Annotated in this window: 72 protein-coding genes and 1 riboswitch (2 of these 73 running past the window's edge); of the genes, 35 read left to right on the forward strand and 37 right to left on the reverse strand. The window is 46.6% G+C overall.

Annotation, left to right across the window (positions count from 1 at the left end; genetic code table 11):
* The 21 genes from GQS64_RS10825 to GQS64_RS10925 all read right to left on the reverse strand — a co-directional run.
* Positions 1-851 carry the 5' end (the start) of a hypothetical protein gene (locus GQS64_RS10825; protein ID WP_198231585.1) on the reverse strand. It extends 6,247 nt beyond the left edge of the window, so 851 of the gene's 7,098 nt are visible here — the first part of the coding sequence; its start codon is at positions 849-851; its stop codon lies beyond the left edge, outside the window.
* A 118-nt stretch (positions 852-969) separates the two neighbouring features.
* Complete coding sequence (locus GQS64_RS10830) at positions 970-2,259, reverse strand: HlyD family type I secretion periplasmic adaptor subunit (RefSeq protein WP_198231586.1); 1,290 nt, start codon at positions 2,257-2,259, stop codon at positions 970-972.
* Positions 2,234-2,902, reverse strand: coding sequence for a hypothetical protein (locus GQS64_RS10835; RefSeq protein ID WP_077993538.1), 669 nt, complete (start codon positions 2,900-2,902; stop codon positions 2,234-2,236). Before GQS64_RS10835 ends, GQS64_RS10830 begins: the two co-directional genes overlap by 26 nt.
* Positions 2,902-4,371 carry a TolC family protein gene (locus tag GQS64_RS10840; protein WP_198231587.1) on the reverse strand — a complete coding sequence of 490 codons (1,470 nt, stop codon included), beginning with the start codon at positions 4,369-4,371 and terminating at the stop codon, positions 2,902-2,904. The genes GQS64_RS10835 and GQS64_RS10840 overlap by 1 nt, the downstream gene beginning before the upstream one ends.
* A 5-nt stretch (positions 4,372-4,376) precedes the next feature.
* Entirely contained in the window at positions 4,377-5,744 is a 1,368-nt protein-coding gene (locus GQS64_RS10845; RefSeq protein WP_077993543.1) for a MotA/TolQ/ExbB proton channel family protein, read from the reverse strand.
* Positions 5,745-7,177: 1,433 nt separating this feature from the next.
* On the reverse strand, positions 7,178-10,768 hold the full coding sequence (locus GQS64_RS10850; protein ID WP_198231588.1) for a hypothetical protein: 3,591 nt from the start codon (positions 10,766-10,768) through the stop codon (positions 7,178-7,180).
* A 308-nt stretch (positions 10,769-11,076) separates the two neighbouring features.
* On the reverse strand, positions 11,077-12,246 hold the full coding sequence (locus GQS64_RS10855; protein ID WP_077993545.1) for an HlyD family efflux transporter periplasmic adaptor subunit: 1,170 nt from the start codon (positions 12,244-12,246) through the stop codon (positions 11,077-11,079).
* Complete coding sequence (locus GQS64_RS10860; protein WP_198231589.1) at positions 12,243-14,675, reverse strand: type I secretion system permease/ATPase; 2,433 nt, start codon at positions 14,673-14,675, stop codon at positions 12,243-12,245. The genes GQS64_RS10855 and GQS64_RS10860 overlap by 4 nt, the downstream gene beginning before the upstream one ends.
* A 10-nt stretch (positions 14,676-14,685) precedes the next feature.
* Positions 14,686-16,245 carry a TolC family protein gene (locus GQS64_RS10865; RefSeq protein ID WP_246798553.1) on the reverse strand — a complete coding sequence of 520 codons (1,560 nt, stop codon included), beginning with the start codon at positions 16,243-16,245 and terminating at the stop codon, positions 14,686-14,688.
* Complete coding sequence (locus GQS64_RS10870) at positions 16,238-17,989, reverse strand: tryptophan 7-halogenase (RefSeq protein WP_198231590.1); 1,752 nt, start codon at positions 17,987-17,989, stop codon at positions 16,238-16,240. Before GQS64_RS10870 ends, GQS64_RS10865 begins: the two co-directional genes overlap by 8 nt.
* Positions 17,990-18,016: 27 nt before the next feature.
* A complete protein-coding gene (locus GQS64_RS10875) occupies positions 18,017-36,211 on the reverse strand; it encodes an Ig-like domain-containing protein (RefSeq protein ID WP_198231591.1) in 18,195 nt (6,064 codons plus the stop codon).
* A 906-nt stretch (positions 36,212-37,117) separates the two neighbouring features.
* Positions 37,118-37,312, reverse strand: a complete 195-nt coding sequence (locus GQS64_RS10880) for a hypothetical protein (RefSeq protein ID WP_198231592.1) — start codon at positions 37,310-37,312, stop codon at positions 37,118-37,120.
* 486 nt (positions 37,313-37,798) lie between these two features.
* A complete protein-coding gene (locus GQS64_RS10885) occupies positions 37,799-39,100 on the reverse strand; it encodes an MFS transporter (RefSeq protein WP_077993549.1) in 1,302 nt (433 codons plus the stop codon).
* Between the two features lie 59 nt (positions 39,101-39,159).
* Complete coding sequence (locus tag GQS64_RS10890) at positions 39,160-39,795, reverse strand: aldolase (protein WP_198231593.1); 636 nt, start codon at positions 39,793-39,795, stop codon at positions 39,160-39,162.
* Positions 39,796-39,833: 38 nt separating this feature from the next.
* Positions 39,834-40,796 (reverse strand): D-erythronate dehydrogenase, encoded by a 963-nt coding sequence (gene denD / locus GQS64_RS10895; RefSeq protein WP_198231594.1) that lies wholly within the window; start codon positions 40,794-40,796, stop codon positions 39,834-39,836.
* A complete protein-coding gene (locus GQS64_RS10900) occupies positions 40,789-41,586 on the reverse strand; it encodes a DeoR/GlpR family DNA-binding transcription regulator (protein WP_198231667.1) in 798 nt (265 codons plus the stop codon). The genes denD and GQS64_RS10900 overlap by 8 nt, the downstream gene beginning before the upstream one ends.
* 81 nt (positions 41,587-41,667) lie before the next feature.
* Positions 41,668-42,447 (reverse strand): 2-oxo-tetronate isomerase, encoded by a 780-nt coding sequence (otnI, locus tag GQS64_RS10905; protein WP_198231595.1) that lies wholly within the window; start codon positions 42,445-42,447, stop codon positions 41,668-41,670.
* Between the two features lie 4 nt (positions 42,448-42,451).
* Positions 42,452-43,720, reverse strand: a complete 1,269-nt coding sequence (otnK, locus tag GQS64_RS10910) for a 3-oxo-tetronate kinase (RefSeq protein ID WP_198231596.1) — start codon at positions 43,718-43,720, stop codon at positions 42,452-42,454.
* A gap of 1 nt (position 43,721) precedes the next feature.
* Positions 43,722-44,621 carry an L-threonate dehydrogenase gene (ltnD, locus tag GQS64_RS10915; RefSeq protein ID WP_198231597.1) on the reverse strand — a complete coding sequence of 300 codons (900 nt, stop codon included), beginning with the start codon at positions 44,619-44,621 and terminating at the stop codon, positions 43,722-43,724.
* Between the two features lie 1,496 nt (positions 44,622-46,117).
* Complete coding sequence (locus tag GQS64_RS10920) at positions 46,118-46,891, reverse strand: acetoin reductase (protein WP_077993560.1); 774 nt, start codon at positions 46,889-46,891, stop codon at positions 46,118-46,120.
* Between the two features lie 908 nt (positions 46,892-47,799).
* Positions 47,800-48,144, reverse strand: a complete 345-nt coding sequence (locus GQS64_RS10925) for a DUF3088 domain-containing protein (protein WP_077993563.1) — start codon at positions 48,142-48,144, stop codon at positions 47,800-47,802.
* Positions 48,145-48,376: 232 nt separating this feature from the next.
* Here GQS64_RS10925 and GQS64_RS10930 point away from each other — a divergent pair, with 232 nt between their 5' ends.
* The 10 genes from GQS64_RS10930 to GQS64_RS10975 all read left to right on the forward strand — a co-directional run bounded on the left by GQS64_RS10930 (position 48,377) and on the right by GQS64_RS10975 (position 61,281).
* Positions 48,377-49,381 carry an MsnO8 family LLM class oxidoreductase gene (locus tag GQS64_RS10930; protein ID WP_077993564.1) on the forward strand — a complete coding sequence of 335 codons (1,005 nt, stop codon included), beginning with the start codon at positions 48,377-48,379 and terminating at the stop codon, positions 49,379-49,381.
* Between the two features lie 21 nt (positions 49,382-49,402).
* On the forward strand, positions 49,403-50,734 hold the full coding sequence (locus GQS64_RS10935; protein WP_198231598.1) for an LLM class flavin-dependent oxidoreductase: 1,332 nt from the start codon (positions 49,403-49,405) through the stop codon (positions 50,732-50,734).
* Positions 50,735-50,751: 17 nt separating this feature from the next.
* Positions 50,752-51,366: an FMN reductase gene (gene msuE, locus GQS64_RS10940; RefSeq protein WP_077993566.1), complete on the forward strand. Its 615-nt coding sequence runs from the start codon at positions 50,752-50,754 to the stop codon at positions 51,364-51,366.
* 14 nt (positions 51,367-51,380) lie between these two features.
* A complete protein-coding gene (locus GQS64_RS10945) occupies positions 51,381-51,953 on the forward strand; it encodes a GNAT family N-acetyltransferase (protein WP_188318040.1) in 573 nt (190 codons plus the stop codon).
* A gap of 12 nt (positions 51,954-51,965) precedes the next feature.
* Positions 51,966-53,825, forward strand: coding sequence for an amino acid ABC transporter permease/ATP-binding protein (locus GQS64_RS10950; RefSeq protein WP_198231599.1), 1,860 nt, complete (start codon positions 51,966-51,968; stop codon positions 53,823-53,825).
* A 49-nt stretch (positions 53,826-53,874) separates the two neighbouring features.
* Positions 53,875-54,825 carry an ABC transporter substrate-binding protein gene (locus GQS64_RS10955; protein ID WP_198231600.1) on the forward strand — a complete coding sequence of 317 codons (951 nt, stop codon included), beginning with the start codon at positions 53,875-53,877 and terminating at the stop codon, positions 54,823-54,825.
* Positions 54,826-54,969: 144 nt separating this feature from the next.
* Positions 54,970-55,857 (forward strand): ABC transporter substrate-binding protein, encoded by an 888-nt coding sequence (locus GQS64_RS10960; RefSeq protein ID WP_246798562.1) that lies wholly within the window; start codon positions 54,970-54,972, stop codon positions 55,855-55,857.
* Positions 55,858-55,871: 14 nt separating this feature from the next.
* Entirely contained in the window at positions 55,872-56,537 is a 666-nt protein-coding gene (locus GQS64_RS10965) for a PLP-dependent cysteine synthase family protein (protein WP_246798554.1), read from the forward strand.
* Complete coding sequence (locus GQS64_RS10970; RefSeq protein ID WP_246798555.1) at positions 56,515-56,820, forward strand: hypothetical protein; 306 nt, start codon at positions 56,515-56,517, stop codon at positions 56,818-56,820. Before GQS64_RS10965 ends, GQS64_RS10970 begins: the two co-directional genes overlap by 23 nt.
* Positions 56,821-57,381: 561 nt before the next feature.
* Positions 57,382-61,281 carry an SIR2 family protein gene (locus GQS64_RS10975; RefSeq protein WP_198231601.1) on the forward strand — a complete coding sequence of 1,300 codons (3,900 nt, stop codon included), beginning with the start codon at positions 57,382-57,384 and terminating at the stop codon, positions 61,279-61,281.
* A gap of 391 nt (positions 61,282-61,672) precedes the next feature.
* On the opposite strand, the gene GQS64_RS10980 is transcribed toward GQS64_RS10975, so the two are convergent.
* A complete protein-coding gene (locus GQS64_RS10980) occupies positions 61,673-62,227 on the reverse strand; it encodes a flavodoxin family protein (RefSeq protein ID WP_198231602.1) in 555 nt (184 codons plus the stop codon).
* A 553-nt stretch (positions 62,228-62,780) separates the two neighbouring features.
* On the opposite strand from GQS64_RS10980, the gene GQS64_RS10985 reads away from it, so the two are divergent.
* From GQS64_RS10985 to GQS64_RS10995, 3 genes are read left to right on the forward strand one after another with little or no spacing between them, the layout of a single operon-like run.
* Positions 62,781-63,791, forward strand: a complete 1,011-nt coding sequence (locus GQS64_RS10985) for an aldo/keto reductase (protein ID WP_077994663.1) — start codon at positions 62,781-62,783, stop codon at positions 63,789-63,791.
* Positions 63,792-63,817: 26 nt separating this feature from the next.
* Positions 63,818-64,831, forward strand: a complete 1,014-nt coding sequence (locus tag GQS64_RS10990; protein WP_198231603.1) for an amidohydrolase family protein — start codon at positions 63,818-63,820, stop codon at positions 64,829-64,831.
* Positions 64,832-65,350: a cyclophilin-like fold protein gene (locus GQS64_RS10995; RefSeq protein WP_198231604.1), complete on the forward strand. Its 519-nt coding sequence runs from the start codon at positions 64,832-64,834 to the stop codon at positions 65,348-65,350.
* Between the two features lie 104 nt (positions 65,351-65,454).
* Here GQS64_RS10995 and GQS64_RS11000 read toward each other — a convergent pair whose 3' ends face one another.
* Complete coding sequence (locus GQS64_RS11000) at positions 65,455-66,009, reverse strand: histidine phosphatase family protein (RefSeq protein WP_198231605.1); 555 nt, start codon at positions 66,007-66,009, stop codon at positions 65,455-65,457.
* Between the two features lie 134 nt (positions 66,010-66,143).
* Positions 66,144-66,214, forward strand: a riboswitch (cobalamin riboswitch).
* A 57-nt stretch (positions 66,215-66,271) separates the two neighbouring features.
* Here GQS64_RS11000 and GQS64_RS11005 point away from each other — a divergent pair.
* The 3 genes from GQS64_RS11005 to GQS64_RS11015 all read left to right on the forward strand — a co-directional run bounded on the left by GQS64_RS11005 (position 66,272) and on the right by GQS64_RS11015 (position 68,334).
* Positions 66,272-66,493: a CbtB domain-containing protein gene (locus GQS64_RS11005; RefSeq protein WP_075915101.1), complete on the forward strand. Its 222-nt coding sequence runs from the start codon at positions 66,272-66,274 to the stop codon at positions 66,491-66,493.
* A gap of 9 nt (positions 66,494-66,502) precedes the next feature.
* Complete coding sequence (locus GQS64_RS11010) at positions 66,503-67,231, forward strand: CbtA family protein (protein ID WP_198231670.1); 729 nt, start codon at positions 66,503-66,505, stop codon at positions 67,229-67,231.
* Positions 67,232-67,512: 281 nt separating this feature from the next.
* A complete protein-coding gene (locus tag GQS64_RS11015; protein ID WP_198231606.1) occupies positions 67,513-68,334 on the forward strand; it encodes a M55 family metallopeptidase in 822 nt (273 codons plus the stop codon).
* A gap of 349 nt (positions 68,335-68,683) precedes the next feature.
* On the opposite strand, the gene GQS64_RS11020 is transcribed toward GQS64_RS11015, so the two are convergent.
* From GQS64_RS11020 to GQS64_RS11065, 10 genes are all read right to left on the reverse strand, one after another.
* Positions 68,684-69,613 (reverse strand): isoaspartyl peptidase/L-asparaginase family protein, encoded by a 930-nt coding sequence (locus GQS64_RS11020; RefSeq protein WP_198231607.1) that lies wholly within the window; start codon positions 69,611-69,613, stop codon positions 68,684-68,686.
* A gap of 60 nt (positions 69,614-69,673) precedes the next feature.
* Positions 69,674-70,561, reverse strand: coding sequence for an ABC transporter permease subunit (locus tag GQS64_RS11025; RefSeq protein WP_198231608.1), 888 nt, complete (start codon positions 70,559-70,561; stop codon positions 69,674-69,676).
* The gene (gene gsiC / locus GQS64_RS11030; protein ID WP_075915104.1) at positions 70,558-71,478 is read right to left on the reverse strand and encodes a glutathione ABC transporter permease GsiC; all 921 of its coding nucleotides are present in this window, start codon (positions 71,476-71,478) and stop codon (positions 70,558-70,560) included. Before gsiC ends, GQS64_RS11025 begins: the two co-directional genes overlap by 4 nt.
* Before the next feature lie 117 nt (positions 71,479-71,595).
* Positions 71,596-73,125, reverse strand: coding sequence for a glutathione ABC transporter substrate-binding protein (locus GQS64_RS11035; protein ID WP_198231609.1), 1,530 nt, complete (start codon positions 73,123-73,125; stop codon positions 71,596-71,598).
* 88 nt (positions 73,126-73,213) lie between these two features.
* Positions 73,214-74,746, reverse strand: coding sequence for a glutathione ABC transporter substrate-binding protein (locus GQS64_RS11040; protein ID WP_077993589.1), 1,533 nt, complete (start codon positions 74,744-74,746; stop codon positions 73,214-73,216).
* Positions 74,743-76,644 (reverse strand): ABC transporter ATP-binding protein, encoded by a 1,902-nt coding sequence (locus GQS64_RS11045; protein ID WP_198231610.1) that lies wholly within the window; start codon positions 76,642-76,644, stop codon positions 74,743-74,745. The genes GQS64_RS11040 and GQS64_RS11045 overlap by 4 nt, the downstream gene beginning before the upstream one ends.
* 411 nt (positions 76,645-77,055) lie before the next feature.
* Entirely contained in the window at positions 77,056-78,117 is a 1,062-nt protein-coding gene (locus GQS64_RS11050) for a P1 family peptidase (protein ID WP_369805257.1), read from the reverse strand.
* 663 nt (positions 78,118-78,780) lie between these two features.
* Positions 78,781-80,529 (reverse strand): acetyl/propionyl/methylcrotonyl-CoA carboxylase subunit alpha, encoded by a 1,749-nt coding sequence (locus tag GQS64_RS11055; protein ID WP_198231611.1) that lies wholly within the window; start codon positions 80,527-80,529, stop codon positions 78,781-78,783.
* A gap of 116 nt (positions 80,530-80,645) precedes the next feature.
* Positions 80,646-82,532 carry a 5-oxoprolinase subunit PxpB gene (pxpB, locus tag GQS64_RS11060; protein ID WP_198231612.1) on the reverse strand — a complete coding sequence of 629 codons (1,887 nt, stop codon included), beginning with the start codon at positions 82,530-82,532 and terminating at the stop codon, positions 80,646-80,648.
* 17 nt (positions 82,533-82,549) lie between these two features.
* A complete protein-coding gene (locus tag GQS64_RS11065) occupies positions 82,550-83,311 on the reverse strand; it encodes a LamB/YcsF family protein (protein ID WP_198231613.1) in 762 nt (253 codons plus the stop codon).
* A gap of 230 nt (positions 83,312-83,541) precedes the next feature.
* On the opposite strand from GQS64_RS11065, the gene GQS64_RS11070 reads away from it, so the two are divergent.
* From GQS64_RS11070 to GQS64_RS11080, 3 genes are all read left to right on the forward strand, one after another.
* Complete coding sequence (locus GQS64_RS11070; protein WP_198231614.1) at positions 83,542-84,198, forward strand: GntR family transcriptional regulator; 657 nt, start codon at positions 83,542-83,544, stop codon at positions 84,196-84,198.
* 436 nt (positions 84,199-84,634) lie between these two features.
* Positions 84,635-85,531, forward strand: a complete 897-nt coding sequence (locus GQS64_RS11075; protein WP_198231615.1) for a LysR family transcriptional regulator — start codon at positions 84,635-84,637, stop codon at positions 85,529-85,531.
* A 455-nt stretch (positions 85,532-85,986) separates the two neighbouring features.
* A complete protein-coding gene (locus tag GQS64_RS11080) occupies positions 85,987-86,817 on the forward strand; it encodes an SDR family oxidoreductase (protein ID WP_198231616.1) in 831 nt (276 codons plus the stop codon).
* Between the two features lie 236 nt (positions 86,818-87,053).
* On the opposite strand, the gene GQS64_RS11085 is transcribed toward GQS64_RS11080, so the two are convergent.
* Positions 87,054-87,812: a dihydrofolate reductase family protein gene (locus tag GQS64_RS11085; protein ID WP_198231617.1), complete on the reverse strand. Its 759-nt coding sequence runs from the start codon at positions 87,810-87,812 to the stop codon at positions 87,054-87,056.
* Between the two features lie 496 nt (positions 87,813-88,308).
* Here GQS64_RS11085 and GQS64_RS11090 point away from each other — a divergent pair, with 496 nt between their 5' ends.
* The 4 genes from GQS64_RS11090 to GQS64_RS11105 all read left to right on the forward strand — a co-directional run bounded on the left by GQS64_RS11090 (position 88,309) and on the right by GQS64_RS11105 (position 95,599).
* Positions 88,309-88,752 (forward strand): hypothetical protein, encoded by a 444-nt coding sequence (locus GQS64_RS11090; RefSeq protein ID WP_198231618.1) that lies wholly within the window; start codon positions 88,309-88,311, stop codon positions 88,750-88,752.
* Between the two features lie 495 nt (positions 88,753-89,247).
* Entirely contained in the window at positions 89,248-91,389 is a 2,142-nt protein-coding gene (locus GQS64_RS11095) for a TonB-dependent copper receptor (RefSeq protein ID WP_369805261.1), read from the forward strand.
* A gap of 539 nt (positions 91,390-91,928) precedes the next feature.
* Entirely contained in the window at positions 91,929-93,803 is a 1,875-nt protein-coding gene (locus GQS64_RS11100) for an ABC transporter ATP-binding protein (RefSeq protein ID WP_198231620.1), read from the forward strand.
* Entirely contained in the window at positions 93,800-95,599 is a 1,800-nt protein-coding gene (locus GQS64_RS11105; protein ID WP_198231621.1) for an ABC transporter ATP-binding protein, read from the forward strand. The genes GQS64_RS11100 and GQS64_RS11105 overlap by 4 nt, the downstream gene beginning before the upstream one ends.
* A gap of 253 nt (positions 95,600-95,852) precedes the next feature.
* Here the strand turns inward: GQS64_RS11105 and GQS64_RS11110 are convergent, their stop codons facing one another.
* Positions 95,853-95,996 (reverse strand): hypothetical protein, encoded by a 144-nt coding sequence (locus tag GQS64_RS11110; protein ID WP_198231622.1) that lies wholly within the window; start codon positions 95,994-95,996, stop codon positions 95,853-95,855.
* A gap of 103 nt (positions 95,997-96,099) precedes the next feature.
* Between GQS64_RS11110 and GQS64_RS11115 the strand changes: the two genes are divergently transcribed.
* From GQS64_RS11115 to GQS64_RS11145, 7 genes are all read left to right on the forward strand, one after another.
* The gene (locus GQS64_RS11115; RefSeq protein ID WP_198231623.1) at positions 96,100-96,954 is read left to right on the forward strand and encodes a siderophore-interacting protein; all 855 of its coding nucleotides are present in this window, start codon (positions 96,100-96,102) and stop codon (positions 96,952-96,954) included.
* Positions 96,955-97,662: 708 nt separating this feature from the next.
* A complete protein-coding gene (locus tag GQS64_RS11120; RefSeq protein WP_198231624.1) occupies positions 97,663-99,306 on the forward strand; it encodes a lactate permease LctP family transporter in 1,644 nt (547 codons plus the stop codon).
* 249 nt (positions 99,307-99,555) lie between these two features.
* Positions 99,556-100,692, forward strand: coding sequence for an FMN-dependent L-lactate dehydrogenase LldD (lldD, locus tag GQS64_RS11125; protein ID WP_198231625.1), 1,137 nt, complete (start codon positions 99,556-99,558; stop codon positions 100,690-100,692).
* 1,036 nt (positions 100,693-101,728) lie between these two features.
* Positions 101,729-102,760, forward strand: coding sequence for an acyl-CoA dehydrogenase family protein (locus GQS64_RS11130; RefSeq protein ID WP_198231626.1), 1,032 nt, complete (start codon positions 101,729-101,731; stop codon positions 102,758-102,760).
* Positions 102,761-102,826: 66 nt separating this feature from the next.
* Entirely contained in the window at positions 102,827-103,570 is a 744-nt protein-coding gene (locus GQS64_RS11135; RefSeq protein ID WP_210329467.1) for an ABC transporter ATP-binding protein, read from the forward strand.
* Complete coding sequence (locus GQS64_RS11140; RefSeq protein WP_198231627.1) at positions 103,567-104,754, forward strand: ABC transporter substrate-binding protein; 1,188 nt, start codon at positions 103,567-103,569, stop codon at positions 104,752-104,754. Before GQS64_RS11135 ends, GQS64_RS11140 begins: the two co-directional genes overlap by 4 nt.
* A 15-nt stretch (positions 104,755-104,769) precedes the next feature.
* Positions 104,770-105,516, forward strand: a complete 747-nt coding sequence (locus tag GQS64_RS11145) for an ABC transporter permease (protein ID WP_198231628.1) — start codon at positions 104,770-104,772, stop codon at positions 105,514-105,516.
* Between the two features lie 350 nt (positions 105,517-105,866).
* Here the strand turns inward: GQS64_RS11145 and GQS64_RS11150 are convergent, their stop codons facing one another.
* The gene (locus GQS64_RS11150) at positions 105,867-106,256 is read right to left on the reverse strand and encodes a winged helix-turn-helix transcriptional regulator (protein ID WP_198231629.1); all 390 of its coding nucleotides are present in this window, start codon (positions 106,254-106,256) and stop codon (positions 105,867-105,869) included.
* Positions 106,257-106,361: 105 nt separating this feature from the next.
* On the opposite strand from GQS64_RS11150, the gene GQS64_RS11155 reads away from it, so the two are divergent.
* On the forward strand, positions 106,362-107,555 hold the full coding sequence (locus tag GQS64_RS11155) for an MFS transporter (protein WP_198231630.1): 1,194 nt from the start codon (positions 106,362-106,364) through the stop codon (positions 107,553-107,555).
* Positions 107,556-108,796: 1,241 nt separating this feature from the next.
* On the opposite strand, the gene GQS64_RS11160 is transcribed toward GQS64_RS11155, so the two are convergent.
* Positions 108,797-109,666, reverse strand: coding sequence for a LysR family transcriptional regulator (locus GQS64_RS11160; RefSeq protein WP_198231631.1), 870 nt, complete (start codon positions 109,664-109,666; stop codon positions 108,797-108,799).
* Positions 109,667-109,910: 244 nt separating this feature from the next.
* Between GQS64_RS11160 and cydD the strand changes: the two genes are divergently transcribed.
* The 4 genes in view from cydD to cydB are tightly spaced (at most 11 nt apart) and all read left to right on the forward strand, a layout consistent with a single transcriptional unit that may run on beyond the window.
* The gene (cydD, locus tag GQS64_RS11165; protein WP_198231632.1) at positions 109,911-111,626 is read left to right on the forward strand and encodes a thiol reductant ABC exporter subunit CydD; all 1,716 of its coding nucleotides are present in this window, start codon (positions 109,911-109,913) and stop codon (positions 111,624-111,626) included.
* Positions 111,623-113,332, forward strand: a complete 1,710-nt coding sequence (locus tag GQS64_RS11170) for an amino acid ABC transporter ATP-binding/permease protein (protein ID WP_198231633.1) — start codon at positions 111,623-111,625, stop codon at positions 113,330-113,332. Before cydD ends, GQS64_RS11170 begins: the two co-directional genes overlap by 4 nt.
* A gap of 11 nt (positions 113,333-113,343) precedes the next feature.
* Positions 113,344-114,918: a cytochrome ubiquinol oxidase subunit I gene (locus GQS64_RS11175; RefSeq protein ID WP_198231634.1), complete on the forward strand. Its 1,575-nt coding sequence runs from the start codon at positions 113,344-113,346 to the stop codon at positions 114,916-114,918.
* Positions 114,919-114,929: 11 nt separating this feature from the next.
* Positions 114,930-115,343: the start of a cytochrome d ubiquinol oxidase subunit II gene (gene cydB, locus GQS64_RS11180; protein WP_198231635.1), read on the forward strand. 738 nt of this gene lie beyond the right edge of the window; only the first 414 of its 1,152 coding nucleotides appear in the window; the start codon lies at positions 114,930-114,932; the stop codon falls past the right edge of the window.

The raw sequence follows: 115,343 nt of genomic DNA on the forward strand, positions 1-115,343 counted from the left end.
TCGCCATATTGAACACCGAGATCAGGGTTCGTACGCGCAGCCGTTGCCCCGCCCCCCAAATGCCAAACGGTCGATTCCGTTCCGTTATCATTTTTAACAGTCGTTCTGGTGCTGCTTACCTGATAGAGATTAGCCTTCTCGACAAATGACAAGCCGGTCGGACCATCATTATCACCAGTCCCGTGGTTATCGTCGTTATCGCCATTGTGGCCACCACCATGATCGTCGCCACTGCCATTACCAGAATCGCTAGGCGTTGTCGGTTCCGACGGCGCGGTTGGAAATACCGGAGCGGGCATTGACTCGGACGGGCTGTTGGTTGGCAACTGAACGCTGCCTCCCGATGTCGTTGACGGGACAAAACTTACCGTATCATCAAGCACAGATGGCGGATTACCCAGAAAATCAGCCACAGACAGACGTTCATCGCTGTTGCCTTTTCCCCCGCCATTCAGGATACCTGTTGTGTCGTCGGAATCGAAATCTGTTGTTTCATTGACCGGAGCGGATTGGACAACCGCAACTATAGGATCGTTAGGGTCAACCTTGACATTTTTTTCGCGAATTTCACTCAGTTCGGGGCCAGGTTCAATCAGATCGGCGCGCTGGAACAATTCATTCGATGAAACAACCGTCCCGTCGGTAAAAGTCAGATTGAACAAATTTTCGTGCATGGACGACATTTGCGCAGCCTGAACCAATGTCAGTTCGGCACCATCCTGCGTACGAATGACAACGTCACTCCCGCGAATGATAATTTCCACCTGGGAAATGGCTAGCGGGATATCGTTATCCGAATAAGTATCAACCAGAACAGATACGCCATCCTTCTGTGGAAAAGGTAGTTTCATTGCGATTTAACCCTTATGATTTTCAGTACCCTCGAAATTCGGGATACACTTACAACGTTATAAATATAGTAATATTCGTCTTCTGTAACAAGCTCAATTGCGACGCAGTGCCCCCCCCTCATTCGCTAAAGACAACCGACATTCCGTCAATAAAGGGCTTGAACAAATATTGAAGAAACGTTCGTTGTCCGGCCAGTGCAAAGGTTTCAACGGTCATGCCCGGAAATATTTTCAGTTTTTCATTCTGTTTCGCATCCATCGTGACAGTAACCTCGTAATAGCGTCCCCCCTTATCCTCTTCACCGACGGCATCGGCGCTAATCACGGAAACTTTTCCCTGCAAGGTCGGGCTACTGTAATTTGAAATGGCAAGGACGCGCACTCTCACATCCTGCCCCACCCACAACCGGTCGCGATCCTGCGGGTTGACCTTGACATCCGCAACAAGCGGAACTTCGCTCGGTGCGATTTCAAACAGTTTTTCTCCCGGCCGCAAAACGGCACCCACATGCGGCATCACCACTTGCTGGATCACACCATCGACCGGCGACACGATTTCGGAATTTTTCGCTCTTTGTCTGCTGGCTTCCCACTGCGCTTTCGCTGTCTCCAACTTGACCTGAACTTCGGCAAGTTGCTTATTGGCATCCTCGTTGAATTCGGTTCTATACATCGACATTTTCAGCTTGGCTTCATCGCGTGCGGCTGTCATTCCGGGAACTTTTGAACGTGCATCGGCAAGCGTGCTTAAAACTTTTTGATATTCGAGCCGCCGTTGAACAAGTGTCGCTTCCGGTGCCGCACCTCTTGCCACCAAAGGTTCCAGAAGTTTGATATGCTCGTTCGATAATTGCATCTCGGCACCGAGATTTTCTATCGCAATAGCATTGGAAGCAAGTTGTGCCTCTTTTTGTTCATACTGGGTTTTTGCAATGGCAATAGATTCATCCAAAGCGCGCTTACGTGCATTGTATAAATCGGTTTCGTTATGGTAGATTTCGGCGAGCTTGGGATTGTTAGGCTCCGGCGGATTGAATTCCTTTCCGGCGAGTTCCGCCCGCAATCTTTGTTCGCGCAATTCATAGGCGCGAAGCGCAATGAAATTGCTTTCATTATCTTCAGCAACCGTGAGATTTTCAACATTGGCAAGCACCTCTCCGGCCTTGACCACCTCGCCATTGGTAACGAGAAGCTGTTTCAACACCCCGCCTTCGGGATGTTGTATCTCGATATTATGCCCCTCGACACGGATAATTCCATGTCCTCGAACCAGTACATCGAACGGCCAGAACGCAGCCCACAAAAACGCTGCAAGCAGACACAGTGCCAGAAGCCATTTTGATGGCGAAATGGCCTTCACTGCGTTGACGAGTTTGCCCCACTTACTGCGTTTTGTTGTTATCAGCATTGTCATGTTCAACACGTAATATAATATAATCTTCTGTGTTATCCGGCACAATCAGATTATCAAACCTGATATTTTTGATAATCGCACCCTCTTTTTGCAACACAGCCATTGTTGCAACAGCACGGTTAACTTGCAACAATAATGTATCACCTGTTGAAACATTCACACTCCGTCCAACCGAATAAATCCGCAATTTTTCGGTTGTCAGCACACTCTTGTTTCGTAATGCCCATTCACGCACTTCGTTTTGCTGGGTTCCTGTCAAATAGGTTCTGTTCAATTCGACCTTGATCCGCAAATCCCCGTCACGCTCTTTCAAGACATCCGTGTTTACCATGACAAGTGGCAATTTGACTGCAACCTGTGCGCTACCGTCATCTTTCTTGCCACCACTGGCTGTCGGAAGATTTTCTTTCGACGTGCTGAATTTCGATTCACTATCGCCAGCTTTCTGCGCATCGCCGCTTGATTGTTCCCCGCTCGCAGTCTGGGTTCCTGCTTCCGTTTCAGGACCGGCAATTTTCGATGTTGCAACAATGACCTGGAACAGCATGGCCAACAATAGAAACACCATCAAAAGAACGGTCAGCATATCCGCATAGGCAATCCAGATATTTTCACCACCACGTTTCTGAGACATCATTAATGCTCCACCAATTGAAGAGCCAATAGCCCATCATGTGGCTTGCCAGCCAGATAATAGATGCTGAACACAGCGCGCATAAAGCCGTAGCGAGCGTCGATTGCATCCGTTCTTGATGTAAAATATTCCGTTTCTGCGGTAATCAGATCGGACAATTTTCGGTCACCCAGACGAAATTCTTCAAGATAAAGACCACGGGTTTTATCCGCTTCGCGGGTGGCCTCCTCACTGATCGACCATTGTTGCGATGTTATTTCAATATCGCCAAGCAAGGCACGAACTTCGTCATTCACCGTCGAACGCTCTTTGCCAAGTTGAGCTTCATTGACATTGACCTGCGCATAAGCTTCGCGAATTTTCGCTTTCTTGGAAAGATCGAAAATATCGAATGTCAATTTGAGCTGAACGCCACCATCCGTGTTCGATACATTGTAAAGATTATCGACGCTCTCCAGACTACGCTTGTAATCTATAGTCAAATCAAGCTTTGGCTTCAAACTCGCTTTGGCACCGACAACACTTTTCCGGCTTCCTTCGAGTGCTGCACCTCTTGCAAGCACTGCCGGATTTTGATCGGCGGCATTGACTGCAATATTATCCAGATCCCTTACCGGCGGGAGCGCCGTGCGCTTGGCCGGCAAAGCTTCCACTTCCATCCCCACCAGTGCATTCAATTTCTGGCGGGCGCGGGACAATTTCAGCTCTATATCCTTGCGCCGGTTGACTGCATTGCTCAATGCCAGACGCCCACGAACCGCATCCGACTGCGGCGAAATACCACCCGCAACACTTTCGCCAATTGTCTGGTTCAACGAGGTAATCTTGTTGACATAGCCGATAGCCGATTGAAGCTGTTCGGTATAGGCCTGAACAGCCATATAAGCATTGGCTGTATCGAACATAACAGTCAGGTCTTCGGCATGTTTTGCATGTCCGCTCGCGCGCAAATTATAGCTTGCCGCTTCTTTATCCGCATCACGACGACCGAAATCATAAATGCTATAGCGCACGTCAACGCCTGCAAAGGCTGTATCGTCAAAATCACGATCGCGACTGGTGATGCCACCATCATAGCGCAAATTCGGAGCTGTCAATTCGGCACCGACCGTCGGATAATATTTCGCTTTTGCCTGATCGAGACGGCTTTCGGCAATATCAAGCTGGCTCTTTGCCACTTTGATTGTCCACGAATAATCGTGAGCTTTCTTCAACGCTTCTTCAAGCGTTAATGTCTGTTTTTCCCGCTTGAAAAATTCTTTGGATTTTTCTGTTACCGGACTATTAACATTGGTATCTCCGGCTTTTTGACCGCCCTCCGAACGGTTGCTATCCTTAACCGCCTGAGTTGTCATTGTATCGACACCTGTAGGGGCAACCTTACCCCTGTTCTGTGCACAGCCAGTCGAAACAACACTGCAACTTACCAGAAGAATAGACACCACACGCTTAAAACTGTTTGAGCAATTCATTAGAATTAGCCTTTCGTGGGTGGAACATCACTGACCTTTTGTGCAGCTTTGATGGCAGAGACAATAGAAACACGCGCTTCTGTCAGATCACGCATTCCCTCCATGATCGCTTTCTGCTGTGTATGCATAACCTGATTTGCGTTCTCAAGTGCCTTTTCCTGCTGGACACTGTGCGTAAGCAAATTCGCCGCCGACTGTTCGATCGAACCGGTATCACGTTGAATTTCCTGAAGTTTATTGGAAATTGCTTCAAGGCTTGTCAAAAATTCAATACGGATCTGGTTCAAACCGGCAATGGCCTGCGCCACAGTTTGATTATTGTTTTCCTGAGATTCAATGCCGCGCGCAATATAGGCACTGTTGGTTTTGGCAATATCGCTCAGTTCGCTAAGCGCCTGATAGTTGTTCCCGATAATTTCGATAATCTGTTTTGTTGCCTCGGCATTAGAGGTCACCGTATTCAGAATTGTCTCGACAGAGCGCTTATTGCTTTCCGATTGTTCCGTTACAACAGTCAACATTTTTTCCATTGTTTGCTGCTGAATAGCCTGTCCTTGAACGAAACTATTGGAAATATCAATAAATTTTCCGGTATCCTCGTGTGAAAACTCGACATGACGGGAAAGCACCGCGGCCAAACGATTTATCGCACGCGTTGTTGCATCTATTGTACCGGTTTCACCGGCCATTTTCGACGCTTCTTCTCCACTTGCAACAAATGACCATTTTTCAATATCGTAAACCCATCCTTCGGTTGTACGCCCCATAAAATGGGCAATAAGCCCCACACAAATCGACGACCCCAGACCGAACATCGAAGAGGAGAACGCCGTTGCCATACCGCCGAGTGGCGCAGCCAATGAATTGACAAGAGATTTTGCCTGTATTTCATCTGCCGAGGAAAGAACGTCGATCGACCCGCGAATACCTTCCATCGTAAAGGTCAGACCGAAGAAGGTACCGAGCAACCCCATCGAAATAACAGCACCGGCAGCGTAGAAGAGAAAATCGACACGCCAGTCAAGCGCGGTTGAAACCAGAGAAATAGCCGAATTACGTTCATCTTCGTTAAAGCTGATGAGATCACGCAAACGACCACGCAACAACCGCATACCGCCTTTGAGTACCGGCTCGTCTCCCTCGTGCGGGAAGTTTTGCTTGAATTTCTGCCACTGCACCATTCCGCGTTGGAGATAAAAAATTGTGTAGAGGGCGTAAGACAACACAATGACATCGAAACAAGCGATGATCGAGTTGAAAATGATATTATGTGCTACAAAATCACCGTGAAAAATCAGCGTATAAAGCAATGCGATGAGCGACAACATTGCCAGAAGCAGTGAAAAATAAAGCACAGAACGTGTAGATCTCATACGACCCCCTCAAAAAGGAAACAAAGCATGACCTTTATCAGCCTTATCTTTACAATGGTTAATCACCGAAAACTCGTCCCGACAATCTTGCTTCTAACAACCCGATTTGGACTTCACCCCCTACGTTCCCAAATATTTGCCGGTTAAGAATCAATTTCATCTTTTAACGATTTGCTATATCTTTTCAAGACATGGTAAATTTTTGGTTAAAAAAAATGCTTAATAAAAAATTTCCTGGTTTTTAACCTGCTGATTTTTCAGCATTTTTTTATGAAATAAATTCCGATAAAAATATTTAGCCGTTTTATTTCAATGAACAATCAACAAAAAGCACCGAAAATTACGAACCAATTTTTCAACCAATAGTTCAGTTATCTGATGATTTCTCTGCTTTAAACTTGATTAACAAAATCAACTTATTTCTGCCCGATCAAGTTGATTTTTCATATTCTTATCACATATTTTTTTAAATTCAACCATTAGTTTAGTAGAATGCAAAGAATTCACAACATTTAATAAAAAGTCATAAAGTTAGATAAGAATATGTATTTTGTTATAAATTGATTATATTATTTTAGACTCTATTTTATAATATTTTTTTGTTAAAAATTTTATCTATTTAATATTATTTGATAATTGTCAATATTTCCTATTATAATTTTACTTATTTTTAAAACTATTATTTAAATAATATGGATATTATAGGAGGAATTGCGCCATAAATGAATAGATAAGCTTTTGTAAAACGTTGATATACTATTTTTAACTAAAAAATAGCGGGCTATCAAAGTTTTACGGATTATAGGCGGGTCTTTCCGGTTGTTCCTTAAAACCTGGTCACTCTATTGCACGCTGTAATTTGCCGTCCATTGTTGCTTCTTCGCCTTTTTCCGAGAAGGTTCGTTTTTCCTGTAATGCCAAGCGTAATAATTGTTTTCATAAAAATGTGGCTCTTCTTCCTTCTGTTTTGTAAACGCAACTCTTCCTTTGACTGTTTTATGGAACCCGTCTCATCAATGACTTATTTTATGGTTGATTTCCATTATCGTCGCCATAACGGTCGCAAACCTGTGTTTCTCGTCTCACATAAGAACAAACGCGAATATTTTAAGCTGCAATTATCTTTCAATTCCGGCGCCAATATATCTTGAATCGGTGCTATAGCGAAGGTTGATTGGTGAACTGTCGAATTGGCATGGCAGCAGTATTATTTCCAGTCGAAAAGCTGGCCTCTACAACCCGACTTTCGGGAAAAATTTACCCGCCAGATAGATTATATCGACCGCAACAAAAATAACGAGAGACGATAAACCGGTTGAAAGCATAGGCGTTTTATTCCTGAAACCTTATAAAAGCATCGGCTTTCCTTTCCTCCGTGACCATATTTCAATACTGATTGCTTGTCTGTTTTTTGTGAACAATTTATTCATCTTTCAATGGGTGGTTTTTGCATTGAAACTATCGAACAGGCGATTTTCCGAGGCAGATTTGTTCAACATAAAAAGTGCCGTTTTGCCGTCGGTGAAAACGGTTTGAAAACCTATAACCGCTGAACGGGTTAAAAAATTCCGGTTTGTTTCTTTATCATCCTCATCATCACGCAAAGAAACAACAAAGTTGTTTTCATAAAGATCGGCAACGATTGTTGCAGCCTGTTTATTCAAAACATTGGTTTTGTCGCCATAATAAATACCTTTGACATCCACCACAACACCGCCGTCGAAATTGTCCGATTGGGAAAATGAAAGATCGATCAGGTGGGTTGCTCCCAGATTGTTGCGATAGTTTTTCCGGATACTCATTCGAGCCGATAATTTTCCGTCATCGGTTTTGAAATTGCCAACCAATGCCGTTTCATCAAGCGGATTATCTTTTGAATGGGGAGCGTTAAGTGACCAGCTTACAGTTGATTGCAACTTCACTTGTTTGCCCTTCTTGTCGGTAAGCAACAACAGGGCGGCTTCCGGTTTTTCTTCATTTGAACTTTGTTTGTCGGAAAAATCATCCGGCTGAATAGTCGCGTCTGTCCGGCTTCCCCCTGTTACGTTTTTATTCGGGACCTCTTCCAATTGCGGGCGCATCACCGATAGCGGATAGGAAACCGCGCCGGTTCTGACACTCTCCTTCGGTGTCAAAACGGCTTCTTCAGCCTCTTCCCGATCATCCGCTTTTACCCGTTGTGATTGAACGGATAGCCCGTCCTTCTGCGTCTCGCTATTTTTTTTGTCGGAAAAATTCCGGTCTGTCGAGCTTGGTTCATCTTCAAAATTGCCCAAGGGAACATATTTTTGTCGCAGTAAACCCTCGACAGTTTCACGTGAGGCCGGTTGATTGATCGCAGCCGTTTGCGCAGGATCAGGCTTTTCATTTCTGTTTGCAGTCACGCTTTCCCCTGCTTGTTTGAACGGTTCGCCAATCGCTACAGACGGTTTTGAACGGTTGAAGAAATAGCCGCCGGCTAAAAGCACAGAAACGAGAAAAATTGCGGCTGCAATAAAAGGTTTGCTCCATAATTTTGCATGATAGTCTTGAAAATCTTTCATGCGTGATGGCCGTTTTTCCCATCTTTTTGCACCTTTACGATCAACCGGAACTGTTGGAAAGAGATCCTGCGTGACATTTTCTTCACCCCTATGATCGAGTTCTTCACCCCTATGATCGAGATTTCCGAAAAACGCGGTTCTATTCTTTTCAAATATGTCGGCAATATCGGGCGCACCTATTTCCGCAGTTTTATTTTCTGAAATTGCAGTTGTGAGTTGGTTTTTCTTATTTCCACCTTTCATTGTCGAATTGTCTTCATGTGATAATTGAAAGGCCGCCACTTCTTTATCAGTCGTTCCATTGCTTTCCGCAGTCATACGCGTTGCGGTTTTTTCTTCGGTTGCGGTTTTTTCTTCGATTGCGGTTTTTTCTTCGATTGCCGTTTTTTCTTCGATCGTATGAACGTCAATAACCGCGCTTGTTTCTTCAGCATTAGAAAAGGATGGAGCGGCTTTGTTCACTGGTCCGGTTGCAAATGTTTTTTCATCATCAACGTCTATTTTACCGGAAGCTGCTTCGGCGGAAGCGATATATGGCTTTTCATTGTGAGCGGCATTGGTTTTAGTGGTATCAAACGATTGTCGGACAATATCCACTTCAGTAACGGTGCTTCGAACCGGTTGTTCTTGCCGCGATGAAGGCTTTCCCGAAAAAGCCGGTTTTTCTTCTGACATTATTTGCTTTGAAACAGCTTCATCCGAACCTGAAACAGAACCTGAAACCGCCTTTTCATCCGGATTTCTTTTTGTTGGAAACACAACTGTCGCAGCACTGAAGGAAGTAACCTGCGCACCCGAAACAGAGGAAGAAATGCCGCTATTTTCTTTCACCGAAGAAAAAGGCACAGCCTCTGCCATCACCACGGTTTCGGTTTTGAAAAAGCTCTGTTGGTGCTCCTTCCCGCGATTTTCCTGAATATTATAACGACTGCCCGCAGAATTGTCGAAAGGCTGTCGTGCATTTCTTTCGGCTTGTGCATCAACCATGGAAAAAGCGTTTTGGTTGAAGAAACTGTCGATCGAAACCGGATTGGCCGGTGTGTCGATATAGAGGGGGTAATCCTCTGCGTCAGGCCTCATTGCCCCCCTCGGTCGAGGTTTCAAAACGTCGGAAAAAACCGGTTTTTCTTTCCTGTCACTGTTTTCTCTATCAGCCCTGTTTCTTCCGTCATCGCTGTTTGTTCTGTCATCGCTGTTTGTTCTGTCATCCTTGTTGCTTCTATCGGGCGTTTGTCCTGCCTCTAACCTTTGTTGTTCTCCGACACTCTTGTTTTGTGCGTCAAACTTCTGTCTTGATTCAGCATGATGTGCGGCTTCGCTCATTCTGTCGCCGGTCGACAGGGGAGCTTCCGAACGGCGAAAAACACCGGTTGGCGATGGCATTTCATTTGCCGGTTTTTCGATAAAGACTGTTTGCTGTTTTTCGCTGTAACCGGTTTTTGTTGTTGCACGATTTTCCGGTTCTGCTCCATCAGGCATTGGCAAAACAGAGACCTCTTCTTCTATAGTTCCAACAACAGGTTCAACACCTTGTCTTTGCAACTCACTAAAAAACTTTTTGCCGGATTGGTCTTCGGCACCTATATGCATTCGCTGCTGCCAATCCCTATTCTCTTTATCGGGATTGTGTTGCTCGTGCTCCGATTTCCCGTGAACAACATTCTCATCGGGCTGCGTTAAAACCGTCGACACTTCATCATCACGTTCCGGCAAACGGGTCTCGCTATCAATTTCCGGCTTTTTGCTTTCAACCATGGAATTGATAATCAATACCGGCTCGTTCCCATTCTTCTGCCGGGCATGAGTTGCAACTTCCGCAGTTTCTTCGGCTATATTTTTTGAAAGCTTGTCGAACTCGTCTTCCAGACCTTCTATTAAGGGGTCGATAGGTGCGTTACTTGAATTGGCGCCGAGAGGCTCGACCGTGCTACCCCTATCGTTATTCATCGCTGAAGCGTGAAGATTATCGTCTTTGTTTTTCGGTTTATCTGCAATATCGGCTCCGTCATGGCCGGTTCTATCGGGCGGAGCTTGCAGATTATATTTCTGTTCATGGAGCGCGCTAATTTCGGCGTCGCTCTCAAGTGCGGATGGTTGCTCTTTCATACCGACCTGTTCAAGCTTCTTCAAACCTGTCCGGCTTTCTGTTAACGGGCGCAATTTCGCCATATCAATAGCGACATCCTGTTTCGTGCCAAAATAATCCGGCAAATAGGCGTGATAGGCAAAATGGCAGCTTACATTCTCTTGGCTAAGCTCGAAAAATTCCGGTTCCAGCACATAAAAAGACTCCACTTCACAAATCGCTGCTTCGAGTTGCAACAGATAGGAGCGCTGAACCAGTTCCGGCGCATCCATTTCATCAAGTTTGGATTTGATTGCAGAACGCGCTTTCTCATAGATATGCTGACGCACTTCCGAGGTCGGCTTCAAATTTTGCTTTTCTATCGACTTCTTGAGAAGTTCTGCAATATTGACCATTCTTTACGCTCAAACCTTATTCAACATGTTTCGTTTAACCTGTAATAATTTTGTTTAAATAAAATATCATTTATATTTTTATTTAAATAATTAAAAACTATAGATTATAATTTTCCTTTTATTTTTGTTTTTATTATTTAAATATTTTATATTATATAAACTAAATTACTTTACTTGCTTTTACTTCTTTAAAACTGGACAAAAACAAAGAGTACTGCACACAATAAAACCGCAAAATGCCGATTTTTCCCGTTCATCGATTTTTCCCGTTCAACGATTTTGCCATTCGTTATATTCCGATCTGTTTTCTAGCGTTCCCGCAGTGCCTCCTTCGCCCGATTGAGCGGCTTGATAAGATAATCAAGAACGGTTTTTTCACCCGTGCTGATTTCGGCAGTTGCCACCATTCCCGGAATAATCTGGTGTTTTTTCCCATCTTTGGTTTCAAGGTAGCTGTGATCGGTCAAAATATAAGCGCGATAGTAATAAACGCGCTTGTCGACATCGTCCTCGATTGAATCGGGTGAAACCATTTGCACATGCCCCGGCAACGAGCCATAGATTGCTGAATCATAGGCTGTTATTTTGACATTTGCTTTCTGGTCTTTGTGAATAAAGGCAATGTCACGCGGATTCAATTTGGCTTCGATTAGAAGCTGGTCGCCCAAAGGTACAATTTCCATGAGCGTGCCGCCGGGCGCAACAACGCCACCGATGGTGGTTACCCGAATATCTTTGACAATACCATTTGTCGGCGAGCGGATAACGGTGCGCGTCAGTTGATCGGCCAGTCCTTCCCTTGTTTTCAACAACGGCTCAAGATCGGCCATGGTTTTTGTATAATCGCCACGCAAGGCGACATAATATTCGTTTTTTGTGGCAGCAAGTCGTGAAGAAAGTTCGGCTGCATTCTGCTGAAGCTTCAAGACTTCAACTTCGCTGGCGGCTCCGGTTTTAAGAAGCGGTTTGGCGATTTCGACTTCGTTCTGGGCAAGTTTCAATTGTTCTGTAAGGTTGAGAACATTTTCCTTGAAAGCCTGACGATTGGTGTAAAAAAGTTCTGTCTCGCGATCAATCACTTCCTTTTTGTCGCTTATATCTTCAGGATAATCGACTTTTTCCTGATTGTTCATTTCAGCGTCAAGGCGTGCGGCACGCGCTTTGAGAGCAACAATTTTGGCAAGTGTTTCATCAACATTGGACTTTGCTTTGGCAGGGTCGAGTGAAGCGAGAATTTGTCCTTCTTTGACTTCATCACCTTCCCTCACCATCAATTCGGCAAGAATACCGCCTTCCAGATTCTGGATAATCTGGCCTTTTGAAGCGGGCATCACTTTGCCTTCGCCGATAGCCACTTCGTTCAACACCGCGAAATAAGACCAGACAATGAAAATGCAAATCATCGCAATGATAATCCATAGAATAGCCCGTGCGCGCTGGTTGACGCCGTGAATTTTCACAAGTGAATCGACATTCATTGCTGTACTTTCTGTTTCATCCGCAAAGACGTTTCCGCCGCTTCCGGCTTCACTGGATGGATACCCAATATTTCATCTTTCGGGCCGTCGCGGACAATTCTGCCATTGTCGACAACAATAATGCGATCAACGAGTTGCAGAACCGGATAACGATGGGTGGCAACAATCAATGTTCTCTCGCCAAGCCATGACTGCATCCGGTTCAACACGGCAATTTCTGTTGCTTCGTCCAGTGAAGCCGTCGGCTCGTCGAGAAGCACAATGCGGGGAGAGCGCAGGAAAAGCCGCGCCAACATCAATGTTTGTTTTTGCCCGCCCGACAGGCCGACACCGCTTTCACGAAGCTTCAGATCAAGCCCGTGCGGCTGGTTGAGAAGAAGATGATCGGCCGAGGATAAACGCATCGCCGCAAGAATCTGTTCGTCGCTTGCTAGAGGATTGGCCGCAAGAAGATTGTCGCGCAAGGTTCCGTAAAACAGGCTCGATTCCTGAAACATTGCCCCAACATCACGACGCACATCGGCAATGTCGATCATGCCGATCGGCGTGCCATCAAGCAAAACGCGCCCCTGCACGGGTGCGGAAAGACCGGCAAACAAACGAAGTAACGTCGATTTACCGGCGCCCACACGGCCGAGAATGGCAATTTTTTCACCGGCACGAATATCGAGCTTGGGGATTATCAAAGCCGGTTTTTCCTGCGGGCCATAAAGATAGACGAGGTCCTGCATCTGGTACTGACCGGTCAAAACCGGCTTATGATAATAATCCTTGTCGCTATCGTGATCGACGGGCAAAGTAAGGAGCCCGTCCAATCCTCTTTTCCCCACTCTTGCATTTTGCAACTTGCTTAAAATTGCCGGAATTTGGGCAAGCGGCGCAATGGTGCGGCTGGTTAGAATTGAACAGGCAAGAACAGCACCGAAAGAGAGCTTGGCATCAAGAATGCCATAAACGCCGGCGATGACCACACCGACATAGGCGATCTGCTGCATTGTTTGGGAAAAATTCATCAGCATGGAAGCAATTTCGCGCTGTTTCAGGCCGATTTTACTGCTGACCTTGTTGACTTCATCCCAGAGGCGGCGGAAACGCGGTTCTGCCTGCAACAATTTGATGTCTTCCGCGCGATAGATCGACTCCATCAAAATGGCATTGCGCATGGCCGATTCTTCCAACCCCTGACCGGAAAGCTTGGCCAGCGGAAATTGTGCAATAATTCCGGGCAGAACAATGAAAGGAATGGCGGCAATGGGAACCAGAACGATTGCACCGCCGATGAGCCAGATGATGAAAAGAAAAGACACGACAAACGGCAGGTCGATAAGAACGCCCAAAGTGCTCGATGTCAAAAGCTCGCGCATCTGGTCGAGATCGCGCAATTGCGAGATCAATGTTCCCGGTGACCTTGGCCTCGCATCATTGCGGATATTCAAAACGCGGGCAAAAAACATGGCTGACAATTTGAGGTCGGCCTGTTTGCCGAAATGATCGGTGACTGCCACACGGGTTGTCTTTAAAACAAATTCGAGAAGCAGGGCGAGAGCAACACCGGAAGCGAGAACCCATAATGTATTGGTGGAACGCCCCGGCACCACCCGATCCCAAACCTGCATGGCAAAAAGCGACGTGCCGATTGCAAGCAGATTGCCAACAAGCGAGCCAAGCCCCAATTGTAGAAATATTGGCCAATTGCTCACAAACAGCCCTTTGAACCACGACTTCGGTTTTTTTTGCAAATATTCGTCAAGCCGGTCATCGTGGGCAGCCAGATGGCGTTCGACAAGCAGCAATCTGATTTTGTCGCCTTTGGCAATTTCAGAAAATGGCACACGTTTTTCAAATGCGGCATTATTGACCACAAAATGGATAATGGCGGTGTTTTTGTCGCGCCCTGTCAAAAGCCCCAGAGTGCCATCAACCTGTATAACGGCCGGTAGCATCACTGACGATATTTCACCGGCACTCACTTCGACAAAAGTTGCCGCAAGTCCGGATGCTAGCGCAACATCAATAATTGATTGTTCGGTGGCCTCTCTTCCGCTCCATTTGGCGGCATTTCTAACAAGTTCGTCGGATACCGGAATATCAAGTTGGCGGGCTGCCAATAATAGAATATCGACCCATTTGGCAATAAGTGAGGCGGCGTCGATCTGTTCAAATCCGGCATCCTGGCTTTTCGCAATACCGGCAGTTTTTCGGGCTTCGCGCGGGGTGTCCACTTCCCCTTCCGGTCGGGTTTCCTTTTGCGGTTCGTGTTCCGCTCGTGCTTCCTTTCGCGGCTCGCGTTCCGGAGCTTCCGGATTATTTAATGGCGAGGATCCCCCCGCCTGCGGCCGGTTCGGAACCGGTTCATTACCGGTTGCTTTTTTATTTTTCTTGCCCGAAGGAAACGAAATGCGATTTGAAATGATTTCCAAACTTGACATGGTGATACTTTCAATTGTGCTCGCGCAGACGGGTGACCAACTGCCCCACCGCATAATAGGCTTTGACCTTGGCATAGAGCCGGTCGGATATTGCTGTAATCTGGTCGCTTTCGGCAGAAAACGTATCTCTCTCGGCATTGATGACATCGGTAAGAGGGCGTTTGTTCAAAGTATATTGCTGCCAATAGAGATCGCGCGAGGAAAGCGACAAATCCATCAATTGTCTGGCATTATCCATCCGTGCGCTGGCCCCTCTTTCTTCCGTTTCGGCAGAACCGCGGGTTGTACGCGAAACAAGCTGTTGATTGTCGCGTGCCTGTCTTGCCGCGCGCAGTTCCGCTTCGGCCGCCTCTATCTGATATTTTTCGCGTTTTCCGGTTGATAATTGGCCACTTAACTGCAAGCCGACAAATGTGCTGTCATTGGTGGCATTGCGCTGGCCGGTTGCTCCCGATTGGCTGACGCCAAGGCTCACCGAGGGAAAACGATCGGCTTTTGCAAGCCGCACTCTTTGCTGTGAGGCTTTGACTTCCGCTTCTGCCGCAAGAACCGCCGGTGTCTTGTCGACATCGCCCTTGCCCTTGCTCAAACTGTCCATAAAACGGCTCGTTTCAGCCAATGTTGCCACTTTTGTCGGGCGAAATCCGCTGATTTGCGCGAATTTTCCCGCAGCCACATCAAAACGCGTTGTCGCCTGCAAGAGATCGGACTTTGCCCGTTGCATCGCCACTTCCGCCTGATTGAGATCGGAAGCATCGGAAAGACCGGCTTTGACACGCTGGGAAATTTTATCATGCGTATCGCGCAGCAGTGAGGATTCCCTTTGCGCCGCACCGATCATATCCTGTGCTGCCGAAAGCTCTATGAAAATATTGGCCATATTTTGCGCCACATCTTCCATAGTACTTTGCAGTTCGTGCATCTGTTTTTCGTTGGTTGCCCGAGCCGCACCGATGCGGCTTGAGGTGCGGCCAAAATCGTAAATAAGTTGCGAGGCTCCCACTGTGCCGCGCACATTACCGGGGTCATTATTGTTACCGGAAGAATTGTAATAGCGGTTATAACCGGGATTGACGCTATATTGCAGCGTCGGGTACCAGGCGGATTTTTCAATCGCTATTTGTGCCTTGCCTTGAGCAACAACCGCATTGGCGCGCCCGATGTCGGGGTGACGGGCAAGCGCAACCCCGACTGCATCCTTGATGCCAATGCCATTCAAACCGATTGTCGTAACCGGACTATTTTTACCATTTGTGTTTTGTGATTTCTCTAATAAAGCATTGTCGGCATTGCCGGAAGCCGCATCTGTTGTGACCTGAGCCGCTTTTTGGCCTTCCGCTTCATTGTTGACAACTTTTCCGGTCGCCACATTATGTTCGTCGACAACCGACATCATGGAATCTGCTATAAGCCCCGCCTCGCCACTTCCGGAATTTGGTTGGGCGGGATGATGGCGCACCACACGCGGGCTTTGTGATCGGGATGTGGTGCAACCGGTAAAGCTGATACCGATGGCAAACAGGCTCACTCCAAGCAGCAGATATTTTGGCAAAAGGCTGAACTTAACCATGTGTCGCACGCAAGTTCCCTTCTGCTGTTTCTATCGTTCCGGAACTTTCCGAAAACTGCCTGTCGGGTTTCACTCCAAATTCACCGGCCGGAACCGTTGAATAATTCCGGTAGGCGGCAAAGCCTTGCTGTTCACGCGGCTCAATGTTTCCGCTATCTTTCCATTGCGGCTTGGCATTTGCCGCATTGATCCGCATAAGTTCGGCACCATATTGTTGCATTCTTTCCATGATGCGCGGCGGCAGATAATTGAGGTCTCTGATTGCCGCACCGGCACTGATAATGCCGAGCGGTGCTGCAACGAACAGCCAGTTCATCAAATGAAACAGGGGAGACCAACCGCTATTATAACCGGCAATGTCGATAATGCGGGGTAACCGTTCTGAAAAACAGGCTTTCATGGCTTCATAATTTGGCGAACGTTTTGCCTGACCGGCTTCGCGCCAGAATGCGCTGTCAGACCGGCCACCATCAAAATGCATACGCTGGAAATCGGCTATTTCGCCAAAGCTTCTGTCATTTGCTTCATTGAAAGCCCCGATCGTGTGAGCGCCGATAATCCCCTGACAGGCAATGAACGTTCTTTCAAGCTCGCCAAGCTGTTGCAACATATGCGCAAATGATGAAGACTCAAGCGGACTGATAAAGCCTGACGCAACACCGAGAGAAACCACATTATTGTTCCAGACGGTTTTGAAATTCCCCGCTTCGTAAGTTGAAATTACGCCCGCCGTGACTGCAAAACCGAAATAGGATTGAAGCGCTTGCCTGATTTGCGTTTCAGTGCCTGATTTGCCGGAAAAAACATAGTGCACAAAGACATGATCTCTCAACGGCACTTGCCATAAATAACCATTGGCGAGCGCCACCGCCGCACTCACAAGAGAGGGGTTTTTCCTTTCTTCGGGAATTTTGAAAGACAAATAGCGGTCTTCCGGCAATTGTGATGAAAATGAACGCCAGACGGATTTATAGGCCTTTTCTGCGCCAAGCCGCTCGAAACCGGTTGCATCAATGATAAAATCGGCAGAAATTTCGGCACCACCGGCAAGTTTCAATGCGACAACATCGCCACTTTCTGATTTGACAAACTCGACCACCTTCCGGCTCCGGCTGGAAATCTGCCGCGAGAGGGCAATTTTTTTCAGAAGCTTCAAAAATTTGCCGACATTGAAATGGAATGTTGGTTTTATGCCGCTACGCCGCAGATTGAAAACGGCATTGGCTTCGACTTGTGAAGCACCCGTTGCAACCAGTGAAAATCCGGGAAACAAGGTATGAAGAGGTGTTCCCGTTGCAATACGGGTCGCAAGAAACGGCCAAACTCCGCGAAACGAAAAATCAACCTCTTCGACATGTTCGTCGGGTGCAGGAAAAAGCTCATAGAAAATATCGTTTGCATTGTCCGCGCGCCAGCCGTGATAGGCATTGCCGATTTTGAAAGTTGCATCGGTTTCGCGCACAAATTCATCAATGTCGATAGAAGCACGTTCAAGACTGGCAATAAAATTGCCGGATCCGCCCTCGCCCCCTGAATAAGCCGGATTATCGGGATCTTCCAAAACCACGATTTCCACATTCGGGCTGAACACACGTCGCAACATCAATGCGGCCAACCAGCCGGTCAATCCCCCACCTGCAACTGCAATTCTTTTTGCGCGCCTAAGATCCAGCAATTTTTGTCTCCACCTGAGGTTTAACGCTGCAACGGGAAAGATACGCCCCGCCCGAAGGTCACTCTCCATGGCGGGAATTTCCCGCCATGGCAAAAATCAACCGATGATGATTTGATGATTTGCCAACAAAGTCTCCAGATCTGTATTGACATTGTTCAAAGTCAGAAGGTCGCTCGACTGGAAAGCATTCCCCTTGCCATCACGGTCAATACTCAAAATCGTATTGCCGTTTTCAACGCGGGTCGAGAGGAAGTCCTTGATATTATCCCCCCAGTCGATCTGGGCTTTGCCCTTGTCGTCAAAATGGGCAGCACCATCGGCATCGGCACGGTAACCTTGCAACAGGTCCTTCACATCAATACGGTCGGCATCATTATCAATTTTGGTTTTGTCGGCATCAATATAGGTTCCTACCTTGAAGCCATAGGCCGTGTCACTGCCATTGCCACCGGTTGCATCATCCTGCTGGATCAGGCGATAAAGCAGAAGATCATGACCGCCGGATTCAAGGTGATAGGTGTCGTTACCACCGCGACCATCAAAGAAATTGTCACTCTTGTTACCGGTGAAGGTATCGTCGAATTTACTGCCGTAAATACCTTCAATGTCATTGAACTTGGCGTTGTTGAAACCTGTCGATTGATAGCCGGTGTTACCGAGATCGACTGTGACACCGTTGGTTGCCTTGCCAAAATCGACAATGTCTTCACCACCGCTTGCCTGCCAGTATTTCTCGCCGGCATCATTCCTCCAGCCACCACCACCGGAATAACTCTGGCTACCGGCTTCGGCGGTGAAAACATCATTATAACCGGTTCCGACAAGTCCCGGACGATAGCCCTGGGTTGCCGGATCATTATTTCCCGCACCGGTGGTGACCGTGTCGCCATCCTTATTGGCATTCAGAATATAGGCATGGTCGGCTTCAACAGCTTTAAGACCTGTCCACGAGGTGTTGACATTTTCTATCGTGTTTTCTTTGCCATAACCGGTTGTATCTGTTGTGCGGGTGCGGGCAATGCCGCCAATATCATTCGATTGCCCCTCGGTATTGCGCAAGACAACAACCGAATAGGTTTCATTTTCTTTCAAGCCATAGAAATGGACAAGACCGGTATTATCGGAAACACCCATGCCACCTTGTGCATTGATAACCTGCACGGCAACCAGTTTTCCCGAAGAGTCAAAAAGCTGGACGGTATTGTTATAGAACACATTGGCGCCATCCTTGTCGGTGATGCGAAAATGCAATGACGTTCCATAACCCACCTTGTTTTTGTTCGACAAAATGAGCGATGAATGGGCGTTGTCTCGCTGCATGGTGACATCAAGCGCGCCATCCCAGTCATAGTCGACAACACCGATGCCATAAATGAAGTTAATGCCACTGCCATTAATGCTCTTTGGATCAACATCGCCATTGGCACTGGCAAGACGGCCACCCTGCGCACCGAAGATATCCCAATTATCCCATTGGACCGCGCCATCAAGACCGAGGCCGCCATTATGCCAGAGTTTCGTGCCGGAGGCACTCTGGCCAAAGCCCGGAACCTCCAGAATATCCATTTTGCCATCGTGATCCCAGTCGATAGCAACCGACCAGCGACCGTCAAGGTCGTCCTTCATACCGTAAGCACCACGCAATTGCCCGGTTCCGTCACCTTTATTATAAAAGATCTGGCTTTCCTTGTTGCCATGCCAATTACGGTGATTTTTGGCAAGGAACAGGTCCATATAACCATCACCATTATAATCGGCCCATGTCATGGAAATGGTATTTTTATAGTTGTCAGGACCAATTCCCTCATCAGTGCCATTACCGTAACTCGGCAATGAATCGTCAAAATGCTGGCCAACTGACCAGTTGGCACCATAAACCCCGTTAGGGGCAGACACACCATTGTTCATGAGCGTCATCAATTGATACCAGTTGTTGCCAAAACCGGAAACGCCTGTCGTATTGTTAATCAGCCCGTTACCGGCAAAATCAATCGTCCCGTTATTGTCAAGGTCGATTGCCGACACATGGTGATCGGTCATAAAATTGGTTGTGAGCGCGGACTGGTTACCGCCGAATTGCCGCCCCATACCGATAAACTGGTTGCCGTTCAGGCTTGACGAAGTCGCGCCCTTGTTCAAGAAGACAGATCCTGAATCAATACCGGAATCACCCTGAATGACATCAAGATAACCGTCGCCATTCATATCGAAAGTGGCAATGCCGCCGAGGTGGTTTTCAATAGACACACCATTGAGCATGTCGGCATATTTCACATCGACATAATTCCATTGATTATCACCTGTGCCGACATAGGCGGCGGTTGTATACCAGGAATAGGAGGTTTTTGTTGACCATACATCAATGTAGCCGTCATGGTTATAATCGGCCATAGTATAGGAACCGAACAAAACATATTCCGGCCCCCACCCCCAAACGTCAACAGTCCCGTTGTTAATTCCTGTCTGATAATCCAAATAGTGGGCTTCGGCCTTGCCGCTACTGTTGAAAACCCAGACATTTGAATTGGAAATGACCTGCCACTCGCCATTATTGTTGAGAGCGACAGCCTGCGTATAACTTAAATCTCCACTACCTCTTTGAGTATTTCTGTTTGAAATTCCATAATCGGGAACATTTGCAGCACCGGTTGTGTCAACGCGCACTTCGACATTGTGTGCTTCGCCGACATAACCGGAATTCGACACAATTGCCGTGGTAAAGATATAGCTGTGGCGGTCGGTCAGGCAGCCATCAGGCAGTTTGAAACTGAATGTGCCATCCTTACCGATCTGGCTTTTGTCGACATAGCCCAACAGCACGTGATCGCGATAAATGCCGATTTTCGCACCATCTTCAAGGTCGGCAAGATTGCCGCTGATTTTACCCATCAAAACAGGATTTGTAACATCGACATATTCACCATTCTGGAAGACTTTACCGGTTTTACCGGTAAAGCCCACAAATTCGGAATGTTGAGCCGAACCATCGCTATCAATAACAACAGTTTTTGCCGACTTTTGGGTTGCATCATCATCATAAATGCCGGTACTCGAAATAACGCGCGTCTTGACGACATAACTTCCGTCAGCAAGGGCGGGCTTATTTCGCCAATCAAGTTCCCACTTTCCATTGGCTGAATTATAGGTGAGGTCATACCATTGGTTATTGATGAGGGCTTGAACCTTGTCGGTATCCTTTAGCGTTCCATCCACTTTGAAGCTGAAGAGCAATGTATTATCCTGCGTTGTGAAGTCGCCGCTCTTAAACCCGGTATCGTCGGTAATACTGTCGAGTGTTGCCTTGGCACCGGGAACCGTTTTATCAACAATAAACGAATGCGCTTTAGATGCCGGTCCTTCATTGCCGGCAGCGTCCACCGGACGGGCTGTCAACGAGTGTGAACCATTGGCAAGCTTGGCATCGGAGTTTCTGTTACCCGCTTCCCAGAACCATGTATGATCGCTATCCACATCCACTTCGGCAATCAACTTGTTATTGTCATAAATGCGCACTTTCTTGGCGTCGCTCGGTGCGTTTCCGCTGAAGATCGGGCTATCATCATTGGTGTAATCATTTTGATTGACAGTGATAACGGCCGGACCGTCTTCACCATTGGCACTATTCGGCAAAACATTATCCTGAACTGTCTCGCCGGTTATCTCCTTGGGTGCGGTAATGTCGACCTTAACAAGATATTCGTTTGAAACGCCGCTGGTCTTTCCCACGGCATTTTGCGAAACGGCCGTAAACTTGTGGTCATCTTCGGTGAGCATTGGTCCGGTTGTATAAGACCAGTTGCCGTTTCCATCGGCATAAACGCGGCCAAGTTCCTTGCCATTATCATAGATGATAACAAGGCTGTTCTTCGGTGCCGTGCCGTTAATCGTCGGGTTGGTATCGTCGGTCGTGCCATTGTCGACACGGGAGCCACCATTTGCAACTACACCCTGAATAAGGCCGACATCATCAATAACCCCGGTAATTGTCGGCTGTTCCGGTTGACCATTATCAATATTCAGTTTGAAATCCTGTCCGGCAAGAACATTGCCACCGGCGTCTTTTGCCTCGACATAATAATTATGTTCGCCGGCGGTCTGTTCCGTCAAACCGATAGACCATTTGCCGTCTTGCCCGACAACGACCGGGTCACCAATTGTCTTTGATTTTGAAGAATCGGTATAAACGGTGACAGTCGAGCCTTGTGGTGCCGTGCCGTGAAGTTCGGGCGTTGTATCGTCTGTGTGCCCGCCATTGGCAATCGGGCCTTTAAGCGGATCCACATTGTCAACGGCATAATCAACCGTTACGGTATTTCCATTATCGGCTATTGTAATATCGGTTCCAATGCCGCGATTGCTTTCATTGCCGGCCGCATCTTTTACTGTGGTGGTAAAATGATGTTCGCCTTTATCAAGCGGTGTTGTCGGTGTGAACGACCATGTACCATCCGGATTAACTTTCGTCTCGCCGATTGCTTTGTCACCGTCATAAATGGTTACAACATCGCCGTCTTTCCAATTATCTATCTTGCCAGAGAAGGTTGGCGTTGTATCGTTTGTTGTTCCGTGATCGGTGAAGGCATCGGAGATCACGGCTTTATTGGGGGCAACATCGCTTGAAATGGTAGCGCGTCCGGGACTGTCCGGTGCAGTTCTATCCACCTCGAACGGATAGGGTGCTGTCGCTGCACTCTTGGTACCGGTTACGTCCTGCGCCTGTACCCAAATATTATGAATACCTTCGTCAAGCCGCTGCAAACTCTTTTCCCAATTGCCATTGTTATCAACTTTTACACTTCCGATCAGGTAGTCCACACCATTGATGCGGTCGTAAATATTGACAGTTGACCCTTTGGTACCCGTGCCCTTTATAAAGGGAGTATCGTCGCGGGTAACGCCATTTCGCTGGATCTGGTTGTCAGGAAAACTGATGTTCGGATTCTCGTCGGAGCCAAGCTGGGTAATAGACGGTGTTCCGGGAGCGTGCCCGATAAGATCGAATTCGAATATATCCGATTTTGTCTTTCCCGTTACTCCGGCATGGCTGACAGGAACAACCCAGAAACGGTGGTGCCCCGGTAACAAAGGACTTTCCGGCTCCACACTCCAGGAGCCATTTTCATTGACGTTTGCCTGGCCAATCGGTTTGGCATCAGGATCGGATGGATCTCCATCATAAAGAAGAACATATTTAACCTTGGCCGGATCAAGCGAACCTGCTTCACCTTTGACTGTCGGCCTATTGTCATCGGTAACAGCGGGCTTGCCATTTTCACCGATATTGCCTGTTTCAGGGTTCTGATCGTCATAGACAACATAGCTCTTCGAGCCTAACCAATCCGGCCCTTGCGTTGTCAGGAACAATCCCAGCGGCGCGGATTTTTGCCCCTGATTGCCTGCTGTATCCTCAAGCACTGCAACAAAATAATATTCCGCATTATCCGGATAATCGGCCGCATCAAGATTGGGTGTAAATTTCCAATTGGTTCCATCAGGATGGACAGAACCGAACTTGATCGGATTGCCATTCTTATCCTTCAGGATATTGCCATTTTTATCCGAAAGATAAATGACAACATAATCGCCGGACTTCGCACCCGAGACCGTTCCATGTAATTCGGGTGTGCGGTCGTCGGTATAGTTTTTCTCGGTATGACTGTTGAATTCGTTTTTAACACCAACATCATCAATGAATTTATCCAGTGTTAACGAGCCATCGGGAGCATCGTTATCAATTGTCATCATTCTTTCGGTGACCGACGATGTACGACCTGCATTGTCAATGATGCGTGTTTTTAAAAGATAGTCGCTGCCCGACGGTAAAGCCGTTACCGGACGGAAGAAATAGCAGCCCTTTTCTGCGTCATAGGTTGTGTCATACCAATGACCGCCAATGTTGATCTGGACTTTTTCACCATTTGCAGCATTCAGCGTTCCGGACACATTTATATAAATTGTCGGTCTGGTGTCGTTGGTTACAAAATCGTTCGCGTCATAGCCGGTATCCTGCGTGATAGACGAAATGTTTGCTGTTGTCGCAATCGAGCCGCTCAGAACAGTAAAATCCCATGCATCGGTCGGAATGCCGATATTTCCCACCGCATCGACAGGTTTGGCCTGGAACGAATGGTCGCCATCACTTAAAGCCGTGTCGGGCGTATAGCTCCATGTATATTGCCCGTTATTTTTGATTACATCGACTTCGCCGATTTTTATTCCACGGTCGTAAATATAGACCTTTTCGGTATCGGCACTGGCCGAACCGCTATAGGTCGGCTTGTTATCATTGGTCAAACCGTCAATAACACCGGTGTTTTCATCTACGTCATCAACAAGACTGGTGTCAGTCAACGCCGCCGGTGCTGTCAAATCAATGGTGTAGTCGAATATATTCGATTGATCGCTTTCGTTTCCTGCCGCATCAACAGATGTTGCCGTAAAGTGATGTTCTCCTTCCGGTAACGGGCTTTGCACGGAATATTCAAAATGGCCGCTTGCATCGGCACGAACACTGTCAACAAGGCGCGTTACCCCGTTGATCGTATCATAAATATTGACCATACCATTGGCTTCGGCACCTCTGCCTTTCAGTGTCGGGGTGGTGTCGTCACTCGCCGAGGGTGATGTCATATTGTCCGATTGCATGGCACCGACATCGTCGGCAACGTTTTCAATTACCGGAATATTGGTATTGCGTGTATCGACTTTAAGTACAAATTCGTCAGAGTCGTTCGAACCACCTTCGGCAATGATTGTATGACTTCCATCGGAAAGTGCCTTGTCTGTCGGCCACACGAATGTCCAATATCCATCGCCATCCGCATAGGCCTTGCCGATAAGTGTTTTTGCCCCGTTGATATTGGTATAGATGAAGACGGTGGAATTTGCCGTGGCGCGCCCGTGCAGTTCCGGTGTTGTGTCGTTGGTGAGACCACCGTCAGAAATTCTTCCGGTGTAATCCTTTTCGTCATCAACGGCATAAAGAACGCTGACTTTTACATTTGTCGGATCAATAGTGACCGAAGTCGAATCGCTTTTTGCACTTTCATTTCCTGCCGCATCGGTGACCGATGTTGCAAATTCGTAATTACCTTTATCAAGCGGATTTTCCGGTGTCCACGACCATTGGCCAGACGACGGGTCGACCGTTGTCTCGCCAAGCTTGACATATTCATCGCCGACCTTGTTGTAAATGGTAACCTTGTCGCCCACTTGCGGGTTTTGAACAGTACCGCTGAATGTCGGGGTTTGGTCGGGTGTCGTTCCATTCTGCGCAATCGTACCGGTTTCAGGTTCCTGATCGGATTGAAGAGAAGGAACATCCGGCCGGTTTGGCGCTTGATTATCATAAATAATCGGATATTCGCCGGTTTTTGAACTCGCCACACCCGTCTGGTCGACAGCCTGCACAACAAAACCATGCCGCGTTCCAAGACCGTTTGTCGACGTATCTTTCAAGGCATAAGCAGCCGGAAGTTTGAAAGTCCATGTGCCATCCTTGGCAACAATAACCGGATTGTCTTCGGTATTGATCTCTTCTCCGTCAAGGTAAATATGGATACGCGTACCCACAGTCCCCATGCCGTGAAGGGTTGGTGTTGAATCGTCTGTAGACTGGCCTTTTTGCAGATAAACGGGGTTACCATCCGGATTTTTATAATTATCAATAATATTGGTAATTGATGGCGTGCCCGGAGCGTGTCCGGCGAAATTGAAATCCCAATCGGCATTTTCGAGCGGTGTGCGGTTTCCGGCCTGATCTACAGCAACCAGATGGAAATTGTGTTGTCCGGGGTTGATAGCCTTGTCGGGTATAATCGTAAACGAGCCATCCGACTCGATAAGCCCCTCGCCGATTTTGGTGGTTCCGTCGTAAAGTTCTACAACGCCACCGCTCGCACCCGATACTGTACCGGGTCCTGCATGCACTTCCGGATAATTGTCGTCTGTGACACCGTTCGAATGGGGAATAATACCGGTTACCGGCTGCTGGTCATCCCGCAATTCGATATTGTCGACATTCCCCCAGACGGGAGGAGTCTTGTCTACAGTCAACAAGAAGTCGGCACTTGTCGCTCCTTCATTTCCTGCCGTATCCTTGACCACCGCAACATAACGGTGACTGCCTTCGGCAATATCCGAAAGCTGGTATTGCCAGGTATAGGTTCCATCGTCATTTTTAGTCAGACGGATATTATCGGCAACACTATGGAGATTGCCTTTGTCATCACGATAATAGAGGTGAACAAGATCGCCGTCATGTGCACCCGTGACAGTGCCTTTAAGGAGGGGCGAGCTGTCGTTTGTTGCACTTCCTGATGGAAGATCACCGACATTGTTCGGGACATCATCATAGGCGTTGTTGATCGTTACTGTGTATCCGTCAACCGGTGGCGTGGTATCAATCGTCATATCATGTCCGGCCACCGGACCGACATTGCCTGCCGCATCTACAACACGCGCTTTGATGTGATAGACCTGCCCGGTCAGTTCATGCCCTTTTTGAACAGAATAATAATACTGTCCGGTTTCAGAATTATAATCGGCTTTTATCCATGTCTGCCCGTTATCAAGCGAAATTTCCACATGTTCGTCACTGGCGATCGGCTCGTCGACAGTCACGAGAATGGTAGGCCTGGTATCCGAAGTATTGAAATCCGATCCCGAAACGCCGGTATCATCAAGTATTCCCACAATTTTCGGTGTTGATTGGGGAGCCTTTGTATCGACGGTAAATTCCGACCCCTGACAATCGGTACCCTCATTGCCGGAAGCATCCACCGGACGGGCTGTCAACGAGTGCTTCCCTTCGGAAAGCGGTTTATCTTCGGAAGGTGTGAATAACCATGTGCCGTCTTCCTTAACCTTGGTCGAACCGATCAGCTTGCCATTGTCATAAATATTGACAGTTTTTGCGTCGGAAGGTGCTTTTCCGGAATATTCGGGACGGTTGTCATTGGTATACTGGTCTTTTTCAAGTTTACCGATAAAATCATTGGCATCGTTTTGGACATCATCGGTCACCGAAACTGTATCATTTTTGATCGGTTCAGGCGATGTAATATCGATAATCACGTTATAATCGGAAGAGTGCCGACTTTCATTGCCCACTTCGTCAACCGTTGTGGCTGAAAGATGATGGGTGGCTTCGCTTAATGGCGAAGGCGGGGTGAAACTCCATTTGCCTTCACCATCGGCTGTGACCGAACCGATCAGCTTGCTTTCACCTTTTTGACCATCGCGGTCTTCTACCGCGTCATAAATGTTGACTTTCTGATATGGCTTTGCACCACTGCCGATAATCGTCGGGGTTGTGTCATCCGTACTGCCACCATATCCAACATCTTGCTGAACAGCACCGACATCATCCTTTATTTTATCAATAGACGGCATTTGATCGTTTGTTAATGCAACGTCAAAATTGAAATCGGCTGTTGCTTTTCCTCCTGATGCGTCCTTGCTTTCGGCATGGATGACGTAATGTCCCTCGCCGAATTTTTCACTGTCCTTGACCTGATAGGACCAATTGCCCTCGCCATCGGCTGTAACACTTGCCAGTTGATGCACATTGTTTTCAGCATCGGTGTAAGTGAGTACAACAACCGAATTCGGTTTTGCCTTTCCGCAAATTAACGGCGTTCTGTCATCCGTCTTGTCATTATTTGTAACATGTGTTTCGACCGGTGACTGGTCGTCAACAAGATAATCAATGCTGACATTGACCGTACTGGTGTCAACAATGACATCGGTCGCAGCCCCCTTGTCGCTTTCATTACCGGCTGCATCACTCACAGACGTCTGGAACTGGTGATTGCCATTTCCTAACGGATTTTTCGGTGTCCATGACCATTCTCCCGCATCATTGACCGGAACTTCTCCAACCTTGACACCATCCTGATAGATGTTGACCTTGTCACCGGGTTGATGGTCGTTGACCTTTCCGTTCAAAATCGGGGTTGAATCGGCCGTTGTTCCGGTAATTGTATTGCCTTGATCGTCTTTGGCCGTCGGTGCATCGGGTGCATCCGGTGCTTGTCTGTCGACAATGATCGGATACTCGCCCGTTTCATGGCTCCAGTTACCGGCCGGATCCACTGCTTGGGCTTTAATGTTGTGACTGGTACCATTCCGGTCTGTCGCCGGATTGGAAAGCTCGTTAAGGGTGGTTTCCCATGTTCCATCATCCTTCACTTTGACCTGTGCAACGTCATTTCCGTCAACGAAAATATGAACAATCGAACCGGTTGTGCCTGTACCCTTGATAAGCGGCGTGGAATCGCGCGTAACGGCATTTTTCTGGATCGTATCACCATTATCATCAAGAACATTGACGATAGAAGGAGTAGCGGGTGCATGGCCGGCAAAGTTGAAATCCCACGCTGCTGTTCCCTGCGATTGTTCATTACCGGCATGGTCGACCGGTTTTGCAACAAAACTGTGATCGCCTTGACGCAGTGGTACTGTCGGCTCGACACTCCATGACCCGTCACTATTGACTTTACCCGTTCCGACAAGCTTGCCATTGTCATAAAGGTTGATTGAACCCACTTTTGTCGGGTCAACCGAATGGGCAGCCCCTTTCAATGTCGGACGGCTGTCGTCGGTGCTTTGTCCGCGTTTGATTGTTCCCACATCGGGCGACTGGTCGTCAAAAAGATCAAGGCCGCTTTCGTTGATTACAGGTGGCGGTGTTGTTGCAACATCGAGGCCAAAACCTGAAGAAGCTTGTCCGAGATTACCCGCTTCGTCCGTAATCACGCCCCGGAATTCGTGATAGCCGTCATCGAGATGATCTTTTGCCGTGCCACCGGGAATACCTTTGACGTCGAACTTCCAATTGCCCGACCCGTCAACTTTTGCTGTGCCGATGGTTACCCAATCGTCACCGATTTTGACCTGCACAGTGACATAATCACCGGCCTTCATGCCCGATGTATGCCCCATCAAAGTCGGCGTATTATCACTGGTTGCTTCACCATTGGAACGGCTCTTTGACCCGCCTTCCTCATTGACATCGTCGGTAAAGCTGTCAATCACGATTTCATAATTGCCACCGATCGGCGCAGTCTTGTCAATTGCGACATCCTGCGCCGGACCGTCTTTGACATTGCCCGCATCATCGACAACGCGCCCGTAAACCTTGTGGACACCTTCAGCGAGATGAATTTTCGAGTGGTCATAATACCAATAACCGTCAGTTTCGTCATAGGTGGCGTCATACCATTTGCCGTCAATATTGACCTGAACCTTGTAGCCGGCCGGCAATTTTTCACTAACACCGAATTTGAAAACAAGGCTGTCATCACCGGTCTTGAAATCGCTATCGCTCAAACCCCGATCTTCATTAATCGAAACAAGGCTCGTCGTCTCGGTCGGTGCATCTGTCTTCACCGTCAGATCATATTCGGTATATTTTTCGCTATCGACACCAAGCTTGTTGGTTGTCTGGAGCTTGAAATGATGGGCACCGGGAAGAAGCTCGTCAACCGTGCATACCCATTTATGATCGTTACCAATAATGGCCGTGCCGATCTTGACCAGTTTGCCGTCAATCTCGTCATAAATGGTTATTGTATCGCCGGGATTACCTTTGCCATAAAATGTCGGCTTGGTATCATTGGTTTTGCCACTCGAAACCAGATCATCGGTGTTGAGCGGTACGTCATCCTGAACACGCGTAATGTCCGGTGCTTCAGGCCGCGTATTATCAATATCAAGGGCAAAATCAGAATGGGCATTGTTGCCGTTTTGTGCTGTCACAGAAGCGGTATAAACATGGTGCCCGTTTGTTTGTTCGGGAAGTTCAAACGACCAATTGCCATGCCCGTCGGAAGTAACCGTGCCAATAACCGTGTCACCTTCTTTGATGGTGACAACTGTGTTGGAAGTGGTTGTACCATAAAGCGTCGGTGTCGTGTCATCCGTTGTTGCGCCATTTGCAAGATCTTTGACAATATGACCCGCATTATCGGCAGCATAATTGATCGAAACGATAATTGCCGAACTATCAATGTTAAAGTCGAATGCAGGACTCTTGTCACTGATATTGCCAGCCTTATCCGTGTAAGTCGTGGTAATCGAATGTTTGCCCTGTCCGAGGTCGGTTGGGGTATAGCTCCAGTTTCCTTCACCATCGGACATAACAGTCTGAACATGTTTTGTCTTGCCATCGACGGTATCATAAATATCGACAACAACATTACCCTCACCAGCTTTTCCGTGAATTGTGGGGGCTTTGTCATCAATTGTCGTGTTTTCAGCTACATCTCCCTGTTTATCACCGATATGGTCGTCCAACTTCGGCAAATCCGGTGTGAGGGGCTTCAACGTATCGACATTGATCGGCCAGAACCCTGTCTTGTCGGATTCCTGTCCGGCACTGTCACTTGCTGAAGCGCGAATTTGCCAGCTCTCGCCATTCGGCAAAATACCGGCCAATGACGGATCAATCTCGACTGCCCAATGGCCGTCACCCCCGACCGACACACCCTTGGCAACAAGTTTATCGCCAATATAGATATTGATAAACGAACCGGCATCACCGGTTCCTTTGATGAGCGGTTTGGCATCATTGGTAAACTGGTTTTTATCAATGAACTTGCCATCCGGATGGGATGCATCAATCTGTTTTTCGTCATTGTTGTAAATGCCGGTAATGGCAGGCATTCCCGGAGCTGCTCCGGCAATGTCGAAATTCCAGATTTTGCCTTCACCTTCATTGCCCGCATTATCGGCCGGACGGGCTTCGATTTTATGTGTGCCCGAACTCAAATGCGGTGTATAGGACCATGTGCCATCGGCTGCAACGTCGACAATACCGGCAAGTGTACCGTCAACATAGATATGTACTTTCGTGACATCGCTTCCTGCCGGAAGTTTGCCTTTGATCTCCGGTGTTTTATCGTCGGTTACTTTATGACCGGCATCGTTTATGTTCCATGCGGTGGTGCCATTGGCACCGTCAAATTCGCCAGTTTGTGGCCCCTCGTCATCCCACAAGCCGATGTCACTGCCAAGTGTTCCTGTCGGTCCCTTTGTATCAACCTCGAATTTATAGGCAGGCGTTGACGCACCTTCATTACCGGCTTTGTCAACCGGACGCGCTATCCATTCGTGCACGCCATCGCCAAGCCCGTGTCCGGTTGCATCGGTTGACGGTGTGAAACTCCAGTCGCCATTTTCGTCAACTTCGGCAGAACCGATCAGCTTGCCATTGTCATAGATATTGACCGATTTCGTGTCGCCTGAAATCGCGCGTCCGCTCATTGTCGGCGTATCATCATTGGTAAGCTTGATTTTTTCACCCTTACCGTCATCCTTCTCGAACCAGTTCGGGAAGTCACCGACATTCGTTTCCTTATTGTCGACAAGCTTGATGGTCTTGTCGTCAAGAACCGGTGGATCGCGGTCAATGAAAAGATTATAGCCGTCTGTCGGATTGCTTTCATTGCCGACACTATCCGTCTCTGTCACAATAAATGTATATTTTGTCGGGCTATGATTTGGGTCATCGGTCAAAGCGACCGTCGGCGTGACAGACCATGTTCCATCCTCATGAACAACTGTCTGGCCGATAAGTGTGCGCTCGCCAAGTTCATTAACCGTATAAAGCTTGATAATATCTCCCGCGACACCTTTACCATTAAAGGTCGGCGTGGTGTCGTCGGTAATATCATTGTTTTCCAATGAACGGTTGCCATCCGGATAAGTTGCCGGATCGTTGCCGACATTGTCGATAACCTCGACAAGCTTTGGTGTCGCCGGTGCCGTTGTATCAATATGCAGGCTGAAATGATGTTCAACTTTATTGCCAGCATTATTTGTCAAAGAGGCAATATATTCGTGTATCTTGTCTTCACCGGCATTTTGTTGGGGTGTCGTAAACTGGTATTCCCATGTCCCATCCCCCTTGACCGTCGTCTCATAGGTTGAACCGGTTGTCTTATCAAGAATCGTCACTTTTTGTCCGGCTGTTCCACGCCCGACAAGCTTCGGCATTGCATCATTGGTAGCACCACCATTGGCGATGTTTTTCGCCTCTTTGTTATAGTCGTCAACAGCGTGATCGATTTTGACTTCGGGAGGTGTCAAATCAAGATTGAACCCCAACGGGTCACTTTTATCGCTCACATTGCCGGCTGCATCGGTCAAGGTGGTTGTTATACTGTGTGAACCGGCTTTAAGCGGCGTGGTGGGCGTCCATGACCATGTGCCATTTTCATGGACTGTCGTCTCTCCTATAATCTTGTCGCCGTCATAAATGGTAACAATGGAATTTTTTTCGCCTTTTCCGGAAAGATGCGGGCTATCCTCGTCATAAGTCCCGCCTTCTTCAATAGTTCCGTGCTTGTCGCCGGAATTATCTTCCGCTTTGACAATATCGGGCTTTTCCGGTGCTGTCGTATCACGATTGACCCAGCTATCGCCGGATTTGGCACCAACCGTTCCAGCGTCATTTCTGGCATCGGCTACAAAACTGTAACGACCATCGGCAATGGCTTTGCGTGTCTCCACTGAAACAGTGCTCAAATCCACCGTTTGCGACCAGCTACCGGTACCATTGCTTTGCGTGGTGTCAAATGTATGGATGACCTTGCCGCTATCATCTTTCAGATAAACAGTAATGGTCGAATTGGCCGGCGCACTTCCCTGTAGATGGAATATGTTTTCCTTCGTCGAATTGCCCCATGTATAGGGTGCATTAGTGTCGCCTGTTGTCGCCGAATCGATCGAAGTCTGGCCAACGGTTGCCATATCAAGAACAAACGGAAATGATGTATGCGGCCCTTCAACGCCAGCCTTGTTCTCGTAAGCAACTTCAAAATTGTGGTTGTTACCGGCTTTCAATGTGGGCGTATATTCCCAACGTCCGTCTTCGCTTACCGGAATTTTGGTCAATAATTGGCCATTGTCATAAATATTGATTGTCGAAATCCGGCCCGAATTCAGCAAATCTGTCGGCAATTGGCCTTTAAGGGTCGGCGTTGTATCGTCGGTGATAACAGTTTTCTCGCCATGCTGGCCTTGCCGCGTCGCCCACTGACCGTCGCGATAGGAGCCGACAATGGCCCCCGCATCGTCAATGAGATCGACTTCATCCTTGCTGTTGCCAATCGCCGGAACCGGCTCGGTATCGAAACCTAACAGGAACTTGCCCGAATGGTTGCTTTCGTTACCTGCCGGATCGGTCGCCGTCGTTGTAAATTCATGTGTTCCTTTGAGATCGGTAATCGGGCTGGTTGGCGAAACGCTCCATGTGCCATCGTCTTTTACAACCGATTGGCCGACAAGTTTGTTACCATCATATAATTTGATGACATCTCCGGCCGTGCCTTTGCCGGAAAATGTCGGCGTTGTATCATCGGTGGTGTCACCGCTATGAAGTTCCTTGTTGCCATTTGTACTGTTGGCGGCATTATCTTTATTACCGACATTGTCGATGACTTTATCAATGGCCGGTGCATCCGGTGCTTTGGTATCAATCGTCAAATGGAAATCGACAGACTGGCTATTGCCTGCCGCATTGGTGATTTTTGCGTGATAGCTATGGGTAACTTCCTGATTATCGCCTGCCTGATTTGGAAGCTCCAACTGCCAATTTCCATTGCCGTCGACTTTGGTTTTGCCAATTTCCTTGCCGTTTTCGTCGGTGATTACGACTGTTTCATTGGGCGTGCCACGCCCGTAAAGGGTTGGCGTGCGATCATCCGTTACGCCATTATCATGGACATCCTTACGGATTGCCCCTTCATCATCATGCGCACCATCGGCAAAGATATTCACACCCGATTTGTCGACAGTTATTTTGACAGCACCACTCCGTTCGCTTTCATTTCCGGCAGAATCTGTCAATGTCGTCGTCAAACTGTGGTTACCACTTTCAAGCGGCGGATTAGGCGTAAAAGTCCACGTACCATCATCACCGACAACCGTCTCGCCGATCGGCGTTTTCCCGTCATTGTCATAAACCTTGACAATCTCGCCTTTTTTGCCCTTGCCCGACAAGGTTGGCGTGTCATCATCGGTTGTCCCTCCGGCAGTGATTTCACCCTGCTTTTCGCCAACATTATCCATCGCCTTCGGCGCATCCGGCGTATCGGGCGCTGTCGTATCGCGTTCCAGCCAATGCGGGCCTGACGGGTCGGTTGCAGCGCCTTTACTGTCTACGGCACTTGCTTTGAAACTGTATTCCCCGTCCTTCAAAGGCGGATTAAGCTTTGACAAATCACCTGTATTGACCGACCATGATCCATCTTTCGTGACATCGGCCGTCCATTCCAAAGGCTCACCTTTGAAATTCTTGACCGGATTGCCGTCCTTGTCATAAAGCCTGAGTGTTACTTTCCCTGAAGACGGCCCGCCACCCGTGATAAAGAAGCTGTTGGCATTGGTCGGGTAACCCGATTCATGATAGTGCCCCTCATCATCCTGTACCTGCTGGATAGAAGGTGGTCCTGCGCGGTTAAGATCAACCCAGAAATCATAATCATCCGGTTTTGACTGTTCACCGACTGTGCCGAATTTGTTGACAATGGCTGCACTTAAGCGATGGTCGCCTTGCAACCACTCCTGACTATATTCGAAACTCCCGTCACTCTTGACCTTGGCTTCGCCAATCTTCTTGCCATCGTCATAAATGTTGATGTGATCGACCTTTGCAACATCATAACCGTCCGGAATCCTGCCTTTGAACACCGCATGATTATCGTCGGTCACTTTCTTATGGTCACTGTCGCGTGTTGCCCAATTTTTGTAAGATCCGGTAACCGCGCCGACATTATCAATGACATCAAGATTTTGATCGCCCATTGTGGGGGGAAGTGTCCGGTCAAAAGCGAAATTGCCGTTAATATGATCGCTTTCATTCCCGACTTTATTTTTGACATAGACTTCATAATTATAATTGCCATTGGTAAGCTTATAGGCTTGAGGCAAGCGGAAGGCGAATGTGCCGTCGTCTTTGATAACCTTTTCTGCCGCTCCTCTTTGAAGTCCTGCTTCGTTCAAAGTGTTCCGGTCAATGACAAATTCATGACCATTGAGTTTAATGATGATATGGGTGACGTCTTTACCGATTTTACCGGCAAAAACCGGCGTATCGTCATCGGTTGTGCCGCCCGTCGATGGCAGCGCACCGGTTATTTCGGGATAATTATCCTCGACGCGGAAATTTTCGATCCGGCCGGGTCTGCTTGAATCTATATTGACGTTGAAATCACTGCCCTGGCTTTCGTTTCCGGCAGGATCTGTCAATGTCGTGGTGAGTTTATGGTGACCATCACTTAAAGCTTTGTTTGTTTCAACCGACCAGTTGCCATTTTTATCGACAGTACCCTGTCCTACAAGCGTTTTATTGCCTTTGTCATCGGTATCATAAATCTTGACTGTGCTTCCCGGCTCGCCCTTGCCGGTTAATGTGGGCGTATTGTCATTGGTATAGTCTCCGTCATGCAATATACCGTCCGACCCCACCGGATCGGGCGAAACATTATCCACCGCATTGGCTACAGTCGGTGCATCCGGTGCCTTTGTGTCAACATTGAAATCGTATTTCGATTCCGCACTCACATTCCCGTTCGAGTCAATCTGGGTGACTTTGGCCGTATATTTGCCGTCACTCAACTTCGGTAACTCGTAACTCCACGTGCCGTCCGAATTGACCCTTGTGGTCATATCGGGAAAACCGTCAAGATGGATCCTGACCGTATTGCCGGGCGTTCCCTTACCGGACAATAGCGGCGTTGTATCATTCAGATAGCCGCCATTTGCGACAGCCAGAAGATTTTTCGGGTCATTATTGTTGATGACGTAATATTGCGGAACAGCCGGCGGCGTTTTATCAACAGCCGGTTCATCATGATCGTCATCGCCACCACCCGAAGCAACCGCAGCAATACCGCCGGCACCGGCGGCTGCACCCAGAATTCCTAACAATACATTCTGTGAATAGCCGCTTTTATCCTTTATTTCCTCATAGAAAACATTGGTATCGAGAATCCCGTCGCCATTATCCGACAAGGCCTGACTGAAGTCGGTGAGCCATGTTGTACCATCATCAATGAATATCAAATTGCTAACCGGGTGACCGGAGGCAAAAAAATTGGCAATGCGAACAGTTTTTCCGTTAACAAAGTCGATCACCAGATCATTACCGGAACGGGAATAGTTGGTAATACTTTCTTTATCCGCTGTGAGGATATAATTATGCGGCTTACCACCACTGTCGACGGAGCCGCTATTAACGGTCAACTTCACGGCTGGGTGTTGTTTGATGATTTCCGACTTTGTCATTTCCTGCTTCCTACATCACTCGATAATTATGCAATGGCGTTGCCACGCCACTTGTTTGGCACCCAATATTTTGTGATTTCCCCCGGCGAAAACACGGCAGATACATGCCATCTAAGGCACTATCCGCAACTGCCAATAGTCAGTTAGCCTTCTACTTTTAGTTGTTTTTTATTTTTATTGCAACTTAAAAATGTTTTTTCAAACGATGCAACCGCGCCGTGAAACCGGTTATTTAGAAAAATTATTTCATAAACCTGTAAAAATAGAAATATTAATTTAATTGTTTATTTAAAATAAATTTATATATTTAATTATATATTATACTGTTATTTATAATTTTATTAACGGTTTTTAAAATACAGTTAATTATATTCATATTTATTTTTAATAAAATATATAATTGTAATTTTATTTATACTTTTGTTATATTTTTATAATTATTTAATTTTAAATTATTATATAAAAAATTAATATTTATTATATTTTGTCATTTTAAATTGTTTTTAAAAAATATTTATCAATATTTTTTTAATTGTTTTATTGATAAACGTAAAAATCATTTTCAATTTTTAATACGGCAATTGAATTTTGTATGACCGGTTTTAAACCCTTTATTAACCATGTTTTGTTTTTTGGTCTCAACCATTTCATCTTTCCTTTGCTTACATGCCGTCTGCCAGGTGGGATAAACGTCTCTATTTTCAACTAAGCTTTTCCCTCGTTATGAGCAGACATTCCGCAGAGAAGTCTTTGCCAAGACCAAAAGCTTTCACATGATCGGCAATATGTGGGCTTGCAATGTTCGGGCTAAATTTCTTGGCAATCGTTAATATCTATTGATCGGGCGGCACTCTTTTGTGCTTCATGATTGCAAGCTCTATTATTGCCAAATTCTTTCAATTTCTATTATTGAAGAATCCCGTTAAACTTTATTATTGCACCTTCTTTAATGCCGACTTCTTTATTCCCGACTTCTTTATTGCCGACTTCTTTATTGCCGCCTTCTTTATTGCTGACCTCTTTATTAGCGAATTTTTTAATGCAAACCTTTTTAATGCCGATTTCTTTAATGCCGACATCGCTACTGCCAAAATTTTTCATTCCGGCTTTGTTCTTTGAGCCTCTGGCGCTTCACAATCGGGCTGATAATCGCATTCAAGCTGCTGGCAGATGTTTCAAAAGCCTCTATCCAATACGTCAAGCCGTTGCATGTCTGCTAAACTAAAATGCGGAAATTCTATCGGGTTTTTTTCTTGGATTGAGAACGCGATGAACCGTCTTTCGACAAGATAGATATGTGACGGGATACATATGTTCATTGATTAAATCTTCCCCGTTCGAGAGCCGGTCGGAAAAATTCAAAACATCATGTTTCAAACTTAAAACAAAAAGAAAGTATGATACTGAACGTATCAATATAAAATGAAATTTTGTGATACTATATGGGATAAATTGATAATATTTGAATTGGTTTTTTATCAATGTGAATTAACTAAAATAATCATGTTCAAATAATATTTTTGTTGTCGATTATGCTAACAGGCAAACCGCTTCATAAGATCGAAGCGGTTTGCCTTTATAGTTGTTTTACCGGTTTACTCTTTCAGCCGATATTGAAAGCACGATTGCAGCCCCCACAACCAGAAAACCTGCAAGAACATACATTCCGATAGCCGGAGAATGGGTGAGATCAAGCAAAGCGCCAACCATCCACGGGCTTGCAAAACCGGCGAGATTGGCAATCGAATTGATGATTGCAATTCCCGCCGCTGCGGCGGAACCGCTGAGAATGGCTGTCGGCAACGACCAGAAAAGCGGTGCACATGACAAAACGCCAGCAGTCGCAAAAGACAGAAAAATAATAGACACTGTCGTGCTTGTGGCGGTTGCTGCAATGATAAAACCGAAAGCGCCCATCAGTGCCGGCACGACAAGATGCCAGCGCCGCTCGCGATGTTTATCGGCACTGCGCGAGAACAAAACCATGGCAATAATTGCACAGATAAAGGGAATAGCGCCAAGAAGGCCGATTATCAGATTGTCTTCTACGCCGGATGCTTTAATCAATGTCGGTAACCACAGGGTTAACCCATATTGCCCCATCACAAAACAGAAATAAATGAATGACATAAGCCAGACCATGGGATTTCTGATAAGTCCGGTAAATGAATGTGTCGAGGCTGCCGCTGCATGATCGGCTTCTATATCTTGCGAAACCATCGCTTTTTCATTGGCATCAAGCCATTTTGCACCGCTCACACTATTATCGAGATAAAGCAGAACAATAACGCCCAAAACAACAGCAGGAATTGCTTCAAGCACGAACATCCACTGCCAGCCATGCCAGGAATCGACAGAATGGAATGTGTTCATGATCCAGCCGGAAAGCGGATTTCCGAATATTCCGGCAGCAGGGCTACCGGCCTGGAATATTGCGAACATCTTTGCCCGTCGATGGGAAGGGAACCAATAGGTAAGATAGAGAATAACCCCCGGATAAAACCCCGCCTCGGCAACACCCAACAGGAACCGCAAACTGTAAAATTGCCATTCATTTTGCACGAATGCAAAAATTCCCGATAAAATTCCCCAGGTAATCAAAATACGGGCAATCCATAACCGTGCACCGACTTTATGCAACAGAATATTGCTCGGAACCTCGAAGAAAAAATACCCGATAAAAAAAAGCCCGGCTCCGAAACCGTAAACCGTTTCGCTAAAGCCGAGATCAACTTCCATTTGTAGTTTTGCAAATCCGACATTCACACGATCAAGATAAGCAACAATATAACAGATCATGAGAATGGGAACGATCCGGAATGCAATTTTACGATAAGTAAAATCTTCATTGCTTCGATCAATTTCCTGTAGTGAACCCAATGTGTCCATAGACAACCCTCCCGTAGATGTTCGCTATTGGTTCATATTTTCTGTGATTTACCTGTTTGTTACTGTTTGAATGTGCTCAATAAGTCTTCAATCTGGTCACTATCGAGTGCCCGTGCCGGTTTATCTTGCAGCATCAAAGCAAGATGGGCTGACTCTTCAAGCTCTTCGGCAGCATTGACCGCATCGACCAGTGTTTTTGCCGAAACCACCGATCCGTGGTTGGCCAACAAAAGTGCGGTAGCTGTCTTTGCCTGTTCAAATATTTCTTCTTCCATCTCGCTGTTACCCGGCCGGTAATAACGAATAACGGGTAATCTGTTGCCGATACGCATGACAAAATAAGGCGTATAAGGCGTAATCGGATGGTCTTCGCGCCCTGTCGGCATACAACTGATGGCCGTTGCATATGTTGAATGAAGGTGAACGACTGCGCCTATTTGCGGACGCGCTCTGAAAAAAGCGCGGTGCATGAACACTTCTTTGGAAGGGCGATCACCCAAAATATGGTTCCAATTCTGATCGAGCTTGCTCAATGTTTTACTATCAAGCCTTCCCAATGATGAATTGGTCGGGGTCATGAGATAACCGTCTTCAAGTCGCACAGAAATATTGCCGGCACTACCAACGCTGAAACCGCGCTGGAAAAGACTTGCGCCAAGTTCAACAAGAAGCTCGCGGGTTTCCTGTTCTGTCATTATTTCTACCTCGTTTTCTATGGGTGTTCCAAGCAACGTTATCGGGTGACAAATTCATCCCGATATTGGCGAATGATACTGTCGAAATCGCGGTCGCAAATGAAGCCCAGCGAAAGCGGGCGCGAAACATCGAAATTGCCCGGCCATGAACACACAATATCAATAATACGCTGTTCGGGATGTTCACTCACAAGCATGCGCGTTTCATGTCCGGCGACACGTTCGAGACTTTCTAGCATTTCATCAACGCTGACGCATAATCCGGGCAGGTTAAGAACACGCTTCAAACCCAATTCCTGCTCGCCGACAGTCAAAGCATGGGTGAGGTTTTTGACCACAACATCGGGTGATGAAAGCCACATCAAGGTCGATGCCGGTACAGGATTGTTCGATTTGATCCCCGAAAGCGGCTCGCGGATAATGCCGCTTGCAAAAGACGACGCAGCAGAATTCGGCTTGCCCGGACGCACCACAATCGTTGGCAAACGGCAGACACGACCATCAACAAATCCTTTGCGGCTATATTCACAAACCAGCAATTCTCCGATTGCCTTTTCCGCACCATAAGAAGATTGCGGCATCAAAGCGAGATCTTCGGGTACGACATCGGGCATCGGGCCGCCGAAGACCGCAAGCGAAGAGGTGTAAATAAAAAACGGTTTTTTTCCGGTTTTGCGCGCCGCTTCGAGAAGCGCGCGGGTTCCGTCGACATTAACCCGCATACCGGTGTCGAATTCGGCTTCCGATTGTCCACTCAAGACCGCAGCCATATGATAGATTGCAACCGTGTCAGCGGTCACAATTTTTTCGGCAAAGTCGGGATTGGCTATATCGCCTCTTACCGATTTCACACGGTTATCTTTAACCGGACAATCGGCAAGATCGACAGAAACAATTTCCTTGAAAGCAGGAAAACTTTTATTTCCTTGCTCCTTCAGTAAATTTGCAATCAGCCGGCTGCCCAGAAAACCGGCACCACCGGTTACAATAATCTTACCCATGATTTTGCCTCTCTGTCGGATTTTCTTCATAGGATACGAGACGCAGCTCGATACCCCTTTCGGTAATGGCATCCTGTGCATTTTGCGGAAGACCATCGTCGGTGATAACCATATTCAACGCTTCAAGCGGAATGGCATTGAATGTCCCCACCAGACCGTATTTGCTGCTATCGGTTACCAATATGCGGCGGGAAGACCTCTCGACGACTGCACGCTTGACCGGAATTTTATTTTCTTGCGGTGTCGAGATACCGCGCGTGCCGAATGAAGAGGTTGAAATAAAACCTATATCAAAATTGAACTGGCGAATGGTCAGCCCTGCCGAAGTTCCCACACAGGACTGGTTTTCACGCTCGACCTCCCCGCCTGTATGATAAAGGCGGCATGTGCTTTCCTCACTTAAAAAACTTGCTATAACAAAATCATTGGTCACAACGATAATGTCGGGAATGTTTGCCAATTGCCGCGCCAGTTCCAACATTGTTGTGCCGGCATCAAGATAGACAACATGTCCGGGCTTTACAAAGCTTGCGGCAAATCTGCCAAGCGCTACTTTTTGGTTATGCGCCATGGCGCGTTTTGCAATATGCGAAGGCTCTCGCGAGATGCGCTCAGGCAATTCTACACCACCGGCAACAGAAAGTGCCCGCCCCTGATCTTCAAGTGCCCTTATATCACGCCGGACAGTCATTTGCGAAACGCCCAACATGTCGGCAATTTCGGCAATCGACAAGACATGTCGTTGCGACAAATGTTGAATAATCAGAGCCTGACGTTCTGCGGGTATCACAATCACTACTTCCTGTTATCGGGATTACTTTCTTCTAGCTGGACTGCTTCCAGCTATCGGGACGACTTCCAGCTATAAGGATTATTTTCTGCTATAAGGCTGGAACCAGCCCAAACCATCTTCGGTTTTGCCGCGCGGATTATATTCGCAACCGATAAAACCTTTGTATCCCACCCGATCAAGCACGTCGAAAAGGTAGGGGAAATTCAGTTCGCCTTCATCCGGTTCATGGCGATCCGGCACAGAAGCCACCTGCACATGGGCAAATTTCCCCGCCATTTTTCCTGTCAATCGCGTTAAATCGCCATCCATAATTTGCGCATGGTAAAGGTCGAACTGGACAGCAACATTTTTGCGCCCCACCTCTTCCATCAACCTTACGCCATCAAGCTGGTGATTGACGAAATAACCGGGCATGTTGCGGGTATTTATCGGCTCCGTCAAAACAGTAATTCCATGCGGTGCGACTTTGTCTGCCGCATAACGGAAATTCTCGATAAATGTTTTTTCGCATTCATTGCGATCAAGCCCGTTCACCACACCCGCCATAGCGTGAAGACATTTGCAATCCAATGCCAAAGCATATTCCAAAGCCTTATCCACATTGTCGCGAAATTCTTTTTCACGTCCCGGAATGGCCGCCATGCCACGTTCGCCTTCATCCCATTTTCCTGCCGGCATGTTGAACAAGGCCTGCTTCAAATCGTTTTTCTTAAGTTCTTCTGCAAGCTTTTCAGGCGCAAAATCATAAGGAAACAAAAATTCCACCGCTTCAAATCCGGCTTTGGCGGCACGGCCAAAACGTTCAATAAAAGGAACATCGGTGAACATCATAGAAAGATTAGCAGCAAAACGCGGCATAATATTACTCCCCTTTAACCGTCTTCATCTGTTGGGCGACAATGAAAAAATCTTCATCACCGAAATTGCCTGACTTCAATGCCAGTGAAAGCGACTTGCCGATACTTCTGACCCACGGCACACCGGGGGCAATTTGCGGCCCGATTTTAAACCCTTCAATCGCAAGCGCCTGAGTAACCGCACCCGATGTTTCGCCACCTGCAATGATAAAACGCCGATAGCCCTGGCTTTCCAATGTTTTGGCAATTTTTGCAAAAAGCGTTTCAATGGCCTGACTTGCCGTTTCTGCTCCAAAGCTTGCTTGCGTATTTGAAAGCTCTTCCGGCATCACTGTCGCATAAATCAATGGCGCATATTTCTGGTTGCTGTTTTGCTTTACCCATTCGACGAGTTCCGAAAAATAATTCGCGTCGCTCACCGCGCGGCCAACGTCTACAGCCAGTGCAGGCGCCATCTCTTTATATTTTGCAACTTGCGCATTTGTCATTTGCGAACAGGAACCGGAGAGAACCACAGTCGCCCCTTCCAAGGGTTGACCGGCCGCTTCTGCCTGTTCGACATCACCGTGCAAATCTGTCCAGGCGCGCGCCATACCGTCGGCAAGCCCCGAACCGCCGGTAACAAATTTCATATCGGCAACGGCCTTTCCCAATATTTCGATATGTTTGTCATTGAGTGCATCCAGAACAGCATAACGAAAACCGTTCTGGCGCAATTGTTGCAAACAATTTTTAACCGCCGCAATGCCTTTATCAATAATTTGGCTTGGAACATTGCCGCAACGCCCTTCGGATTGTGCTTCCATCACCCGCATAATATTGGAATCTGTCATTGGCGTTACCGGATGATGGCGCATTCCCGATTCGCTCAAAGGCACGCCATTCACGAAAAGATAACCGCAATAAATGGTGCGTCCGTTCACCGGAAGAACCGGACAAATAACAGTAAAATCCTCGCCCAAAGCATCAAGCAGAGCATCCGTGACCGGCCCGATATTCCCTTTGGAAGTGCTGTCGAAGGTTGAACAATATTTGAAGAAAAACTGTTCACTGTGGTGATTTTTCAACCATTGCAATGCCGCAAGGCTATCGTGAACTGCCTTTTCAGGCGCGCAGGAACGGCTTTTCAGACTGACAACAACCGCATCGGCATCAACGTTGACACCCTCACGCGGAACGCCATTCAATTGCACGGTTTTCAAACCGTTTTTGACAAGAAATCCTGCAATATCCGTTGCTCCGGTAAAATCGTCGGCAATGACTCCAAGTTTCATTTCAAGCATCCTGACCCGGCAATTTTATGCCTGAAAATGTTTTGATAACGGCCGAGTCATCAAGCTTGCCAAAACCGGCATTTGAAGCATTGGCAAACATCGTATAAGCAGTGGCCGCAAGCGGGAGAGGAAAATTCAAAGCCAAACCGGTTTGATTAACGAGCCCAAGATCTTTGACAAAAATATCAACAGCCGATTTTGGTGAATAATCACCATCAACCACATGCTTCATGCGATTTTCAAACATCCAGCTATTTCCGGCTGCATGGGTGACCACATCATACATGACATCAAGAGGAATATTGGCACGGGCAGCAAGCGCCATTGCTTCAGCACCGGCGGCAATATGAACACCGGCCAATAATTGGTGAATAATCTTGACTGTCGAACCCAGCCCGATTTCTTCGCCAATATTATAAACTTTGCTGGCAACAGCATCCAGAACGGGGGCAAGCCTGTCAAAAGCTTCAATTTTTCCTGCCGCCATAACGGTTATATCGCCCGCATTTGCTTTGACTGCACCGCCGGAAACCGGAGCATCCAGAACATTAAGCTTCTTTTGTTCAAGCTTACCGGCTATTTCTTTCGCGTCATTTGCCGAAATCGTGGAAGAAACCATAACCACTGCACCGGGTTTCAAACGATCAGCCAAACCGTTTTCGCCAAACAAAACCGCTTTACATTGCTTGGCATTGACAACCAGAAGAACCAATGCGTCAAGTTCGCCAGCTTGCTCGCAGCCTGCACCTGCACCTGCTGCACCGGCTTCGACAAGTTCACGACATTTTGCCAAATCAAGGTCAACACCATAGGTGACAAGGCCTGCCTTGATACAGGAACGTGCAACCCCCATCCCCATTGATCCAAGCCCTACAACACAGACACTATATTTTTCCGGCATCACTGCCTCCCTTTTCCATCTATCCGCAAACTAAACAGTAAAAAACATTTTTCAACATATTTTAACAAAAAATAACAAATAAATGATAAATTAATGTTATTTTATGTTATTTTTTGATAGTAAACGGCCAATATGTATAGAGAGTTTGTTATGAAGTGACGTAGAAGCGGGCATTTTTTGGGGGGTAAAAGGGCTTTGACATGAACGTGGAAATGTTCGGGAAATATATTTCCGGAGCCAAAACCCCATGCGATTTTGCGCCTGCCATAAGCAGCCGATCCGCCAAGCCCCGATGCATTTTCACTGTCCACAGCAAAGCACAAACATAACATTCCTGAATGCGCTTCCAGCGATTGTCCAAGGCACTATCACAGCATGTTGCGACACACTGTCACCACTTGCCGCACGCTGCACTTCCGGCACGCCCCGATGCATTTTCGCTGTCCGCCGTAAAGCACTAACATAGCATTCCTGAATGCGATTCCAGCAATTGCCCAAGGCACTATCACAGCATGTTGCGACACACTGTCACCACCTCCCGCACGCTGCACTTCCGGCACGCCATGACGCATTTTCGCTGTCCGCCGTAAAGCACAAACATAACATTCCTGAATGCAATTCCAGCGATTGCCCAAGGCACTATCGCAGCATGTTGCGACACACTGTCACCACCTCCCGCACGCTGCACTTCCGGCACGCCATGACGCATTTTCATTGTCCGCAGCAAAGCACTAACATAGCATTCCTGAATGCGATTCCAGCAATTGCCCAAGGCACTATCACAGCATGTTGCGACACACTGTCACCACTTGCCGCACGCTGCACTTCCGGCAAGCCGTGGTACACTTTCGCCGTGAGCCGAAAAGCACCAGCGCAACACTCCCGAAAGTGTTCAAGCAACTGCCGCAAAGCGCTATCGCAATCTGCCTCACGGCACTATCGCTGCGTTTCCATGGTCACTATGGCGATTTTAAATAGGGGTAATTTCACATATGGATCTTTGGTTTGGCCGCCAAAAAAATGTCATGCGACGAAAATGTCATGCAAAGAAAATGACATGTAAAAAATATGACACGTGAAGAAAATGATATAAGGGCGGTAAAGCTGTAAAGCTATCACCTATAACGCTATCATCAAAGTCGAAGTAGGTGAGGATGTCAGCAAAGAACAAGAGCCACTTTACCGTTTTGTTCCAATGATTTTCTATGAAAAAGCAATCCGGTTGAACGGGTTTTCATATTCGTCTTTTGTCCCGCTTTCCATAAATTCACGGCCAATTCCGATCGTTTAATCAAGTGCAAATCGACCATCCAAAATTGGTCAAACAAAAGCGTCACTTCAACTCATAAAAAATTTCATAAAATAACATAGTCGAAAAATACATGTTTTCCGGATTATTGTTTCCAGCCTTGCCGCTATTTGAATAACAAACCAATCCGATAAAAAAGCCGACAAAATTGTCGGCTTTTTCACACGTTTGAATTGTTGAAAACTTATCAACGATAAACCATACCGCCATCGGTCAAAATGGATTGGCCGGTTATGTAATCGGAAGCAGGACTTGCAAGGAACGAAACGAGATTTGCCACATCATCAGGTGTTTCGGCGCGGCCAAGCGCAATACCGCCGACAAATTTCTTATAGGTTTCACCGAGCGGTGCACCTGTGGTTTCATGGAAGCGTTTGTCGATTTCCACCCACATATCTGTTCCCACAACACCCGGGCAATAGGCATTGACTGTAATCCCTTGGGAAGCATATTCCTTCGCGGCAGCCTGTGTCAAAGCGCGTACTGCAAACTTTGTTGCCGAATAAATGCCGAGCATTGCATAACCTTCCTGTCCGGCGATAGAACAAGCACTGACAATCTTGCCTTTTTGTTTTCTGGCAATGAATTTCTTGGCAGCAGCCTGAATACCCCACAATGCGCCTTGAACATTGATCTTGAAAATTTTCTCGACTTCTTCAGGCGTTACATCGGCCAAAGCATTGACCTGTGCAATACCGGCATTGTTGACCATCACATCAAAACCGCCGAGGTCTTTTTCGGCTTGCTCGATCGCACCATAGACTTCTTCACGCACAGAAATATCACCGGTGATTGTGGTGGCTTTTTGCCCCAAAGCTTCGATTTCCTTGGCGACAGCAGCAATCTTGTCTTTTTTAACGTCGACAAGACCGATATTGAAACCGTCTTTTGCCAGATGCAAAGCAATAGCGCGGCCAATTCCCTGTCCGGAACCTGTGACTACAGCAACTTTATTGGTCATGAAAGTTCTCCCTTTTCAATAGAAGTGTCTTTTCGGGTTAATGTCCACAATTCGGATCAATGTCCATAATTGCAGTTAATGTCCATAATGAAACAAAACAAGAGGCAAAAATAAGGCGGTAAAAAACCAATATTTCAGATGAAAATAGTTTTTACTCAATAAAAAAATTTGCTTGCTCATGAAGTAAGACTGCAAGTTCATTGATATGTTAGAATAATATTCGTTAAAAAACGAAAACACCAAATACATATCATAAACTTCGTCTGAAGCAAAGTAGTGAATGTCGTTTTCTTTTCCCCTTTGTTATTTTTTTAACTGTCCGGCTAATTGTTTTGTCACCACCCGAAGGTTATTTTTGATCTGACGCATGTTTATCGGAATTACCGGAAGTCCAAGGCTAAAATCAGGAGTCTGTCGTAACCGCCATATTGCGTCCGTTTGAATAGATTCCGGCCATTCATAATTCCTGATATATTCGGTAAATGGACAACTACATCACTTTTTTAGAAAATCATTTGGCAGACAAGTTTTATCCCGACAAGCGGCAAAAAAACGCCATTGTTCTTTAACGTCAAAGATCCTTGACCGCTATTCCTTCGCCGTTTGACCGGCATAAGGCGGGAAACTGTGATTTGATTGACAGGAATGGGAAGAAGCTCGCCGCGACAAGTTCTGTTCATTATTGCTGATAGAATTTAACCGGCATGTTTTTCGGGAAAAAGCGGCAATCGACGAAATGAAAATTGCCACTTTTTTGATTATGATCTTTTACTATTATGATCGGATAGCTGTCGTTATCATATCGCAAATATTATGAGTTTTAGCGTTGCGGGTTGGATAAACAGGCGAATTCTACAAATATTGCAATCTGTTTTCCGCCTGTTTGCCACTTAAAAACCGCGTCTATTCTAATGGCTCACAGGAATACCATAAAGTTCCGCCAATGCTGCCAATATCGGCGCAGAACCGGCAACGAGCTGACGACCGTTATATTCACCGGTCTTATGGCTGGTTGTACGCCCTTTGCCTAAAACGAGAAGTGGCAATGACTGGTTGTCTTCACCCGCAAGGGCAATAACATTTTGGCGCGGACGTGGAAATTCTTCATGACGCACATCAAGATCGTGTAGCTGGTCTTTAAAAGAAGCAAGTGCCCCTTCGATCGGCAGGCAGTGCGGACAATAAAACAATTTATCGGGGTGGTTCGCGTCCGTAAACGATTTTGGCAATAAAAACAGAATATCTTTGGTCATAATTACCTCGCATGAGAAAAATTTCGGTTCTTCGACTTATACGACTTTAATTTGCCGTTTCATTACCATCGAAATTTAAATAATCGACAAAAGCAAGAAATGTTTTTCAAGAATATCCGAATCTATAGAATGGATGGGCTATCAAAATACAAAATCTCCGCCGATTATAAAACACGAAACGGTGTCCGGAGGGAAAGGACATAAAAACCGTTAACCGGCAGGAGAATAGATAATGGTTTATGACTTGAGCCTTTTGGATAAATGCCCGCTTGAAATCAACCGCAATGCGGGTCAAGCCTTGAAAAACGCAGTAGAAACAGCACGTGCAGCAGAAAAAGCCGGTTTTCGCCGGTTCTGGGTTGCCGAACATCATCACTCAAAAGAATTTGCGTCGAGTGCGCCTGAAATACTGGTTGCCTATCTGTTGGCAGCAACAAGCAAAATCCGTATCGGTTCGGGCGGGGTCATGTTACAGCATTATAGCCCCTACAAAATAGCAGAAATATTCAATGTGCTTTCGGCTATCGAACCGGGACGTGTTGACCTCGGAATCGGCAAAACACCGGGCGGTTTGCCGCATACAACAGCAGCACTGCAAGCCGAATTTTCGGATGAAAAACGCATCGGCTTTGAAGAAAAGCTGGAACTTCTCGATAAGCTGCTGGGCGGCGAAGAAATAAAGGAAGGCCGTTTTGCAGGATTGGCAGCAACACCCAAACCGGAAGTTCGCGCAAGTACTTTCCTGCTTGGCGCAAGTGTCGAGAGTGCGAAATTGGCAGCACGTCTCGGCTGGCAGTTCAGCTATGCCGGACATCTGAACGGAAGCGAAGAAAAACTGAAGAATACAGTTTCCGCCTATCGGCGTGCAACATCGGGCGGTGTGCCGCAATTGGCACTTGCAGCCATTATTGACAAATCCGACAAACGTGCAAAAGAGCGCGCCAATGAAATTTCGATTTACAAAATCCATTTTTCCGATGGCAAAACTTTTTCGCTGACCACTTTGGAAGCAGCAGAAGATTTCGGTCGTCTTTCCGGTCGTTCCGATTACACGATCGAACAACATCGCACACAAATCATTGCCGGTACGGCAGCAACAGTCAACAAAGAGCTTCAAATCCTTCATCACCAATTCGGTATCGGAGAATTTATGCTCGAACTGCCTGCAACCAGTGTTGAAGAACGTATTGATGCAATTGGCGCACTTGCTTTCGAGCAAGAAAAAATTGCCGCCTGAACCTTATCGAGGAGATTTAAGATGACGCATAACAAAATCAATTTCGGTCTCATGCTTCATGGTGCAGGTGGCCATATGAATTCGTGGCGCCACCCTTCTGTTCCGACAGATGCAAGTGTCAATATTGATTATAATGTCAATCTTGCAAAACGCGCCGAAGCCGAAGGGCTAGCCTTCGTTTTTGTTGCCGACGGGCTTTACATCAATGAAAAATCGATCCCGCATTTTCTGAACCGTTTTGAACCGCTCACTCTTCTATCTTTTCTTGCGGCTCATACCTCGAAAATCGGCCTTGGTGGCACAGTTTCAACCTCATACAGCGACCCGTTCACGGTTGCACGCCAATTTGCTTCACTGGATCTTTTAAGTGGCGGGCGGGCTGCGTGGAATATTGTGACAACCCCGCTTGAAGGGACCGCCAAAAACTATGGCCGCCCCCATCCCGATCATACATTGCGTTATGAAATCGCCAGCGAATATATCGACGTGGTGAAAGGATTATGGTCTTCCTGGGAAGAAGATGCGTTTATTCGCAACCGCGAAACCGGCCAGTTTTTCGACCCGAAAAAAATGCACCGCGTCAACCATCACGGCAAGTTTTTCTCGGTTGAAGGGCCGCTCAATATCCAGCGTTCCCGTCAGGGCGAACCGGTCATTTTCCAGGCTGGCGCATCCGACTCCGGCATTCATTTCGCTTCCAAATATGCCGAAGCGGTCTTTACCCATATCAAAGATATTGAAGGGGCAAAAAACTATGCCAAGCGCGTCAAGGACGGAGCAGTTGCACATGGTCGCTCGCTCAATGATGTGAAGATTTTCCCCGGCATCAATCCGATTGTCGGCCGCACCAAAGAAGAAGCGGAAGAAAAGTTCAGGGTAATTCGCAATCTCGTCAATATCGAGGACGCGCTTGCCTATCTTGGTCGTTATTTCGACCATCATGATTTTACCCAATATGACCTTGACAAGCCCTTCCCCGAAATCGGTGACATCGGCAAAAACAGTTTCCGCTCGACAAGCGACCGCATCAAACAGGAAGCTCGTGAACAAGGCCTGACTTTGCGTGAAGTGGCATTGAATGAAACCACACAACATGGCGATTTTATCGGCAGCTATGACGACGTCACAAACCGTATCATCGAATGGTTCGATAACGGTGCAGCCGACGGCTTTATTCTCACCATGCAAGTGAGCGGCCAAGGCTTTGACGACTTTTCTTCCGAAATCCTGCCTCGGCTTGAAGAACGTGGCTATTTTGATCGCAAGCTCCATCACAACACATTGCGTGAAAATCTTGGCCTTGCCATTCCCTCGAACCGTTACGCAGAAAAACAGCAAACCGTTGCGGCTTGAAACCGAAAGGACAAAAAATGAGCAAAGTGATCGCTTTATCCGGCAGTTTCAACCGGCCTTCAAAAACCACCGCTCTTGTCAATCATATCGGCAAAAAGGTGGCCAAAAAATTCGGCATAGAGGTTGTGAGCTATGATCTTCTCGATGTCGGAACCACGCTGGGACTTGCCCAGCGTGCCGATAAACTCGAACCGAATGGCCAACGGATTATCGAAGAACTGACATCGGCAGATGCGCTTATTATCGGCAGTCCCGTCTATAAAGGAAGTTATCCGGGATTGTTCAAACATTTCATTGATCTCATCGAGCCTGAACGACTTTATGGAAAACCTGTGCTGCTTTCTGCAACCGGCGGCGGTGACCGACACGCATTGATGGTTGAACATCAATTGCGTCCGCTTTTCGGTTTCTTCATGGCGCATAGTCTGCCAACAGCAATTTATGCCGCTGCACGCGATTTTGGGCAGGATAATGAAATACAATCGCCAGATCTGATCGCCCGCATTGATAAAGCGGTAGACCAATTCATCCCCTTCATCAAAGCAGAGACAGCGCACAGTTCCGAACAAAAAACAACTGTCCAACGGGCACGCGGGACGCATGATGTTTTGCCCTTTGCGGTCAATTCGTGAGTCAGGAGACGCCGATGAAACATTTTGTCTTTACCAGTTTGAAAGACCCACGATCAGCGCGGCTGCGCGCCGCGTTGATAGAAGAATATGACAGCCGTTATGGTAGTTTTTATGATGAGGAAGGCGCAAAAGCCGAGCTTGACCGCTATCCGGCCGAAGATTTTGCCCCGCCAAAAGGAAATTTCCTGTTATTGATTGATGGTGAAACAACTATTGGTGGCGGCGCTTTCAAATTTTACAACGAGACGACCGCCGAGCTCAAGCGTATCTGGATTGATAACGGTTATCGCCGTCAAGGGCTTGCCGCACTTATTCTTGAAAAACTTGAATTACAAGCGCACCAGCAAGGCTACCGCCGGCTTTATCTCACAACCGGTTTCCGCCAGCCGGAAGCTGTCAATCTCTATCTGAAAAACGGCTATACCAATCTATTCGATTTGAACGGCGACTGGGAAGCCTACCGACATTTGCCGTTTGAAAAAGACATTAGTGATAAACGCCCCGAAAACAATAATGAACGCGATAACCGGCTGCGTTCCTTCTCACCTGTCAAAGCGCAAAGCGCATTGTCGCCAACGAGCCTTTGAAAAGGAGCAACCATGTCATCAACAACAGATATTCACACCCCCGATCTATCTACCAATTTCAACTTTGAAGAAAAACAATATTCGGATTGCAAAGTTGTTCCCGCACGTTACCCGCTGCGAATGTTCGGCACGGTCTTTTCTGTTCTTGTCATCGGAGCCATTCTATATTCGGTTCTTACGAATGAAAAATGGGGATGGTCGGTTTTCGCGACATGGTTTTTATCCGAACCGGTTCTTGCCGGTCTTGGACGCACGATTTTGCTGACCATTCTTGCGACCATATCCGGTTCGTTACTTGGAACATGTCTGGCATTGGCACGTGTTTCAAAATCGCCACTGCTTTCCGGCCTGTCATGGAGCTATATCTGGTTACTCCGCTCCGTACCGCTCATTGTGCTTTTGCTCATTCTCAACAATCTGGGCTATCTTTATGAGAGCATCCGCCTCACCAATCCGTTGAATGGCGAAATACTCGTCAATTACCCGATGGTATCTTTGTTGACGCCTTTTCTTGCCGCTTTTATCGGATTGACACTCAACCAATCGGCGTTTTTTGCCGAAATCGTTCGCGGCGGCATTTTGTCTGTCGATAACGGCCAGCATGAAGCCGCCGCTTCGCTCGGTTTATCGAAAAAACGCCAAGTCTTGCGCATTGTCTTGCCGCAAGCCATGCGCACGATTTTACCAACCGGTTTTAACGAAATTATCGGTTTGGCCAAAGGAACCTCTATGGTTTATGTTTTGGCACTGCCGGAATTGTTTTACACTGTTCAGGTTATCTATCGGCGCAATCTCGAAGTCATACCACTCTTGATGGTTGCAACCGTCTGGTATCTTGTCATTATGACAGTGCTTTCGATCGCCCAATATTATATTGAAAGCATTTATGCAAAAGGCGCGGTACGCAACCCTTCGGAACTGGCTTTCTCGCGAATTGGCCGCCGTGTGCGCAATCTTGCCGGACATTTGTCATTTTTCAAAACACCGTCTGCCGCAGAGCCGAACGATAAATTGACCTTCAAGGATGAAGTCGACGCATTGGCGGAAGGCGAGGCCTTTTCACTTGACGAGTGCCAACATCAGGGATTCGGCAATCTTTATTCGGGTGATGGTGCCGAAGTCAATGTTCACAATGTGTCGAAATATTTCGGCTCCAACAAAGTGTTGGACAATGTCAGTCTTACAGTTCCGGCAGGTAGTGTAACTGTTATTCTTGGACCTTCCGGTTCAGGTAAATCGACGTTGCTTAGAACAATCAATCACCTTGAACGCGTCGATAGCGGCTTTATTGATGTCGACGGCGAATTGATCGGCTATCGCAGAGAAGCAAATACGCTTTATGAACTGAAAGAAAAAGACATTCTGAAACAACGCGCCGATATTGCCATGGTGTTCCAGAATTTCAATTTGTTTCCGCATTTGACTGTTCTCGAAAACATTATCGAAGCCCCGATTCAGGTTAAAAAACTTCCCCATAAAAAGGCGGTTGAAGACGCACTCGATTTATTGTCCCGTGTCGGCTTGAAAGAAAAAGCCAATGTTTATCCCCGCCAGCTTTCCGGTGGGCAACAACAACGTGTCGCCATTGCCCGTGCATTGGCGCTGCGCCCCAAAGTTCTGCTTTTTGATGAACCGACTTCTGCCCTTGATCCGGAACTTGTCGGAGAGGTTCTTGATGTCATCAAGGAATTGGCCCGTACCGGTTCGACACTTATCGTCGTCACCCACGAAATCGGGTTTGCCCGCGAGGTCGCTGATACGATCGTATTCATGGAAAGCGGAAAAATAATTGAAACAGGAAGTCCCGAAGAGGTCTTCAACCACACAAAACAACAGAGAACCAAAGCTTTTCTGAACAAGGTTTTCAAATAATCCAACATTTCCAAATGAGGCTATTTGCCCAACACCGAGAGGTTTCTTGATGAGTTTCTTTAGTAAAAACACCTTTGCCAAGGTAACGCTTGTCGTCATTGGCATCGCCTATTCACAGCTCTCCCGGTCTGAAACAGTACCGCTCGATTTTTCACCCGAACAGCCTGGTCGCCCGCATATAGCGGCCAGTCAGCAACGTATTGATGAAGTCGCCAATATTCCTTTTGTCAAAAAAGATACATTGACCATCGCAATCAATACCAATAGCAGTTTGCCTTTGCATGATTATGCAAGCGACGCAAAAACTCCGATCGGACTGGATGTAGATCTGGCTTCTGCACTTGCCGAACGCATGGGCAAAAAACTGGAATTGATAGAAATTGTCTGGGCCGATTGGCCATTGGGTCTATCAAGCGGAAAATATGACGCTGTCATCGCCAATTTGACAGTTACCGAAGAGCGAAAAGAAAAATTCGATTTTGCCACTTATCGTCATGATATTATCGGTATCTATGTCAAGAAATCGAGCCCCATAAAAGAAGTCAAAGAAGCAAAAGATATTGCCGGTTTGCGGGTGATTACCGATGCCGGTACAAATCAGGAAAAACTGCTTTTGCAATGGAACGATATGAATGTAAAAGCCGGTTTAAAACCGGTTGAAGTCCAATATTATGATGACCGTCCCTTGCAAACACTGGCTCTCGACAGTAACCGTGCCGATGCAATTTTCAGCGTTAACGCTATACAGTCCTATATCTCGGCCACAACCGGAAAAACAAGGCTCGTTGGCACTATCAATGGCGGCTGGCCATTAACCGCCGATATTGCTGTGGGCTTACAGAAGAACAGCCCGCTTGCCAAACCGGTGTCGGATTCCATCAATGATATGATCGCCGACGGGACATATGAAAAAATCCTGAAACGTTGGAATTTGTGGGAAGAAGCGATTTCGCAATCGCAAATCAATCCTCCGGGCTTGCCCAAGCCCAAAGCACAGTAAAACCAACATTCAAACCTCAATCCCGGATTTACCGATAGCCCCAGAAATTATCGGTAAATCCGACATTCAAATGTCGGCATGATGACTATAATGAAGAAATCGAAAATTATATTGCCATTATTGGTTATCGTTATCCTGTTCAGAATGACGATGACTGTATGGGGGCTTGACCAGATGCCCTTTTTCGACACCTCTGCCGAACAGGACGGCCGTATTCACGTCGAAAAAAATGAAGATGCAATCAAGGCCATTCCGCAAGATTATCAATTTGCCAATAAAGATAAATTGACAATTGCTGTTGCTCCGAGTGACCCGCCTCTATCATTTTATGCTAGCGACGCAAAAACGCCCATCGGCTCGGAAGTCGATTTTGCTTCGGCAATAGCTGAAAGTCTTGGAAAACAGCTCGAACTCGTAGCCATACCGTGGATTGATTGGTCACTTGGCCTGTCATCGGGAAAATATGATGCCGTTCTTGCCAATATCGGTGTGACCGAAGCGCGCAAAAAAAAGTTCGATTTCTCGACTTACCGGCAAGGCATTCACGGCTTTTATGTAAAAAGTGATAGTCCGATCAAAAAAATTGAAAAGCCGGAAGATCTCGCCGGATATCGGGTTATTGTAAGTGGCGGTACCAATCAGGAGCGTATCATGTTACGCTGGAATGATATTGTTACTCATGAAAAGCTGAAGCCGATCGTGCTTCAGGACTATGATGATAGTGCTGCAAAACTGCTTGCTCTCCAGTCAGGACGGGCAGATGTTATTGTCGGCCCGCATGCGCAATTGGTCTATTTTGCACTGCGCGACAATAATTTGCGCAAAGCCGGAACTCTTATTGCCGGTTGGCCGGATCGTTCCGACGTTTCGGTTGTGACAAGAAAATCAAGCGGCCTTGCAGAACCTGTTACCATTGCAATCAATGGTCTTATAAAGTCGGGTGCTTATGAAAAAATTCTCGCCAGATGGCATCTGGAAGATGAAGCACTCAACGTTTCAGAAACCAATCCCGAAGGCATGGCAGAAGAATAGCGGAGCATTATTTCATGAAAATCCATCACAATATCACCGAACTCATCGGCAAGACGCCGCTTGTCGAGCTTCATCATTACGGCAAAAAACATCATTTGAAATCACGTATTATTGCCAAACTGGAATATCTCAATCCGGCAGGCAGTATAAAAGACCGTGCTGCTTTGAATATGATTAATGAAGCGGAAAAATCCGGCAAGTTGAAAAAGGGCGATACCATTGTCGATGTTACAAGCGGCAATACAGGCATTGCGCTTGCTGCTGTGGCAGCAGCCAAAGGCTATGCAACGAAATTCTATGTGAGCGATAATATCAGCGCCGACAAAATAAAACTTCTCAAGCTTTATGGTGCAGAAGTGATTCCGGTTGAAAATGCTTTTTTTATGGATCCGGAAGCATTGGAAAAAATGGCTGCCCGCATTGTTTCGGAAAATCCGGACGCCTTTTTTATCGACCAATTGGCCAATCCCGATAATCCGAAGGTTCATATTGTCTCGACTGGTCCTGAAATCTGGGAAGATACAGACGGTCAGGTGGATATTCTGGTCTGTGCCATGGGTACAGGCGGAACGGTTTCGGGAACCGGAAAATATTTGAAATCGAAAAATCCGAAAATCAAAGTTGTTATTGCCGAACCGGCAGAAACCTCGCTTCCGAGTGAAGAATCCCTATCCCGATGAAATTGACGGCGTGCACAAAGTAAGCGAAGTGCCGCCAGAGTCTCTGCCAAAGAACTATGCGGCAGAAGTGGTTGATGAAATTTTTTCACTCGACACCGCGGATGCTCTTAATGTTCAACGTGATCTCTTAACAACCGAGGGAATATTCCCCGGTGTTTCAGCCGCTGCCATTTTATGGACAGCAACCCGCCTTGCCGAACGGGAAGAAAATGAGGGCAAAATGATTGTGGCAATTTTCCCTGATAGCGGCGAACGTTATTTGAGTGCTGCAACAAAGAATTAAGTTAATTGCATATTTGCGGGCAGATAAACTTCTGCCTGCAATTTTTTTAAGAATATTTTCGCGAACTCAACTTTTCTTCCCCGCCCCACTTTATTTGTTCACCAGATTTTTCTAGAGTCGAAAACATAATGTCTTAAGTCAGAAAAACAGGCTTGGGTTGCTGGTGTTGATAAATGTCGCTGGTATGAATGACGCTGAACAGCTTCCCCCCTTCTTCAACTCAACGAAGATCGGCCTTTTCAAAGTTTGATTGCCGTATACTTAAATTTTTTCATAAAATTTAGGGCGTAACTTTTTCATAAAATTGACGGGTGTTTTTAAGCGCTTATCATCGGGGCGCACATGCAAGCTTGCCGAAGTTGAATATTGAAAGCTTTAAAACATCAAGCCGAAATGCGTCACCGTTATTTTGTTTAGCACTTCTTGGCTTTAGTAGCTCATGTCTCCATACCCCCTTTAAAAGAGTAAAAAACAAACTACCACTTTAAGGAAAAGCTGTTTTCCTTTACGACTTTAAGGTGTCTATAGTAATATTTAAACAAACAAAATGGAGACCTTGCTGTGCGATTCTTTGCCGACGGACCATCTATTCCCGATGAATTATTGTGGGAGAGAGATGAAGGCAAAGTGGTCTTTTTCTGTGGTGCCGGCGTATCAAGGGCATATGCAAACTTGCCCGATTTTTTTGGCCTTGCAAATGTTGTAGCCAAACATCTGGGAATTGGTAAGGATAGCGATGCTTATAGGCTTATACACTCGGCGCATGAAATAGAAAAAAATGCAGGCATTAGCGGCTTGATCTCGGCTGATCGTATTTTTGGCCTGTTAGAAAGAGATTTTCGTGCCGGAGATATTGAAGAGGCTGTTGCATCAGCACTGGATCCCGAAAAACAATATTCTCCCAAAAAGCCTAATTACTTGGAAGCGCATCAAATTTTATTGGATCTCGCAACCGGTGTAGATGGGAAAGTCAGGTTGGTTACGACTAATTTTGACCGCCTGTTTGAACAATGCCGGAAAAGGCTCAAAATCTGGCAGCCGCCGAAATTGCCTGATCCCTCACGCGTCGACGAGATGGATGGAATTGTTTATCTCCATGGGCTTGCAACGAAAGACTATCAAGGCGCAGAAGGCGACGGATTTATTCTTTCTACTTCCCAGTTCGGGAAAGCTTATCTTGCCGAAGGTTGGGCAACAAAGTTCATTCGCCAAATTCTTGATAATTACACAATTGTCTTTGTCGGCTACAGTGCCGATGACCCGCCGGTGCAATATTTGCTTGAAGCTTTACACAAAATGGAGGCAACGCATAAAAAAATTTATGCTTTCCAGTCGGATGATGGGGAAGATGTCATCAATCGCTGGAAATACAAAGGTGCTATGCCAATTTGTTTTCCTGCGGGCGGTTATGATATTTTATGGAAAACGCTTGGAGCCTGGGCGAAAAGAGCGCGCAATCCCGACAAGTGGTATGAACAGGTCATCAAAAAATTTGCGAGTAACCCTCGCGCACTTCAACCTTTTGAACGCGGGCAGATTGCGCATATTGTTTCATCAAGTGAAGGGGCAAAAAAATTTGCAGAAGCAAAACCGGTTCCTTCGGCAGAATGGCTTTGTGTTTTTGATAAATCTTGTCGGTATTCAAGAATACCTATATTGTTTTCATCCTTACTAGACGAGAATTTTGTTGATCCTTTTTCTCTTTATGGCCTTGATTCAGATGAGTTGCCCCGACGTCTCTTCATTAGAGATGAAAACCAAAAGTCAGCGACTCCTTCGGATGCATGGGATGCTTCCCATACCTTCGACCCGATAGTTGACAGTCACGTGCCGGACATCCTGTCGAATGTATGGGATGCTTTTCATATCAATCAACAAGACCTTTTTTCACTGGAAGTTGCAAATATCAGTTCGTTCGTGGATAATGCTTCGCTACTTGTCAATCGGCTAGAACAACTGGCGTTATGGCTTACAGAAGTCATTGATCAGCCAGCTACACTGTATTGGGCAGCTAATCAAAATTCACTCAACCACCTAGTTGTCGATATCATTCGACGCAAATTAGCGACCTATCCACAACTTATGAACCGCCTTATTCGTCAGAGATGGCGATTATTGTTAGAAAAGTGGGAAAATATATACCCTTGTCGTGATGATGAGTTGAACGATCTATTAAGCAAAGATAAAAATTGGAATACATCAATTCTGAAAAAGTTTGAGCAGTTAACACGTCCTCACCCGTATGTATTATCTTCCTTATACTTGCCATCAAACTCACAAAAACTCAAGATTAACAGGGAAAATATCAACGAATTTGCGTTCGTTGATATTACATATCCATCTTTTGAGAAAACCTTTAGCATTCCTGATAAGTGGTGTTCTGCAGCAGTGAAAGTACTCAGAAAAAATATGGAAACTGCAATCTCATTCGAAAAGAAGTTTCGTAATTATAACGCTATAACTCTCCAACCAATCGGAGGTGAAAAAAAACATACCACTAACAGCCAGCGAACAGAGGGTCTTTCCCATATGGTCATATATTTCTCAAAACTTTTTGACCAATTATGTAAAATCGATCTTTCGTCTGCTAAACTTGAATTCTTATCTTGGCCGCAGAACGACGGTATTGTCTTTGCCCATCTAAGAATATGGGCAGCAGGAAAGGCGGAAATCGTTACCGATGGTGAATTCGGGCAGTTTATCTCATCCCTTTCAGACAGAACATTATGGGCTAAGCAGCATAAACAGTATCTGTTGTCTACATTGGCGATACGTTGGGTAAATTTGGACAGTGTTACTCGTTTCTTGATTGAAAAAAGGTTACTCGAGAATTTTTCTTACTTTACAGGGGAAGATCAATCCACACGGAAAAAACGTCGAGCGCTGCAAAGCCTGACGTATTTATATTGGCTAAAATCCAACGGATGTAAATTGTCGACAGCAACGCAAAGAAAAGCTCAAAAACTTCGGTCCATTGTCCCTGATTGGAGCGAAGAAAGGGCACGCAAAGCCGGTCAATTCACGCCTAGCAATTTTGAATCCACTAATACTGATTATACTACTCTATTAAACATTCCAATTTCAGAGTTATTGCCTGAAGCAAAAAGAATTCAACCGAGTCTCGATTGTTTCAGCATTTTCGACAGCCCGTTCAAGGGATTGGTAGGAGTTAAGCCGGTACATGCATTTTCTGCATTATGCTTTGAAGCCAAAAAGGGCATTTTTCAACCATGGGCATGGGAAACATTTTTTCATTCAAATGCTCGCAAAGCTGATCAAAACCGCTTCAAGCTTTTAATTGCCAATCGTCTTCTTAACTATTCGGATGAACAGATCGCTATAATTATTGAACCTGTTAGTTATTGGCTCTATAATACTGTAGAAATACATGAAAACACATGCATTCCCGTTTTTTTTCGTCTTGCAAAAAAACTCGTCAAAATATTGCAAACGGAACCCGATAAAGACCTCTCGACTATTGTGAGAAACTCAGGAAAAATAACCGATTGGTTTTCAGAAGCCAAGTTTGCACCGTCAGGAAGAATCACACTGGCTATTTTAACGGAACGTTTTAAAAACAACCTTAATGATAAACATTTTCATCACGATTGGTTTGGATTGATCGAATCCCTCTTGAAGCTGCCTGATGGTTCCCGCCCATATGTTCAGGCTATTTTGTTCAGCGACATTAATTGGTTTTTTAAAACCGATAAAAATTGGACCCAAAAAAATTTGCTGTCGATTTTACATAATAGCAACTCTATCGACTGCGACGCTGCATGGTCGGGTTTTTTAAGCTCTTATGCACTTCAACGTTTAGACATTTACAATATTGTTAAAGATGATCTATTTGAATTTATTAATACAAATAAAAATATTAACATTGAAGATATTTATACTATTGACCATATTATGCTTGAATTATGGGACAAAACAAATGACGACATGACTGAAAGATGTTGCATAGATGACGAACTTCATGAGCTACTGACAAAAACCGATGATAGATTCCGCACAGGATTCTTAGAACTAGCTAAAGATCGGATTCGAAATCAAAACGGCGCTTCCGATCAATGGAAATCACACCTCTCCGAACTTATAAAAATCTGGCCGAAGCAAGTGACTGCTTGGTCGACTGAAGTATCTGCTGGGTTTTGCGAATTATTACTAGAAAGTGGCGAGCAATTTCCAGTTCTACTAAAATTGGTGATAGATCGTTTGAATAAGATAATTCCTCCCTACTCTATCAATTTTTATAATTTAATGAATTCTGACCCTGACAACAAAATTATTCAGGACTATCCAAAAGAATTATTGGAATTGCTATTTACAGTTTTGCCTGATGACGCCCGTCAATGGCCTTACGACATGGATGATATCTGGGTAAAAATAGTCGAAGCTGATAACAGTGTAGAAACGGACGAGCGTTACGTTGAATTAAAACGACGTTATTCGATCTGACAACTATAAACCATGAGAGATCGGAGTGATGTTTTTAAAGCTTCATCTGGTTAGAAACAAAGCGTTATCCGGCACAATCTCTCATCTTGCCGTTTATTCGACTGGATTTGACTGTGAAAGTTGAAGCAAAGAGAACAACCACCGCCTCGCTCTAGCCGCAGACCGGAACGATTGAATAAACGGCAAAAGACTTGAAATAAGAATTAGCATTTTAAAGCCGCGCATTTTCCTGCTAGACTTGTTTGCCAGCTCAAACGCGCATTGGCTTTTTAAACTGAACCCTCTGCCCGTCAAATTTGAAAAAACAAATGCCTAAAGAAAGCGCGAGTAAGCTGGTTTAAAAAGCGCCAAGCTTTTCGCGTGGTTCAAGCGTGCCAGTACAATGGACTGTTTATTTGCCGTTACAAAATTGTTTGGTAATTTCTGCCACATGATGTCCGAGATATTTGGCTGTGTTCAGATCTTCTATTTTCGGCGTGACATCCGGTGACGCATTGTCCGACTGCGCCATAGCGCCGAGCCAGCTTCCGATACCATTAAGATCATTGCGTGTTTTACCGGAAAGCAGACCGAGATTGACCCATATCATCGCATGTTGGGCGGCAAAAAGGCTCATTGTCATCAAACTGTTGAGCTTGTCGCCATGTTCGGCTCCCGAATTGGTAAAACCCGCTGCAATCTTGTTGCGCCATTTCTGTTCAACAAAAGCCGGACCGGTTGAATCTTCCATGAATTGTTTGAAACGTGCGCTCACCGTTCCATTATAAGTGGGCGAGCCGAAAATAATGGCATCGGCTTTTTCAAGCAGGTTCCAATCGACCGGTTTTTCATCAAGCCCGATCAAAAATGTTTCGGCATTTTGTACTTCTTTCGCTCCCTCTTCGACATAATGCGCCAATTTTTCCGTGTGCCCGAAGCCACTGTGATAAACAATTGCTATTTTCATCTTCGCCAAAACCTCTAAAAAACCGTGACTGATTATTCAAAAAACCCGGTATCTTCCTGTCACCCGACACGCAAGTTTTAACAATATTTTATCGTTGTGATTTCATGAATTTTTTTATTAAAGCTATGATTGATATTCATGAATTATAAAACCGGCTGAGGCGACAATTATTTCAAACAAAATAGTCGCAAAACGATTTGAATAAAATTTGTGCCACACGTTTTCACTTTCGTTTTTTGCCTCACGCTTTCATTTTGTATTCCGCTCGATATTCCTTTTTTCATGAATTCTATTCATCACTTCAAACAATTCTACCTCGGTAAACATTCCTCTTCCCATGACGTAAATTTAAGGGAGTTGAGGGAGGGAATAAAATTAGAAGGAATGGAACACGATGGAACAATTAAAAAACATGCATTCGTTGAATGGCAACCGTCGGCAGGTTCTCACCGCTTTGGCTCTATTGATGGCAGCGCCGCTTTTCACAGCACTGCCGCAAGCTGCACGAGCACAAGAATTGCAGTCGCATAAGAATTTTAAAGGGACAACAACAATGATAAGCAAAAAACGTGTTCTGGGTTCCGGTGCAAATAGTCTTGAAGTCTCTGCTATGGGGCTTGGATGCATGGTCATGACCGGAGCACACGGGCCGATTGCCGACCATCAGGAAATGGTCAAGCTCATCCGCACTGCTTTCGATCAGGGCGTGACACTTTTTGACACGGCGGAAGTTTATGGACCGCTTTTGAATGAAACACTTGTTGGCGAAGCTGTTGAACCTTTTCGCAACGAAGTGGTGATCGAAACGAAATTCGGTTTCAACATTGTAGACGGAAAACAATTACCGGGTTTCAACAGCAAACCGGATCATATCCGCGCTGTTGTTGAAGGTTCATTAAAACGGTTGCGCACCGATCATATTGATCTTCTCTATCAACATCGTGTCGATCCGGATGTACCGATCGAAGATGTGGCAGGAACTGTCAAAGACCTTATCAGGCAAGGAAAAGTTTTGCATTTCGGCCTTTCGGAAGCAAGTGTCAAAACAATCAAGCGCGCTCATGCCGTGCAGCCGGTCACAGCTTTACAAAGCGAATATTCGTTAATGTGGCGCGAACCCGAAAAACGCATTTTCCCGGCAATTGAAGAAATGGGCATCGGTTTTGTGCCATTCAGCCCATTGGGGCGCGGGTATCTCACAGGTGTTCTCAACGAAAATACCAAATTCATGAAAACCGATTTGCGTTATGGAAAGCCGCGTTATTCGGCAGAAAACATGAAAGCAAACCGCCCCTTTGTGGACGCACTTGATAAACTTGCTTTGGATAAAGGTGTCACCGGACCTCAACTTGCACTGGCCTGGTTACTAAAACAACATCCGTGGATTGTGCCAATACCGGGCACAACGAAGCTTGCCCATCTTAATGAAAATCTCGCAGCCGTGGATATTACATTGGATGATGCGGATGTTGAAAAAATCAACCGCACTTTGTCGGCAATTCCAATTCATGGAGACCGTTACGGGCCGGAAGAAGCCAAAGCCATCGACCATGATGACGATTAATTAACGGTAGGAAAAGGTGATCTCTCATGAGCCAGATTGGCAAAGGCAAGGATGAAACCGTTATCGAACCGCTTCAGCCGATCATTGATGCCCATCATCACCTTTTCGACCGTCCTCCGCTTACTTATCTTTTGAAGGACTATCTTAAAGATGCCCGCTCTGGCCATAATATTATCGCTTCGGTTTATGTAGAAACACAGGCTTTCATATCTCATTCAGAGCCGGAAGTTATGCGCCCTGTTGGTGAAGTGGAATTTGCAAACGGTGTAGCGGCAATGTCCGACAGCGGCGTTTATGGCAAAATCAAAGTAGCGGATGGAATTGTCGGATATGCCGACTTGCGTTTTGGCGAAAAAATTGCACCGCTCCTTGATACATGTATTGAACGGGCAGGCACTCGCTTTAAAGGTGTCAGACAAAATATCATTGATGATAAAAGCCCGTTGCCATTCAAATTTGTGACCAATAGGCCACCGCATGACCTTGTAAACCACCCCGATTTTACAAAAGGTCTTGCCGAAGTTGAAAAGCGCCATCTCACATTCGACATTGGCGCTTTTCACCACCAATTGCCACAAATTGCAAAGCTTGCCGATGCTTTTCCCGACCTTGTTATTGTGTTGAACAATATGGGGCACGTTATGGCTTTGGGCCTTGACGAGAAAGAAAAGAAAGAAGCGCTTCAAACATGGCGAAACAATCTTCGAGAGCTTGCAAAACGACAAAATGTCGTCTGTAAAATTGGCGGGCTCGGTCTGCCGTTTTTCGGTTTCAATTTGCACGAGCGTAAAGATGTCGTCACCAGTAAAGAGCTTGTCACACTCTGGCGGCCTTATATTGAAACAGCAATAGACGCTTTCGGCGTTGAACGCTCGATGATGGAAAGCGATTATCCGATGGACGGGCGTTCATGCGGATATGTGCCGCTATGGAATGCGTTGAAATTATGCGTTTCGGGCGCATCAAAAGAAGAAAAAGACAATCTGTTTTATAAAGTTGCAGCAAAAACCTATCGTATCAACATTGAGGGGCTTGTTTGAATGGCAGGTTTTCATAAACAATTTGTAAGACGACTTGCCAACGGTTTCTTCGGTTTATTTTCAGGTCTTTTCCTTACAAGTCTCGCATTTCTAGCTGTTTCAAGTGAAGAAGCGCAAAGCCAAACTTTGAAAGGTGAAAATGACATGAACCAGATCGATATTGTTTTTAACGATACCGGAAAAACCTGCACGATCAAGCTTGATGACAGTGATGAAGCGCGTGATTTAATAAGTGAGTTGCCGCTCGAACTTACGCTTGAAGATTTTAACAAAACCGAAAAAATTGCCACCTTGCCGAAAAAGCTTGATGTCAAAACACAGCCAAAAGGGTTTAATCCCGAAAAAGGTGACGTTACCTATTATATTCCTTGGGGTAATCTTGCCATTTTTACGCGCGATTTCCGCTTTTCGGAAAACCTCGTGCATCTTGGAACACTTTCCGGTTGCATGGAAAATTTTGACCAACAGAAGACTATTCCCATAAGACTTGAAAAAAGCAAAATCTCGAACGCCCGCTAGCCTTCGTAGCTCAGGATGATAAAAATGCCGCCTGCCCGGTCGTAAAAAAAGCGGGGTGAAACTCGTGAGTTCTGGCTAAAGCCACGGCTTTATTGATCTGTCAGTCATTCGATATTCGAGGGGAACAATGAAATTTTTGAATGATCGTGACGTTTCACAAATTTTATAGATGTGAGCGGAGCAATATCAATTTTAAACAAAGATGAAAGTGGTGCTTTCAACACGTCAATCATAACCATTCGCAAAAAATTGGCGTCGGCGACAATCAATGTCGGTTCGGCATAGTTTGCCTGTTCAAGCCAGTCTACGGTCTTGTCATAAAGAGTTTTGAAAGTGGTTCCCCCATGCGGAGCTGAATAGGGGTCACTCAGCCATTGCTCAAGCTCGTCTTCCTCTTTATTTGCGAGTTCTTTCAAGGCTTTCGCGTGCCAATGCCCGTAATCGATAACAGGAATTGAGAAATCTATTTTGAAATCAAGCCCCAATAATTCGACTGTGCGGATAGATGAGGTAAGATTGGCGCAAACAATATTCATGCCCTTTTGAACCGAAAATTTTTCGGGCAAAAGAACATCGCTATCAAGACTTTCATTACCGGGAAAAATGCCACGCTGTTCGGCGCGTGTCATGCCATGAGTCATAATAATAATTTCCGCCATTTCGCTTCCCGATCTTTTCTGCATTTCAAACACGATCAATTTCTAAATTGTCACAGACAGTAATCTAGTAGTTTCAAACAGAATTTGACAGGGATTTTGCTTGAGACTATGGTGAGCCTCACATTCAACTTCGTGGAACCCGGTGTCAATCCGGGGCGGTCGCGCCACTGTGACTGTCTACCAATCATGGGACAGAAGCCAGAACTTCGATTTGATTGCTTTTTCCTTAAACTCAAGGACGCGTTATCCTGAAGGAGGTTTCATGTCTATTAAAACGGCGCATGCGCCGCAAACCATATTTGTTCCGGCCAAAACCATTCCGGTCAAAGCCATTTTGCCATGGGCTATATTTGGCGGTCTTATTTGCCTCATCGCACTTTATTTCATCACCACAGAGCAAGGTGCATTGTCGCTTTTCAGCGGCACCACCATTCATGAATTTGTTCATGATGGGCGCCATCTTCTCGGCTTTCCATGTCACTGAGGAGATAGAATAATGGGTTCACTCCTTTATCGGGGCATGTTGGTCGGCCTCGTTGCCGGTCTTATTGCGTTCGGATTTGCCCGCCTTTACGGCGAGCCTTATGTTGATCGTGCCATTGCTTTTGAAGAATCCCATGAAGCGGCAGAGGAAGCGCAAAGTGGCCATTCCCATGAAGCTGAAGAAGAAGTTGTCAGCCGAAAAACACAAGCCGGTTTTGGCCTTTTGACTGCACTTGTGGTTTTTGGTGCGGGGGCAGGCGGGCTTTTTTCCTGCTTTTGCAGCTATGCTTTCGGACGGTTAGGAAAATTGAACATCATGGCCACAAGTCTACTGATTTCGGCTTCTGCCTTTATTTCGGTGGTATTGGTGCCACAGTTGAAATATCCATCCAACCCGCCAGCGGTCGGGCAACCGGAAACCATTGTTTCGCGTACCGAAGACTATTTCGCGCTTATTCTGGTGTCGCTTCTTGCCATGGTTCTGGTTTATGTTGCGGCAAACCGGCTTAAAGCCAAATTCGGCGGGCTTAATGCGGCGATTATTGCTATGATCGGCTATGCTGTATTCATGGGTATCGTCTATTTCATTATGCCGGTTGTCAACGAAGTTCCAGCCGACTTTTCGGCTGATGTCTTGTGGCATTTCCGCATTGCGACTTTCGGTATTCAAGCCATATTGTGGCTGATACTCGGTGTCGGTTTCGGTTATCTTGCCGAAAGACATATGAAAAAACTTTAGCGGGGGATTGCAAGGAATAGCCAAAGCGGAAATTTTCACGAAAAACTTTTATCTTCGACAAGTTACTTTTGTCTTCGACGGGGAACTTTCTGTCTTCAACAATGAACTTTCTGTCTTGGACTGGAATTTGTCCAAGTTTCCGCTTCTATTCCTTGCATCACTAATTCACTTTCTGTCATACTCTTTGTCTCTATAACAGAAGGTTCCAACCTTCTGTTTGTTTTTAAGCACCGGCTTTCGACCGGTCGCGGATTTTAAAAAAACAGGACAACGAGAATTTTATGAAAATTTACATTTCAGCCGATATAGAGGGGGTGGCCGGTGTGGTTATCCCCCAGCAATGTTCATCCGGCAATGCCGAATATGAACGGGCGCGCCGCCTGATGACCAACGAAGTCAATGCTGCTGTTACCGGTGCATTTGAAGCCGGTGCAAAAGAAGTTGTTGTGAACGATTCCCATGGTGCAATGGTCAATCTTGTTCCCGAACTCCTCCATCCCGATGCCGAACTTATTCAGGGAAAACCGAAACCGCAAAATATGGCTTGCGGGCTTGCCGATGGCGGTTTCGACATGGTTTTTCTTGTTGGCCACCATGCCGGAGCAAGTCTTGAAGGCGTGCTTGCCCACACCACCAACAGCCGCGCTTTCCGTGCTGTCTATCTTGGTGACAAACGATTGGGTGAACCCGGCATTTATGGCGCTTATGCGGGCGAACTCGGTATTCCTGTCGGGCTTTTAACCGGCGACAATTGCCTTGAAGAACAAAACAGGGAATTCTTCCCCAAAGCGAGATTTGCAACAGTCAAACATGCTTATGCCAATCGTGCCGCGCGTTCTCTTTCGCCCACAAAATCTTGCGAAAAAATAAAAGCAGCCGCCTTTGAAGCCGTCAAGAACAGGCATGAAATGAAACCCCTTATTATACGCCCACCTTTTATGGTGAAATTCGAGGTTCTTTTGCCGGCCCTTGCCGATCAGGCCGCACATCTACCTCCTGCCAAGCGTATTGATGCCGTAACAATAGGCTTTGATTGCAATTCGGTTCGTGATGCAATCGGCTGGATGAGCGCTGTTTCTGCACTTGCCGCTTCTGTCATGTGAGAGAAGGCTTGAACTTTTCATGAACCATGAAAGCGGGTGAAAGCCCGCTTTTTTATGTTTTTGGATGACCGGTTCCCCATTCAACACAATATGGGATATGACCGGCTTTCAATGTAGAATATGACCGGCTTTTCGATTGTGAAGCTTCAAATTTCCGCGCCGATCTTGGCACATTTTACAAAAGCGGGCTTATGATTTTTCCGGCTTAAAATGTTCCCGAAAAGAAAGCTTACAAACCGGTATCGAAATAAAATTCTGAAACCGACTTCAAAGCATAAATGCCAAGCAAAGGGAAACAGTTTCCCCTTCGCTTGACAAACTTAACGAACAATCACCAATTGCCGGAAAATCAATAAATGCCGGTATGGATTTCGCCATCCTGCCCCATCCATGCGCGATACATTCCCTCGCTATTGAAAGGCAGGCACACTTCGCCCTTGGCATTGACGGCAATAAGCCCGCCCTCGCCGCCGATTTTTGCGAGATCTTTGACAACCGATTGCGCGGCTTCTTCAAGTGTTTCTTTTCCCCAGCGGATACGGGCGTCGATTTCGTGCGCTGCGGCATAGCGGATGAAATATTCGCCATGTCCGGTTGCCGAAACTGCACAGGTTTTGTCATCTGCCCATGTACCGGCACCGATAACCGGACTATCGCCGACACGACCAGGGAACTTGGCAGTCATTCCGCCGGTCGATGTTGCCGCCGCTACATGGCCAAAAACATCACAGGCAACCGCGCCGACTGTGCCATGGCGCCGTGAAGGGTCATTTTCTTCCCCGCCATTGCGGCGGCGCTCCATTTCCTGTTCAAGCGCTTTCATGCGCCGTTCGGTGTAAAACCATTCGGCCGGTTTGATCTCAAGCCCGATCTCGCGGCAAAATTCATTGGCTCCTTCACCGGCAAGAAAAACATGTTCGGTTTTTTCCATAACAGCGCGGGCTGCAAGAACCGGATGACGCGGCCCGAAAATTCCGGCAACGGCACCGGCATTGCGGTCACGCCCGTCCATGATGGCGGCATCCATTTCCTGCGTGCGGTTGGTGGTATAAACAGCACCACGACCGGCATTGAAAAGCGGATCGTCTTCAAGTGCCATAACGGAAGCAGTGACCGCGTCAATGGCCGAGCCATTTGCCTTCAGCACAGCGCGCCCTGCCTCAAGTGCCAATGTCAGCCCATGACGATAGGCTTTTTCCTTTTCTTCCGTCATATCTTTCGAGCGCATTGTGCCGGCGCCACCATGAATGGCGATAACCGGTTTTACAGGAGACGACATTTCAAAGTCCTTTCAAAAAACCATTTCAGGCTATTTTAAAAAATAGCGTTCCGACGCCGGTCAATTGACGTCGATTTTGGGATCGAGCGCGTCACGCAAGCCATCGCCGAAAACATTGAAGGCCAAAACCGTAACGAAAATTGCAATACCCGGATAAAGGGTGAGGTGGTCGGCAACGCCCATATAGCTGCGGCCTGCTGCAAGCATTGCGCCCCATTCGGAGCTTGGTGGTTGGGCACCGAGGCCGATAAAAGAAAGGCTTGCAGCGGTTAAAATAGACGTGCCGATACGCATGGAAAAATAAACAATCACATTGGGCAAGGTTCCGGGCAGCAAATGGCGCAATACAATCATATGATCGGAAACACCGATGGCGCGCGCTGAATCAATATAGACAGCCTTTTTCATCGAAAGCGTCGTCCCGCGCGAAAGGCGGGCAAAAACGGGTACAGAAAACACTGCAACCGCATAAATTACATTGTCAATTCCCGGCCCCAGAATAGCAATGACGGCAATGGCAAGCAAAATGCCGGGAAAGGCAAACAGCACATCGGAAATGCGCATAATAAGCGAGTCAAGAAAGCCGCCATAAAAGCCTGCAAGAATTCCCAGAAACACCCCGATAAGACCGCCAAGCGTAACCGATAGAAAACCGACTGCCAGAGAAATACGCCCGCCATAAATGATGCGGGTAAATATGTCGCGGCCATATTCATCGGTTCCCGCCCAGTGGGCGGCAGATGAACCCTGCAAAATGGCATTATAGTCGGCACTATTGGGATCAAGCGTCATGAATAAAGGAGCGAAAATAGCCGAGCCGATCAACAAAAGCAGAAAAACAAGTGCCACAATTGCCGCTTTCTGGTGCGCGAAACGGCGCAAAAATTCGCCGAAGGGCTTGCGCGTTGCCTCGGCAACGAGTGTATCGGATGAAGTGTTCGCACTCATGAGTAACGGATCTCCGGATTAACAAAAGCATAGAGAACATCAACCAGAAGATTGATAAGGATGAACTCTAGTGAAAAGAGCAAGATCAGCGCCTGAAGAACCGGATAGTCGCGATAGGACACTGAATCGATCAACAGTCTTCCAAGACCCGGCCAGGAAAACACTGTTTCGACAACAATCGAGCCACCAAGCAAAAAGCCGAATTGCAGACCCACCATGGTGATGACCGGAATAAGCGCATTGCGCAATGTGTGTTTCCATGTCACCAGACGTTCGGGAACCCCCTTGGCGCGCGCAGTGCGGATATAATCCTCACGTGATATTTCGATAAAGGCCGAACGCGAAAAGCGCGCCATAACAGCAGCAACCCCGACGCCGAGTGTAAATGACGGCATGATAAAATGAAGTGCCGTTCCATAACCGCCGGTTGGCAGAAGGCCAAGGCGCACAGAAAAGAGATTGATCAAGAGAAGGCCAAGCCAGAAGACCGGAAATGAAATGCCTGAAACGGCCACAACCATACCGGTATAATCCTGCCAACGCCCTCTTTTGACCGCCGAAAAAACACCGATGAGTAGCCCCAATATGGTTGACCAGATCATCGAAAAAACGGTGAGCCAGACAGTTGGCATAAAACGTTCGCCAATTTCCGAGGAAACGGGTTTGCGGGTTTTCAAGGATTCGCCAAAATCACCATGAACGGCGTTTTCCACAAAGGTCACATATTGCGCCCATATCGGCCGATCAAGCCCAAGTTGCGAGCGCATGGCTTCCACTGTTTCCGCATCGGCATCAACACCGGCTGCAAGACGGGCAGGATCGCCCGGCAAAAGCCGCACAAAACCGAATACGATCAGTGATATGACAAAAATCACCGGTATGATGGAAAGCAGGCGTTTGATAATAAAAGCAAACATCGAAAATCCCGAACTTTAGAGTGAATGGCGCGAACACGCGCCTATTCTCCGTTATTATCCAGTTTAAAAACCCGTGTTCCAATTGCTAACCACGGGTTCAATTCAAAAAACTCCGTCTCAATCGGCAAATTTTGCATCTTTCAAAAGAAAACCGCCATCCGGCAATGCATAAACACCTTCAAGGTTCTTTGTTTTGCCGGAAAGCACGTCTTTCTGACCAAGGAATATCCATGGTGCATCCTGAAAGATGATCTTTTGTGCTTTGCCGTAAAGTTCGGCGCGTTTTGTGTCATCTGCCGTTTTAACGGCATCTGAAAGATCTTTGTCGACCTCGGCATTTTTATAATAGGCAACATTGAAGAGATTGGGCGGGAAACTTTCGCTCGAAAAAAGCGGGCGCATTCCGTAATCGGCATCGGCGGTTGATGCCGACCAGCCGCCAAACTGCATTTGCACTGTCGATTCTTCGGGTGTTCTTGCGCCCCATACGCGGTCAGCCTCGACACCGGCTTCAAGCGGTGTAACATTCACTTTGATATTCACCGCCGCCAATTGCTGCTGCAAAAACTGCAAACCGCGAATGACCATGGTGCTGTTTTTGCCGAAAATTTCGGTGTTGAAACCATTCGGATAACCGGCTTCTGTCAAAAGCTGTTTGGCTTTTTCGATATTATATTCATATTGACCGACATTGGTGTAATATTTCAGGAGTGGCGGAATAGGTGATGTCGCCGGTTCGCAAAAACCGTTCATCACAACTTTGCAGAAGGCATTTTTATCAACTGCATAATTCATAGCCTGACGCACACGCACATCGTCAAACGGCTTTTTCATTGTGTTGATTGCCACATAATATTCGGCAATAGACGGTTCTTTGGTCACAACCAGATTGGGCATCTTCTGCGCAACGGCAAAAAGTTCCGGCGGAAAATCGGGAACGAATTGCACTTCTTGCGCCTGCAACATGGCAAAACGCGCACCATTTTCCGGAACCGAACGAATGGTGACACCGTCAACGCCGACAGTGCCATTCCAGTAATGGTCGTTTTTTATGACTTCAAGCGTGTCGCTTGAACGGTTTTTGAAAATAAACGGGCCGGTGCCAACGGGGTGGCGGTCAATATCGCGACCATATTTTTCAAGAGCCGCCGGAGAAATCATCATGGTTCCGGTATGCGCCATGGAAGAAGGAAAAGCCCCATATGGTTCTTTGAGGATTACCTTGACCGTATAATCATCAACAATGTCGACATGGTCGAGCATGGAAACAAGAACGCGACGCGACAATTTGTTTTCAGGACTTGCAAGCCGTTCAAGATTGATTTTGACTGCCTGCGCATTAAAGTCTGCCCCGTCATGGAACTTCACGCCTTTACGCAAATAGAAGGTAAATTCTTTGGCATCGCTTGAAGCTTCATAACGTTCGGCCAGAAGCGGTACAATTTTCAAATCCTTGTCGAACCCCAACAAGCCTTCATAAATCGTCCGGAGCGAAGTCATGGTCAATGTATCATTGATATTGGTCGGGTCGAGTTTTGTCAGATTGACAGGAACTGCAACCGTCAACGTTTTGGCTTCTGACAGAGCCGGCATCAACATGGTGGTACAAACGAGCCCCGCAGCAAGCAATCGTTTCAAATTCAACATCAATCATCCATTTCGTTGGTTTGTCGAGATTTATTGGTTTAATGATAAAAGTTTTCAAAAAGCGGCAGCAAGGCTGCCACCCTTATTTTCATTCATCGGTAAATTTGGCGCCATCAAGCGAGAAACCGCCATCGGGCAACATATAAACGCCTGACAATTTTTTGGTTTTCGCAGAAATATTCTGCTTTTCGCCAAGGAAAATCCATGGCGCATCTTCAAACACCGTTTGCTGGACAATTTTATAAGCTTCCGCACGTTTTGTATCGTCGGCGGTTTTTATGCCTTCGGCGAGAGCCTGATCGACCTTTTCATTTTTATAATAGGAGGTGTTATAGAGATTGGGCGGAAAGCTTTCGCTGGCAAGGAGCGGACGCAAACCATAATCGGCATCACCTGTTGAAGCCGACCAGCCGCTATAAAGCATTTGCACGTCGGATTTTTCAGGTGTCTCGGCCCCCCAGACACGGTCAGCCTCGACACCGGCTTCAAGCGGCGTTACCGTAACCTTGACATTGACCTTGGCAAGTTCCTGTTGCAAAAACTGCATGGCACGAATAACGGCCGTGCTGTTTCTTGAAAAAACCTCTGTTTCAAAACCGTTTGCATAGCCTGCCTCGGCCAGCAATTGTTTGGCTTTTTCAGGGTTATATTCATATTGCCCGACATTGGTATAAAAGCGCAATAGCGGCGGAATCGACGATGTTGCCGGTTCACAATAACCGTTCAGGACAACCTTGCAGAAAGCTTCCTTGTTGACGGCATAGTTCAGGGCTTTGCGAACCCTGATGTCGTCAAAAGGTTTTTTCATGACATTCATCGATGTATAAAATTCATAGATCGACGGGGCTGTTGTTACGTCAAGTGTCGGTATTTTTTTGGCAACTTCAACAAGTTCGGAAGGAAAATCCGGCACATATTGCAATTCGCCGGCCTGCAACATGGCAAAACGGGCGCCACTTTCGGGAACCGAGCGGATGACAACGCCATCGACATCGGCAACTTTACCCCAATAATTTTCGTTCTTTGTCACCTCGAAAATATCACCGCTCCAGCTTTTGAATTTGAACGGTCCGGTTCCGACAGGATGACGATCAATATCCTTGCCATATTTCTTGATTGCTGCCGGAGAAATCATCATTGTGCCGGGGTGGGCAAGCGAGGAAGGCAGCGCACCATAAGGCTCTTTGAGATAAATTTTGATTGTATAATCATCGACAATGTCGACATGGTCGAGCATCGAAATCAACACCCGCCGCGACAATTTGTTTTCCGGATTGGCCAAACGGTCAAGATTGAATTTCACTGCCTCGGCGTTAAAATCCGTACCGTCATGGAATTTGACGCCTTTACGCAAATAAAAGGTAAATTCCTTGGCGTCGCTAGAGGCTTCATAACGTTCGGCCAGAAGCGGAATAATCTTGTAATCCTTGTCGAAACCCAACAGCCCCTGATAGACTGTGCGCAGCGATGTCATTGTCAATGTGTCATTGATATTGGTGGGGTCAAGTTTGGTGAGGTTGAATTCGACACCGACAGCCAAAGGTTTGGCTTCAGCCCAAACCGGCATTGCTGCCAATACCGAAACCAGTCCGGCTGCAAAATATCGTTTAACAAGCTTCATTTTCCCTCTCCTTCAAACAATAGACCCGATTGTTCAACGCGTTCAAAAATGCCCACCGGATGACAGGCAACAAAATGTTCCGGCTCTACTTCAATGAGCGGCTCGACCAAAGGTTCATTACCCGGTTCCCTTACAGGGCTTGGCACTTCCCCTTCAATAAGTGGCCGCTCGATAAAACGGCGCGCCGGATCGGCTATCGGTACGGCGGCAAGCAAACGCTGCGTATAAGGGTGAAGCGGATGATTGAATACTGCCTGCCTTGGACCGATTTCGACAATCTGGCCAAGATACATCACCGCCACACGGTGACTGATACGCTCCACCACAGCCATATCATGGCTGATAAAAAGATAGGATAACCCCAATTTTCTTTGCAAGTCCATCAATAGATTGACAATTTGCGCCTGAATGGAAACATCAAGGGCTGCCACTGCCTCGTCGGCAATGAGGAGTTCCGGCCCGCAGGCCAATGCGCGGGCAATACACAGGCGTTGACGCTGGCCACCGGAAAATTCATGCGGGTAACGGCGCGCCACATGTGGCGGCAGGCCTACCGCCTGCAACAATTCCTGCACGCGCTCGTCAACCTTGTTTGCGGGAACGAGTTTATGCGTCAACAAAGGTTCGGCAATCGAAAAGCCGACAGTCAAGCGCGGATCAAGCGAGGCAAACGGATCCTGAAACACATATTGGATGTTCTGGCGTATCTTGTGGCGCTCGGCATTATCCATTTTTAAAATGTCGCGCCCGTGAAGCAGAATTTCGCCGCTCCTCGGTTCGGTCAATTGCATGATCGTGCGCCCGACAGTGGATTTGCCGCAACCGCTTTCACCGACAAGTGCCAGCGTTTCACCCGCTTTAATGGAAAAGCTCACCTGCTCGGCAGCATGAACCCGCCCTGTCACCTTGCCAAAAAAGTTCTTTTTGACATCGTAACGGGTTACAAGTTTCTTCACATCAAGCACAACATCATCTTGCCTCACTGTATTCTGCGGCAGTGCTTGAACCTTATCTTTACCGGTTGTGCGTATATCGAATGGACGTGGCAATTTTTCATTGGCAAGTGCACCAAGTTGCGGAACTGCGGCAAGCAAAGCTTGCGTATAAGGTGCTTGCGGGTGCTTGAAAATTTCGTTCGACGTGCCTTCCTCTATCTTGTCGCCACGACACATCACAAGCACGCGGTCGGCAACCTCGGCAACCACACCCATATCATGGGTGATAAAGACCACGCCCATACCAAGCTCGTCCTGCAACATGCGGATAAGGCGCAAAATCTGCGCCTGAATTGTTACATCAAGCGCGGTTGTCGGTTCGTCGGCAATGAGAAGCTGCGGGCGACAGGCAAGTGCCATTGCAATCATCACCCTTTGACGCATACCACCGGAGAGCTGGTGCGGGTGGCGATCAAGAAGCCCCTTGGCATCGGGAATACGCACCTTTTCAAGCATGGCAAGCGCTTCCTGACGCACTTCCTTGTGCGTACCCCCCTGATGAAGGCGGATCGCCTCGCCAATCTGGTCACCTATGGTGAAAACAGGATTGAGCGATGTCATCGGTTCCTGAAATATCATCGCAATATTTTTGCCGCGAACGCTATTCATTTGCGATTGGGTGAGCTTTGTAAGATCGCGCACTGCATTCTTGTCGTTAAAGAGCACCTCGCCGGAAGAAATTTTACCACCGCCGAATTCGATAAGACGCATGATAGAGAGCGACGTCACCGATTTTCCTGAACCGCTTTCGCCCACTATTGCCAATGTTTCACCGGCATTGACCGAAAAATCAAGCGACTTCACCGCACGGAAATTGCCGTCTTCGGTTTTGAAATCGACATCAAGGCCTTTTACGTTTAACAGCGGCGCATCCAAATTGACCAACCTCTTTTCTTCCGACATTTCAACCGCTTTCCGGAACGCGTTTGAAAAAGCTGACTTCACCCGCTTTTTTAACGTACTCAAAATTCAACGAAAGGTTTTTTCTCAAATTCTTTCTACCCACTATGGTTGTTTTAGGCAAAACCAAGGACAGAGCAACCCGTTGTCATGGACAACGCCTTTAAACTGTCTTGCTATGATACAATCACCAGAATCTTGCTTTCTTGGCCGCCATGGCACAAGAAAAGATCGCTCACGATTAAAAATGCCGCCGAATATATATTTTGCGGGCGCATTCCTGCTTTACCTTTTTTTAAAACCGTCAAAGCCGGTTTTATTCACTAAATCGTGCTTGTCGTTCAAGTGTTTTTTTCAAAAACTTTTAAAACTGGCATATAAATTGCTTGAGGGCTTCCTATTTTCCTTTAAAAATCAGCTTGTTGCGGCATTGTTGATAAGTGTGGCAAGCGAGATAAAATGCGACGGTTTCATGGTTGCAGCATTAACGCCCGACATATCTTCAGCCATCCATAAAGACCGTAAAATGCTTTCTTCTGTTGCTTCTATCACCGCCTCGAACATGGGCGAGAGGGCGCGGTCGTCAATATGGGGAACAGCAACCATGTGCGATTCTTCTTCCCTATGGCGGAGTTCTTTTGCCGTAGAAAAAGCAAGGGCAAAATCGCCCGAGCCATTGCTCAACGCCGCTCCGCTTTTGGCAAGCCCCCCGAATGTCCGGTTAGCAAGCCGTTTCAATTGTCTTGAATCGAGGGCCGCATCGGTTGCAACAATCATCATAATCGACCCGTCTTTATCAGCACCCGGTACGGAATAATTTATGTCGCTCTTTTCGAGAATTCCAAGATGCCCACCAAAATTCGACTGCACGAGAATGCCGATTGTATAGGTTTTGTCACCCATTTTAACGAGGCGCGAGGCCGTGCCAATACCACCTTTAAGGCCGAAGGCCACTGTGCCGGTACCGGCTCCCACCGCCCCTTCTTCAAAACGGCCGGAGCGGGCAATTTTCAAAGCTTCGAGCATTTCATCAAAGCTCGGACGCAAAGCCCGTATATTATTCAGCCGTGAATCATTGGTTTCACCGACAACAGCGTTAATCGAAGTTGCGTTTTCATTGCCCTTTTCATGCAAAGTGTAATAGATCAGTGCTTCAATCGCACGACCGGTTGCAAGTGTATTGGTGAGCAATATCGGTGTTTCAAGCTCGCCAAGTTCTTCCACCTGAACAGAGCCTGCAAATTTTCCATAACCGTTAAATGCGCTGAAACCGGCCGGTATCCTGTTTTTAAAAATATTGTCGGAATGCGGAACAATCGCTGTGACGCCGGTGCGGATAGCATCCCCTTCCTTGATCGTGACATGGCCTACTTTGACACCGGCAACATCGGTGAGCGCATTGAGCGGACCACTTTTATAATAACGGGTGACATAATGTTCCGGCAGAGGGTTAGAACAATCATTTTTAGGTGACACGGGTAACCTTTCCAACTCTTTCCTGCATTGTTGCCGAAAAATTCCAAAACGGCAATGTTCGCGAAGAACTCCGAAACAACAATGCGGTTTTTGCGACAAGGATCAAGAGCTACACAAGTGCTTTGCCGCCAAACTGTTATAAACTTCATCCGATATCATATCGGGCTTTTTATCAGTTACGAGATAATCAATATCCTCTATAGGTGCAACCGGGACTGGCTCCCGCTTTGAAAATTTTGAATGATCGGCAGAAACAATTATCTTTTCTCAAGTTTGCAGTCATGGCGCGTGCTATTTCAGTCATTGCCCGATCAAAATCGGAAAATACGCTGTTACAAAAGGCGCTGACGGCTATAAAAGCATTACGGGCGTGGAATTTTTTTTGCTCTCTTAAGGGAAAGCCCCCGATATTCTGACGACATCCGGCTTCTAACGAACGGCTCAAAACACACAGCATGGTGGGAATTGGCAGTCAAAATATCCGCAACACTGCTTGAACTTGTAAAATTAACATTCTTGAAGAAAACCGGCCTCTTTCTATAGGCTGGTCTCTCTTCCAGAACGCTTGTTTCACGTGCCAAACCGGCAGGTTTTCCGTTCTTGGCTTCTCCGGTTTAAAAACGGTTTTAAATTCCGGATGCCGATTTTTAAAGCTTCCGATTTCTATCGGATACGGGCGATCACTTCCCCGGCATTGGTGATACTGCCCGCCGGTTTTATAATGTCCAGTGTTCCGCTTGTTTCGGCTTTGATACCGGTTTCCATTTTCATGGCTTCCATAACGGCTACAGTCGAACCTTCTTCGACTTTTTTGCCGTCCTCGACAAGCCAAGCTTTGATCGTTCCGGGAATTGGTGCGGCAATATCACCAGCGCCCTTATCGGCCTTCATGATTTCTCCGCCTTCGGAATGCGGATTTTGTGCTCCATTGACTGCACTCCCCGCCCCTTCAAGCAATTTCAAAAACCGGAACGGCAAACCGAGTTCCACCCGCTTTCCGTCGATTTCAATATCGAAACGCTCGATTTGCGGCTCAGTTTTATCGGCTCTTTTTTCCATAGCCAGTTTTTCGGCAAAATCGTTTTCGATCCAGCGTGTATAAACTTTAAAGCCGTTTTCTCCAATAAAATCCGGATGTTGAATAACAAGCCGGTCAAATGGCAAGACCGTTGCAACCCCTTCAATTTCAAATTCTTGCAAAGCCCGTGCGGCACGTTTTAACGCTTCTTCGCGGGTTCTTCCGGTAATAATCAATTTTGCAATCATCGAGTCAAATTGCGGGGCAACAATACCGCCTTCGACCACACCGCTATCAAGCCGCACACCGGGGCCAGACGGCGGCGAAAACTTTGTAATTTTTCCAGGACACGGCAAAAATCCGCGTCCGACATCCTCGGCATTGATGCGAAATTCGATGGCGTGGCCGATAGGTGACGGCGTTTTATCAATTGTCAAAGGCAAACCTTCGGCAATACGGAATTGTTCAACCACCACATCAATCCCGCTTGTTTCTTCTGTCACAGGATGCTCGACCTGCAATCTCGTATTGACTTCGAGAAAGGAAACAACATCATTGCGCCCCAACAGAAATTCGACAGTCCCGACGCCGCTATAATTGACATGGCGGCAAATATTTGTAGCCGCTTCTCTCAAACGTTTTTCAACCGCTTCGGAAATAAACGGTGCCGGTGCTTCCTCGACAAGTTTCTGGTTACGCCTTTGCAATGAACAATCACGCGTTCCAAGCACCACGACATGCCCCATTTTGTCGGCAATGACCTGCGCTTCGACATGGCGGGGACGATCAAGAAACTGTTCCACATAACATTCGCCACGGCCAAAAGCCTGAACGGCTTCGCGGACAGCCGACCGGAAAAGCTCTTCAGCCTCTTCCCGTTTCCAAACAACCTTCATGCCGCGCCCGCCGCCGCCATGCGCGGCCTTGATCGCAACAGGAAAACCATATTTTTCGGCAAAAGCGACAACATCCTTGCCACTTCTAATCATACCGTTGCTACCGGCAACAAGAGGCGCACCTACCTCTTTTGCAACTGCACGGGCTTTGAGCTTGTCGCCCAAAAGATCAATCACTTCCGGATCGGGTCCTATCCAGATGAGACCGGCATCAATTACCGCTTTGGCAAATTCGGCACTTTCCGACAAAAAGCCATAGCCCGGATGAATGGCATCAGCCCCCGAACGTTTGGCAATTTGAATAATTTTGTTACCATCAAGATAGGTTTCTTCCGGCCGATTACCGTTGAGGCTATAAGCCTCGTCGGCTTCTTTGACAAAAGGCGCCGAACTGTCAATATCGGCATAAATTGCAACCGACAAAACACCGTAATCGCGTGCCGCACGAACAATGCGCAATGCAATTTCTCCGCGATTGGCAATCAGTATTTTTTTCATGAACGTCCCCAACACTGTAAATTTATCATTTTCTTGATCGAGCCTGCGCTCTTGTTTCTTACCAAAAACGGCCTTTCGCCTTTATGTTTTCCGGTTCTTGCCATTTCCATTTGATTTCATGGTTTTTTTGAAGTTTTATCGGCAGCGTTTTTCAAGCTTTTCTGCTCGCTGTCATAAAAATTTTTGACGGCGCGAAACTTGATAAAAGCCCCTATCGGAATTTGTGCCGCAAGGTCGACCTGATCTTCCACAAGATTGGCAATGACCGGATAACCTCCGGTAACAGGCCGATCACGCAAAAACAAAACCGGCTCGCCATTTGCTGGTACTTCTATTGCACCCGTTACTGTGCCCTCACTTGGCAATTCATCGCTTCGCGAGCGCTCAAGACGGGCATCACTTTGTAATCTTATGCCAATTCTGTTGGAAGCTGCCGTCACTTGCCACGGTTTTTCAAGAAACATCGCAATCGAATGCTCTGTAAACCAGTCGGTACGCGGCCCCATAACCACATCAAGCACCACTTGATCGCCTGCTTCCGGCAAGAAGTAAGGGTCATCAAGCGACAATAAAACCGGCTGCAAAGGGCTATCATTGGCTATAAAGATGTTGTCACCTGCTGATAGCGGTTTTGGCCCCAAATTGGAAAGACTGTCAAAAGATGCACTTTTTAAAACCGGTTCAACTTTAAAACCACCGCGCAAAGCCATATAGCTGCGAAAGCCTGCCAATGGTTGTCCAAGAATGATTTCATCGCCTTCATCAATGGAAAGCGGTGTGTTTTTTTCAAAAACAAAAACCGTGCCTTTTGCCGATTTGACGGTAATTGGCAGGTTAGCACCGGTAAAAGCAATAACCGATGGCTGCAATGCTTTTATACGCGCATTCCCATAGGTAAATTCCAGCACCGGTTGTTCAAGAGGATTGCCGACAAGCCGGTTGGCATTGGCCATTGCTTTCTGGTCAAGTGCCCCTGAAGGGGAAAGCCCTTGCGAGGATTGAAGCAAGCGCCCGCGATCCTGAAACGTAACCGGCATCAATGTTGTTAGCAATTTGAAAACCGCATCTTCTTCAGGCGTTAAGCTCTTTTCAGGAACAAAAATTCCGGCGTTGTCATGACTGCCTGCTTTACCATTGCCTGCTGCTTTCGCGCTTCCTGACGCTTCGGTTTCATCACCCGTTTTTGCCAAACCGGCCTTTTCATTCTGCTCTATCGCTTTCGTTGCAGCACCGTTCTTTAAAGCTTTGCTACCCGACCTATCCGGCACTGATTTTCCGGCTTTTTCATTCGGGGAAAAGGAAAAGCTTGTCGTCCCATTGGAACGAGCCGAATAATCTTTCGTCACATCGACAAAATGCACTCTGTCACCGGGTTTCAGAAGTGAAGGCGGGTCGCGGTCGAGATCAAACATTTTAACATCTGTCCGCCCGATCAATTGCCAGCCACCGGGGCTTGGTTGCGGATAGACACCACCGAATTTCCCAGCAAGTGCTACAGAACCGGCAGGAATAGATTTTCGTGGTGACGCGCGTCTTGGAACATTAAAAAGTGGATCACCGCCCGTCAAATAGGCAAAACCGGGAGCAAAACCGCAAAAAGCAACCTGATAATGACTTTCCGTATGACGACGGATAACCTCTTCACGGTCAATTTTTAAAAGAGTGGCAACGTCTTCGAGATCTTCCCCGTCATAGACAACCGGTATTTCGACAAGTTTGCCGCTTTTTTGCTGCCCTTTTTCAAGTTTCAATCCCGCAATTTTTGTTTCCAACGTGGTCTCATCGGCAAGCAGGGGATCAAAAGTGACAAGCAAAGTTCGCGCTGCCGGAATAATTTCGACAATAGCTTGCAGATTGTCCTGACTCTGAAACTTTTCTTGATCTTGCAGATTTTTCTCTCCGCGCCGGATTTCTTGCTGCAAGCGGTCAAACAAAGCCAATGTTTCTTCAAGATCGGCAAGCTCGATCAGAAAGGCCGAATTATTGACACCAAGAAAGCGCATGGGAAAAAGACACTCCCTCAATCAACAAACGGCTTTAAGGAAACACCGGCTTTTTCAAGACCGGATTTGACAGCTTTGGCCATCAATACCGCACTCGGACTGTCGCCATGGAGGCAAATTGACTGTGCATCAAGGGTAATCTCTTTGCCATCAATCGCGGTAATTTTCCCAGTCTCGACAAATTTCACCATACGTTCGGCGACAATAGCGGGGTCACTCAGTACCGCACCTTTTTCGCGGCGGGATAGAAGTGTACCATCACTATTATAGGCGCGGTCGGCAAAAGCTTCTGCCACCACAACAAGTCCGGCTTCACGGGCAAAAGGAATAAGAGCTGACCCCGCCAATGCCATCAATACCAGTGACGGCTCGACCGCCTTGATCGCATTGATAACGGCTTTTGCCTGGCGCATATCATGGGCAATCGTATTATAGAGTGCGCCATGGGGCTTGACATAGACAACTTTGGTTCCTGCCGCTTTGGCAAGCCCCATAAGCGCTCCGATCTGATAAATGGCGTCGCCCGTCAATTCGCTATCGGTCGGGTCCATATTGCGGCGGCCGAAGCCCACAAGATCACGATAGCCGATATGGGCACCGACGCGCACATTATTCTTCTTTGCTGCCTCAAGTGTTCGCAAGATTCCCGCCGGATCACCGGCATGAAAACCGCAAGCAACATTGGCACTGGTTACAATGGAAAGCATTTCGCTGTCTTCCCCCATTTTCCAGGGGCCGAAACTTTCACCAAGGTCGCTGTTCAAATCAATAGATTTCATTCTACCCTCCCTTTGCCGAATATAGATTCTTGTTTATTTTATATTGTTGAACAATCTAACTTTGATTGTTAGACATTGCAATCATGTTCTTTCTCAAATAAACTTGTAAATATATTCGGAGGATGGTGAAGCGGGAGGATTGCGGTTCTGCTATCCGGTTTCATGCATTTCAATTCAAGACTTTGCGCGAGCGCTTGCACTCGCTTGAAAATCGAGGGGTGGGAAGGATTATGAAAACCAGCAAAGATGAAATATCGCTTGCTGACCAGACTGTCAAAGCGATTGAAACGGGTATTATCAATGGCCAGTATTATCCGGGCGAGCATTTGAGCGAAGCAACGCTTACAAAAAAACTGTCGGTCTCACGCAATACATTACGTGAAGCATTCCGGATACTGACCAAAAACGGGCTTGTCGAATATCGTGCCAATCGCGGTGTTTTTGTGGCGGTTCCCGACTTCAATACGATTGTCGATGTCTATAATGCGCGCCGTATTATCGAAGTGGGGGCGGTGCGCAACGTGCATTTCCCTCATCCCTCTATCAGCTTGATGGAACGGGTGGTGGAAAAATCGGAACAATTTTGCGAGGAAAAGAAATGGCAGGATGTCGGCACAGCCGATATGGAATTTCATCAATTACTGGTAAGCCTTGGAAATAGCCCGCGTCTTGACCGGCTTTTTGTCGAACTCACAATCGAACTCAGATTAATCTTCGGCCTTGTGACCGACTTGCGCTCGCTTCATCAGCCTTTTGTCGTCATGAATCGCAATATTGTCGAAAGCTTAAAAAAAGAAAAGCCGAAGAAAGCAGCGCGCCTCCTCAAAGTCTATCTGAAACAATCCGAAAGGATGATTATGAGAGCTTATACGGCACTGCAAAAATAACGCCTCGCTTCTCCGGTCTGTCGTTATCTTTTTCTTATTTCGTGCGTCGTGTATTTCAGCGTGTTATTTCACGTCGTATATCCCGCCGGCATTTTACATTGTTTGCCCCACACCGGTATTTTCTACCGTGTTTTTACAGGAAATGCCGGCTATTTTCATGAACAGTTGGCGGTTGATCTGTTGATACCGTTCATGACACAAAAACTATATGTCATGTTCCTTTGTAAACTATCGCCTCTTATTGCCGGATAATGTGCCAATGGTTTTCGCTTCAATTTTGCCTTTGTTCTTTATATATTATGGCTTATTCAAACTGTTCAATAGAGCTTCCCGAACGGCTTCAAGGCAAATATAGATGTTGCTTTTATTAAAACAGGCTAGCCCATTTTGTTACTCATGCTAGACTTGTTTTATCATAATGACAAAGGGCGTGCCTATGCTTCGAGAAAATATCGCCGATCTTATGGCCTTTATGGTTGTTGCCGAGGAAAAAAGCTTTACCAAGGCCGCCCGCAAGCTCAACATATCACAATCGGCTTTGAGCCATTCGATAAAAAATCTGGAAGATCGCCTGCATTTACAATTGTTGCGCCGCACCACACGTTCGGTTGCGCCGACCAATATTGGCGAACGGCTTTTGGAACTTTACACGCCCCATCTTGTGGCGATGGAAAGCGAGCTTAAAAACCTTTGTGAAACAATCGACCACCCATCCGGCACAATCCGCATAACTGCGCCCGATTATGCGGCAAAAGCCATTTTATGGCCGAAGCTTTGCCCGCTTCTTGCAAAATATCCTGATATTCACCTTGAAATTTCAATTGATTACGCTTTGACCGACATTGTGGCCGAGCGTTTCGATGCCGGTGTGCGGCTTGGTGAACAGGTCGAGAAAGATATGATCGCGCTCAAAATCGGGCCGGATCTCCGCATGGCGGCTGTCGCTTCACCACACTATCTTGAAACCCATTCCGTTCCTGAAACGCCGCGCGATCTTCTTGAGCATCAGTGCATCAATCTGCGATTGCCGACATCCGGCGGTTTTTACGTGTGGGAATTTGAAGAAAATAGCCATGAATGCAAAATAAGGGTCGATGGGCAATTGAGCTTCAACACAATCGATCAGGCATTGGACGCTGCCGAAGCCGGTTTCGGTATTGCCTACACAACCGAAGATGCTGTGGTGGAACGGGTGGCAAAAGGGCGGCTTAAACGCATTCTTGAAAATTATTGCCCGCCTTTTCCGGGATATTATCTCTATTATCCGACACGACGCCAACATACCGCCGCTTTTCAACTGGTTATCGATTGTTTGCGCTATAAGGCTTTATAAGAGTGCGTGCGCGCGCGCGCCCCGCGCATTTTACATTTCAATTTCCGATAAGACCTCTAAAAAGGTGCGTTCCATTTGCCATTCCGGTTTGTTCCATTGCAATTTTCTGTTCTCACTGCTTAACCCTTCCAGTCTCGTGTTATCGCAGATTTATTTTCCGGTTCATTCTCCCCTTCCCGTAAATTTGTTTTATGATTTCCCGATATTTCTGCTGCCTCTCCTGAACCTTGCCCTTTCAAATTGTCAGACTGGGAGGATTTTTGGCCGGTAAACTTTGAGAACCCTACATTGGCAAATCAGCTTGTTTTATGAAAATTTTGCATAAAGCCTAGTTCCACGCGCCTTCTTTTAGAAGACGTGCTTTTCGGATTAATCTCGCTCACAATAAGCAACCACGCATTGTCGATCAGGATCGTGCAAATTTGAATGTGCATTTTGTCAAAGGGTTTCAAAAGATGGTCAAACGCAACTGGGTGATAACCGGTGTTTCAAGCGGTTTCGGCTATGAAATGGTCAAACAGGTTTTAAGCCGCGGCGATAACGTATTGGGAACTGTACGCAAAACTCGACCTGTCGAAGAGCTGGTTAACCGCTATCCCGATAATTTTCATGTCGAAATTGTCGATATGAGAGACCGGAAAGCCGTGAAACAACTTGGGCAAAAAGCCGAAGAATTGTTTTCAACAATCGATGTGATTGTCAGCAATGCCGGATATGGGTTGTTCGGAGCTGCCGAAGAATTGGCGGATGAAGAAATTGACGACATTATCGCAACCAATCTCACCGGCTCGATCGACTTTATCCGCGCCTTCTTGCCCGTTATGAGGAAAAAACAACATGGGCGCATCATCCAGATTTCTTCCTATGGTGGTGAAGTCGCTTTTGCCGGAAATTCGCTTTATCACGCGACGAAATGGGGCATTGAAGGATTTTGTGACTCGCTTTCACAAGAAATGGCGCCATTCAATATTGGCGTGACGATTGTCGAACCCGGTGGGGCAAGAACCGAATTCCGCTATAAAAGCGCAAAAATTGCAAAGCCTATAAAAGCTTATGACAACACGCCTGCCCACGCTTTCCAGAAAATGCTTGATCGGAAAAACGGTTTGGCCGCAGGTGATCCCGAACGTATGGCTGCCCGCATTATCGAAAGTGTCGATATAACGCCCGCACCATTACGCATGGTGCTCGGTTCAGGTGCTTTAAAAACCACCATCGAAGTTCTGGAAAAACGGCTTGAAGACTTTAAAGGGCAGGAACAACTTGCCGCTTCAACCGACTTTTAAAAGAGATGAAACAACCCTTTTCTTAAATCTCCGTCAAAGCCGAATATTAAAGTGCTATGGGTTCCGTCAGAAGATGCGTTTTAGTCAAAAGAAACATTTTTAACCAAAAGATCAATAGCGTTCGGCGAAATTATCAGCTCTGTTCCTTCATGCTCTAACGGCTAAATGATTGCGTTTTTTCATCGGCAACTGTTAAATACATCGCCGAAAGCCCGATCTATTGCTTTTAACGCTTATTATTCCCGATTTTTCTCACGGTGTATTTTATAGCGCAGTGCAATAACACCCTGACCGGCATTTTTTACCTCCAGCAATTCGAGTGACTGGCCGGCAGCCGGATTTCCTGTCACCAAAACCGTTCCTCCCGTTCCGCTATTATCCGTGCGAGGTGACCAATCAAATAAGGATGGTGCGGCTTTGCGCCCGTCAATACCGGGATAGATCATTACACTCAATTCATTGATAAGCCCGTTTTCCAGAAATGCTCCGTTAATCGTGCCACCACCTTGCAGAACAATGCGCTTCATATTGAAGAAACGCCCAAGACTTTCCATAGCTTCCACAAGATCATTTCCATCTTCACCGGCAAAGACATAGGAAATTTCCAAGCTACGGAGATGTTCCAGATAGGCTTGCGAAATTTTTTTGCCCAAAACAACAATGATGTTTTCGCCGCAAATTTTATCTCCTTCATATTTGATGCGCCCATGGCGATCCACAACAATGCATAGCCGTTTTGTTTCGCGCTTACCGATAAAAGGTTGCGGGTCAACCACTCTTACAGGATTTGGGTCATTAAATTCCTGCTTTACAAAATGCCTTTGAACGGTAACCCGCCCCAGCATTTCCGCGTCGCAATTGAAACTGTCGCTAAGGTCATAATAGGAAATGGTCGTCTCATCATTTTTTGTCCCGTCATAAGGCGCAGTCCAATGATCTTCCACGATTTTTCCGTCAATCGATGTCATCATATGACAAATTAGAAAAGGGCGCATGATTTCTCCTTGAACAATAAAATCATGAAAGAGCAACGAGATAAGCAAAGGCTCTTTGAAATGTCTTCTTGATCTATAAACGCTTGAAGCCCGCTCATAAACCGGCCTCTTTTCACAAAGCCTATTAGAAAAATTCATTAATGAAGGAGCGGGCTTTACCTGAAACACGTTCTTTTTTATAAGCTCGCGAAAATAAAACGTACGGATATATGGGAAAAAAAGCACATCATAAGCTTTGAATCCGTGGATCAAGCCTCTCTCTTTCTCAGAATTGCTTAACCTTCCTTTTTCTTCACCCTCCCCCCCTTCTTATGACACTCGCTTCCCTTTCCCGTTCGCCTTGCTCCCACCACTTCTCACCGCCTCCTTCCCGATGATTTATAACTCTCCCCCTACTACTAATTTTTTTTAAAAATTCCTGTTGGTTGTTTTGGTCTATCTTGCAAAAAAAACCGAACTGGAGAATAGTTTCCTTAAAAGGGAAAGTTTTTTAGAAATGGTCGGGACGAGCAAACCATTTTCCGTGGTTATCAGGGTGTTGTGCATTTTCGCACTGCTCAACCTCGCCTTCGCCCATAATCGCAATTTTCCGGTTTCATCAAACAGCTTTGCAAGCAACTCGTCTCACCATCAAGAAAGCGTTCGGCAGAACCATTCGCATATGGTTTCTGACAGCGACATTTGCTCGAAAAACGCATCTTCAAAACCGCAAAAATTAAGCAAAAAACACCATAATGACAATTCATGTCATGAATTGGGTGCGTGTCACGCCTGCCGCATCGGCGCAACAATGCTCACCCCACCCGATAGTGTTGAAATCGGCGAACATAACCTCTTTCTCGTCGAGATTTTACTGCCCTATGATGCGGTAACCTTCGGCACGTTTTTTGTAAAGTCCAACGCCTCACCGCGTTCACCGCCATTGTCACTCATAAGCTGACAGGTTCAACATATCATCACATCGAATTTTTAAAAAAATGGCGCCGTCTTTTTAACGACGTGGCGCAAATGTTTGCTGCTATTTTTTTGAGTTTTCAATTGTGATTATAAAACTTGGTCAGCCTGTTTTTTTCACCGTCAAAACGCATGGTTTAAAGCCTCACAAAAAACGAGGCTCAGAGAATGCCATCCATGGCAATTCCCGTTTGTTTTCCATGCCTGACAAAGTTTCAATCCACTTTTTCTCTATGGATTTTAAAAAATGGATTCTCTCTTTCAAACCGATAGGCGGTTTAGTGTGCACTTGAACGCACTAAAATCATCGTCTGCCGTGATTGGTGCAATTGCTACCCTTTCTACCCTGCTCATCATAATGCCGATGGGGGCAAAAGCCGAAACGGTTGCAAATAATGAGAAGAGCACGATAACGCCACTTCAAAACCCGACAACAAGTCCCGCACAAAAAGAGGCAGCAAAGGCCGAGGACCAAGGAAACATGGTTCTCAAACCGGTGATCGTTACATCGGCTGCTATGTCTTCACCGGTCACTGTTGTTACCAATCCGAAAGCCCCACGCCAACCTATTCCCGCTTCGGACGGTGCCGATTACCTCAAAACCATTCCCGGTTTTGCAACCATTCGCAATGGCGGCACCAATGGCGATCCCGTTTTTCGTGGCCAATTCGGCTCGCGTCTTAATATTGTCAATGATGGCAGCACGATTATGGGCGCTTGTCCGGGGCGGATGGATAATCCGACATCCTATATCTCGCCTGAAAGTTATGACCGGCTGACGGTTGTGAAGGGGCCTCAAACCGTGCGCTATGGCCCCACCGGTTCGGCGGCAACAATTTTGTTTGAACGCGACCCGCAGCATTTTGACAAACCGACCGTCAAAGGCGATTCCAGTATTGTCATCGGTTCCAATAGCCGTTTTGAATCCCGCCTTGATGGCACTGTCGGGGCACGCCCCGGCTATGTCCGGATTATCGGCAATAAAGCACTTTCCCATGATTATCATGATGGCGATGGCAATAGTGTTCCCTCAAAATGGGATAAATGGAATGGCGATATGTTTTTGGGGCTGACGCCAGACGAGAATACATTGTTCGAGCTTTCGGGCGGCGGCGGTGATGGTGAAGCCCGCTATGCAGGCCGCGCTATGGATGGCAGCCAATTCAAGCGGGAATCGCTTGGTGCCAAATTCATCAAAGAAAATATCAATGACAAGCTTACCAAGGTCGACGCGCAATTTTACTATAACTATGCCGATCACATTATGGATAATTTCCGTTTGCGCCACCTTGCCACCAGCGCTTCCCCACTGCCAATCGGTATGACAAATACAGGCAAAACGGGAACCGGTCATATGGGGCATATGTCGGCTATGGGGGCAATGGATATGAACCATATGACGGGAAATGCCATGAGCGGAGGCGGAAATCCGATGACCGGCATGGATGGAATGGGCGGTATGGGAAGCATGGGCGGTATGGGAAGCATGAATGGCATGGGCGGCATGGGGGGTGCTGGTGGCACGATGGATATGTCGTCCATGCCGATGGAATCGCGCCTTGACCGGCGCACCATAGGCGGCCACTTTACCACCAATTGGGATTTAGGCGATTTATCACTCGTAAGCGGTGTTGATCTCCAAACCAACACCCACCGCAAAAGAAAAAGCCGCAATATGATGAGCATTAACGGTTGGGATAAGGATGCGGTATTTTTCGATTACGGACTGTTCAGCGAAGCGACATGGACCTTTGCCGAAAATCAACGCCTTGTTTTTGGCGGCAGACTTGATCGTGCTTCTGCCAAAGATGAGAGAAGCACAAGTCCGACAGATGGCGACAAGCGCGACAGAACATTGCCAAGCGGATTTCTCCGTTATGAGCGCGACCTCGATCAAATACCACTCACAACCTATATCGGGCTTGGCCATGCCGAGCGTTTCCCCGATTATTGGGAACTGTTTTCCCCCAAACAATCCGACGCTAACTCACTCAATGCGTTTGACGGCATAAAGCCCGAAAAAACCACCCAGCTTGATTTCGGCGCGCAATATAGTGGGGAAAACAGCAATATCTGGGCTTCCGCCTATGTCGGCCGGATTGATGACTATATTCTCTTCGACTATTCAAGCGGGCAGTCTAAAGCATCGAATGTCGATGCCACCATTATGGGGGGCGAGTTGGGGCTTTCCCATATGTTGTTCAATGTCTGGAAGTTTGATTCAAGCCTTGCCTATTCGTGGGGAAAAAACACCACAGACAACGAGGCTTTGCCGCAAATTCCACCATTGGAGGGAAGGCTCGGCCTCACCTATCAAAAAGAAAAATGGAGCATTGGCGGCCTTTTAAGGCTTGTTGCCGATCAACCGCGCATTGCCGAAAACAAAGGCAATGTGGTGGGGAAAGACTTTGATAAAAGTACAGGCTTCGGTGTTTTTTCTTTGAATGGCAGCTACAAGATTTCAAAAAATGTGGCTTTGACCGGCGGCGTCGATAATCTCTTCAACAAGGATTATTTTGAACATCTGAACCGTGATGGCGACGCCGGTTTCGGTTTTCCCGCCCATTATCAAGTGCGAGAACCGGGGCGCACCTTCTGGGCAAAAGCCGATTTCAAGTTCTGAAATCCATTTGTCAAGTTAAGGCAAATAATATCAAACTTTGCCTATTATGTTTAAGCTTATGTTTCGAGGCATAATTTTTTTAAAAATTATGCCTCATCAAAACAGCGGAATTGAGTGCCACGGGTATCAAAACGGTCAAACGACCTTGCAAGCTTGACATAAAACCTTTTTAACGGTCGAGAACGCCGATTTATAGTCTGAGACCTTTCTGCCAGTTCCTTGAAACTTTCTCATGGAAAATGTTTTTCTGAACTCAAGAACATGGATAACAAGAATAATTCTGGTCTAATATTTGCGATTGATCGTGATACAGGTTTGAAAAGCCTGATGGAAACTTCATAAAATTTATCGCGTTTTTTTTACAAAAATTATCCCGTTAGGAGACCGGTTTTCCGCACGGAACACTGAAATTTATTCAGAAAAAATCGGTGACAATAAAACGGATAAAAAAGTTTTTCATGGGTAAAACAAATAAAACTATACCAAAATTATCAAAAATAAGTCATAGTCGATTTTTAACAATTTTTGCGGTAGCTGTGATGAGCCAACAACCATCCATGAATTCGACATTTTATGACAGTGAAAAGCCTGCCACTTTTCTGGGGCTTTTACGCTATTCGCGTTTTTTTACCGGCTCCGCCATCATCACGGCCATTATCGCTGCGGCTTTGAGCATTGCGCCCTTCTATGTGATTTCGCTTATTGCCGGCGAGCTTTTGAAACCGACGGTGAACACGACTAGAATCTGGTATCTTGCAGGTGTTGCAACCGGCCTTGTTTTGCTTAGATGGATATTCGTATCTTTAAGTGACATGCTTGCCCATAAAGGGGCCTTCACCATTCTCTTCACACTCAGAAAAAGAGCAGCTCAAAAACTGGGCGAGGTTCCACTGTCGTTTTTTGCAAGCCAGTCTTCGGGAAAACTCAGGCGCACGCTTTATGATGATATTGACAGTCTCGAAAGCCTTTATGCCCATATTTTACCAAATCTGAGTTCTGCTCCCATTGTATCGCTTTCGGCTCTTATCCTTTTGTTTTTTGCCGATTGGCGGCTTGCCATTATTGTTTTGATCCCCTTGCCGATTGCCTTTTTTGCCCAATGGTGGATGACACGCGGCATGGGTGATGACATGCGTGAATGGATCGGTTTGCAGCAAAAAATTTCAGGCGAGATCAGCGAATTTATCCGTGGTGTACATGTTATCAAAAGTTTCGGTCTCGATACGCGTTCTTTTGGCAATCTTTCAAAGACAATCCATAATGCGGTTGACTGGGCGCATAGTTTTGCGGCCAGAGTAACGCGCTCGTTTATGACATTTGCTATTTTACTGCGCGGCAATCTTGTTCTGGTCGCCCCGATCGGAGCCATATTCTATGTGAACGGTTCACTTGACGCGGCTACTTTTGTGTTATTTTTGCTTCTTTCGCCACTGGTGCTTGAACCCTTGTTGACCCTTTCAGGGGCACTTCATGAGAAAATGAACCATATTGAAGCGATGGATCATATCAATGAAGTTTTGACCGCAAAACCGCTTATCGAAAATCACAATAGCAAAACACCTGAAGGCCCTTATGAAATTGTTTTTGACGATGTCTCTTATAGTTACGGCAAAAGACTGGCGATCGACCATGTCAGTTTTAGTGCAAAAGCCGATAAGGTTACGGCATTGGTAGGGCCAAGCGGTTCGGGCAAAAGTACACTTCTGAAACTCGTTGCGCGACTTTATGAATTCGACCACGGGCATTTAACAATAGGTGGCCTTGATGTGCGCGACTGGCGGCTTGACGACCTTCTCGACAAGACGAGCATTGTTTTTCAGGATGTTGTCCTCCTTTATGGCACTGTTGCCGATAATTTGCGCATTGCAAAACCCGATGCGAGTGATGAAGAACTTAAAGAGGCCTGCCGCCTTGCCAAAGCAGACGGTTTTATCGAAGCCCTGCCGCAAGGTTATGATACGCTCCTTCAGGAACGCGGCTCGCAACTTTCCGGCGGTGAACGCCAAAGGCTTTCGATTGCCCGCGCTTTTTTGAAAAATGCGCCAATCCTGCTCCTTGATGAACCGACTTCAAGTCTTGATCCGGAAAATGAAAACCTCATCCATGAGGCACTCGAAACACTTTATAAAAATCGCACGGTTCTCATTGTCGGCCATCATTTGCAAAATCTTGTTTCTGCCGACAAGATTATTGTGATGGATCATGGCAGGCTAGCGGGCGAAGGCCGTCATGAAGAACTTTTGAAAAACTGCCCGACCTACCGGATTTTATGGCAAGACCAGCTTTCGGCAGGAAAGTGGTCGCTCGGAGAAGAGGCAGGAGAAGCCGAAGAAAAAACCGGCACCAACGGGCAAGACAATAAACCCCTTTCAACAAAACAGGATAATTTGGCAGAAAAAGGCGGGCAGTCATGATAATCGATATTTTAACATCCGGTTTCCGGCTGTCGAAAACGCGCGACAAACAACTCGTTCACGGCATTTTATGGACGATTGTCGAAGGTTTTTTTGCAGCTCTTCCCTTTGTCTTCCTTTTTATGATGTTGACACAGGCCTTTGCCAAAGAGTTGACAATCAAAGCCGCTATTTTCTTCGGGGGCGGCATGGTTTTGAGCTTTTTGTTGCGCATCGGTGCAAGTGCGATAGGTGCACCGAAAATATATAATGGTGCTTTCACAATGATGGGCGAGGCACGCCTTAATGTGGCAGAACATTTGCGCAAACTCCCCATGGGTTGGTTCAACAAGCAAAGAAGTGGCGACCTTGCAGGAAGACTGACTTCCGATATTACTTTTGTCGAACATATGTGGTCGCATTTTATCCAGCCATTTGTTGCCGGTTTTTCAATGCCGGTTTTCCTGACTATTTTTCTTTTCTTTGTCGACTTTCGTCTGGCAATTGTCATGCTTTGCGGCTTTCCCCTGACTTTGCTTGCCTTGTTATGGACGCTCGCTATGGGAAAAAGCGCCGGTTTGAAACTTGCAAAAGCCAATAGTGCCGTGCAATCGGCTTTGCTCGAATATGTGCAAAGTATCACTGTTATTCGCAGCTTCGGGCGTTTCGGAAATAGCTGGAAAAGACTTGTAAAAATCCTCGACGATCAACGCAATGCCTGGTTCCACGCCGAAACAAGAACCTCGCCTTTCCTGTCATGCTTCGGTTTTGTGCTGGAAATGAGCTATATCAGTCTGGTTATTTTCGGCATTTACTGGTTGGCAAACGACAAGCTCACAGTCGCTCAATTGTTGATTTTCCTGATTATCGCTTTGCCCGTCTACCGGCAATTATATGAAGTCGGTCAGGCAATGTTGATGTTGCGTCTGGCAAACCGTTCACTCATGCGCATTGAAGCGCTGCTTCATGAACCGACACTAACAGAGCCGCAACATCCGGAAATGCCGGAAAACTATGAAATCCGTTTCGACCATGTTGGTTTCAGCTATGATAAAAAAGAAACAAATAACAAAGAAGCGGGCAACACAAAAATGGCCGGACATAAAGTCCTTGATGATATTTCATGTGTTATCAGGCCGCAGGAATTGACCGCCATTGTAGGCCCCAGCGGTGCCGGAAAGACAAGTTTTGTCCACCTTATCGCCCGTCTTTGGGAAAGAACGGAAGGTAAAATCACAATCGGCAATATCGACCTTAAAGACATAGGGACGGAAAATCTTCACCGTTTGATCGGCATGGTGTTTCAGGATGTGCTTCTCTTTTCGGGAACGGTTTATGACAATATCAAAATCGGCAAGGAAGATGCGAGCCGCGAAGAAGTCATCGAAGCGGCAAAGCAGGCCGAAGCCCATCAATTCATCATGGCATTGCCGGAAGGTTATGATACAGTGCTTGACGAGCATGGAAGCTCGCTTTCAGGGGGCGAACAGCAGCGCATATCCATTGCCCGCGCTTTTTTGAAAAACGCCCCGATATTGCTTCTTGACGAGGCAACCGCAAGTCTTGACCCGTCGGCGGAAGCAGAAATCCAACGCGCCATGAACGCTTTAACCAGAACCCGCACGGTCGTGGTCATTGCCCACCGGCTGAACAGCATTCGTCGGGCTGACCATATTATCGTTCTGAAAAACGGGAAAATCGTCGAAGAAGGAACCCATGATACATTGGTGAAAGCCGATGGCCTCTATCAAAAATTATGGAATAACCAGAATAAAGCGCGTGGCGTATTCCCTCCAACCGAAGCCATTCTGGATTAAACCGAAGGTGAACAAAAAGCAGGGTCACCAGCCGCCAATCAAGCTTGAACTTTCAAGCTTTTTTGGGCTGGAAAAGCTGGTCTTCAAGCTTTGTCCCCAAGAATTGCCAAATGCGACAACGCGCTCTTTGAGCGAAAGAATACGGGCAGCACAGTCTTTGCCGGAAAGAATGGGACAGAACAGTCTTTCTAACAAAGAATGCGGACGGCATACTCCTTATAGGAAAATTGAAGGCACGTTTTTTTTGGGAAAATTAATCGTCACCTTGTCCGCCAACAGGCGCAATTTGAACGCACTTGGTATTTTTTGTATTACGGGTCTTCCAATGAAAGGACTGTTTATTCTGGTAAACTTCCGGCAAGCCGGTAAACGACATAAAAACCTGATTGACAGACATGAATATTTCCTTCAATACCGGCTTATTAAAACTTGACTATTACATTCATTTTTATTCATCTATATTTTATGACAAAAAAACATTCGGCACGGGAGCTTAAGAGATGGAAAAAACAGAAAACAGGAATGCGGCTGAACTAACGCCGGAAAACCACATGGACGGGATGGAGCGTCTCGAACTCACGGTCAACCGGATTTATGAACCTTTTCCCCACCTCGTCCGCTTGACCGGAACAATCAACCCGACGAACCCGATTGAATGGCAACAGGCAAATGTTGCCGTACGCTTCGAGATTGGCGAAACCGGACAAGGCCGCAAGGTTTACCGGATTTATACAATCCGTTCTTTTGATCCCGCGACACATGAAATCGAAGTCGATTTTGTCAAACATGAAGGGGAAAGCCCCGCTATCAACTGGCTTCAAACTTTGAAAACCGGTGCGCATGCTTATTTGATCGGTCCGCGCCCGCAATTTTCAACAGAAGAATATAAAAATAAAAAACTGAAGCTCTTTGCCGATGAAACCGCCATTCCAGCGGTTTTTTCCATTCTTTCCCATTGGCCGGAAAATACCGAAGCCGAAATCTATATCGAATCCGCCACGGCAGAAGCAGCCGGTGAACTGCCCGATATAAAGGGGGTAGACATACATAGCTATGTCAGAAAGGAAAAAGAACATCCGGGGCAAACCGGTTTTCTTGTTCAATCGGCTGAAAAGATGAGCGATGCCGAAAATTGCCATATCTGGATTGCCTGTGAACGGGAAGAAGCCCGTGCAATCAGGAAACATTTTATGGTAAACTGTAATGTGAAAAAACAGAATATCAAAGCCATCGGATATTGGCGTCTTGGGCTTGCCAGCACGGAAATCGAAAAAATTCGCGGCAAATATTATAACGAACTTATTGCACAGGGAAAAACTGAAAAAGATTTTGATGAATTCGACATTCCGGCTTGATAGCTGGAAAGGCCAAAATAGAACATCAATATCTACGAAATTCCCTTCACCCCTGAACGGTGATGAATAGCTGTCTGGTGAGCCGTGATAAATACCTGACACGTAACCAGTGAAAAATATAAGTGAAAGAAAAGCCGGTTTGGGTGACATATCGGCTCTAACAAGTGGTGTCGCCCTTTTTTAAAAAATGCCCGGCCTTTTTCGACTGTCAAAGAGGTGAAAGAAGTCAGATTTTTCTTTTCCCCTTTTCCGCTATAAAGGTGAAAAAACAGCACTCGTCAAAACCGGCCTTTATCCCTTTTTAAGAGTCAACTTCTCTTCGAGACCACACTTCTTTGTTAGATCGGCATTTTATTCAAAAATTGGGGCTTTATTCAAAAAACTGCCGCTTTAATAGGAAACCCGTGTTTATCCGCTTTGCGGCACACGGAAAACCAATACCTATCCACCTGTTTTGTGAAGGCTTGGGCGTATAGCCGCAAAAAATCATGGAACACGATTGCCAAATGTCTTAAAAAACGGATTTGCTCTTAAAAAAACGTCCATTTTTACAATTTTTACAATAAAAATTTACATATTTTCCAATAAAAAAACATTTCCGGTTCATATACGAAAAATTTAAACTTAAAGAAATTGACGTTTTAGTTTTCTTCAGCCTTATTATTTACCAGACAACATTTATCGCGCACGTATTGGGAGGACAAGACAATGACGTGGATGCAGAATTATATTCCGATTGGAAATATTTGGCTTTCGGCATTAATTGCCGCAATACCGATTATTTTCTTTTTTCTGGCTTTGACTCTTCTTCGTATGAAAGGGCATGTGGCTGGTACAATCACTGTTATCCTGTCATTCCTGATTGCCGTTTTCGTCTATGGTATGCCGATAGGACCGGCGGTTTCTTCTGCGATTTATGGTTTTTTCTACGGTCTTTGGCCAATCGCATGGATAATTGTTGGAGCAGTGTTTCTTTATAAAATTTCGGTTGTCACCGGTGACTTCAACATTGTTCGTCATTCCATTCTAGGGATTACCGAAGACCAGCGCTTGCAACTCATTCTGGTGGGGTTTGCTTTCGGCGCTTTTCTTGAAGGTGCTGCCGGTTTCGGTGCACCGGTTGCCATTACTGCGGCGCTCCTTGCCGGCTTGGGCTTTCGCCCGCTTTATGCAGCCGGTCTTTGTCTTATTGCCAATACCGCTCCGGTTGCCTTCGGCGCTATGGGCATTCCGATTATTGTTGCCGGACAGGTTTCAAATCTCGACCCGTTTTTATTAAGCCAGATGGCAGGGCGTCAATTGCCTTTTCTTTCGGTGTTTGTTCCCTTCATGCTTGTCGTTATCATGGATGGCTGGCGCGGCGTCCGTGAAACCTGGCCTGCTGTGCTTGTCGGTGGCGGCACATTTGCGATTGTCCAATTCCTGACTTCCAATTATTTCGGGCCGGAATTGCCTGATATTACAGCCGCTATTGCAACGCTCGTTGTTTTGCCGCTGTTCTTGCGTTTCTGGCAGCCAAAACGCATTTTCCGTTTTGACGAAAACGAAGCTGCCCCCAAAGAAGATGTTCCCCATTATTCTATGGGAGAAATTATCAAAGCATGGTCGCCTTTTATCATATTGACCATTTTTGTTATGGTTTGGAGCATTGCGCCTTTCAAAAAACTTTTTGCCAAAGGCGGCGCCTTGGAAAGCTGGGTGTTGAGTTTCGACGTATCATTCCTCAATAATATCATTGTCAAAACAGCGCCCATTGTTGCAACAGATGCCAAAATCAGCGCCGTTTATAAATTCGACTGGTTTTCCGCTACGGGAACTGCGATTATCCTTGCCGCAATCGTCAGTACTTTTGTTTTGAAAATGCGACCTGCTCGCGCCATTGGCGTTTTCGGCATGACGCTGAAAGAACTTGCCCTTCCGATTTATTCGATCGGCATTGTTCTTGCTTTTGCTTTCATTGCCAATTATTCGGGACTTTCTTCCACTTTGGCACTGGCTTTGTCACACACGGGCAAAAGTTTTACATTCTTTTCGCCATTTCTCGGATGGCTTGGTGTTTTTGTGACCGGTTCGGATACATCTTCCAATGCTCTGTTCGGTGCTTTGCAAGCAACCACAGCCCATCAGATCGGCGTTTCCGATATTCTGCTTGTTGCAGTCAACAGCACGGGCGGGGTTACCGGCAAAATGATCTCGCCGCAGTCGATTGCAATTGCCTGTGCGGCTGTGGGACTTGTCGGGAAAGAATCCGACCTCTTCCGCTACACTGTCAAATATTCGCTGGGGCTTTGTGCCATTGCCGGTATTATGACAACGCTTCAGGGATATGTTCTTTCGTGGATGATCCCGTAATATTGATTTTACTTCCCGTTACTATTTCTTGTTAATATCGGAAATACTGAAAGTCTTTTTTGAAACATAGAAATAAAACGGGAAGATCACGCGGTTTTTCGGGGGGCGCGTAACAGGTGAATTTTATTACGCCCCCCGAATAACACACAATGTTAATATCAACATTTTCAAAGGATAAAATTTTTATTCATCTCTTTGCCGAATTGGCTCCGGCATTCGAGCCATAACACAACCAAGACGGGTAACGAAATGATTATATCTTCTATCTCGGATTATCGCGAAGGTGCGCGGCGCAAACTTCCTCCATTTCTTTTCCATTATATTGATGGCGGGGCTTATGCAGAGCGTACCCTGCAACGCAACACAACCGATCTTTCCGATATTGCGCTTCGCCAACGCATTTTGAAAAATATGTCGGAACTTAGTCTTGAAACCGAGCTTTTCGGCGAAAAGATGAAAATGCCGGTGGCACTTTCACCGGTGGGGCTTACCGGCATGTATGCGCGCCGAGGTGAAGTTCAGGCTGCAAAGGCCGCCCAATCACGCGGCATTCCCTTTACACTTTCGACTGTTTCTGTCTGCCCGATTGAAGAAGTCCAGTCACAAGTTCCAAACCCGATCTGGTTCCAGCTTTATGTTCTCAAAGACCGTGGTTTCATGAAAAATGTTCTTGAACGTGCTGTCGCACAAGGAATCAAAACGCTGGTTTTCACTGTCGATATGCCGGTTCCAGGTGCCCGTTATCGCGACCGCCATTCCGGCATGTCTGGCCCGTTTGCGAAATTGCGCCAGTATACACAAGCCGTTCTTCATCCTGCCTGGGCTTATGATGTCGGCGTCATGGGACGGCCGCACGACCTTGGCAATATTTCCACCTATCGCGGGAAACCGACCAATCTGGAAGATTATATCGGTTGGCTTGGCGCCAATTTCGACCCGTCGATAAGCTGGAAAGATCTTGAATGGATTCGTGAATTCTGGAAAGGACCAATGCTTATCAAAGGCATTCTCGACGTTGAAGATGCCCGCGATGCTGTGCGTTTCGGAGCAGATGGGGTTATTGTTTCCAACCATGGCGGGCGCCAGCTTGATGGTGTGCCTTCTACCGTCAGGGCATTGCCAAAAATTGCCGAAGTCTTGAAACCCGATCTCAAAGTTCTCGTTGACGGCGGTGTGCGCTCAGGCCTTGATGTTGTGCGCATGATTGCTCTTGGAGCCGATACGGTTATGCTTGGCCGTGCCTTTGCTTACGCATTGGCGACCGATGGTGAAAAGGGCGTTGCCAATATGCTTGATCTTATAGCTCAGGAAATGCGTGTTGCCATGACGCTGACCGGAGCCAAGAAAATAACCGACATCAATGCGGATATGCTCGTCAAAGACTGAAGAACTGTGTCGAGATTTAAGACTGCATAAATCTCGACATAGCCGATTTTTTGATGAATGCATTAGAACCTCATAAATCTCTTTTTTCTTTGTTGAACATTGCTTTTGAAAAAAGGACTGCCCGAATGATGACACCATCGCGCAGTCCCAATCTCGCAATCCCCATCTTGCTGTCTCCACCTCGCTGTCTCCCTCTCGCTGTCTCCCTCTCGCTGTCCCCACCTCGCTATCTCCACCTTGCTGTCTCCACCTCGCTGTTCCCTTCTCGCTGTCCCCATCTTGCTGTCTCCACCTCGCTATCTCCACCTCGCTGTCCCCATCTCGCTGTCTCCACTTTGCTGTCTCCACTTCGCTGTCTCCACTTCGCAGTCCCAATCTCGCAATCCCCATCTTGCTGTCTCTCTCTCACTGTCTCTCTCTCGCTGTTCCCACCTCGGTGTTTCTCTCTCGCTGTCTTCACCTCGCAATTCTTGTTTTTTATGATAATCATTGCCTGTTTTTTGCTTTATCCAAAACGGAATTGCAGTAATTTGCCTTTTGGAAAATGAATGGTGATTTGCCGGTTGAAAAATTGCCGCTTCACCCCTTCCGGCAAAAAATTATGTCGCTTCCGGTTTTTAGCGGAAATTTAAAAAACTATTTTTTTTAAAAAACCGTATTGCTAATCGTAAATTGTTCAACAACAGAATAATTCAGCCTTTGTGCGGCGCAAACTTGCCTCCTTTGCACAAGAGGAATGTGATTTTTCGCCTCGTCTCCGATTTTAAAAAGGCTTTTTCATTTAAAATTTTTAAAAAATTCATGCAGATTTTCTTAATGAAAAAAATTAGAGGTTGAACATTTCCGAAAAAAAAGAAATATTAATGGCGTCCATAGCAAGTTTGCGGGGAATTAAAATGTCTCTTCCTTTACAATTCAACGTTTTTCAATCGCGCCTTTCTTCAAAAAGCGGCGAGAAAAAGCTCTGCTTGTCTTTTACCTCCCCCCTCATCAATAGGCTATTTTGAAAGTGTTATCGTCTGATCCGAAGGGTTTTATGAAGCTCTATCCATGGGCTGAAGCCCAAGCAGAGGAATGGGACACCACGTTTCAATCCTCGAAAATTATATTGAAGCACTTGGCAGAAGAAAATTTGACAGGTGTTGGCGTACCGGAAAAATTCGGTGGCGATGGCAAAACCATTGTTGACGCTATTTTGACGATTTCCGACATTGCCTATTCCTCGTTCACGGCTGCCTTCGTCTTATGGGCGCACCGCGCTTATATCGAATGCGTTTTGCAAAGCCCGAACGAAGCACTCAAACACCGCCAATTGCCGCTTTTGACATCAGGTAAAATGGCCGGTTCCGCCGGTCTTTCCAATTTGATGAAGCATCTTTCCGGCTTGGAAAAAATGGAAAATTTTGCTTCGTTTGAGAATGGCATTTATCACCTCACCGGCAAAATGCCGTGGATTACAAATATCGATTGCCAAGGCTTTTTTGCAGCCTGTGCCGCCGAACTTGATAACGGGCGCGCTGTTGTTTTCAGCCTTGAAAACAGTGACAAGGGGGTAAATGTCCAATCGCTCGATTTACTGGCCTTGCGTTCAAGCGGTACAAAAGCGATCACCATGGATAAGGTTGCTTTGACGGCTGACCGGATTTTGCATGACAATATTGCCGAATGGCTAAAAACACTGCGTCCGGCTTTTATTGCGCTTCAATGCGGTCTATTTTCAGGATTGGCAGCACGCTTTATTGACGAAGCCAAAAAGCATTTCAATGCCCGAAGAACGTCGCTCAAAGGCGAGATAGACGAGACAGAAAAAGAGCTTTCAAGCCTGCACGACGCACTTATCAAAGGTGTAAACAACAACCATTTTGTCAGTGCTCCCGAAGATCTATTCAAGCTCCGCATCAGTTTGACAGACTGGCTCTGGAAAGCGGTTCTGCTTGAATTGGAAACCCGTGGTGGCGGCGCCTATCTCATGAATACAGCCGAAGGATTTCCCCGTCGTTTGCGCGAAGCAAGTTTTGTTCCCATTATTACCCCCAGTGTCACGCAGCTTAAAAAAGCCTTGGCGTGATTAACCCTTTTATCAATTCAAATTCATGACAGAAAAAGCTCCCCTTCTTGAAGCAGAAACATCGTTTTGCGGTATCGCGACGATGCGCCCCCTATTCTTGAAAACTTCAACCTTGCAATCGGAAGAAATGAAACAGTTTCCATTCTGGGGCCAAGCGGTGTCGGAAAATCGAGCCTTTTACGTGTGCTTTCCGGCCTGCAAAAGCCGAATGGCGGCCATATTTTTGTTCACGGTAAAGAGCTTACCCGTGTTGATCCGAATATTGCGGTGGCCTTTCAAAATCCGGGTTTATTGCCGTGGCTGACACTGGAAAAAAATGTGGCCTTTGGCCTTGATTTCAAAAACCGTGAAAAGCTTGAAAAAAGCGAACGGCAAAATCGGGTGAATAAAGCGATCCACGAAGTGGGGCTTGATTATGCGCGCAAACTAAGGCCTTCCGAGCTTTCCGGCGGCATGGCACAGCGGGCAGGACTGGCGCGTTGTTTTGCAAGAAATCCGGAAGTGCTATTTCTGGACGAACCGTTTGGCGCACTTGATGAATTGACACGGCAGGATATGCAAAATCTGCTGATAAAACTGGTGAAAGAATTCTCCGCCTCAACGCTTCTTGTCACGCACGATATTGACGAAGCATTGCTTGTTAGCGAACGGGTTATTCTGCTTGGCGGAAAACCGGCAAACATTATCGGCACATGGACAATCAATTTTCCCAAACCGCGCAATAACTTTGTCGAAGAACTCGGCAAAATCCGTATCGAAATTCTTGCAGCTTTAAGAGATGCAGGACTTAAAAAAAGAGATGAAATATGAAAGATGAATATTTTTCCCGCCGCGACATTTTGCGGCTATCGGCTTTATTGACGGCAAGTGGCGCTTTGCCATTTTTAAATATTGGAAGAGCAAAATCACAAGAAAAGGATGAGCCGGTAAAAGTCGGCTATTTGCCAATCACCGATGCAACAGCACTGCTTGTGGCTCATGGTAAAGGTTTTTTTGAAAGCGAAGGTTTGAAAGCTGAAAAACCGGTTCTTTTTCGGAGCTGGTCACAAATTGTGGAAGCTTTTTTTGCCGGCCAGATCAATGTGATGCATGTTCTTTCGCCGATCGCCATCTGGGCACGCTATTCAAGCAAGGCGCCGCTTAAAGTCGTTGCCTGGAACCATATGAGTGGCTCAGGTTTTTCTGTCGCCAATGACATCAATTCCATTTCCGATCTTGGGGGCAAAAACGTTGCTATACCATTCTGGTATTCAATCCACACAGTCGTTTTACAAATGATCTTGCGCAAAAACGGCTTGACTCCCGTTTCGAGAAAAAGTGGAACAATTGAAAAAAATGAAGTCAATATGGTGATAATGGCGCCATCGGATATGATACCGGCGGTTGCCAATGGTCAGGTTTCTGGCTTTATCGTTGCAGAACCCTTCAATGCGGCGGGTGAAGCCGCCAAAGTTTCAAAACTTGCAAGATTTACAGCTGATGTCTGGCGTGACCATGCCTGCTGTCTTGTCTGCATGCAGGAAAACGACCTGAAAGAGCGTCCCGAATGGTCGCAAAAAGTTGTATCGGCCATGGTCAAAGCGCAATTGTGGACAGCAAAGAACCGCGAGGAAACAGCGCTTCTTCTTTCCAAAGAAAATCCGAACAAATATATGCCTTTCGGTTCCGATGTTCTCAAACGTGTTCTTGTTCCAAGCGAAGAAGATAACCGGTTTTATGAAAAATCGGGTGCAATCATTCACCCAGACTGGCTTGAAAAGCGCATAGATTTTCAACCCTATCCTTATCCGAGCTACACGGAAGAACTGGTAAGACGGCTGAAAGACACTTTGATTGAGGGTGATAACGCGTTTCTTGAAACACTTGATCCGGCTTTTGCGGCAAAAGACCTTGTCGATGACCAATTTGTCAAACGCGCATTAAGCGAAGTTGGCGGACTTCCCGCTTTCGGCATGAAAGACAGTTTCGTGCGCAATGAAGAGATTGAAGTTTAACGGGGAGAAAGCGTGATGAAAAGCTGTCTTCGCCATTTGTCCGGTTTGTCGGGACTTGTTGTACTTCTTTTCCTCTGGTGGCTTGGAACAGATGTTTTGAGCGCCAAAAACAGCTTTGCAAGCCGCTTTTCGGTTGAGGAAACATTGCCGACTTTATGGCACTTGTTAACCGGCTCGGACTTATTTCTTCACGCTCTCATCAGCCTTAAACGCATTGTTGTCGGTTTGGTTTTTGCGCTCATCATCGGTGTGCCTGTCGGGCTTTTGATCGGCGCAAAACCATGGGTGGAAAGAGCAACCGGTCCGGCATTCCAGTTTCTGCGCATGATTTCGCCTTTGTCATGGATGCCGATTGCCGTCATGGTTTTCGGCATTGGCGACAAGCCGATCTATTTTCTTCTTACCTTTGCAACTGTCTGGCCGATTATGTTCAACACGGCAGCAGGTGTCAAACAACTTGACCGGCATTTTCTGCTGGTTGCAAAAAGCCTTGCTGCAACACAAAGTGAAACATTGCTCTATGTGGTTTTTCCAGGGATTCTGAGCCATATGATGACGGGGATCCGTTTGGCTATCGGCATTGCATGGATTATCATTGTGCCTTGTGAAATGTTGGGTGTCTCGGCAGGCCTTGGCTATTTCATTCTCGATACACGCGACCGGCTTGCTTATCCTGAGCTGATGTCAACCATCCTGCTTATCGGATTGATCGGCTATTTGCTTGATAGCGCGGTTCGTGCGGCTGCCCGCCGCCTTGGCTGATCTTAACCGCTACTCGGTTGATAAAGAAGACTTGAACCGGATTTTAAAAGGACGGGAATGAAAATCCCCCTCCTTTACATGAGTGTTTAAAAAAACCGGATAAAACATATATGGGGATGAATAGCCGCAATAATATCCACCACATGAGCATTGCTAACGGTTGATGTTCCTTGAAAATCCTGACTGTGGTAAACGGAAAGGACAAGAACAGGTAGTCAAATTTTTTTTGCGTTTCCCTTACTCGCCCGATGTTTTCCGCAAACCCAAGCAAGAAAAAATAGCCATTGTTTTGCCAGCTCTTTGCGCGGGTGTTTTCACTTTGGTTTTGCCACCCTTTGACGAACGGAGTTCTATTCCGGTTTTGCGTTCTTCTGCTGGTTTTTTTCAAATTTTTCCAATGCGTCGCAGTTGCTTTTTCCCCAATCAAACAGCATTTCAACCGGCTCGCAAAATCTTTTTCCAAGCGGGGTGAGCGAATATTCAACCTTGGGGGGAACAACCGTATAGACATGGCGGCGAACGAGCCCCCCTTGTTCAAGATCACGCAATGTCTGGATCATCATTTTTTTGGAAATTCCGGGTAAAGCGCGTTGCAGTTCACCAGTGCGACATTTTCCATTCGGCCAATGGAACAATGCGTGCAAAAGCATACTTTTCCACTTGACCGAAAATAATTCCATAATTCTTCGTGCCGGACAGGTTTCGACAAAGATAAGGTTTTCATTGGTGTTTTTCGGCATAATAGTCACCTTTTAGTATCTATGTCCCTAACAAGTACCTTCTAGCATATTTTTCACTACTCACCTAGCTGTTTTACTATATCGAACAAATCAGGGAATATCATTATGCCAGTTGCTTTATGGGCTTTTGCAATCGCCGCTTTCGGTATCGGCACAACAGAATATATTATTTCCGGCCTTTTACCTGCCATTCAGGCAGATTTTCATATTTCGGTTTCGGCTGCCGGTTTCATGGCAACCTCTTATGCATTGGGTGTATTTTTCGGAACACCGATCATCATCATATTGGGAAGCAATGTCGAAAAGAAAAAACTGCTGCTTATTGCATTGACATTTTTCATCGTCGGAAATTTTCTGACGGCGCTTGCACCCAATTTCACCACCGCCATTTTCGGGCGGGTTATCAATTCGCTTTGCCACGGGGTTTTCATCGGTATTGCTTCTGTGCTTGCCGCCGACCTTGTCCCTCAAGAAAAGCGAACCAGCGCAATCGCCTTCATGTTCAGCGGCATGACAGCCGCCAATTTCATTGGCGTTCCTGCCGGTACATGGTTCAGCCATGTAACGTCATGGCGTACCACTTTTTATCTCATTACGCTTATCGGTGTGCTTGCTTTTATTGCAACGTCGAGACTGGTTCCAAAACAGCCACAACATCATGAACAATCATTGAAAAATGAACTTTTTGTTTTTGGCGATGTTCATGTTCTTCTTGCCATGGGCATTACTATTTTAGGCCCCGCAGCATTTTTCACCTCGATTACCTATATTGCCCCGATGGCCAAAGAGCTTGGTCATTTTTCCGATCAGGGTGTTACATTTCTTCTGTTCATTTTTGGCGGAGGCTTGTTTGTCGGCAATTATTTGGGTGGCAAATTTGCCGACCGTGCATTGATGCCGGTTCTTTATATTACGCTCTTCGCTCAAGCCGTTGTGATGCTGTTTTTCTACTTTACAATTGGCAACAAAATTGCCGATGTATTCTCTATATTTTTCATGGCTGCTTTCGGTTTTGCGAGCGTCTCGCCAATCCAGCGCCTTGTTATGGATAGAGCAAAAGCTGCCGGCGGTGCCAATCTTGCTTCGGCAGTCAATATCGGCTTTTTCAACCTCGGTAATGCGCTGGGTTCATGGCTCGGTGGTTTGGTGATCGCCCTTGGCTTCGGCTATGCCTCGCCGAACTGGGCAGGTGCCGGCCTTTCATTTGCAGCACTTTTCCTCGCTGTTCTCTCAAGCCTTTTTGCAAAACGTCAGGCGAAACACGAGATGACGGAAAGTTGCCCGTCAAGCTACAAATAAAGAATTGACTGTAGGGGGCAATCAAGCCCTCTCACTCGGCGGGGCATTTCAGTCCCCGCTTTTCCCTCCTTCGGGAGGGGAAAAATATAATGCATGATCTAACCACAAGGCCAGAGCTATAAGGCAAGACCAAACAAAATGACATGCAGCATCTTATGAAAGATTATCATTTATCGCCATCTTCAAAAGTTTGAAAAATGACGGCGGAAGCCTTTGGCAATTCCAGCAATTTTATAATCAGTGTCGTTAAAATAACCGGACACGAACATTTCAAAGCCGGATGATTTTTTCTATCGCCGGAACAGGTTTAACGTCTCTTCCGGAAGTCCAAGAAAATCTCAAACTTTCCCACTCCGCAGCAATCAAAATATTAAATATGTCGCGCTTCAATATTAAATATCTCATGCTTCCGGTTTTTAAACTGCCCTCCCCCTGCTATGCGGAAGCGTTACGAATGATAAAATGCCTGTGGTTTAAACCGACTGGAAATCAGCGCCAGCCGTCAACAAGTCGTCGGGTATAAGTCTTGAATATTTAGATTAAAGCAGTGCTCAAATCGACCGGTATAAATCACTGAATATTCAAATCACCCGCGTTCGAGCCAACCGATGTAAGTTTTGAGTGTCGGCATTGACAGGCTTTCAAGCCGACTGATGTAAATCGTTAAGGCATCACAGTAACAAACTTTCAAACCGACTGATATAAATCACTGACGTTTCAAAACGCCCGACTTCCAAGCCAGCTGATGTAAATCTTCAAACGTCCAAACCGGCAAGCTTTCAAGCCGGTCGATGTTCATGTCTCCTTCTATCGAAGTCAATCTGTGTCAAAGTCTACCCACATTCAAGCGGCGTAGGCGTTAATTAAGGTTCAAGCAGTATACGCTTCGGTTAGCCTTCAAGCAGTTTAGAAACAGCCCCACATTCAAACAGCTTAGACGATGAGCATCAAAGTCAATTAACCTTCACGCAGTTTCGATGAACACAGAAATCGACCGACATTTCTTACCCGAAAATCACATTGTCCGATCAAGGTTTTCAATCTTGAAAATTCCACTTTCATTTAAACTTGGATAATTGGATAGCTCTGAGCATGTCGGTTTCCCTGATCGCTGTTCAGGTAAAATTTTCTCTATATAGCGTTAGCAAGCGATATGATTCACATCACAATGATATTTTGGAAAAATATTCCTCTAAAATAGAGCTAGAAGTTTCGTTGATTGTTCAAAATTCCTGTTTTAACTACTGTTTTAGGAAATTTTTCAATTTTCCGCTCGCAACCGGAATATTTTTCTTCCACGTTGCTTCATAGCGGATTTGTATCGGGCGCTCATCCTGATCGCACAAAATATAACGTTGGCCGGATGTCATGGTGATTGCCGATTTTGGCAGGAGTGCTGCGCCCAGCCCGCAATGTGCCCAGTTTTCCAGTTCACGATAGGAAACTGTTTTACCGGTATATTCTTTCAGAACATGATTGTGGTGCCCGAACATTTCCCTGATAAACTTGGTCAATCCGGATTCGTCGTCGACCATGACAAAAACTTCATCGGCAATATCGGAAAAATGCACCACATTGACATTTCTGATCGGCTTTGCCGTGCTCGGTATGAAATAAAGCGGCTCTTCATAAAGAAACTCGCTTGCTCTTGTCGGCTTTTTTTCCGGCGCAACATCAAAGACAAAATCGACTTCGCCTTGCTCCAGCAAGTCTATGAGATCGCCGCTATTGCGTTCGCATAACACAATTTCGCTGTCCGGATTTCGAGAGCGAAAATCATTCATAACGGCTGAAAGATATTGGCAGCTCATCAAAGGCGATTTGCCAATTCTGATAACGTTTGTTTCCTGATTGTTGAATTTTTTGCTTTCGTCGACAAGATTGAAATTAGCCTCGATCAGCTTTTCGATATAGGGCATAATATGTTGCCCGAAAGGGGTAAGGCCGACACGGCGCGTCGTGCGCGAGAAAATGCGTGCCTGAAACTCGTCTTCAAGCTGGGCAATGCTGTTTGACAAGGTTGGCTGCGTCACGTGGCAGTTTTTTGCCGCCACAGTAAAATTGCCTGTCTGTGCCACAGCGAGAACATAATTCAATTGTGCCAGATTCATCAGTCGTTCCCCAAGTGTTCCCTCTTATAATTTATAGCTTAAAGAAATAAATCACATTTGCAAATACAATTTTTAAAACGCGTTCCGCTCTTGTATAAAAAGCTCAAGAGCTCATACCTATATAATTATCATTCATTCGATAACGCCTAATCCTGAAATACAAAGAAGTGAGGACGTAAGTGTTTGCGGCAATTCTGCCGCAACGATCTTATATGTTTTGACTGTGAAAGCGGGTCAAATTGATATGGAAAATGAAAGAGCCGGTCTCCAGCCAAGGCTTACCCTGCCGCAAATCATATTCAGTCTTTTGCCGCTCTTCTGGATTGCCGAAGCTGCTTTATTAAGCCTGATTGTTGCCAAAGCAGACGGGGCGTTATCAACCATTATCATTGCCGGTTGCGCTATTATTGTACTTGCAGCAATCAAAGCTTGTCTCGGCTATTATAGCGAACTTGACCTTTTCAAAAATTCCCGCGAGAACCTGAATGGGTGGCGCAAACGCGGCTTGACCCACCTCAATTTTCTTTCTCCTCTAAGTAAAAAACGTATGCCGGGCGGCGAGGCAGCCAATATTCTTGTCGATCAGGGAGAGACACTCGTTTCATGGGATGCGAAATACCGCCCCCTGATGGTGCGCGCTGCTGTTGTTCCCGTTGTCATCCTTTGTCTGATATTGCCGTTTTCATGGCTTGCCTGTTTGCTGCTTTTTATAACTGCACCGATCATCCCGCTCTTTTGGGCCATTATCGGCGCCAAAGCTCAAAAAGCGGCAAAAGAGCAATGGCAGGAAATGGGCGAGATGAACGGCTATCTGCTTGATCGTTTGCGCGGCATAAAGACATTGCGCATTCTTGATGCCACTTTCTGGAGTGCGAAACGCCTTGCCCGCCAATCCGACGACCTCATCACACGCACAATGAAGGTGTTACGCATTGCTTTTTTGTCGTCGGCAGTGCTGGAACTTTTTTCGGCTCTCGGTGTCGCTTTGATGGCCGTCTATATCGGTTTTCATCTTTTAGGTGTCATTACCATCGGCTTTTGGGGAAACAAGCTCAGCCTTGCCGAAGGCCTTTTCATTCTTTTGCTTGCTCCGAGTTTTTTTGAACCCTTGCGCGAACTTGCAAGTGTCTGGCACGACCGTGTTGCAGGTAAAGCGGCCATGGAAAATTTCACAAAACTTGTTGGCGAAGGAGAGACGATTGTTCATCAATCTTCTAATGTTGAGCAATTACCAAATGTTCAACAATCACCTGTTGTTCAGCCATCATATGACAGCAAGCCAAAAGAAATAGCTTCCCCGAAAAGTGGCACTGCAATCGAAATTGATAATATCTCATTCGGTTTCATTCCCGAAAAACCGGTTTTCAAAAACTTTTCACTCAAAATCGGCAGGCAAGAAAAAGTTGCACTCACAGGAAAAAGTGGTGCGGGAAAATCGGTCTTGCTTGCGCTCATTGCCGGTCTCATTCAGGCCGACAAGGGGGTAATCAAAGTCAACGGCTTGACCGTCAATGGCGCAAATATAGATGAAATCCGAGCCAAAATCGGCTGGATGGGAGCAAAACCCTATTGGTTCGACCAGTCAATTTTGTCCAATATAACATTCAACAGAAAATTCGATAATATTGACGATTATCTTGATCTTGCCAATTTGCACGATTTCGCCAATGAGCGCAAATACCAGCGCCTTGGTGAAGGTGGAACCGGCGTTTCGGGTGGGGAAGCCGCCCGCCTTTCTTTGGTGCGGCTGGCACTGGAAAAAGACCGCAATATCCTTCTCATTGACGAACCGACTGCCCATCTCGACCCTGAAAGTGCAAAGATTGTTATAGATGCGCTCATAAAAATTTCCGGAGGAAATAGCCTTCTTGTTGCGACCCACGATCCGGAACTTTTCAAGCGTATGGACAGGGTGATCGAACTTTCTCCGGAAGTGAATTGCAGGGAGAGCGAAAGATGAAAACAATTCTCGCTCTCATTGCGCCTCGCGATAAAATTATCCGCAAAAAAATGCTGTGGGGGCTTCTCTTTGCCATTCTCACAGCCCTTTCGACAATCGGTCTTCTTTGCTTATCCGGCTGGTTTATTACAGCAACCGGAATAGCCGGCTTAACGATTGCGGCAACACGTGTTTTCGATGTTTTTATGCCCTCGGCTGCGATACGGTTTTTTGCGCTTTTGAGAACCGGTGCACGCTACGCAGAACGGCTTGTCAATCATGATGCGACATTCATGCAAAGTAGAGGCCTGCGGCTGCAACTCTTCAAAACGATTGCCCAAAGAAAATCCTTGCGTGATCTTGCCATGCGTCCGGCACGGCTGTTGCACCGTCTAACCGGCGATATTGATAGTTACGAGCTTATTTATCTGAAACTCATCGTCCCTTCCATTGTTGCACTGGTTGCAATTTTTACAATTATAGCCGTGCTTTCTTCCGTTCATTTGGGCTTGGGGCTTGGCTTCGGACTTGTTATTTTTGCCACTGTCATTGTTTTTTCCTGCCTTTCCATAAAACTTGACGAAAAGCGTTCAGCCTCTCTTGCAATACGCCGTGAAAGCCTGCGCACACGTGTGATCGCACTTCTTTCCGGCCAGACCGACCTTGTTATGAATGGCTGCCAGCAATCTTTCACCAATCATGTCATGAACACGGAAGACAGCCTTGCAACAAGTGATGTTTCGTTGAAAAGACGGCAACTCGCCCTTGAAGCAATCAGTGCTTTTGTCGACAAGCTCATTTTTGTCGGGCTTATTCTCACAAGCGTTCTCCTCTATCGCTACGGTTCGATCAGTCTGCCGCTTGCTGTACTTTCTATATTGGCTGCACTGACACTTTATGACCTTGTCAAACCGCTTTATCAGGGCTCTAGTGAGATTGGCCGCTATATATTGGCGTTGCGCAGACTTTCGCCCTTTGTCGAAAGTGGAAATACCAACCCCGCCAAACCTCGCGAAGAGTTACCGCCATGTAGTTATGTAGCTGTGGCCGACATCAAGCGGGCAAGTTACGAGCCACAATTACCGGCAGTTTTGAACGATATTCATTTCACGGTCAGTGCGGGAGAAAAAATAGCCTTTGTTGGCCCCAATGGTGCTGGCAAAAGTTCGCTTATTTCGCTCTTCATGACAAAAGATATGATTGTCGAGGGAAAAATTGCAGCGATAAAAGCAGCATTATTGGAACAAAATACCTATATATTTAGAGACACTCTGCATGAGAACCTGAAACTTGCCAATGTGACCGCCTCTGACGAAGACATGGTCGAGGCCATGGAGCGCGCGGGGCTACACGACTATCTCGATAATCTCAAAGACGGCCTTTATAGCAGCGTCGGTGAAAACCAGACCGGTCTTTCAACCGGTCAGGCTCGACGCTTCGCATTGGCACGCCTTTTCCTGCAGAAACGCGACCTGTGGCTACTTGATGAGCCGACAGAGAATATAGATGGCGGAACCGCCCGCGATATTCTTGAGCGCATGAAGCACTATGGGCGTGAAAAAAGCTGGCTCCTTGTCACCCACCTGAAACGGGAAGCAACCTGTTGCGACCGCATCATCACACTCGATCACACCCGCATCACCGGCGACTATGAGCGGTCGAGCGAAAACTATCAACGCGTTTTAGAAAGTTTACGCGAGGACAATTATGACAAACACTCAATGTAAGGACTTGAATTATGGATATTGACATTGTCAGCCTATCACGGTTCCAATTCGCCGCGACTGCGCTTTACCATTTTCTGTTTGTCCCACTCACACTAGGATTATCAATCCTGCTTGCCATTATGGAAAGCGTCTATGTCATGACAGGTCGAACGATCTGGCGGGATATGACCAAGTTTTGGGGACTGCTGTTTGGTATAAATTTTGCGCTGGGGGTCGCAACCGGCGTGGTTATGGAATTCCAGTTCGGCATGAACTGGAGCTATTATAGCCATTATGTCGGCGATATTTTCGGCGCACCTTTGGCTATTGAAGCTTTGATGGCTTTCTTTCTGGAAGCAACTTTTGTCGGCCTGTTCTTCTTCGGATGGGACCGCATGTCAAAGGTTAAACACCTGATTGCCACATGGTGCGTGGCTTTCGGCTCCAACTTCTCGGCTTTGTGGATTCTGGTTGCCAATGGCTGGATGCAAAATCCGGTTGCCTCCACCTTCAACCCGCAAACCATGCGTATGGAAATGGGCGACTTCGCCTCGGTTGTTTTGAACCCTGTTGCACAAGCGAAATTCGTTCACACAGTTTCAGCCGGTTATACAACCGCCGCTGCTTTCGTTCTTGGCGTTTCAGCCTGGTACCTGTTGAGAGGTCGCTATAAAGAAATTGCCAAACGCTCGATGACAGTTGCGGCATCATTCGGTCTTGCTGCTTCGCTTTCCGTTGTAGTTCTCGGGGATGAAAGCGGCTACCTTTCCGGCGAACACCAGAAAATGAAACTCGCTGCTATCGAAGCCATGTGGGATACCGAAAAAGCTCCGGCTTCTTTCACATTGTTCGGTCTTCCCGATGTCAAAAACCGCGAAACCCATTTTGCTATCCACATTCCGTGGGTCATGGGCATTATCGGCACACGTTCTTTTGACGAACAGATCCCCGGCATCAAGGATCTTGTTGCACAATCGGAAAAAGAAATCAGACAAGGTATCCTTGCTTATGATGCACTGGAAAAAATCCAGCAGGCAAAAGGCGCAGCCGTTCCGCAAGAAACAATCGACCAGTTTGAAAATAACGGTCGTTCACTCGGTTATGCACTTTTGTTGAAACGCTATGTCGATGATCCGCGTACAGCAACAGACGACCAGATCAGCAAAGCGGCATGGGACCTTGTTCCGGAAGTTCCGGTTATCTTCTGGGCTTTCCGTATCATGGTTGCCTGTGGTTTTGCCCTTATCCTGATTATGGCGACATTCTTCTATCTGTCAGCACGTCATCGTTTGGAAAACAGGCGTTGGTTGCTTAAACTTGCTGTTTGCGCCATCGCACTTCCATGGATTTCTGTCGAATGTGGATGGGTTGTTGCCGAAATCGGACGTCAGCCCTGGATTATCGAAGGAATTCTTCCGACCGCCGTTGCCGTTTCAAACCTCGGCGTTACGACAGTGTTCCTGACAATTTGCGGCTTTGTTGCCCTCTATACTGCGCTTCTCGTTGTCGAAGTCCGCTTGATGCTGAAATATATCAGAAAAGGTCCGGACGTTCTTAACGAGCACAGCGAGGTTCAAAACAACGCCTCTGCCACAGCATTATCTTAAAGGATAAAATCATGATTTTGCACGATTTGATTTCATATGACGTGTTACGTATCATATGGTGGCTGCTGCTTGGCATTGTGCTTGTCGGCTTTGCAGTCATGGACGGTTTCGATCTGGGAACCGGTATGTTGCTTCCCTTTGTGGGCAAGACCGATCTTGAACGACGCATCGTCATCAACACGGTCGGGCCGGTTTGGGAAGGCAATCAGGTATGGTTGATTTTGGCAGGCGGTGCAATCTTTGCCGCTTGGCCACAACTTTACGCTGTTTCGTTTTCGGGCTTTTATATTGCCATGTTCCTTGTGCTCGTTGGCATTATTCTGCGCCCTGTCGGCTTCAAATACCGCAGCAAACGCGAAAGCAAAACCTGGCGGTCAACCTGGGACTGGCTGCTTTTCGTCGGTGGCTTTGTGCCAAGCCTGATT

The sequence above is a fragment of the Bartonella sp. P0282 genome, assembly GCF_048452985.1.
GTDB lineage: Bacteria > Pseudomonadota > Alphaproteobacteria > Rhizobiales > Rhizobiaceae > Bartonella > Bartonella choladocola.

What these genes read in the sequence shown, in the direction of transcription:
- GQS64_RS11140 (WP_198231627.1), top strand. Translation starts at nt 103,567, where the DNA reads ATGAAAGATGAATATTTTTCCCGCCGCGACATTTTGCGGCTATCGGCT.
- GQS64_RS10980 (WP_198231602.1), bottom strand. Translation starts at nt 62,227, where the DNA reads ATGAAAATAGCAATTGTTTATCACAGTGGCTTCGGGCACACGGAAAAA.
- GQS64_RS10850 (WP_198231588.1), bottom strand. Translation starts at nt 10,768, where the DNA reads ATGGTCAATATTGCAGAACTTCTCAAGAAGTCGATAGAAAAGCAAAAT.
- GQS64_RS11110 (WP_198231622.1), bottom strand. Translation starts at nt 95,996, where the DNA reads ATGTCTGTCAATCAGGTTTTTATGTCGTTTACCGGCTTGCCGGAAGTT.
- GQS64_RS11100 (WP_198231620.1), top strand. Translation starts at nt 91,929, where the DNA reads ATGAGCCAACAACCATCCATGAATTCGACATTTTATGACAGTGAAAAG.
- denD (WP_198231594.1), bottom strand. Translation starts at nt 40,796, where the DNA reads ATGGGTAAGATTATTGTAACCGGTGGTGCCGGTTTTCTGGGCAGCCGG.
- GQS64_RS11075 (WP_198231615.1), top strand. Translation starts at nt 84,635, where the DNA reads ATGCTTCGAGAAAATATCGCCGATCTTATGGCCTTTATGGTTGTTGCC.
- GQS64_RS10840 (WP_198231587.1), bottom strand. Translation starts at nt 4,371, where the DNA reads ATGAATTGCTCAAACAGTTTTAAGCGTGTGGTGTCTATTCTTCTGGTA.
- GQS64_RS11005 (WP_075915101.1), top strand. Translation starts at nt 66,272, where the DNA reads ATGTCTATTAAAACGGCGCATGCGCCGCAAACCATATTTGTTCCGGCC.
- lldD (WP_198231625.1), top strand. Translation starts at nt 99,556, where the DNA reads ATGATTATATCTTCTATCTCGGATTATCGCGAAGGTGCGCGGCGCAAA.
- GQS64_RS11015 (WP_198231606.1), top strand. Translation starts at nt 67,513, where the DNA reads ATGAAAATTTACATTTCAGCCGATATAGAGGGGGTGGCCGGTGTGGTT.
- GQS64_RS11020 (WP_198231607.1), bottom strand. Translation starts at nt 69,613, where the DNA reads ATGTCGTCTCCTGTAAAACCGGTTATCGCCATTCATGGTGGCGCCGGC.
- GQS64_RS10995 (WP_198231604.1), top strand. Translation starts at nt 64,832, where the DNA reads ATGGCAGGTTTTCATAAACAATTTGTAAGACGACTTGCCAACGGTTTC.
- GQS64_RS10865 (WP_246798553.1), bottom strand. Translation starts at nt 16,245, where the DNA reads ATGGTTAAGTTCAGCCTTTTGCCAAAATATCTGCTGCTTGGAGTGAGC.
- GQS64_RS10950 (WP_198231599.1), top strand. Translation starts at nt 51,966, where the DNA reads ATGTCATCAACAACAGATATTCACACCCCCGATCTATCTACCAATTTC.
- GQS64_RS10880 (WP_198231592.1), bottom strand. Translation starts at nt 37,312, where the DNA reads ATGAAAAATTTTGGCAGTAGCGATGTCGGCATTAAAGAAATCGGCATT.
- GQS64_RS10845 (WP_077993543.1), bottom strand. Translation starts at nt 5,744, where the DNA reads ATGAGATCTACACGTTCTGTGCTTTATTTTTCACTGCTTCTGGCAATG.
- GQS64_RS11115 (WP_198231623.1), top strand. Translation starts at nt 96,100, where the DNA reads ATGGAAAAAACAGAAAACAGGAATGCGGCTGAACTAACGCCGGAAAAC.
- GQS64_RS11150 (WP_198231629.1), bottom strand. Translation starts at nt 106,256, where the DNA reads ATGCCGAAAAACACCAATGAAAACCTTATCTTTGTCGAAACCTGTCCG.
- GQS64_RS10860 (WP_198231589.1), bottom strand. Translation starts at nt 14,675, where the DNA reads ATGTCAAGTTTGGAAATCATTTCAAATCGCATTTCGTTTCCTTCGGGC.
- GQS64_RS10855 (WP_077993545.1), bottom strand. Translation starts at nt 12,246, where the DNA reads ATGAATGTCGATTCACTTGTGAAAATTCACGGCGTCAACCAGCGCGCA.
- GQS64_RS11025 (WP_198231608.1), bottom strand. Translation starts at nt 70,561, where the DNA reads ATGAGTGCGAACACTTCATCCGATACACTCGTTGCCGAGGCAACGCGC.
- GQS64_RS11065 (WP_198231613.1), bottom strand. Translation starts at nt 83,311, where the DNA reads ATGAAATCTATTGATTTGAACAGCGACCTTGGTGAAAGTTTCGGCCCC.
- gsiC (WP_075915104.1), bottom strand. Translation starts at nt 71,478, where the DNA reads ATGTTTGCTTTTATTATCAAACGCCTGCTTTCCATCATACCGGTGATT.
- GQS64_RS10965 (WP_246798554.1), top strand. Translation starts at nt 55,872, where the DNA reads ATGAAAATCCATCACAATATCACCGAACTCATCGGCAAGACGCCGCTT.
- pxpB (WP_198231612.1), bottom strand. Translation starts at nt 82,532, where the DNA reads ATGCGCTTTCTTGGTGTCAATAATTCGGCCTTTCTGATCGAGCTTGCC.
- GQS64_RS10930 (WP_077993564.1), top strand. Translation starts at nt 48,377, where the DNA reads ATGGTTTATGACTTGAGCCTTTTGGATAAATGCCCGCTTGAAATCAAC.
- GQS64_RS11080 (WP_198231616.1), top strand. Translation starts at nt 85,987, where the DNA reads ATGGTCAAACGCAACTGGGTGATAACCGGTGTTTCAAGCGGTTTCGGC.
- GQS64_RS11160 (WP_198231631.1), bottom strand. Translation starts at nt 109,666, where the DNA reads ATGAATCTGGCACAATTGAATTATGTTCTCGCTGTGGCACAGACAGGC.
- GQS64_RS11035 (WP_198231609.1), bottom strand. Translation starts at nt 73,125, where the DNA reads ATGTTGAATTTGAAACGATTGCTTGCTGCGGGGCTCGTTTGTACCACC.
- GQS64_RS10990 (WP_198231603.1), top strand. Translation starts at nt 63,818, where the DNA reads ATGAGCCAGATTGGCAAAGGCAAGGATGAAACCGTTATCGAACCGCTT.
- GQS64_RS10890 (WP_198231593.1), bottom strand. Translation starts at nt 39,795, where the DNA reads ATGACAGAACAGGAAACCCGCGAGCTTCTTGTTGAACTTGGCGCAAGT.
- GQS64_RS11105 (WP_198231621.1), top strand. Translation starts at nt 93,800, where the DNA reads ATGATAATCGATATTTTAACATCCGGTTTCCGGCTGTCGAAAACGCGC.
- GQS64_RS10835 (WP_077993538.1), bottom strand. Translation starts at nt 2,902, where the DNA reads ATGATGTCTCAGAAACGTGGTGGTGAAAATATCTGGATTGCCTATGCG.
- GQS64_RS11070 (WP_198231614.1), top strand. Translation starts at nt 83,542, where the DNA reads ATGAAAACCAGCAAAGATGAAATATCGCTTGCTGACCAGACTGTCAAA.
- GQS64_RS11055 (WP_198231611.1), bottom strand. Translation starts at nt 80,529, where the DNA reads ATGAAAAAAATACTGATTGCCAATCGCGGAGAAATTGCATTGCGCATT.
- GQS64_RS10955 (WP_198231600.1), top strand. Translation starts at nt 53,875, where the DNA reads ATGAGTTTCTTTAGTAAAAACACCTTTGCCAAGGTAACGCTTGTCGTC.
- GQS64_RS11120 (WP_198231624.1), top strand. Translation starts at nt 97,663, where the DNA reads ATGACGTGGATGCAGAATTATATTCCGATTGGAAATATTTGGCTTTCG.
- GQS64_RS10985 (WP_077994663.1), top strand. Translation starts at nt 62,781, where the DNA reads ATGATAAGCAAAAAACGTGTTCTGGGTTCCGGTGCAAATAGTCTTGAA.
- cydD (WP_198231632.1), top strand. Translation starts at nt 109,911, where the DNA reads ATGGAAAATGAAAGAGCCGGTCTCCAGCCAAGGCTTACCCTGCCGCAA.
- GQS64_RS10885 (WP_077993549.1), bottom strand. Translation starts at nt 39,100, where the DNA reads ATGGACACATTGGGTTCACTACAGGAAATTGATCGAAGCAATGAAGAT.
- GQS64_RS11040 (WP_077993589.1), bottom strand. Translation starts at nt 74,746, where the DNA reads ATGAAGCTTGTTAAACGATATTTTGCAGCCGGACTGGTTTCGGTATTG.
- GQS64_RS10945 (WP_188318040.1), top strand. Translation starts at nt 51,381, where the DNA reads ATGAAACATTTTGTCTTTACCAGTTTGAAAGACCCACGATCAGCGCGG.
- GQS64_RS11170 (WP_198231633.1), top strand. Translation starts at nt 111,623, where the DNA reads ATGAAAACAATTCTCGCTCTCATTGCGCCTCGCGATAAAATTATCCGC.
- GQS64_RS11090 (WP_198231618.1), top strand. Translation starts at nt 88,309, where the DNA reads ATGGTCGGGACGAGCAAACCATTTTCCGTGGTTATCAGGGTGTTGTGC.
- GQS64_RS11085 (WP_198231617.1), bottom strand. Translation starts at nt 87,812, where the DNA reads ATGCGCCCTTTTCTAATTTGTCATATGATGACATCGATTGACGGAAAA.
- GQS64_RS11175 (WP_198231634.1), top strand. Translation starts at nt 113,344, where the DNA reads ATGGATATTGACATTGTCAGCCTATCACGGTTCCAATTCGCCGCGACT.
- otnK (WP_198231596.1), bottom strand. Translation starts at nt 43,720, where the DNA reads ATGAAACTTGGAGTCATTGCCGACGATTTTACCGGAGCAACGGATATT.
- GQS64_RS10925 (WP_077993563.1), bottom strand. Translation starts at nt 48,144, where the DNA reads ATGACCAAAGATATTCTGTTTTTATTGCCAAAATCGTTTACGGACGCG.
- otnI (WP_198231595.1), bottom strand. Translation starts at nt 42,447, where the DNA reads ATGCCGCGTTTTGCTGCTAATCTTTCTATGATGTTCACCGATGTTCCT.
- GQS64_RS10830 (WP_198231586.1), bottom strand. Translation starts at nt 2,259, where the DNA reads ATGCTGATAACAACAAAACGCAGTAAGTGGGGCAAACTCGTCAACGCA.
- GQS64_RS11155 (WP_198231630.1), top strand. Translation starts at nt 106,362, where the DNA reads ATGCCAGTTGCTTTATGGGCTTTTGCAATCGCCGCTTTCGGTATCGGC.
- GQS64_RS10875 (WP_198231591.1), bottom strand. Translation starts at nt 36,211, where the DNA reads ATGACAAAGTCGGAAATCATCAAACAACACCCAGCCGTGAAGTTGACC.
- GQS64_RS11130 (WP_198231626.1), top strand. Translation starts at nt 101,729, where the DNA reads ATGAAGCTCTATCCATGGGCTGAAGCCCAAGCAGAGGAATGGGACACC.
- ltnD (WP_198231597.1), bottom strand. Translation starts at nt 44,621, where the DNA reads ATGCCGGAAAAATATAGTGTCTGTGTTGTAGGGCTTGGATCAATGGGG.
- GQS64_RS11145 (WP_198231628.1), top strand. Translation starts at nt 104,770, where the DNA reads ATGAAAAGCTGTCTTCGCCATTTGTCCGGTTTGTCGGGACTTGTTGTA.
- GQS64_RS10935 (WP_198231598.1), top strand. Translation starts at nt 49,403, where the DNA reads ATGACGCATAACAAAATCAATTTCGGTCTCATGCTTCATGGTGCAGGT.
- GQS64_RS11095 (WP_369805261.1), top strand. Translation starts at nt 89,248, where the DNA reads ATGGTTCTCAAACCGGTGATCGTTACATCGGCTGCTATGTCTTCACCG.
- GQS64_RS10960 (WP_246798562.1), top strand. Translation starts at nt 54,970, where the DNA reads ATGACGATGACTGTATGGGGGCTTGACCAGATGCCCTTTTTCGACACC.
- GQS64_RS11045 (WP_198231610.1), bottom strand. Translation starts at nt 76,644, where the DNA reads ATGTCGGAAGAAAAGAGGTTGGTCAATTTGGATGCGCCGCTGTTAAAC.
- GQS64_RS11000 (WP_198231605.1), bottom strand. Translation starts at nt 66,009, where the DNA reads ATGGCGGAAATTATTATTATGACTCATGGCATGACACGCGCCGAACAG.
- GQS64_RS10920 (WP_077993560.1), bottom strand. Translation starts at nt 46,891, where the DNA reads ATGACCAATAAAGTTGCTGTAGTCACAGGTTCCGGACAGGGAATTGGC.
- msuE (WP_077993566.1), top strand. Translation starts at nt 50,752, where the DNA reads ATGAGCAAAGTGATCGCTTTATCCGGCAGTTTCAACCGGCCTTCAAAA.
- GQS64_RS10870 (WP_198231590.1), bottom strand. Translation starts at nt 17,989, where the DNA reads ATGGAGAGTGACCTTCGGGCGGGGCGTATCTTTCCCGTTGCAGCGTTA.